At 73.3% G+C, this 111,189-nt stretch carries 107 protein-coding genes and 4 pseudogenes (2 of these 111 cut by a window edge); 50 read left to right on the plus strand and 61 right to left on the minus strand.

The genetic code is table 11. From position 1 onward, the window contains the following. Positions 1-737 carry the 3' portion of a universal stress protein gene (locus ACU6P3_RS30735; protein WP_447195073.1) on the plus strand. 139 nt of this gene lie to the left of the window's left edge, so only the last 737 of its 876 coding nucleotides appear in the window; its start codon lies off the left edge, out of view; the stop codon is at positions 735-737. 91 nt (positions 738-828) lie between these two features. Here the strand turns inward: ACU6P3_RS30735 and ACU6P3_RS30740 are convergent, their stop codons facing one another. The 7 genes from ACU6P3_RS30740 to ACU6P3_RS30770 form a co-directional block, all read right to left on the minus strand. After that, positions 829-1,857, minus strand: coding sequence for a 6-phosphofructokinase (locus tag ACU6P3_RS30740; RefSeq protein ID WP_447195074.1), 1,029 nt, complete (start codon positions 1,855-1,857; stop codon positions 829-831). A gap of 188 nt (positions 1,858-2,045) precedes the next feature. Beyond that, complete coding sequence (locus ACU6P3_RS30745; protein WP_447195075.1) at positions 2,046-2,891, minus strand: ABC transporter permease; 846 nt, start codon at positions 2,889-2,891, stop codon at positions 2,046-2,048. Beyond that, entirely contained in the window at positions 2,888-3,673 is a 786-nt protein-coding gene (locus tag ACU6P3_RS30750; RefSeq protein ID WP_447195076.1) for an ABC transporter ATP-binding protein, read from the minus strand. The genes ACU6P3_RS30745 and ACU6P3_RS30750 overlap by 4 nt, the downstream gene beginning before the upstream one ends. Continuing rightward, positions 3,670-4,473, minus strand: a complete 804-nt coding sequence (locus tag ACU6P3_RS30755) for a PIG-L deacetylase family protein (protein WP_447195077.1) — start codon at positions 4,471-4,473, stop codon at positions 3,670-3,672. The genes ACU6P3_RS30750 and ACU6P3_RS30755 overlap by 4 nt, the downstream gene beginning before the upstream one ends. A 132-nt stretch (positions 4,474-4,605) precedes the next feature. Beyond that, entirely contained in the window at positions 4,606-5,229 is a 624-nt protein-coding gene (locus tag ACU6P3_RS30760) for a DUF1796 family putative cysteine peptidase (protein ID WP_447195078.1), read from the minus strand. A 140-nt stretch (positions 5,230-5,369) separates the two neighbouring features. Continuing rightward, complete coding sequence (locus ACU6P3_RS30765) at positions 5,370-6,626, minus strand: class I SAM-dependent methyltransferase (protein WP_447195079.1); 1,257 nt, start codon at positions 6,624-6,626, stop codon at positions 5,370-5,372. 343 nt (positions 6,627-6,969) lie between these two features. Next, the gene (locus ACU6P3_RS30770; RefSeq protein ID WP_030740539.1) at positions 6,970-7,326 is read right to left on the minus strand and encodes a PRC-barrel domain-containing protein; all 357 of its coding nucleotides are present in this window, start codon (positions 7,324-7,326) and stop codon (positions 6,970-6,972) included. Between the two features lie 162 nt (positions 7,327-7,488). On the opposite strand from ACU6P3_RS30770, the gene ACU6P3_RS30775 reads away from it, so the two are divergent. After that, on the plus strand, positions 7,489-7,977 hold the full coding sequence (locus tag ACU6P3_RS30775) for a GNAT family N-acetyltransferase (RefSeq protein WP_447195080.1): 489 nt from the start codon (positions 7,489-7,491) through the stop codon (positions 7,975-7,977). 96 nt (positions 7,978-8,073) lie between these two features. Here the strand turns inward: ACU6P3_RS30775 and ACU6P3_RS30780 are convergent, their stop codons facing one another. The 3 genes from ACU6P3_RS30780 to ACU6P3_RS30790 are packed head-to-tail and all read right to left on the minus strand — an operon-like array spanning position 8,074 to position 9,815. Continuing rightward, positions 8,074-8,448 carry a VOC family protein gene (locus tag ACU6P3_RS30780; protein ID WP_447195081.1) on the minus strand — a complete coding sequence of 125 codons (375 nt, stop codon included), beginning with the start codon at positions 8,446-8,448 and terminating at the stop codon, positions 8,074-8,076. A gap of 51 nt (positions 8,449-8,499) precedes the next feature. Continuing rightward, the gene (locus ACU6P3_RS30785) at positions 8,500-9,153 is read right to left on the minus strand and encodes a phosphatase PAP2 family protein (RefSeq protein ID WP_447195082.1); all 654 of its coding nucleotides are present in this window, start codon (positions 9,151-9,153) and stop codon (positions 8,500-8,502) included. Next, entirely contained in the window at positions 9,150-9,815 is a 666-nt protein-coding gene (locus ACU6P3_RS30790; protein ID WP_447195083.1) for a DedA family protein, read from the minus strand. The genes ACU6P3_RS30785 and ACU6P3_RS30790 overlap by 4 nt, the downstream gene beginning before the upstream one ends. Before the next feature lie 110 nt (positions 9,816-9,925). On the opposite strand from ACU6P3_RS30790, the gene ACU6P3_RS30795 reads away from it, so the two are divergent. Together ACU6P3_RS30795 and ACU6P3_RS30800 are read left to right on the plus strand one after the other, a co-directional pair. Then, complete coding sequence (locus tag ACU6P3_RS30795) at positions 9,926-10,327, plus strand: BlaI/MecI/CopY family transcriptional regulator (RefSeq protein WP_447195084.1); 402 nt, start codon at positions 9,926-9,928, stop codon at positions 10,325-10,327. Beyond that, on the plus strand, positions 10,324-11,274 hold the full coding sequence (locus tag ACU6P3_RS30800) for a M48 family metalloprotease (RefSeq protein ID WP_447195085.1): 951 nt from the start codon (positions 10,324-10,326) through the stop codon (positions 11,272-11,274). The genes ACU6P3_RS30795 and ACU6P3_RS30800 overlap by 4 nt, the downstream gene beginning before the upstream one ends. 308 nt (positions 11,275-11,582) lie before the next feature. Here the strand turns inward: ACU6P3_RS30800 and ACU6P3_RS30805 are convergent. After that, a pseudogene (locus ACU6P3_RS30805) lies at positions 11,583-11,969 on the minus strand (hypothetical protein); the annotation flags it as partial. 383 nt (positions 11,970-12,352) lie between these two features. Then, entirely contained in the window at positions 12,353-13,120 is a 768-nt protein-coding gene (locus ACU6P3_RS30810; protein WP_447195086.1) for an MgtC/SapB family protein, read from the minus strand. A 311-nt stretch (positions 13,121-13,431) separates the two neighbouring features. Here ACU6P3_RS30810 and ACU6P3_RS30815 point away from each other — a divergent pair, with 311 nt between their 5' ends. Further along, positions 13,432-14,565 (plus strand): acyltransferase family protein, encoded by a 1,134-nt coding sequence (locus ACU6P3_RS30815; RefSeq protein WP_447195087.1) that lies wholly within the window; start codon positions 13,432-13,434, stop codon positions 14,563-14,565. Between the two features lie 251 nt (positions 14,566-14,816). Here the strand turns inward: ACU6P3_RS30815 and ACU6P3_RS30820 are convergent, their stop codons facing one another. Further along, the gene (locus tag ACU6P3_RS30820; protein ID WP_447195088.1) at positions 14,817-15,779 is read right to left on the minus strand and encodes a UbiA family prenyltransferase; all 963 of its coding nucleotides are present in this window, start codon (positions 15,777-15,779) and stop codon (positions 14,817-14,819) included. 217 nt (positions 15,780-15,996) lie between these two features. On the opposite strand from ACU6P3_RS30820, the gene ACU6P3_RS30825 reads away from it, so the two are divergent. From ACU6P3_RS30825 to ACU6P3_RS30835, 3 genes are read left to right on the plus strand one after another with little or no spacing between them, the layout of a single operon-like run. Further along, positions 15,997-17,049 (plus strand): type III polyketide synthase, encoded by a 1,053-nt coding sequence (locus ACU6P3_RS30825; protein WP_447195089.1) that lies wholly within the window; start codon positions 15,997-15,999, stop codon positions 17,047-17,049. A 25-nt stretch (positions 17,050-17,074) separates the two neighbouring features. Further along, on the plus strand, positions 17,075-17,605 hold the full coding sequence (locus ACU6P3_RS30830) for an isoprenylcysteine carboxyl methyltransferase family protein (RefSeq protein WP_447195090.1): 531 nt from the start codon (positions 17,075-17,077) through the stop codon (positions 17,603-17,605). Then, positions 17,602-18,618: an NAD(P)/FAD-dependent oxidoreductase gene (locus tag ACU6P3_RS30835; protein WP_447195091.1), complete on the plus strand. Its 1,017-nt coding sequence runs from the start codon at positions 17,602-17,604 to the stop codon at positions 18,616-18,618. Before ACU6P3_RS30830 ends, ACU6P3_RS30835 begins: the two co-directional genes overlap by 4 nt. 161 nt (positions 18,619-18,779) lie before the next feature. On the opposite strand, the gene ACU6P3_RS30840 is transcribed toward ACU6P3_RS30835, so the two are convergent. The 3 genes from ACU6P3_RS30840 to ACU6P3_RS30850 all read right to left on the minus strand — a co-directional run bounded on the left by ACU6P3_RS30840 (position 18,780) and on the right by ACU6P3_RS30850 (position 23,844). Continuing rightward, on the minus strand, positions 18,780-20,036 hold the full coding sequence (locus tag ACU6P3_RS30840) for a DUF4032 domain-containing protein (protein WP_447195092.1): 1,257 nt from the start codon (positions 20,034-20,036) through the stop codon (positions 18,780-18,782). 152 nt (positions 20,037-20,188) lie between these two features. Next, positions 20,189-21,934, minus strand: a complete 1,746-nt coding sequence (locus ACU6P3_RS30845; protein WP_447195093.1) for a TIGR03767 family metallophosphoesterase — start codon at positions 21,932-21,934, stop codon at positions 20,189-20,191. 371 nt (positions 21,935-22,305) lie between these two features. After that, positions 22,306-23,844, minus strand: a complete 1,539-nt coding sequence (locus tag ACU6P3_RS30850) for an FGGY family carbohydrate kinase (RefSeq protein ID WP_447195094.1) — start codon at positions 23,842-23,844, stop codon at positions 22,306-22,308. 694 nt (positions 23,845-24,538) lie between these two features. On the opposite strand from ACU6P3_RS30850, the gene ACU6P3_RS30855 reads away from it, so the two are divergent. After that, entirely contained in the window at positions 24,539-25,540 is a 1,002-nt protein-coding gene (locus ACU6P3_RS30855; RefSeq protein WP_447195095.1) for a hypothetical protein, read from the plus strand. Between the two features lie 202 nt (positions 25,541-25,742). Then, positions 25,743-27,167: an amino acid permease gene (locus tag ACU6P3_RS30860; protein WP_447198134.1), complete on the plus strand. Its 1,425-nt coding sequence runs from the start codon at positions 25,743-25,745 to the stop codon at positions 27,165-27,167. Positions 27,168-27,271: 104 nt separating this feature from the next. Here ACU6P3_RS30860 and ACU6P3_RS30865 read toward each other — a convergent pair whose 3' ends face one another. Both ACU6P3_RS30865 and ACU6P3_RS30870 read right to left on the minus strand, forming a co-directional pair. Next, positions 27,272-28,186 carry a glycoside hydrolase family 75 protein gene (locus tag ACU6P3_RS30865; RefSeq protein ID WP_447195096.1) on the minus strand — a complete coding sequence of 305 codons (915 nt, stop codon included), beginning with the start codon at positions 28,184-28,186 and terminating at the stop codon, positions 27,272-27,274. 189 nt (positions 28,187-28,375) lie between these two features. Beyond that, positions 28,376-28,870, minus strand: a complete 495-nt coding sequence (locus ACU6P3_RS30870) for an NUDIX hydrolase (protein WP_447195097.1) — start codon at positions 28,868-28,870, stop codon at positions 28,376-28,378. Between the two features lie 275 nt (positions 28,871-29,145). On the opposite strand from ACU6P3_RS30870, the gene ACU6P3_RS30875 reads away from it, so the two are divergent. After that, positions 29,146-29,559: an ATP-binding protein gene (locus ACU6P3_RS30875; protein ID WP_447195098.1), complete on the plus strand. Its 414-nt coding sequence runs from the start codon at positions 29,146-29,148 to the stop codon at positions 29,557-29,559. 144 nt (positions 29,560-29,703) lie between these two features. Here the strand turns inward: ACU6P3_RS30875 and ACU6P3_RS30880 are convergent, their stop codons facing one another. The 3 genes from ACU6P3_RS30880 to ACU6P3_RS30890 form a co-directional block, all read right to left on the minus strand. Next, a complete protein-coding gene (locus tag ACU6P3_RS30880) occupies positions 29,704-30,576 on the minus strand; it encodes an ABC transporter substrate-binding protein (RefSeq protein ID WP_447195099.1) in 873 nt (290 codons plus the stop codon). Between the two features lie 247 nt (positions 30,577-30,823). Further along, a complete protein-coding gene (locus ACU6P3_RS30885; RefSeq protein WP_447195100.1) occupies positions 30,824-31,483 on the minus strand; it encodes a response regulator in 660 nt (219 codons plus the stop codon). After that, positions 31,480-32,592 (minus strand): HAMP domain-containing sensor histidine kinase, encoded by a 1,113-nt coding sequence (locus ACU6P3_RS30890; protein WP_447195101.1) that lies wholly within the window; start codon positions 32,590-32,592, stop codon positions 31,480-31,482. The genes ACU6P3_RS30885 and ACU6P3_RS30890 overlap by 4 nt, the downstream gene beginning before the upstream one ends. A gap of 394 nt (positions 32,593-32,986) precedes the next feature. Here ACU6P3_RS30890 and ACU6P3_RS30895 point away from each other — a divergent pair. The 3 genes and pseudogenes from ACU6P3_RS30895 to ACU6P3_RS30905 form a co-directional block, all read left to right on the plus strand. Then, positions 32,987-33,259: pseudogene (locus ACU6P3_RS30895) on the plus strand (DUF3040 domain-containing protein); the annotation flags it as partial. Positions 33,260-33,684: 425 nt separating this feature from the next. Then, entirely contained in the window at positions 33,685-34,170 is a 486-nt protein-coding gene (locus ACU6P3_RS30900; RefSeq protein ID WP_030740478.1) for a cation:proton antiporter regulatory subunit, read from the plus strand. 7 nt (positions 34,171-34,177) lie between these two features. Then, the gene (locus tag ACU6P3_RS30905; protein WP_447195102.1) at positions 34,178-35,542 is read left to right on the plus strand and encodes a cation:proton antiporter; all 1,365 of its coding nucleotides are present in this window, start codon (positions 34,178-34,180) and stop codon (positions 35,540-35,542) included. 131 nt (positions 35,543-35,673) lie between these two features. Here ACU6P3_RS30905 and ACU6P3_RS30910 read toward each other — a convergent pair whose 3' ends face one another. Beyond that, positions 35,674-36,249, minus strand: coding sequence for a TerD family protein (locus tag ACU6P3_RS30910; protein ID WP_344268342.1), 576 nt, complete (start codon positions 36,247-36,249; stop codon positions 35,674-35,676). Positions 36,250-36,717: 468 nt separating this feature from the next. Here ACU6P3_RS30910 and ACU6P3_RS30915 point away from each other — a divergent pair. Together ACU6P3_RS30915 and ACU6P3_RS30920 are read left to right on the plus strand one after the other, a co-directional pair. After that, positions 36,718-37,113, plus strand: a pseudogene (locus tag ACU6P3_RS30915) (BlaI/MecI/CopY family transcriptional regulator); the annotation flags it as partial. A gap of 298 nt (positions 37,114-37,411) precedes the next feature. Then, positions 37,412-38,443, plus strand: a complete 1,032-nt coding sequence (locus ACU6P3_RS30920) for a M56 family metallopeptidase (protein ID WP_447195103.1) — start codon at positions 37,412-37,414, stop codon at positions 38,441-38,443. 100 nt (positions 38,444-38,543) lie between these two features. Here ACU6P3_RS30920 and ACU6P3_RS30925 read toward each other — a convergent pair whose 3' ends face one another. From ACU6P3_RS30925 to dhaK, 5 genes are all read right to left on the minus strand, one after another. Next, a complete protein-coding gene (locus ACU6P3_RS30925; RefSeq protein WP_447195104.1) occupies positions 38,544-40,082 on the minus strand; it encodes an SDR family oxidoreductase in 1,539 nt (512 codons plus the stop codon). Between the two features lie 275 nt (positions 40,083-40,357). Further along, positions 40,358-41,947 carry an FAD-dependent oxidoreductase gene (locus ACU6P3_RS30930; RefSeq protein WP_447195105.1) on the minus strand — a complete coding sequence of 530 codons (1,590 nt, stop codon included), beginning with the start codon at positions 41,945-41,947 and terminating at the stop codon, positions 40,358-40,360. 211 nt (positions 41,948-42,158) lie between these two features. Continuing rightward, positions 42,159-42,569, minus strand: a complete 411-nt coding sequence (locus ACU6P3_RS30935) for a PTS-dependent dihydroxyacetone kinase phosphotransferase subunit DhaM (RefSeq protein WP_030740463.1) — start codon at positions 42,567-42,569, stop codon at positions 42,159-42,161. Then, positions 42,566-43,174, minus strand: coding sequence for a dihydroxyacetone kinase subunit DhaL (gene dhaL / locus ACU6P3_RS30940; protein ID WP_447198135.1), 609 nt, complete (start codon positions 43,172-43,174; stop codon positions 42,566-42,568). The genes ACU6P3_RS30935 and dhaL overlap by 4 nt, the downstream gene beginning before the upstream one ends. 93 nt (positions 43,175-43,267) lie before the next feature. Beyond that, complete coding sequence (dhaK, locus tag ACU6P3_RS30945; protein ID WP_352086767.1) at positions 43,268-44,260, minus strand: dihydroxyacetone kinase subunit DhaK; 993 nt, start codon at positions 44,258-44,260, stop codon at positions 43,268-43,270. A 358-nt stretch (positions 44,261-44,618) separates the two neighbouring features. On the opposite strand from dhaK, the gene ACU6P3_RS30950 reads away from it, so the two are divergent. The 3 genes from ACU6P3_RS30950 to ACU6P3_RS30960 all read left to right on the plus strand — a co-directional run bounded on the left by ACU6P3_RS30950 (position 44,619) and on the right by ACU6P3_RS30960 (position 46,186). Then, positions 44,619-44,921, plus strand: coding sequence for an ArsR/SmtB family transcription factor (locus ACU6P3_RS30950; protein ID WP_447195106.1), 303 nt, complete (start codon positions 44,619-44,621; stop codon positions 44,919-44,921). Beyond that, positions 44,918-45,316, plus strand: a complete 399-nt coding sequence (locus tag ACU6P3_RS30955; protein ID WP_447195107.1) for a VOC family protein — start codon at positions 44,918-44,920, stop codon at positions 45,314-45,316. Before ACU6P3_RS30950 ends, ACU6P3_RS30955 begins: the two co-directional genes overlap by 4 nt. A 147-nt stretch (positions 45,317-45,463) precedes the next feature. Continuing rightward, positions 45,464-46,186 (plus strand): (2Fe-2S)-binding protein, encoded by a 723-nt coding sequence (locus tag ACU6P3_RS30960; protein ID WP_447195108.1) that lies wholly within the window; start codon positions 45,464-45,466, stop codon positions 46,184-46,186. A gap of 224 nt (positions 46,187-46,410) precedes the next feature. Here ACU6P3_RS30960 and ACU6P3_RS30965 read toward each other — a convergent pair whose 3' ends face one another. Then, a complete protein-coding gene (locus tag ACU6P3_RS30965; protein WP_447195109.1) occupies positions 46,411-47,025 on the minus strand; it encodes an NIPSNAP family protein in 615 nt (204 codons plus the stop codon). A 268-nt stretch (positions 47,026-47,293) separates the two neighbouring features. On the opposite strand from ACU6P3_RS30965, the gene ACU6P3_RS30970 reads away from it, so the two are divergent. The 4 genes from ACU6P3_RS30970 (at position 47,294) to ACU6P3_RS30985 (ending at position 50,657) form a co-directional block, all read left to right on the plus strand. Continuing rightward, positions 47,294-47,959 carry a TetR/AcrR family transcriptional regulator gene (locus ACU6P3_RS30970; protein ID WP_447195110.1) on the plus strand — a complete coding sequence of 222 codons (666 nt, stop codon included), beginning with the start codon at positions 47,294-47,296 and terminating at the stop codon, positions 47,957-47,959. A gap of 30 nt (positions 47,960-47,989) precedes the next feature. Continuing rightward, complete coding sequence (locus tag ACU6P3_RS30975) at positions 47,990-49,219, plus strand: cytochrome P450 (protein ID WP_447195111.1); 1,230 nt, start codon at positions 47,990-47,992, stop codon at positions 49,217-49,219. Between the two features lie 68 nt (positions 49,220-49,287). Further along, the gene (locus ACU6P3_RS30980) at positions 49,288-49,485 is read left to right on the plus strand and encodes a ferredoxin (RefSeq protein WP_447195112.1); all 198 of its coding nucleotides are present in this window, start codon (positions 49,288-49,290) and stop codon (positions 49,483-49,485) included. Further along, the gene (locus ACU6P3_RS30985; protein ID WP_447195113.1) at positions 49,482-50,657 is read left to right on the plus strand and encodes an NAD(P)/FAD-dependent oxidoreductase; all 1,176 of its coding nucleotides are present in this window, start codon (positions 49,482-49,484) and stop codon (positions 50,655-50,657) included. The genes ACU6P3_RS30980 and ACU6P3_RS30985 overlap by 4 nt, the downstream gene beginning before the upstream one ends. Positions 50,658-50,752: 95 nt before the next feature. Here the strand turns inward: ACU6P3_RS30985 and ACU6P3_RS30990 are convergent, their stop codons facing one another. From ACU6P3_RS30990 to ACU6P3_RS31000, 3 genes are all read right to left on the minus strand, one after another. Continuing rightward, positions 50,753-53,245, minus strand: coding sequence for a glycoside hydrolase family 65 protein (locus tag ACU6P3_RS30990; protein ID WP_447195114.1), 2,493 nt, complete (start codon positions 53,243-53,245; stop codon positions 50,753-50,755). Next, on the minus strand, positions 53,242-54,021 hold the full coding sequence (locus ACU6P3_RS30995; protein ID WP_344268292.1) for an HAD family hydrolase: 780 nt from the start codon (positions 54,019-54,021) through the stop codon (positions 53,242-53,244). The genes ACU6P3_RS30990 and ACU6P3_RS30995 overlap by 4 nt, the downstream gene beginning before the upstream one ends. Before the next feature lie 303 nt (positions 54,022-54,324). Beyond that, positions 54,325-54,981 carry a TetR/AcrR family transcriptional regulator gene (locus ACU6P3_RS31000; protein WP_078854082.1) on the minus strand — a complete coding sequence of 219 codons (657 nt, stop codon included), beginning with the start codon at positions 54,979-54,981 and terminating at the stop codon, positions 54,325-54,327. A 296-nt stretch (positions 54,982-55,277) separates the two neighbouring features. Between ACU6P3_RS31000 and ACU6P3_RS31005 the strand changes: the two genes are divergently transcribed. Then, positions 55,278-57,701: a SpoIIE family protein phosphatase gene (locus ACU6P3_RS31005; protein WP_447195115.1), complete on the plus strand. Its 2,424-nt coding sequence runs from the start codon at positions 55,278-55,280 to the stop codon at positions 57,699-57,701. 87 nt (positions 57,702-57,788) lie between these two features. On the opposite strand, the gene ACU6P3_RS31010 is transcribed toward ACU6P3_RS31005, so the two are convergent. Continuing rightward, positions 57,789-59,603, minus strand: coding sequence for an APC family permease (locus ACU6P3_RS31010; protein ID WP_447195116.1), 1,815 nt, complete (start codon positions 59,601-59,603; stop codon positions 57,789-57,791). Positions 59,604-60,002: 399 nt separating this feature from the next. On the opposite strand from ACU6P3_RS31010, the gene ACU6P3_RS31015 reads away from it, so the two are divergent. Then, entirely contained in the window at positions 60,003-60,224 is a 222-nt protein-coding gene (locus ACU6P3_RS31015) for a hypothetical protein (RefSeq protein WP_447195117.1), read from the plus strand. A gap of 73 nt (positions 60,225-60,297) precedes the next feature. Here the strand turns inward: ACU6P3_RS31015 and ACU6P3_RS31020 are convergent, their stop codons facing one another. Further along, positions 60,298-60,546, minus strand: a complete 249-nt coding sequence (locus ACU6P3_RS31020) for a DUF5133 domain-containing protein (protein WP_447195118.1) — start codon at positions 60,544-60,546, stop codon at positions 60,298-60,300. A gap of 186 nt (positions 60,547-60,732) precedes the next feature. Beyond that, positions 60,733-61,632: an SDR family oxidoreductase gene (locus ACU6P3_RS31025; RefSeq protein ID WP_447195119.1), complete on the minus strand. Its 900-nt coding sequence runs from the start codon at positions 61,630-61,632 to the stop codon at positions 60,733-60,735. 371 nt (positions 61,633-62,003) lie between these two features. Here ACU6P3_RS31025 and ACU6P3_RS31030 point away from each other — a divergent pair, with 371 nt between their 5' ends. The 3 genes from ACU6P3_RS31030 to ACU6P3_RS31040 are packed head-to-tail and all read left to right on the plus strand — an operon-like array spanning position 62,004 to position 64,043. Then, a complete protein-coding gene (locus ACU6P3_RS31030; protein WP_447195120.1) occupies positions 62,004-62,696 on the plus strand; it encodes a HemK2/MTQ2 family protein methyltransferase in 693 nt (230 codons plus the stop codon). Continuing rightward, positions 62,680-62,955: a CDGSH iron-sulfur domain-containing protein gene (locus ACU6P3_RS31035; protein WP_447195121.1), complete on the plus strand. Its 276-nt coding sequence runs from the start codon at positions 62,680-62,682 to the stop codon at positions 62,953-62,955. The genes ACU6P3_RS31030 and ACU6P3_RS31035 overlap by 17 nt, the downstream gene beginning before the upstream one ends. After that, on the plus strand, positions 62,952-64,043 hold the full coding sequence (locus tag ACU6P3_RS31040) for an iron-containing redox enzyme family protein (protein ID WP_447195122.1): 1,092 nt from the start codon (positions 62,952-62,954) through the stop codon (positions 64,041-64,043). The genes ACU6P3_RS31035 and ACU6P3_RS31040 overlap by 4 nt, the downstream gene beginning before the upstream one ends. A 46-nt stretch (positions 64,044-64,089) precedes the next feature. Here ACU6P3_RS31040 and ACU6P3_RS31045 read toward each other — a convergent pair whose 3' ends face one another. The 3 genes from ACU6P3_RS31045 to ACU6P3_RS31055 all read right to left on the minus strand — a co-directional run bounded on the left by ACU6P3_RS31045 (position 64,090) and on the right by ACU6P3_RS31055 (position 67,958). Next, the gene (locus ACU6P3_RS31045) at positions 64,090-65,667 is read right to left on the minus strand and encodes an FAD-dependent oxidoreductase (RefSeq protein WP_447195123.1); all 1,578 of its coding nucleotides are present in this window, start codon (positions 65,665-65,667) and stop codon (positions 64,090-64,092) included. Between the two features lie 168 nt (positions 65,668-65,835). Continuing rightward, positions 65,836-67,467, minus strand: a complete 1,632-nt coding sequence (locus tag ACU6P3_RS31050; protein ID WP_447195124.1) for a phytoene desaturase family protein — start codon at positions 67,465-67,467, stop codon at positions 65,836-65,838. Then, entirely contained in the window at positions 67,464-67,958 is a 495-nt protein-coding gene (locus ACU6P3_RS31055; protein WP_447195125.1) for an SRPBCC family protein, read from the minus strand. Before ACU6P3_RS31055 ends, ACU6P3_RS31050 begins: the two co-directional genes overlap by 4 nt. A gap of 279 nt (positions 67,959-68,237) precedes the next feature. Here ACU6P3_RS31055 and ACU6P3_RS31060 point away from each other — a divergent pair, with 279 nt between their 5' ends. After that, positions 68,238-68,528 carry a DUF6296 family protein gene (locus ACU6P3_RS31060; RefSeq protein ID WP_447195126.1) on the plus strand — a complete coding sequence of 97 codons (291 nt, stop codon included), beginning with the start codon at positions 68,238-68,240 and terminating at the stop codon, positions 68,526-68,528. Positions 68,529-68,691: 163 nt separating this feature from the next. Here the strand turns inward: ACU6P3_RS31060 and ACU6P3_RS31065 are convergent, their stop codons facing one another. The 8 genes and pseudogenes from ACU6P3_RS31065 to ACU6P3_RS31100 all read right to left on the minus strand — a co-directional run bounded on the left by ACU6P3_RS31065 (position 68,692) and on the right by ACU6P3_RS31100 (position 72,986). Next, positions 68,692-69,126: a gas vesicle protein K gene (locus ACU6P3_RS31065; protein WP_447195127.1), complete on the minus strand. Its 435-nt coding sequence runs from the start codon at positions 69,124-69,126 to the stop codon at positions 68,692-68,694. Between the two features lie 13 nt (positions 69,127-69,139). Then, complete coding sequence (locus ACU6P3_RS31070; protein ID WP_447195128.1) at positions 69,140-69,400, minus strand: gas vesicle protein; 261 nt, start codon at positions 69,398-69,400, stop codon at positions 69,140-69,142. Continuing rightward, positions 69,397-70,284 carry a GvpL/GvpF family gas vesicle protein gene (locus ACU6P3_RS31075; protein ID WP_447195129.1) on the minus strand — a complete coding sequence of 296 codons (888 nt, stop codon included), beginning with the start codon at positions 70,282-70,284 and terminating at the stop codon, positions 69,397-69,399. The genes ACU6P3_RS31070 and ACU6P3_RS31075 overlap by 4 nt, the downstream gene beginning before the upstream one ends. 239 nt (positions 70,285-70,523) lie before the next feature. After that, positions 70,524-70,934 (minus strand): annotated as a pseudogene (locus ACU6P3_RS31080) (gas vesicle protein); the annotation flags it as partial. Between the two features lie 58 nt (positions 70,935-70,992). Continuing rightward, entirely contained in the window at positions 70,993-71,247 is a 255-nt protein-coding gene (locus ACU6P3_RS31085) for a gas vesicle protein GvpG (protein ID WP_447195130.1), read from the minus strand. A 42-nt stretch (positions 71,248-71,289) separates the two neighbouring features. Continuing rightward, positions 71,290-72,003, minus strand: a complete 714-nt coding sequence (locus ACU6P3_RS31090) for a GvpL/GvpF family gas vesicle protein (protein WP_447195131.1) — start codon at positions 72,001-72,003, stop codon at positions 71,290-71,292. 2 nt (positions 72,004-72,005) lie between these two features. Next, positions 72,006-72,443, minus strand: coding sequence for a gas vesicle structural protein GvpA (locus ACU6P3_RS31095; protein ID WP_447195132.1), 438 nt, complete (start codon positions 72,441-72,443; stop codon positions 72,006-72,008). A gap of 153 nt (positions 72,444-72,596) precedes the next feature. Further along, positions 72,597-72,986 (minus strand): gas vesicle protein GvpO, encoded by a 390-nt coding sequence (locus ACU6P3_RS31100; RefSeq protein WP_447195133.1) that lies wholly within the window; start codon positions 72,984-72,986, stop codon positions 72,597-72,599. Positions 72,987-73,291: 305 nt separating this feature from the next. Here ACU6P3_RS31100 and ACU6P3_RS31105 point away from each other — a divergent pair, with 305 nt between their 5' ends. Beyond that, positions 73,292-74,476 (plus strand): zinc-dependent alcohol dehydrogenase, encoded by a 1,185-nt coding sequence (locus ACU6P3_RS31105; RefSeq protein WP_447195134.1) that lies wholly within the window; start codon positions 73,292-73,294, stop codon positions 74,474-74,476. A 146-nt stretch (positions 74,477-74,622) separates the two neighbouring features. Here ACU6P3_RS31105 and ACU6P3_RS31110 read toward each other — a convergent pair whose 3' ends face one another. Then, complete coding sequence (locus ACU6P3_RS31110; RefSeq protein WP_447198136.1) at positions 74,623-75,348, minus strand: VOC family protein; 726 nt, start codon at positions 75,346-75,348, stop codon at positions 74,623-74,625. Positions 75,349-75,838: 490 nt separating this feature from the next. Here ACU6P3_RS31110 and ACU6P3_RS31115 point away from each other — a divergent pair, with 490 nt between their 5' ends. The 6 genes from ACU6P3_RS31115 to ACU6P3_RS31140 all read left to right on the plus strand — a co-directional run bounded on the left by ACU6P3_RS31115 (position 75,839) and on the right by ACU6P3_RS31140 (position 82,114). Continuing rightward, positions 75,839-76,576, plus strand: coding sequence for a FadR/GntR family transcriptional regulator (locus tag ACU6P3_RS31115; protein WP_447195135.1), 738 nt, complete (start codon positions 75,839-75,841; stop codon positions 76,574-76,576). Beyond that, entirely contained in the window at positions 76,573-78,123 is a 1,551-nt protein-coding gene (locus tag ACU6P3_RS31120) for an amino acid permease (RefSeq protein WP_447195136.1), read from the plus strand. The genes ACU6P3_RS31115 and ACU6P3_RS31120 overlap by 4 nt, the downstream gene beginning before the upstream one ends. Beyond that, complete coding sequence (locus tag ACU6P3_RS31125; RefSeq protein ID WP_447195137.1) at positions 78,120-79,232, plus strand: asparaginase; 1,113 nt, start codon at positions 78,120-78,122, stop codon at positions 79,230-79,232. Before ACU6P3_RS31120 ends, ACU6P3_RS31125 begins: the two co-directional genes overlap by 4 nt. Before the next feature lie 67 nt (positions 79,233-79,299). After that, positions 79,300-80,730, plus strand: coding sequence for an aspartate ammonia-lyase (gene aspA, locus ACU6P3_RS31130; RefSeq protein WP_447195138.1), 1,431 nt, complete (start codon positions 79,300-79,302; stop codon positions 80,728-80,730). A 46-nt stretch (positions 80,731-80,776) separates the two neighbouring features. Continuing rightward, complete coding sequence (locus tag ACU6P3_RS31135) at positions 80,777-81,043, plus strand: hypothetical protein (protein WP_030740341.1); 267 nt, start codon at positions 80,777-80,779, stop codon at positions 81,041-81,043. Between the two features lie 195 nt (positions 81,044-81,238). Beyond that, the gene (locus tag ACU6P3_RS31140) at positions 81,239-82,114 is read left to right on the plus strand and encodes a S1 family peptidase (RefSeq protein ID WP_447195139.1); all 876 of its coding nucleotides are present in this window, start codon (positions 81,239-81,241) and stop codon (positions 82,112-82,114) included. A 128-nt stretch (positions 82,115-82,242) separates the two neighbouring features. Here the strand turns inward: ACU6P3_RS31140 and ACU6P3_RS31145 are convergent, their stop codons facing one another. The 4 genes from ACU6P3_RS31145 to ACU6P3_RS31160 form a co-directional block, all read right to left on the minus strand. Next, positions 82,243-82,890, minus strand: a complete 648-nt coding sequence (locus ACU6P3_RS31145; protein WP_447195140.1) for a DUF305 domain-containing protein — start codon at positions 82,888-82,890, stop codon at positions 82,243-82,245. 93 nt (positions 82,891-82,983) lie between these two features. Then, positions 82,984-83,376, minus strand: a complete 393-nt coding sequence (locus ACU6P3_RS31150; protein WP_447195141.1) for a DUF6153 family protein — start codon at positions 83,374-83,376, stop codon at positions 82,984-82,986. Positions 83,377-83,533: 157 nt separating this feature from the next. After that, positions 83,534-84,670 (minus strand): FecCD family ABC transporter permease, encoded by a 1,137-nt coding sequence (locus ACU6P3_RS31155; RefSeq protein ID WP_447195142.1) that lies wholly within the window; start codon positions 84,668-84,670, stop codon positions 83,534-83,536. Then, a complete protein-coding gene (locus tag ACU6P3_RS31160) occupies positions 84,667-85,812 on the minus strand; it encodes a FecCD family ABC transporter permease (RefSeq protein WP_447198137.1) in 1,146 nt (381 codons plus the stop codon). The genes ACU6P3_RS31155 and ACU6P3_RS31160 overlap by 4 nt, the downstream gene beginning before the upstream one ends. Before the next feature lie 31 nt (positions 85,813-85,843). On the opposite strand from ACU6P3_RS31160, the gene ACU6P3_RS31165 reads away from it, so the two are divergent. Next, a complete protein-coding gene (locus ACU6P3_RS31165) occupies positions 85,844-86,899 on the plus strand; it encodes an ABC transporter substrate-binding protein (protein WP_447195143.1) in 1,056 nt (351 codons plus the stop codon). Between the two features lie 155 nt (positions 86,900-87,054). Here ACU6P3_RS31165 and ACU6P3_RS31170 read toward each other — a convergent pair whose 3' ends face one another. Continuing rightward, positions 87,055-87,444: a hypothetical protein gene (locus tag ACU6P3_RS31170; protein ID WP_447195144.1), complete on the minus strand. Its 390-nt coding sequence runs from the start codon at positions 87,442-87,444 to the stop codon at positions 87,055-87,057. Positions 87,445-87,652: 208 nt separating this feature from the next. Next, positions 87,653-88,237 (minus strand): TMEM165/GDT1 family protein, encoded by a 585-nt coding sequence (locus ACU6P3_RS31175; RefSeq protein ID WP_344268207.1) that lies wholly within the window; start codon positions 88,235-88,237, stop codon positions 87,653-87,655. 453 nt (positions 88,238-88,690) lie between these two features. Between ACU6P3_RS31175 and ACU6P3_RS31180 the strand changes: the two genes are divergently transcribed. Together ACU6P3_RS31180 and ACU6P3_RS31185 are read left to right on the plus strand one after the other, a co-directional pair. Next, complete coding sequence (locus tag ACU6P3_RS31180) at positions 88,691-89,326, plus strand: COG4315 family predicted lipoprotein (protein WP_447195145.1); 636 nt, start codon at positions 88,691-88,693, stop codon at positions 89,324-89,326. Between the two features lie 76 nt (positions 89,327-89,402). After that, positions 89,403-89,885 (plus strand): cupredoxin domain-containing protein, encoded by a 483-nt coding sequence (locus tag ACU6P3_RS31185; protein ID WP_447195146.1) that lies wholly within the window; start codon positions 89,403-89,405, stop codon positions 89,883-89,885. Between the two features lie 12 nt (positions 89,886-89,897). On the opposite strand, the gene ACU6P3_RS31190 is transcribed toward ACU6P3_RS31185, so the two are convergent. From ACU6P3_RS31190 to ACU6P3_RS31205, 4 genes are all read right to left on the minus strand, one after another. Then, on the minus strand, positions 89,898-91,193 hold the full coding sequence (locus tag ACU6P3_RS31190) for a cytochrome P450 (RefSeq protein ID WP_447195147.1): 1,296 nt from the start codon (positions 91,191-91,193) through the stop codon (positions 89,898-89,900). Between the two features lie 241 nt (positions 91,194-91,434). Further along, on the minus strand, positions 91,435-91,851 hold the full coding sequence (locus ACU6P3_RS31195; protein ID WP_447198138.1) for an MFS transporter: 417 nt from the start codon (positions 91,849-91,851) through the stop codon (positions 91,435-91,437). Positions 91,852-91,943: 92 nt separating this feature from the next. Continuing rightward, the gene (locus ACU6P3_RS31200; protein ID WP_447195148.1) at positions 91,944-92,261 is read right to left on the minus strand and encodes a hypothetical protein; all 318 of its coding nucleotides are present in this window, start codon (positions 92,259-92,261) and stop codon (positions 91,944-91,946) included. 278 nt (positions 92,262-92,539) lie between these two features. Further along, entirely contained in the window at positions 92,540-93,562 is a 1,023-nt protein-coding gene (locus ACU6P3_RS31205; RefSeq protein WP_447195149.1) for a DUF2382 domain-containing protein, read from the minus strand. Positions 93,563-93,888: 326 nt separating this feature from the next. Between ACU6P3_RS31205 and ACU6P3_RS31210 the strand changes: the two genes are divergently transcribed. The 4 genes from ACU6P3_RS31210 to ACU6P3_RS31225 all read left to right on the plus strand — a co-directional run bounded on the left by ACU6P3_RS31210 (position 93,889) and on the right by ACU6P3_RS31225 (position 97,026). Continuing rightward, positions 93,889-94,995, plus strand: a complete 1,107-nt coding sequence (locus tag ACU6P3_RS31210; RefSeq protein ID WP_447195150.1) for an NAD(+)/NADH kinase — start codon at positions 93,889-93,891, stop codon at positions 94,993-94,995. Between the two features lie 154 nt (positions 94,996-95,149). Then, on the plus strand, positions 95,150-95,521 hold the full coding sequence (locus ACU6P3_RS31215; RefSeq protein WP_030740297.1) for a VOC family protein: 372 nt from the start codon (positions 95,150-95,152) through the stop codon (positions 95,519-95,521). Continuing rightward, positions 95,509-96,060 (plus strand): DUF6328 family protein, encoded by a 552-nt coding sequence (locus ACU6P3_RS31220; protein WP_447195151.1) that lies wholly within the window; start codon positions 95,509-95,511, stop codon positions 96,058-96,060. The genes ACU6P3_RS31215 and ACU6P3_RS31220 overlap by 13 nt, the downstream gene beginning before the upstream one ends. A 291-nt stretch (positions 96,061-96,351) precedes the next feature. After that, the gene (locus ACU6P3_RS31225) at positions 96,352-97,026 is read left to right on the plus strand and encodes an HAD family hydrolase (protein WP_447195152.1); all 675 of its coding nucleotides are present in this window, start codon (positions 96,352-96,354) and stop codon (positions 97,024-97,026) included. A gap of 225 nt (positions 97,027-97,251) precedes the next feature. Here the strand turns inward: ACU6P3_RS31225 and ACU6P3_RS31230 are convergent, their stop codons facing one another. The 4 genes from ACU6P3_RS31230 to ACU6P3_RS31245 all read right to left on the minus strand — a co-directional run bounded on the left by ACU6P3_RS31230 (position 97,252) and on the right by ACU6P3_RS31245 (position 101,991). After that, positions 97,252-98,328 (minus strand): PHP domain-containing protein, encoded by a 1,077-nt coding sequence (locus ACU6P3_RS31230; RefSeq protein WP_447195153.1) that lies wholly within the window; start codon positions 98,326-98,328, stop codon positions 97,252-97,254. Positions 98,329-98,700: 372 nt separating this feature from the next. Next, positions 98,701-99,354 (minus strand): LAETG motif-containing sortase-dependent surface protein, encoded by a 654-nt coding sequence (locus tag ACU6P3_RS31235; protein WP_447195154.1) that lies wholly within the window; start codon positions 99,352-99,354, stop codon positions 98,701-98,703. A gap of 315 nt (positions 99,355-99,669) precedes the next feature. Further along, positions 99,670-100,932 carry an FUSC family protein gene (locus ACU6P3_RS31240; RefSeq protein ID WP_447198139.1) on the minus strand — a complete coding sequence of 421 codons (1,263 nt, stop codon included), beginning with the start codon at positions 100,930-100,932 and terminating at the stop codon, positions 99,670-99,672. Positions 100,933-101,025: 93 nt separating this feature from the next. Continuing rightward, on the minus strand, positions 101,026-101,991 hold the full coding sequence (locus tag ACU6P3_RS31245) for an LLM class F420-dependent oxidoreductase (protein ID WP_344268169.1): 966 nt from the start codon (positions 101,989-101,991) through the stop codon (positions 101,026-101,028). 216 nt (positions 101,992-102,207) lie between these two features. Here ACU6P3_RS31245 and fdh point away from each other — a divergent pair, with 216 nt between their 5' ends. The 4 genes from fdh (at position 102,208) to ACU6P3_RS31265 (ending at position 108,289) form a co-directional block, all read left to right on the plus strand. After that, positions 102,208-105,489, plus strand: coding sequence for a formate dehydrogenase (gene fdh / locus ACU6P3_RS31250; protein WP_447198140.1), 3,282 nt, complete (start codon positions 102,208-102,210; stop codon positions 105,487-105,489). After that, positions 105,486-106,460, plus strand: a complete 975-nt coding sequence (locus ACU6P3_RS31255; protein WP_447195155.1) for a 4Fe-4S dicluster domain-containing protein — start codon at positions 105,486-105,488, stop codon at positions 106,458-106,460. The genes fdh and ACU6P3_RS31255 overlap by 4 nt, the downstream gene beginning before the upstream one ends. 146 nt (positions 106,461-106,606) lie before the next feature. Further along, positions 106,607-107,626, plus strand: coding sequence for an NrfD/PsrC family molybdoenzyme membrane anchor subunit (gene nrfD / locus ACU6P3_RS31260; RefSeq protein ID WP_447195156.1), 1,020 nt, complete (start codon positions 106,607-106,609; stop codon positions 107,624-107,626). A 54-nt stretch (positions 107,627-107,680) separates the two neighbouring features. Next, a complete protein-coding gene (locus tag ACU6P3_RS31265) occupies positions 107,681-108,289 on the plus strand; it encodes a flavin reductase family protein (RefSeq protein WP_447195157.1) in 609 nt (202 codons plus the stop codon). A 126-nt stretch (positions 108,290-108,415) separates the two neighbouring features. Here the strand turns inward: ACU6P3_RS31265 and ACU6P3_RS31270 are convergent, their stop codons facing one another. Then, entirely contained in the window at positions 108,416-108,742 is a 327-nt protein-coding gene (locus ACU6P3_RS31270; RefSeq protein WP_037801780.1) for a DUF6479 family protein, read from the minus strand. Positions 108,743-108,929: 187 nt separating this feature from the next. On the opposite strand from ACU6P3_RS31270, the gene ACU6P3_RS31275 reads away from it, so the two are divergent. The 3 genes from ACU6P3_RS31275 to ACU6P3_RS31285 all read left to right on the plus strand — a co-directional run. Then, the gene (locus tag ACU6P3_RS31275; protein ID WP_447198141.1) at positions 108,930-109,925 is read left to right on the plus strand and encodes a cation diffusion facilitator family transporter; all 996 of its coding nucleotides are present in this window, start codon (positions 108,930-108,932) and stop codon (positions 109,923-109,925) included. 43 nt (positions 109,926-109,968) lie between these two features. Beyond that, positions 109,969-110,139, plus strand: coding sequence for a hydrophobic protein (locus ACU6P3_RS31280; protein WP_344285527.1), 171 nt, complete (start codon positions 109,969-109,971; stop codon positions 110,137-110,139). Between the two features lie 308 nt (positions 110,140-110,447). Then, positions 110,448-111,189 carry the 5' portion of a TetR/AcrR family transcriptional regulator gene (locus ACU6P3_RS31285; RefSeq protein ID WP_447195158.1) on the plus strand. It continues 92 nt past the right edge of the window, so only the first 742 of its 834 coding nucleotides appear in the window; the start codon lies at positions 110,448-110,450; its stop codon lies off the right edge, out of view.

Genomic DNA, 111,189 nt, shown 5'->3' on the forward strand with positions numbered 1-111,189 from the left:
AGGAGGACGACGTGCTGGAGCGGGCCATGGGGCGGTTCACCGAAGCGCGTCCCGCTACGGAGGTGAGCGCCGTCCGCGCCGTGGCCGGCACGCCCTCGGCGGCGCTGCTCGACGCGGCCGGGAGCGCCGGACTGCTGGTGGTCGGAGCGCGCGGGCAGGGCGGGTTCGCCGGCCTGGCGATGGGATCGACGGCGCTGGCGGTGGCGGGTGCCGCTCCCTGCCCCGTCGCGGTGGTGCCCCGGCCGCCGGCCGGTCCGGACGGCGGCGCGGGAACGGCCGCGTCGGCCCGGCGGCGCGACGTCGCCGTGGGGGTGAGGTCGCGCGAGGCCGCCCGGCCGGTTCTGGCCTTCGCCTTCCAGACCGCTCACCTGCACGGCACGGCGCTGGTGGCGGCGCACGCGTGGGCCCTTCCCGGCGGTTCGCCGCGGACGGCCCCGGGTGTGCTCGAAGAGGACCGGGCGACCTGGGAGGACGAGGAGGAACAACGCCTGTCCGATGTGCTCCGACGGTGGCGGCAGGAGTATCCGGACGTCGCGGTCCGGCACGATGTCGTGCTCCTCCACCCGGCGCGGGCGCTGGTGAACCTCTCCCACCGGGCCGGCCTGCTCGTCCTCGGCCGCACCGACGGACGCCGGGTGACCGACGGACGCCGGGTGGCGGAACGGCGCCTGGGCCCGGTGGCACACGCCGTCCTGCACCACGCGTGCTGCCCGGTCGTCGTCGTGCCCCACGAGTGACCGTACCGGCCGGTGCGGAGCCTGGAGTGCGCGGCTCGGGAAGGGGACCGGGGGCGGACGCACGCCGCGCGCGGGCCGCCGGCGCCGCCCCTCAGCTGCCGAAGAAGAGACCGAATTCCGCGTACAGCTCCGGGGAGACGCGCTTGGTCGCCGCCACCGCGTCCGCGAGCGGCACCCGCACGATGTCCGTGCCCCGCAAGGCCACCATCGTCCCGAAGTCCCCGTCCTTGACGGCGGCCACGGCGTGGAGCCCGAAGCGGGTCGCGAGCCACCGGTCGTACGCGCTCGGGGTGCCGCCGCGCTGGATGTGGCCGAGTACTGTCGTCCGTGCGTCCTTCTCCGTACGGCTCGCGATCTCCTGGGTGAGCCAGTCGCCGATGCCGGACAGGCGTACATGCCCGAACTCGTCCCGCGACGCGTCCCTGACCACCATCTGTCCGGCCTTCGGGACCGCACCCTCGGCGACCACGACGATCGGCGCGGAGCTGATCCGGAAACGGCTCTCCACCCACACGCACACCTGGTCGATGTCGAACTCCCGCTCGGGAATGAGGATCGCGTTCGCGCCTCCCGCGACGCCCGCGTGCAGCGCGATCCACCCCGAATGGCGTCCCATCAGCTCCACCACGAGCGTCCGCCGGTGCGACTCCGCGGTCGTGTGCAGACGGTCGATCGCCTCGGTCGCGATGTTGACCGCCGTGTCGAAACCGAAGGTGTAGTCGGTGCCGCCGACGTCGTTGTCGATGGTCTTGGGCACCCCGACCAGCCGGACCCCCTCCTTCGCCAGCGCGCTCGCCACGCCGAGCGTGTCCTCACCACCGATCACGATCAGAGCGTCGATCTCGTGCGCGGCCAGGGTGCTCCGCACCCGTGCGACGCCGTCCTCGGCCCGCAGGGGATTGGTGCGCGAGGACCCCAGGATCGTGCCGCCGAGCGGCAGGATGCCCCGGACGGTGGCGATGTCCAGCGGCATGGTCACGTCGTTGACGACCCCGCTCCACCCGTCGACGAAACCGGTGAACTTCCAGGCGTACTCCTGGACCCCCTTGCGGACGACACCGCGGATCACCGCGTTGAGACCGGGGCAGTCGCCCCCGCCGGTCAGAACTCCGATCCGCATGCTCTCTCCCTGACCGTCCTCGCCGCGCCGACGCACTCCCTCCGGCCAGGAAACGACACGGGTGAACTCCGCGCCACTCGGCCCTGTCCCGGACGCGGAGCGGCCCGGGGCCGGGCCCAGGAGCATCGGAGTATCCGACCGGGGCGCGCGAGCACCGGACCCGAGGCCAGGGGCACCGGGCCCGGGGGTCAGGAGTAGCGGGTCACCAGCCCGCGCCGGCGGAAGACGGCCGTCATACGGCCCAGGAAGAGGATCCCCGCCGCCAGCAGCACCGCCGTGCCCGTCGTCGCCCACAGCAGTTCGCCCCAAGGCATGGCCCGCCCCGCGGCCAGCTCCCGTCCCACGGCGAACAGATGCGTGGTGGGCAGCAGTTCGGCCACCGGTCGCAGCGGCGCCGGCAGGGTCGAGACCGGGTAGAACACGCCGGAGAGCGGCATCACCACGGACAGCGCGCCCCAGACCAGCGCCTCCGCCCCGCCGCCGTACCGCAGCACGAGCCCGACCACCATGAGCGCGACCGACCAGCCGCAGGTCAGCAGCAGCGCGGCCACGGGAAGCAGGCCGAGACCGAGGTCCGTCACGTCGAAGGCGTAGGCGGCCAGGGCCAGCGCCGCCACCGCGGCCGTGCTCAGCGCGGTACGCAGCAGCGCGAAGGCGCCCACGCCCGCCAGGTACTCCCAGCCCCGGGTCGGCGTGGTCAGCAGCCCCATCACATTGCGCGACCATGCCTCCTCGAGGAAGCCGGTCGCGAGCGAGATCTGCGTCTGGTGAACCAGATGCCACAGGACCGTACCGCTGAGCAGGAAGACCATGACCGCCGCGACCTCGCCGTCGGCGCCGGCGGCCGCAGCCGCGTCGGCGGCGAACAGGCCGATCGAGCCGTACAGCAGCGTGTCGACCACGGGCCACACGAAGACGTCGAAGAACCGGTGCGGGCTGCGGAGCAGCAGCAGCCAGTGCCGGCGGGCGACCGCGAGGACGCGGTGGGCGGAGGCGGCCCGGGGCGTGCGCAGCGCGAGGCCGGTGGCCGTCACGAGAGTGTCTCCTCGCGGTCGCGGTCGTCCCGTGCGCGGTCCCCGCTCCGGTCCCGCTCCTCCGCCAGGTGCAGGAACACCCCCTCCAGGTCCGCCCGGTCGAACCGCTTCGCCACCTCCGCCGGCGATCCGTCGGCGGACACCCGTCCCGCGGACAGGAAGACGACCCGCTCGCACAACTTCGCGACCTCGGCCATGTCATGGCTGGTGACGAGCAGCGCCGTGCCCTCCCGCTCGCACAGGCCGAGCAGCCCGTCGCGCACCCGCAGGGCCACGTCCGGGTCCAGCGCGGCCGTCGGTTCGTCCAGCACCAGCAGCCCGGGCCGGTGCAGCACGGCCTTCGCCAGCCCCACCAACGTACGCTGTCCGCTGGACAGTTCCGTGCCGATGGACTGCGCCAGATGTTCGATGCGCCACTGTTCCAGCACCTCCCGTACGGCACGGCCCGGATACCGCAGCCCGTACAGGTCGGCGTACATCCGCAGGTACTCGTGCACGCGCAGCCGGTCGGGCAGCGGGAGATAGCCGGCCGCGAAACCCACGCGCGCCATGGCCGCCGCGCGCCGGGCCGGAAGGGGGTGTCCGAAGAGCTCGACACTGCCCGAGTCCTGTTCGATCACGCCCAGGCACATCAGGAGGGTGGTCGTCTTGCCCGCCCCGTTGGGGCCGAGCAACGCGACGCGCTCCCCCTCGCGCACCCGGAGGTCGACCCGGTCGACGGCGCGGCCGCTGCGGAACTCCTTGACCAGAGCACGGGCGGTCAGGAGCGGCGCCCCGGTCACGCCCCGGCCTCCGGCGCGGGGGCGGTCTCCGGCGGGCCGGGTTCGTCGAGCGGCGCGGGTTCCGCCAGTGACCAGACGCGCTCCGCGCGCAGCGGCCCGCCGCGTGCCAGCAGCGCGCCGTGGTCGACGGCGAGCGGGGCGAGTTGCGAGGCGTACGCGAGCACCGCCGCGCGTTTGCGCGCCCACTCCTGGTCCGTGAGGATCCGTTCGTACGCCGTCCGCGTCCGGTACCGGCTCACGATCTCCTGGTAGGAGAGGCCGAAGTCCCGGTCCTGGGCGAGCGACACCTCCACGTCCGGGGCCGCCCACCGCGCCGTGTGTCCCGTGTAGGGCAGGTCGGCGTAGACGAGGGGGAGCGGCCTGCCGAGCTTGTCGAGGATGAGCAGGGCCCGGTCCCGGACCCTCGCGTGGTCGGGCTGGTTGGTGCCCAGCGGGACCAGTACGCGGGTCTCGGCCGGGAGGTCGGAGAGGTACGCGTCGATCTCGTGGAGCGCACCGCCGTCGCCGTACGGACCGTCCGGATGGTTGAGGACGACGTGGTCCACCCCGAGCAGCGCGCACGCCCGCGCGTCCTCCGCCAGCCGGGCCAGATGTGCCTCGCCCGCGGAGGAGAACCCGCAGGTGCGGTCCCACCAGGAGATCTCGTGCCCCGGCGCCGGCGCGCCCCCGTGGACGGTCACGACGCACACGGGCGAGGGGAGAGCCGGGATCAGCCCGGCCAGCGAGAGCGCCGCGTCGTCGAAGTGCGGGGAGAGGATCACGGTGGCGGGCGGCGCGGAGGAGGGTGAGTGCGAGGTCATGCGGAGGAACGCTCCTTGGAGTCGGGGACGGGGACGGGGAGGGGACGCGGGCGCGGTCACGGCGGACAACGGGACGCGGCACGCGCGGGACGGCGACGCGGGAGACGACGGAGTACGCGGGGCGGCGCTCGGTCACGGGACCCGCCCGGCGGGGACGAAACGTATGTCCTGGAACACGGCGTCCCACGCGGCGTCGTCCCCCTGCCACCGACCCGGCACCTCCGCCACCGTGCCCCACGTGATCCCGGGCCCCAGCGCCTCCGCGTCCACCGGCGGAGTCCGGCGCAGCCAGAGCAGATCGAACCGGTGTCCTGGGTGCGCCGTCGCGATGACCAGCCGCAATCGGCGCAGATCCGCGGCGGTGACCTCGTCGAAGGCGTCGTGATGCACGTACAGCACCCGGGCCGGTGAATCGGCGAGCCCGCGCCACCGGTCGGCCAGCGCGGCGAACTTGGCGCGGACGGCGGTGAGTTGCGAGTCGATGTCCGACTGGCTGAGCGCGCGACCGGACGACGGCCGGAAGTCGTGGAAGAAGCGGATGTCGGTGCCCCGGTCCAGTGCGCAGTGGCCCTCGCTGAACGGTTCGACCATTCCGGGCCGCAGCACGCCCGAGAAGTCACCGGCGATGGTTTCCACGACGGACTCGAATTCGAGGTCGAGCCAGTCGAAGAAGTGTGCCCGGTCGTCGCCGGTGATCCGGCGGATCTGGTGGGTGGACTCGCAGTGGTAGCCGAGCCCGACACAGCGGTCGTACATGTCAGTTCTCGCCTCCGGGGCAGCACAGGGCAGACGGAGCAGGACGGGACCGGACGGGACGAGCACGAAACGGGGCGGGGCCGGCCGGTGAGGACGCGGCGGGCGGCCGAGCGCCGCGGGCGGTGTCGCGCGGCGGCGGATCAGTCGGGCGCGCGCCTAAGGAGCACCCCCACGCTGCCGCGCTTGCTCAAGTACGCGCGCCCCGCGCAGACGGTCTCGACCCGCGGTGGCACCAGGACCCTCTGCTCGGCGACCCGCCACGTGGCGGACCGTTCGAGCCAGGGGAGCAGGCGCAGGTCGAGCGCCTCGGGTTCCAACGAGACGAACAGGAGGCCCGTGGGCAGGCTGTCGAGCAGGGCGAGGTCCTGGTCGTAGTAGAGCATCTCGATCAGCAGGTGGGCGGCGGCCCGGGGCGGCGCGTCCTCCTTGGCCAGCCGGGCGAGGTCCGCGTCGTCCACGGTCACCGACGCCGTACCCGCCAGCGCGGTGGCGAGCCGGGGACGGAAGACCGGGTTGGGTTCGGTGGCCCGTACGGTGAAGCCCGCGGCGGCGAGCCGCCCGGTCAGCGCTCCCTCGCAGGCGCCCACCTCCACGAGCGGACCGTCGGCGGGGTCCAGGTGCTCCCCGATCCAGGCGGCCGTGGCGTCCAGCCGCCCCCTCTCGTACGGCGAGGTGGCGAACTCCCAGGGGTCCTCGACGGCCGCGGCCCCGTCGTCCAGGCTGGCGAGCAGCGCGAAGAGCCGGTCCCGTTCGTCGGCGGAGGCGTCGAAGAAGCGCTCGGTGGCCGGAACGCGCGCGGTCCCGAGGGCGAACTCGGCCTCCCGCTCGGCCAGGAGAGGTCCGCACCAGCGATTGACGAAGTCCAGCTTCGCCGCGACGCGGGCCGCGTCCAACGGGCGGTCGAGATCGCTGAGGAACTGGAGGTACGGCGAGTACCCGACCGCGTGGCGCACACCCCGACCCCCGCGTGCTGTCAGTGCGGTCGGTGCGAAGGTGTCGCCAGGAACGCCGTCGGGAGCGGTGCCGTCGAGGGCGGCGCGGGCGACGGAGGTGTCCCGGCCCAGTCGTCTGCGGCCGGGCCGGTTGTCCGCCGGGGAGTGCGTCCACACTCGAGGACCGTCCGCCGCGCCCGGGCTTCCGCCGGGCCCGGCTCCGCAGGCGCGGAGGAGGCCGGCGAGGACCTCGGGCCCGGGCGAGGCGGCTCCGTTCGCCGCGGGGCCGACGTGGCGGCCGAGCAGCGCCAGTCGTTCGTCCGCCCCCGCCCCGGCGGGCAGGACCAGAATCTCGGCACGGTCGCCGAGGATCACCCTGGTCTCGCCCGCGTGCGCGTCGGTGAGTACGGACAGGAAGTCGAGGACGGCGTCCTCGGCCCGGAGTACGACAACGATATCGGTCACGGACTTCGGTCCTCGGTGCAGAGCTCTGCGGAGCCGGCGGGGGATCGGGCGGGAAGACGGACGACGGGCGGGAGCGCCCGGACCCGGCTGGCAGGGACCCTAGCGCCCGCCTTCCAGGTGGTCCAGACCAATCTCCGGAAAGAGGGGCGAAAATCGGCCACCTCCCGAGCGATGCCGGATGCCGTACGGCGCCGCCCGGCACGTCCTCGGCACACGGCTCACGACGCACGGCTCGTGGCTCATGGCGCACTGCTGTCGGCCGCGACCGTACGGTCCGATGGCGCCGGCGGCAGCGGCCGATGGCAGCGGGAGCGGCGGCCGGTGGTGGCCCGGCGGCGTTTCGTCAGCGGCGGCCGAGCCTGCGCTCGCCGCTCGCGCCTGTGCTGTACGGCAGTCCGTAGTGGGCGAAGATCTGGGGCTCGTCCTCGGCGGGCAGTTCACCGTCGGTGTCGATGGAAGGTGCTTCCTTGGCGAGCTTCTTGTCCCATGGGATCTTCAGGTAGTCGGGTCCCACCGTGGCGTCCGCCAGTGGGACGAACACCAGCCGCCGCTTGGTGGGCAGACCCACGGTGACCGTGGCGAACGAAGGGGTGTCCGTCGAGGTGTCGACGTACACGGCCTCCAGCGTGCCGATCTTGCGCTTTCCGGTGTCGACCACGTCGTGGCCCCGCCACTCCCGGATGTCCTCAGCCTCGAACATGAGAGTTTCGCCTCTTATCCAGTGGTTCGCGCGCATACCTTCTGAAGGTCGCATACCCCGGAAGTCCGAAACCGTACCGGTGATGTCCGTTCCACAGGAGTGGCACACCTCGGGATCGTGAAAGCGGTGGCGGCCGCTCCGCCCGCCCGGCATCCTGACCGCATGAAGATCCGGGAAGCCACCGCCGAGGACTGGCCTGCCATCTGGCCGTTCTTTCACAAGATCGTCGCCGATGGCGAGACGTTCCCCTACCCCCTCGGCACGGACGAGGACGAGGGCCGGGACCTCTGGATGGTGGCGGCCCCCGGTCGTACCGTCGTCGCCGTCGACAGCATCGGCACGGTCATGGGCACGGCGAACATGTACCGGAACCGCATGGGCAACGGCAGTCATGTGGCCAGTGCCAGCTATATGGTCGACCCCGCGTACACGGGACGGGGTGTGGGCCGGGCGCTGTGCTCGTACTCCCTCGACTGGGCCCGCGCGGCGGGCTTCCGGGCCATGCAGTTCAACGCCGTCGTGGAGACCAACGAGCACGCGATGGCCCTCTACCGGTCACTGGGGTTCGAGGTGCTGGGGACGGTGCCCGAGGGATTCCTGCACCCCACGAAGGGGTACGTCGGCCTGCACATCCTGCACCGCAGGGTCTGAAACCGGGCCGCTCTCCGGGTCTCGACGGCCACCACGGTCGTCGAGACCCGGAGAGCGGGGGTCCGGTCGGCACGCCGGACGCGACCGACGGCGGTGCTACCCGCGCTCCTGGAGTACGGAGAAGACGTTGCCCGCGGGGTCGGTGAACCACGCGATGTACGGGCCGCCCCCGCGGAAGATGCCGCGGTCGTCGGCCTCCATGCCCGGGTAGCGCTCGAAGCGCACGCCCCGCTCGACCAACGCGTCGACCGCCGCCTCGATGTCCTCGACGGGGAAGTTGAGGACGGTGAACGTCGCGGGCGTGTGCTCCGGCTTGGGGTAGACGAGCACGGAGGCGCCGCCGCCGAGGAGGAGATGGAGCAGGCCGTGCTCCTCGGTGACCTCAAGCCCCAGGGTCCCGGTGTAGAACCGCTTGGCCTCCTCGATGTCGTTCACGGCGAATCCACTGAACGCCTTGCTGCCGCCGAGCATGATGCTGGTCCTTTCCCACGGTGTCTGTGATCGGTTCCGGTGCGCCCCCGCTCACCTGCCGCTCAGGGGCTCCCCGCCGACGTGGTCGCCCCGTACCGGCTCCGTCCGCAGCGGTTCCCCGCGGGCCACCAGCGGGCGCAGCCGCGTGCCGTGCAGCCGCTCGGCCAGGGGCGCGGCGCGCCGGGTGACGGCCATCAGGACCCAGGCCACCAGCGCCCCCACGATCAGCCCGAGCACCACGTCGTGGGGATAGTGCGCCCCGACCCAGACGCGCGATCCGGCCATCAGGAGCGCGGCCGGTACGGCGAGGGCCGCGAGGGCGCGGTCGGTGAACAGCAGGGTGACGGCCGCGGCGGCGGCGATGACGGCGTGGTTGCTGGGCAGGGACCAGTCGCCCGGCGGGGGACACGACTCGAGGGTGATCGCGTGCAGCGCCTGGCAGGGTCGCTGCTCACGCAGCACCGACTTGAGGGCGCCGCTGGCGAGGTAGGCCGTGCCCACGACGAGAGGGGCGGCCAGGGCGAGCGCCGACAGGGCGGAGTCCGTCGGCCGGGCGCGCCACCACGCGACCAGGAGCAGGACCGCGAACAGCCCCGGTCCGTACGTCGACCAGGCGGAGACGGCGCTGTCCAGCCAGTTGGGGGAGTGGTGGGCCAGATCGGTGACGTAGGTGTAGACGCCGTCGTCGAACCAGCGGCCGGTCATGAGCGCGTCCCCTCCACGGAGGTCCGGCGTGCGCGGAGCACTTCCAGGAGCGGGGGAACGAGCGAGACCACGACCACGAGCGCCACGATCGGCAGCAGGTAGCGGTCGACGTGCGGGACGGATGCTCCCAGCGCGTATCCGGCGAGCACGAGTCCGGCCGTCCAGAACAGGCCGCCGGCGATCTGCCAGCAGGCGAAGGCGCGTGCGGGCACGTCCAGGGCGCCGGCCAGCGGGTTGAGCACCGTACGCACCACGGGCACGAAGCGGGCCAGCACGATCGCCTTGGCGTGGCCGTACCGCTCGAACAGTTCCCGCGCGCGGGTCGCGCCCTCGTGGAGCCGGCGGCTCCGGCCGTGCGCCAGCAGTGCCCGGCCACCGCGCCGCCCGATCCAGTAGCCGGTCTGCGCGCCCAGCAGGGCGCCGGCGGCCGACGCCAGGAGCACCTGGGGCAGGGCGAGGTGGACGGGGCCGTCCCTGCCGGGAGCGCACAGCAGCCCGGCGGTGAAGAGCAGGGAGTCGCCGGGCAGGAAGAACCCGACCAGCAGGCCCGTCTCGGCGAAGAGGACGACGGCGATGCCGAGGGCACCGGACGCGGAGAGCAGGGATCCCGCGTCGAGGAGATTCACGGCCATCGGAAGCGCCGCGAGCACGGATTCGGCCATGGAGTGCTGCTCCCATAATGGTGGACAGGGTCAGTACGACAGTCGGACTGTCTACAGTGCCGTAGTCGGTCTACGACACTGTAGACGAACGAAAGGGAGGGGACGTTCCCATGGGCCACGGGAGTGCGGACCGGCGGTCGGCGGGGGAGCTGGAATCCGACGTGCTCGCCGCCCTGTGGGCCGCCGAGGGGCCGCTCACCCCGGGCCGGGTGCAGGAGTCGCTGGGCGGTTCGCTCGCCCGGACCACCGTCACCACGATCCTCGGCCGGCTGTACGGGAAGGGCACCGTCACCCGGGTCAGGGCGGGACGCGGATACGCGTACACGCCGACCGAGGACGCCCCGGGTCTCACCGCTCGGCGGATGCACTCCGAACTGGCCAAGGACGAGGACCGGCGCGCGGTGCTCGCCCGCTTCGTCTCCCAGCTCGACGACGAGGACGAGCGCATATTGCGCTCCCTGCTGGACGCGGAGGACGGCCCGGACCGGCCGACCGGGGGTGCGGCCGGATGAGCTGTGCCGTCTGGGTTCCCCTGCTGGTGCCCTTCATCGCGGCGCCCACGGCACGCCGGGCCGCGGCGTACCTGTCACCGCGACACGCCGTGGTGCTGCTCACGACCGCCGCGCTCCTGCCGGCCGCCACCAGCTCGGCCGCACTCGCCCTGCTGGCCGTGCCCGGGGCCTCCTACCTCCCCACGGTCGCGGCGCTCGGTGAATTGGTCAGGCCGCTGTCCCTGGGGCCGCCCCCGGTGACCGTCGCAGTCGCGCTCGCCGCCGGGGGAGTGCTGGCATGGCGCGCGGGCCTGGTCGCCGTCGCGGCCCGCCGCGACCGGGCGGAACTGCGCCGGGCCCGGGCCGCCGTCGGCGGTACCGCGGGTGAACTGGCGGTCCTGCGCCGGGCCCGGCCGGACGCGTACGCGCTGCCGGGCAGGCCCGGCAGGATCGTGGTGACGACCGGAATGCTGCGCGCCCTGGAGCCGGACGAGCGCGCGGCGCTCTTCGCCCACGAACGCGCCCACCTGCGCGGCCGTCATCACCGGGTGCTCGTCGCGGTGGAACTGGCCGCGCTCTGCCACCCCGCCCTGCGCACGTTGGGCGAGCCCGTCGGGTACGCGCTGGAGCGCGCGGCGGACGAGGCCGCGGCCGCCGCCGTCGGTGACCGGCGGCTCGTGGCGCGCGCGATAGCCAGGGCCGCCCTCGCCGCGCGTGCCGCGAGCGCGCCGGCGCGGCCGGACCGCCCGCGCGCCGCCCTGGGGATGAACGCCGGGCCGGTGCCCCGGCGTGTCGCCGCGCTGCTCGACACGCCCCCGGGCGCCCCTTCCACGCGCCGTCCCGCGGGCCGGCTGGTCGTGGCCGCGCTGGTGATCTGTCTGACGGTTTCCGGCGCCACCGCCCTGGACGCGGTGGAGGATCTGCACGGACATGTCGAGATGGCCCAGGGGCAGAACCTCACTCGCTGACCTGCCGGCGGCCGACCCCCCTGAACGCGAGACCGCTCTCGGCCGTCCGGTCCGAGTCGTCCGGTTCCGGCCGTGCGGCGTCAGCCGTAGAGCCGGCCGAACTGCACGGTGTCCCCCAGGGGATCCCCGCTCTCCGCCGACGGGGCCGCCTCGCCGGGGAGTCCCACGTGCTCGCGGGCCGCGACCGGTTCCTGGTGCGCGATCCGCGCGTACGGCGCGTAGGGCGTGTGCGGCGTGCTCAGGACGGAGGCGGCGACGTGCCACTCGGACCGGACCGGCTCCTGCCGCGTCGTCGACGCCGGCCGCAGCGGGCTCACCCGGTTCATGCGCAAGGCGTCCACGGATTCCGCGAGCAGTTCGTACTCGGTGGTGTCGTCCTGCGTGGCGACGCGGATGAGGCGTCCGGCCGCCAGGTGTTCCGCGACCGTGTCCTGGTGGGCGATGTCGTCGCGCCAGTTCCGGAGCGTCGTCGGCACGTCCGGCACGCCGTCTGCCACGGGCGTGAGCGCGTCGGCCGGAAAGCGAGGGTTCTCGGGGCGGGGGTCCAGTCGCTCCGCTATCCAGGTCGCGCGGTCGCGCAGCCACCACAGGGCGAGGGCCAGCGTGGGGGCGCGATAGGTGCCGAGGGGGACGCCGATGCGTTGTCCGCCGCTGATGCCGTACGCGGTGACATGGCAGAGGAATTCGTCATGCACGGCCGCTCTCCTTGCGCCGTTCTGTGGGGCCGGTGGTGCGGTGCGGAGCCGGTGGTGCGGGTGGGGCCGCGTTTCTTGTGCCGTGACGTGCGCGGTGCGTCGGGTGGGCCGCCGGTGGATCCCCGGAAGCGTGGAGATCGTCCTCGGATCGCCCGAACTCACAATGATGGGTGGTCTGTTGACGTTCTGTCACGGTGCGGTTCCGGCCAGAGGTAGGGCCGTTCCCGCCGCCTTCTGGCCTGAATGTGTCTTCCCGCACCCTCCGGACGGTGCCGCGCGAAGGCGAGCGGGGACACCCTGGCCGCGTACGGACGGTGTTGTCGCCGGCCCCGTGCGCGCCGGCGCGGGGGCCGGCCGGCCGAGTCGGCGCCCTGTGAGAGCCGTCACTCGGCACCCTCCGACCTGAGTGACGAGACGCTGAACACCTCTCCGAAGTCCGCGATCTCCGCGACCAGACGGGGGACGCTCCCCGTGCCCTCGATGTCGACGTACACCGTGGCCGTCCGGGCGTCCGCCAGGTCCACGGCCGGGCGCTGCTCCTCGTCCGGATCCCCGGCGACGCGGTCCACCCGTATCTGCACCACCTGGAAACCCTTGCCGGTGACGTACTCCAGGAGCCGGGTCATCACGCCCGTGCCCATCCGGTAGGTCAGAATCAGCCTGGTCTGTTCCGCCGAATTGAAGGCGGGAATGCGCCGGGTCAGCCAGGGATAACCCTGGATGACGAGGAAGTGCACGAGCGTCGCGCCGATCGCCAGCAGGATCAGCCCGCCCCCGCACGCCATGCCGATGGCGCAGGTGAGCCAGACCGTGGCGGCGGTGGTCAGGCCGCGTACCGCGTCGCGCCGTACGAAGATCAGCCCGCCGCCGATGAAGCCGATCCCGGAGACGATCTGGGCGGCGACCCGGGTGGGGTCGAAGGAGACGTTGTCCAGGTCGAGCACGGCGTTGAAGCCGTGCTGCGAGACCACCATGAACAGTGCGCTGCCGACGCCGACCAGCGTATGGGTCCGCAGACCCGCGCTCTTCTGCTGCGTGGCCCGTTCCGCGCCGATGAGGGTCGACAGTACGAGCGCCAGCCCCAGTTCGGTGAACTGGCGGGTGCCTTGGCCCGCTTCGAAGTCGAACAGTGATGTGGCCAGATCGAGCAACCGAGCCTCCTCGTCGTAGCGCGACGCCGGATGGACGGACAGGTCAACGGCAGACCGATGGTAGGGCGAATGGGGGACTGTCGGATACAGGGCATCCCAAGGAGGGGCGGAACGGGACGGCTGCCGCGAAGCGGGGCAATCGGTGCGACTGCGCCGGGCGTGGTGCCGGGCACGTCATGACACCCGGGTGAACGCCGGAGGGGAAACCTCGTTAGGGTGCCTCGAATGGTTGCTCCGCTCACTCCCCCCGCATCCCCGTCAAGAGGCGTCCGCACCGTCCGCGCCGTTCGCGGCTTCCCCCAGGAGGCCGGATGTCTCACCTGACCGACCAGTCGTCGCTACGGACCGCGTCGGACGGCGGAGCGCGGGCGGCCGGGACGGCCGCCCCGGCACCGGCGGCGGACGCGCGCCCGGCCAGGACCCGGGACGCCTTCTTCGACAACGCCAAGTACCTGGCCATCGTGCTGGTCGCCATGGGACACGCGTGGGAGCCGCTGCGCGACGGCAGCCGGGCGGTGTCGGCGCTGTACATCGTGGTGTACACGTTCCACATGCCGGCGTTCATCATCATCTCCGGCTACTTCTCGCGCGGTTTCGACTTCCGGCCGGACCGGGTGCGCCGCCTGATCACCGGCATCCTCGTGCCGTACGTCGTCTTCGAGGTCGCCTACAGCCTCTTCCACCGGTACACGGACGACGACCCGTCCATGCCGATCAGCCTGCTGGACCCGTGGTACCTCACGTGGTTCCTGCTCGCCCTCTTCATCTGGCGGATCTCGGCGCCGGTCTGGCGGCTGATCCGGTGGCCCGTCCCCGTGGCCCTGGCCATCGCGGCGCTCGCCACCACCTCGCCGCAGATCGGGGACGACCTCGACCTCCAGCGCGTGCTCCAGTTCCTGCCGTTCTTCGTGCTCGGCACGTGCCTCAAACCGGAGCACTTCCTGATCGTGCGGCGCAAGGAGGTGCGCCTCCTCGCGGTGCCCGTCTTCGCCGTCACCGTCGTCTTCGCCTACTGGGCGGTCACCCGGATGAACATGGCGTGGTTCTTCCACCGGGACAGCGCGCCGGAACTGGGGGCGCCCTGGTGGAGCGGCATTCCGATGACGTTCGCGCTCTTCGGCTGTTCGCTCGTGCTCACGGCCTGTTTCTACGCCTGGGTCCCGGGCCGCCGCACGTGGTTCACCGCGCTGGGCGCGGGCACGCTCTGCGGCTACCTGCTGCACGGCTTCCTCGCGCAGAGCGCCGGAACCTGGCACTGGTACGACCCGAAGTGGCTGCACCAGCCCCTCGGCGCGGTGTTCGTCACGGTCGTCGCCGGCGTGGTCGTCACGCTCCTGTGCACGCCACCCGTCCAGCGCCTCTTCCGCTTCGCCCTGGAGCCCCGGATGGCCTGGGCGTTCAAGAAGGACTCCCCGGAGCGCACGGCGCGGCGGCGCGAGGGCTGACCGAGGCGGCTGTCGGACGAAAACGCGGACGAAAGCACGGGGGCGGCGGGACATCCACTGTCCCGCCGCCTCGCCGGCCAGTGAGTTCCCGGCGACGGAACGCGGCCGGTCGAGCCATCGGCGCCGCGCCGACCGGGGCCGCGCCGCCGGGGCCACCGAGCCGAGCCGGGCGTCGCGCGGCGGCCATGACACCGGCGCGCCGCGGAGCCCTCCCCGCTGTGCTGCCGCTCACGCCGGGAAACCGCCTGACGTCAGGATGCCGGGGCGGCCTGCCACCACAGCAGCCCGACATTCACGCCCGCCACCACGATCGCGGCGAGGAACGGCATCCTCGGGCGGTCGCGGCCCAGCAGCGCCCCGCCGACCGCCACGGCCGGCGCGACGGCCGCGGCGACCACGGCCGCACCCTCCGGCGCCCCCGGCGGCCCCAGCGCCAGCAGCAGCGTGGCCGCCACCAGCGGGGCGGGCAGCAGCACCCGTACCGCGGCCGGTCCCAGCCGCTGGGGCCAGCCGCGCACCCCCGTGGCCAGGTCGTCCTCGATGTCCGGCAGCACGTTGCCCAGGTGCGCGCCCACCCCCAGCAGCGCCGCCGCCGTCACGGTCCACCAGTCGGGCCACGCCCGCCCCGGCAGCCCCAGCGCCACGAACGCGGGCAGGGAGGCGAAGCCGAGGGCGTACGGGAGCCAGGAGAACACCGTCGACTTCAGCCGTAGGTTGTACGCCCAGGCCGCCGCCACCCCCACCAGATGCGCCGTGCCCGCGAGCGCCCCGTACGCCAGCGACAGCGGTACGCACAGCGCCAGCGCGGCCAGCGCCGCGCACCGTACGGTCCGCGCCGTCACGGCCCCGCCCGCCACGGGCTTCGCGCCGCGGCCCACGGCAGTGTCCCGGGCCGCGTCCACCGCGTCGTTGCTCCAGCCCACCGACAACTGCCCCGCCGCGACGGCGGCCGTCGCGAGGGCGCACCCCCCGGCGTCCTGTCCCGCGGCGACGGCGAGGCCCGCGGTCAGCAGGGTCACGGCGGCCGCCGGACCGGGGTGGCACGCCCCCAGCAGGGCGCGGACACGCCGCGCCGCGCGAACGCCGGACCCGCCGACGGGCCCCTGGTCCGGCCGGCCGTCCGGCCCGTCGGCCGGCGTGCTCGGGCCCGGCGCCGGAGCCGGGACCGCCTCGCGCGCCGACCGCGCGCTCCCCGTGCCGTCGGTGGTGTCCACCGGGCCATCGTAGGCACGGAGTTCCCGCCCGCCCCGGCGCGCCGCCCCGGTACGGCCGGACGTTCAAAAAGCCCGCCGCGCGGGTCCGTACAGGCGACTTCGCGTGTGGCACGGCCACACGAGGGCAGGGATGTGTGACGGCGTATCGCACCCGGCCGGCCTTCGGTCCCGGCCGGCTCTCGCCCCCGCCCGTTTCCCAGACCCGGGACATTCTCAGATGACACGGATCGCAGCCGTCCACGGTGCCCTGGCCCCGCATCAATACGCCCAGTCCGAGGTCACGGACATGATCGCCACGACCTGTCTGCCCGTGGGAGCCGACCGCCGGCTGCTCGACCGGCTGCACGCGGGGGCGGGCGTGAGGGCCCGTCATATGGCCCTGCGGCTGGAGGAGTACGCCGGTCTCCAGGACTTCGGCGTGGCCAACGACGCCTTCCTCGACCTGGCGGTTCCGCTGGGCGCCGAGGCCGTGACCAGGGCGCTGGACGCGGCGGGGCTGGCGCCGCGCGATGTCGACCTGCTGATGTTCACCTCCGTGACCGGCATCGCCGCGCCCTCCGTGGACGCGCGGCTCGTGGGCCGACTCGGACTGCGCCCCGACGTCAAGCGGATCCCGGTCTTCGGGCTCGGGTGCGTCGCGGGCGCCGCGGGCGTCGCCCGGCTGCACGACTACCTGCTCGGGCACCCCGACGACCTGGCGGTCCTCCTCTCCGTGGAACTGTGCTCGCTCACCTTCCAGCGCGAGGACCTCTCCCCGGCCAACATGGTGGCCACCGCGCTGTTCGGGGACGGCGCGGCGGCCGTCGTCGCGTGCGGCGTGCGGCGCGCGGCGGCGGGGCCCGCCGTCGTCGACACGCGCAGCCACCTGTACCCGGACACCGAGCAGGTGATGGGGTGGGACATCACCGGTTCCGGCTTCCGCATCGTGCTGGACGCGAGCGTTCCCGAGGTCGTGCGCAAGGGCCTCGCGGCGGACGTCGACGCCTTCCTCGCCGACCACGGGCTGATCCGCGACGACATCACGGCATGGGTCTGCCACCCCGGCGGGCCGAAGGTGCTGCGGGCCGTCGAGGAGTCCCTCGCCCTGCCGGCCGACGCCCTCGACCTCACCTGGCGATCCCTGGCGGCCGTCGGCAACCTGTCCTCCTCGTCCGTGCTGCACGTGCTGCGGGACACCCTCGCCGAGCGGAGACCACCGCCCGGCACACCGGGGCTGCTGCTCGCCATGGGCCCCGGGTTCTGTTCCGAACTGGTCCTGCTCCGTTGGTAGAACCCCTGGCAGGGGAGAGGAAGAGATGATCTGGTACACCGCGCTGGTCCTGGCCGTCGCCGGGGAGCGCGTCGCCGAACTGGCCGTCGCCCGCCGCAACGCGCGCTGGAGCCTGGAACGCGGTGCCGTCGAGCGGGGCCGGGGACACTATCCGGCGATGGTCGTACTGCACACGGCCCTGCTGCTGGGCGCCCTCGTGGAAGTACGGCTGGCCGACCGCCCCTTCGAGCCGGCTCTCGGCTGGGCCATGCTCGCGGTGCTGCTGGCCTCACAGGCACTGCGCTGGTGGTGCGTCCACACGCTGGGGCGGCGCTGGAACACCCGGGTGCTGGTGGTGCCGGGCCTGCCGCTGGTGACCGGCGGCCCGTACCGGCTGCTGCGCCATCCCAACTACGTGGCGGTGGTGGCGGAGGGCATCGCGCTGCCGCTCGTGCACGGCGCCTGGCTGACCGCGCTGGTGTTCACCCTCGCGAACGCGGCGCTGCTGACGGTACGGATCCGGTGCGAGAACCGCGCGCTGGCCGGGCTGCCCGCCGCGTCCGTGAGCGGTCCGTGATCGACCTGCTGGTGGCGGGCGGCGGTCCCGCGGGCCTCGCCACCGCCGTCCACGCCGCGCTGGCCGGCCTGGAGACGGTGGTGGTCGAACCGCGCCACACGCCGGTGGACAAGGCGTGCGGCGAGGGGGTGATGCCGAGCGGGGTCCGGGCGCTCGCGGCCCTCGGTCTCGACCTGCCACGCGGACACCCGCTGCGCGGCATTCGTTACGTACGCGAACCGGACCGCGCCGAGGCCGCGTTCGCGGACGGCCCCGGGCTCGGCGTCCGGCGCACGGATCTGCACGCGGCGCTGGCCCGCCGGGCCGTCGAGGCCGGTGTGCGGACCGTGACCGGCCGGGTCGGCGACGTGGCACAGGACGCCGCCTCCGTCACCGCGGCCGGGCTGCGGGCCCGCTGGCTGGTGGCCGCGGACGGGCTGCACTCACCCCTGCGGCGCCGCCTCGGCCTGGACGCGCCCGTCGGCGGGCCACGCCGCTACGGTCAGCGCCGGCACTACCGCATGCGGCCGTGGACGGACTTCGTGGAGGTGCACTGGGCGCCGGCGGGCGAGGCGTACGTGACCCCGGTGGCCGAGGACCTGGTGGGCGTCGCCGTCCTGAGCGCGGTGCGGCGCGGCTACGACGACCACCTCGTGGACTTCCCCGCACTGCGCGCCCGGCTCACCGGCCCGCCCGCGAACGCCGTACGGGGCGCCGGTCCGCTGCGCCGGCGGGCGCGCCGCCGGGCCGCGGGCCGGGTGCTGCTGGTCGGTGACGCGGCCGGCTACGTCGACGCGCTGACCGGCGAGGGCGTCGCACTGGCACTGGCCTCGGCGGAAGCGGCGGTGCGCTGCCTGACCGAGGGCCGCCCGCAGGACTACGACCGGCGCTGGCGCACGCTCTCCCGCCGCCACCGCCTGCTGACACACGGACTGCTGGCCTGCGCCGGCCGTCCGGCCGGGGCCCGCCTGATCGTGCCGGCGGCGGCGCGCGCTCCCGCGGTGTTCAGGGCGGCGGTACGGGCGTTGAGCTGAGCGGACGCCGTCCCCGGCGCCCGGCCCCTCGCGCGCGGGCGTCGAACAGGGCCTGGCGCTCCTCCCGACGAGGTTCGCCCCGGCGTGCCGCCCGGCAAGCCGTTACCCGGGCCACGGGCGGACCTTGCCGGTCGCGGCACCAGGAGCGCCGCCGGGGAAGATCACGGGGACAGATCGCCCGACGCCTCCGCGGAGCCCGGCGCCATCGCCTTCGTCGCACGCGGCAGCACATGCGCCACGTAATCCTCGATCGTCGCGTCGAGACCGACGTCCCGTCCCGCGTTCTCCGACAGGTACCACCGGTGCTCCAGCACCTCGTGGTAGATCTGCGCCGCGTCCATCTCCCCGCGCAGCTCGCGCGGCACCTGCCGGACCGTCGGCCGGAAGACGTCGCGGACCCAGCGGTGGGCCAGCACCTCGGGCCGTGCGCCCAGCGGGTCGCCCGGGGCGTAGTCCTCCTCGCCCGCCATCCAGCTCTCCAGGTCGTTGAGCAGCCGGCGCGCCTGGTTCTCCTCGGCGTCGAGCCCCGTCAGCCGCAGCAGCTGCCGCTGGTGGTGGCCCGCGTCCACCACCTTGGGCAGGAACGTGATCATGTCACCCGCCGGTGAACGCTCGATCTGCATCTCCGCCACGTCGAAGCCGAGGTCGTTCAGACGGCGGATCCGGCGGTCGATGTAGTGGCGCTTGCCCACCGGATACACGGACTCACGGGTCAGCTCGTGCCACAGGTCCTCGTACCTGCGGCAGATCTCCGCGCCGAACGGCACCGGGTCCACCGACGGATGCAGCGCCCCCGACGCCTCCAGGTCCATCAGCTCCCCGGCGATGTTCACCCGCGCCAGTTCGATGTCGTACTCGCGCTGGCCCGGGCTCAGACTCTGCTGGAGCTGGCCCGTCTCGGCATCCACCAGGTACGCGGCGTACGCGCCGGCGTCCCGCCGGAAGAGCGCGTTGGACAGCGAGCAGTCGCCCCAGGCGAAGCCCGCCAGGTGCAGCCGTACGAGAAGGACCGCGAGCGCGTCCATGAGCCGCTTGACCGTACTGGGCCGCATCGTCGACTCGAACATCGAGCGGTACGGCAGGGAGCCCTTGAGGTGCCGGGTGATCAGCGCCGGTTCCAGCGGCTCGCCCGAGGCGTCCGTGCGTCCCGTCACCACGGCCACCGGGTCCACGGCAGGGATGCCCAGCCGGTGCAGATCGCGCAGCAGCCCGAACTCACGCACGGCGCCCCGCTCGGATATCTCCTTCACCGCCATCACTTCGGCACCGGCCGACGCGAAGCGCACCACATGGCGGGAGATACCGCGGGGCAGCGCGACGAGACAGTCCTCGGGCCACTGGTCGAGCGGTGTGTTCCACGGCAGGTCCAGGAGCACCGCGGGCTGCTCAGGGTTGGTCGCGCTGATCTGAAGCGCCATCGTGCCTCCCACGGCTGTCGTCCGGGCGTCCACCACAGTGTGCCGAACGTCCCGGGCGGCCCGTGCACCCCGGGGGTACAGGGGCGCGCGGGGCACGGGCAGTCGCGGCGCGGGGGACCGGGGAGCGGGCGCGCGGAGCGGGGACGCAGGTCTCACCGGCGCAGCAGCAGTTCCGTGTTGCGGTCGGGCGGCGTGCCCGCCGGCTTGGTGGTGGAACCCGGCGCGTTGTGCGCCAGCTCCCGGTAGAGCGCGGCGAGGCCCGTCTGCGACAGATCCGTGAGGTCGGTGCGGTGCGGGGCCGCCGACTCGATCAGTGTCGTGAACAGCGACAGCGTGCCGTCCCCGTTGTCGGCGATCTCGATGACCCGGGCGAGCTGCGGGAAGTCGATGTGCGAGGCGGTGGAGATCTCCCAGAATCCGTCGCGCGGGGCGATCGAGTTGCGGTGGCTGTGCCCGTTGACCCAGGCGATCACATTGCGGTGCCGCCCCAGCAGGTCGAGGACCTCGTCGCCGTTGTGCCGCGCCTCGCCCGGCCGGCCGGGGGCCGGGTGCGTGTTGGTCATCGTCCAGCTGTTGTGGTGGCTGAGGACGACGACGTGGTCGTCCCGGTGCTCCACCAGCTTCCGCCCCAGCCAGTCGAACTGGGTCGTGTCGAGCGAGCCGGTGAAGTGCCCGGCGCGGTCGGTCGTGTCGAGGCTGATGCCGGTCACACCGTCCGCCATCGGGAAGGTGTAGTAGAGCGTGTCGCCGTGCAGGTTGGCCGGCGTGTAGCCGTGCCCGACCGGCCCGTTGCCCGCCTGTGCCGGGTTCAGGTGCGCGGTCAGGTACTGGCGCGGGGTGAAGGGCGCCCGGGCCGGATCGGGGGTGACCGGCCGCATCCGGCGCCTCGAGCGGCGCAGCAGTTCCACGAGGTGGGTGCCGGTGGGGTCGCTCCCCTTCGCCAGGACGGACATCAGGGCCTTCGCGTCGGCGTCCGGGATGTCGTACAGCTTCCGCGACCCGACGGCGAAGTCGGCGAGGAAGCCCGACCGGTCGGCGATGGCACCGCTGGCCAGCCCGTCGTGGTTGCCCGCGGTGGAGTACCACGGCAGCCGGAGCCCCGGGCTGTTCACGGAGCCGATGGCGGCGGCGAGGAATCCGTCGATACGGGGGTAGCCGAGCCGTTTGTCGGTGTCCCGGAGGGCGTCCTCCGGGTGCCAGTACAGCCGCTCGCCGGAGTTCTGCGGGCCCTCGTACTGCCGGGGGTCGCCGGTGTTCGGGGTGATCCGGCCGCCGTTCATCACGGTGAGGTACCAGTCCAGCTCCGCCCGGGAGTTGTTGTCCGTGTTGTCGCCGGTCGTTACGGCGAAGGACAGCGGCGCGCCGGTCGCCGGCCCCGCCGTCAGGGCGTTGATCTGCTCGATCAGCGAAACCGCGCCCTGCACCGTGAGCGCTTCCTGCGGCCGCCAGCCGGAGACCCCCTGCGAGCGGAGGTACTCGGTGCGCACCGGGTGCTGGACATCCACCAGGTGCAGGTCGGTGAGCTGGACGAAGGACGTCAGGACGGTACGGCGGCCGGCCCGGCCGGACCGGGGCGCCGCCAGGTCGTCCCGTACGAGTCTGGGCCAGCCGGGACCGTCGCCCAGCCGCCGGTAGGCGACGGAGGTGTCGCGCGGTGCGGCCACCGAGTCCAGGGTCGTCCGCGCGGGGATCGTACGGGCGGGCGTGGGCGGGGCCGAGGAACCGCGGGGACCGGGCACGGTGGGCGAGGCGCCCGCCCCGGGCGCGGCCGCGGCCCGGTCGGAGCCGCCGCCCGCGCCGATGGCCAGCCCGATCCCGGCGGAGATGCCCACCGCTCCGGTCACGGTGAGGAAGGAGCGCCGGTCGACGGCGGTGACTGCGGAGTGTATGCGTGACATGGATGCGGTCTCCCGAGTGCGAGCGCAGCGGTGAGCGCGCCGGGGCAGGGTCCCTGGCTACTCCTTTGATGCTCGACACTTGGTGTGGCCTGCGCGTGAACGACGCTCCAACGCGCGACACCCATCACCGCACAGGGATCACCGAGTCCGTGAAGCGTCGCCGGACCCACGCCGCCCGGACCGGAACTGGTCACTCACCGTTAACCGTGGCGGGAAGCGACCCCGGGAAGCGGGGTGATTCGGCCGATCCGGAGAAGAAAGAAAAACAATGTGCATAACCCGGGTCTGAGAGGGCACACGCATCGTGGAGCCGAGCTCGCGGCCTTCCCCCCGGGCCGCAGGAGCTCCCCCGGCCCCATCGGCGCACCCCCCTACGCCGGTGGGGCCGCTTCCTTGTCGTGGCCGGCCGGGGGAGTGCGGTCCACCAGAGCCGCCACCGCGGAACGGAAGGCGCCCAGGCGCTCCGCCGCCTGCGCCGCGCCGATCCGGGGTTCGTAGACCGCCGAGGGCCGCCACGGCGGTACCACCTCCTCCGGTGTGAGAGCGGGATCGAGCCCCAGCCGTGCGAGCGCGCCCGCTCCCAGAGCCGTGGCGTCCGGCAACGCCGAGACCTCGACGGGCCGTTGCAGCAGATCGGCCTGCGTCTGCATCAGCAGTGCCGACCGGGTCAGCCCGCCGTCGACCCGCAGGTCCGTCAGCGGCGCGCCGAGATCGGCCGCGGCGGCGTCGGCCAGCTCCACCACCTGGGCGGCGATGCCCTCGCACAGCGCGCGCACCAGATGCCCGGGGCCGGTCTGGAGCCCCAGACCGGTCAGGGAGCCGCGCAGGTCACCGCGCCACCACGGGGCGGCGAGTCCGGCCAGCGCGGGGACGAACGTCACCCCGCCGCTGTCGGGTACGGCCGACCCCACCGGATCCAGATCGGCGGCGCCGGAGATGACTCCCAGCCGGGTCAGCCAGCGTACGGCCGAGGCCGCCGTGTAGACCTGCCCGTCGAGGCAGTAACTCGTACGCCCGCCGAGCCGCCAGGCCACGCAGCTGACCAGACCGGACGTCCCGCGGCGCGGCCGGTCACCGGTCTGCGCCAGTAGGAACGCGCCCGTGCCGTACGTGCACTTGGCCGACCCCGGGCCCGTCACGTCCTGGGCGAGCAGCGCGGCCTGCTGATCGACGATCAGCCCGGTCAGCGGCAGTTCGGGGCCGAAGGCGGCGGTGGTGCCGACGGGCCCGGCCGTGTCCACGACGCGGGGCAGCCGTTCGCCGGACAGCCCGAAGACGTCCAGGGCCTCCGGTGACCACGCGGCGGTGTCGAGGTCCAGCAGCTGGGTCCGCCCCGCGGTCGCCGCGTCCGTGACGAAGGCACCGGTCAGTTGGTGGATCAGCCAGGAGTCGCTGGTGGTGACCACGCCTTCCCGGGTCAGCCGACGGCGGATCCAGGCCATCTTCGGCGCGGCGAAGTACGGGTCGAGCGGCAGCCCGGTCAGCTGTCGCAACCTGCCTGCCCACGGGGCGAGTTCGGTGCACAGCGACTCGGCGCGCCGGTCCTGCCAGACGATGGCGTCGGTGAGCGGCGTGCCCGTGTCCGGGTCCCAGGCGAGCACCGTCTCCCCCTGGTTCGCGAGGCCGACGGCCGCCACCCGCCGCCCCGCGTCCCCCGCGTCGGCGAGTGCCTGCCGTCCCGCGTCCAGGACGGAGCCGAGCAGCACGGCCGGATCGACCTCCACCAGACCGCCGGAGGCGTACCGGGGCGGCGCCGGGGCCGTACCCGTGCCGACGACCCCGCGTTCGGGGCAGATGACGAGCGCTTTGGTGGCGGACGTGCCCTGGTCGACGGCGAGCACCGGAAGGCCGGCCGGGTCGGCGGGGGAGCCGTGGACGGGCGAGAAGGGTGTCTGCTGGGCCGGCGACATGTCCCGTTTCCGGTCGTAGGAAGAGTCAGGAAGGAGCTCGGAAGAGGTGAGGGAAGAGGTGAGGATGGGTCAGGAAAGAGCCAGAAACGAGGCATGGGAGGAGAGAAGAGGGGCGGGGGGCGGGAGTGATCGTTGGGCGAAAGAGTGATGCAGGTCGGCGCGGGCGTCAAGGGTTTCCGGGGCGCGGTGGGGACCGTTCGAGCCATGCGGAGCGCGATCCGTGGTGCGCCTCATTCGATCAACGGAGAGTGGCGAAAGATCAGCAAAGTGTTCAGGTGCGGTCATGTGGAGCCCTACACTGATCGCCGAGCAGCGGCAGGGCGCACTGCGTCAGTGCGCCCCTGTCCGCGGGCACGGCCGGCCGGTGCCGCCGTGTGACGATCCCTTGGGCCACCCTCGCAACACCGCACTTCCGCAACGTCGTTGAGGAATCATGTCGACCATATTTTCGTCCGGGCGCCCTGTCGGCGGTGCCCGGCGCACGGTCCACCGACAGGCTCCGGCGTACCCGCCCGCCCCGAGACGTGCGGCGTCCGGGGAGCGGGAGATGCCCCCGGCGCAGGCGGCGTCCCGCACCCCGGCGGCCTCCGGGGCGGCGGACCGTACGGACTCCCGCACCCTCCGCCGCCCGGGTCCGCCGGGGCCGAGGGCGGCGGAGCGGTGTTAGGTCACGCGCCCGGACGGAGCCGGGCCCATGGCGAGTGACCGTTTCCGCCCCGTCTTCCACCCGGCGGGCCACGACGACGAACTGCGCACCGCGGTGCAGGACCTGCGGACGGGGCGCTGGCTGTCGATGCGCGACCTCCTGGCGCGGACGCCCGACTGGCCACTGTGGACCCAGCGGACCCAGGTTCTGGCCACCGTCGCCGCCGGGACCGACGCCGTGCAGGCGTGGCTGGCCGAGGAGCCCCGGTCCTCCGCCGCGGCCGTGATGCACACCCGCGTCCTCGTCGAGCGTGCCGTACGGGCGCACCGCGAGAACCACCCGCGGACCGAGGAGCTGTGGCAGGGGGCCTGGGAGGCGTGCCACGTCGCCGCGCGGCGGGCGCCGGACGACCCCGTGCCGTGGGTGTGCCTGCTGGCGCTGTCCCGGCTCGACAACGGCCAGCGCATGGAGGAGCACCGGCTCCCGCCGCCCGGCCCGATGCTGTTCCCCGGCCCCTGGGCGCTCCTCGCGGAGGCGGACAAGCGCGACCCGTACAACCGCGAGGCCTATCACCGCATGCTCCAGTTCGTCTACGCGCGGCGGGCCGACGCGTCGCTCTCGGAGGCGGTCAACTTCGTGCAGTGGGCGTCCTCCTCGGCGCCCCAGGGGTCGGCGCTGCACGTCCTGCCGCTCTTCGTCAGGGTGGAGCGTTACCGCAGGGAGAACGGCCATGAGAAGGCGCTGGACCTGCACTGGGTGACGCCGGACGCCACCAGGGACGCCCTGCGCGCGCTGGGCCTGTGGTTCGACCACACCGCCGTGGCCCGGGCGTCGCTGCTGGACCTGAACCACCTGGCCCACGCGTTGTGGGGGGCGCTGCGATTCACCGAGGGCGCCCGGGTGTTCGAGGCGCTCGGGCCCTACTACGCGACCGCCCCGTGGTCCTGCCGCACGCGCGACCCGAGCGATGCCGCACGGGTCGAGGAGGTGTTCCTCCGCGCCCGCGGCCGCTGCCTGAGCGCGGACCGTGACCAGCGGGACGGGGATTAGAGAGCCCGAGGGGGCCGGAGGAAGCCGTACTCCACACCACCGTCCCCGCGCACAGTGATGTTTGATCATGTCCATGTCATTATCTGGAGGTACCGCCGTGTCCGCTTCCCCACCGACCTGGCCGACGACCGGGGCCGCGTCCCGGAAGGACGAGGAGCAACGCCTGCGCGAACTGGGCTATCAGCCGGTCCTCGCCCGCCGCATGGGAGGCTTCGGCAACTTCGCCATCAGCTTCTCCGTCATCTCCATCCTCTCCGGATGCATGACCCTGTACGGGTTCGGCATGGGTACCGGCGGCCCCGCGGTCATGCTCTGGGGCTGGGCGGGCGTCGGCCTGATGGTGCTCTTCGTGGGGATGGCGCTGGCCGAGGTCACCAGCGCCTACCCCACGTCCGGGGCCCTCTATTACATGGCCGACCGGCTCGGTGGCCGTTCCTGGGGCTGGTACACCGGCTGGCTCAACCTGCTCGGACTGCTGGGCGCCATCGCCGGGATCGACTACGGTGCCGCGCTGTTCACCGGGGCCTTCCTGAACCTCCAGTTCGGCCTGGTGCCCACGCCGGGCTCGACCTTCCTCGTCTTCCTGTGCATCCTGCTGCTGCACGCCACCCTGAACCTGTTCGGGGTCAGGCTGGTCAGCGTCCTCAACTCGATCAGTGTGTGGTGGCACCTGGCCGGCGTCGCGATCATCGTCGGTGCTCTGGCGATCATTCCCGACCGCCATCAGTCGCCCTCGTTCGTCTTCACCGAGTTCGTCAATGACACGGGCTGGCAGAACCCGCTCTATGTGGCCGCCATCGGTCTGCTGCTCGCGCAGTACACCTTCAGTGGGTACGACGCCTCCGCGCACCTGTCCGAGGAGACGTCGAACGCCTCCGTCTCGGCGGCCCGCGGCATCGTGCGGGCCATCTGGGTCTCCTGGATCGCCGGATTCGCGCTGCTGGCCGGTCTCACCTTCGCCATCCAGGACTACGAGGGCGCGCGGGACAGCGCCACCGGTGTGCCGCCCGCGCAGATCCTGATCGACGCCCTCGGCGCGGACGGCGCGACGGCGCTGCTGCTGGTCGTGATCGTGGCCCAGCTCTTCTGCGGCAACGCGGAAGTCGCCGCGGCCAGCCGGATGGTGTTCGCCTTCAGCCGGGACAACGCCCTGCCCGGGTCCGCCCTGTGGCGGCGCGTCAGCAGCCGTACCCGCACCCCGGTGCCGGCGGTCTGGCTGTCGGTGGCCGTCGCGGCCGTGCTCGCCCTGCCGTCCCTGTACTCCGCGACCGCGTACGGCGCGGTGACCGCCATCAACGTCATCGGCATCACGCCGGCGTACGCCATTCCCATCTACCTGAAACTGCGCGCGGGGAACCGCTTCGAGCCGGGACCGTGGACCCTGGGCCGCTGGAGCAGGCCCATCGGCTGGATCGCGGTGGTGTGGGTGGCCGTGGTCACCGTGCTCTTCTGCCTGCCGCAGTCGCACCCCGTGACGGCCGACTCGATGAACTACGCCGTGATCGCCCTCGCCGTGGTGCTCGTTCTGGCGACCGTGTGGTGGTTCGTGGCCCGACGCTCCTACAGCACGCCCCAGGCGTACGGCACCGCCCGTGAGCGGTCGGAGATCTCCGACAGCATCGTCTGAGAGCCCCGCGCGCGGCGGTCCCGGCCGTCCGCGCCGGGGCCGCCGCGCCGGGTCGTGCCGCCGGGGAGCGCCGTACGACGCGTTTCCCAGTGCCTCTTCCAGGATCAGGGCACCCGACGCGCCCCGGCCCGGTCCCGGTCTCCGTTCTCCAGGAGGAACTTCCGCGCCAGCTTCTCACCGAGCCGTACCGTGGTGGCCCGGTCCTCGGGCGGCGAGACCTTCGCGTCCCGGAACACGATGAACGTCACGTCCGGGGCGGCGGTACCGCCGCCGCCCGCCGGGGTGGTGGGCACACCCAGCCCACGGGCCGTGGCGTACGACGCCTCCCCGATGGTGCCGGGCGGCCCGGTGTCGCCGACGACGGCGTAGCGCACCGTGTCACCGTGCACGACGGCCGCGACCGACCCGCCTCCGATGCCGAAGTCGCGGTGGTCCCAGAGGCCGCTGGGGGACGGTACGACGATGTACGGCAGTTTCTCGGCGTTCAGCGGCAGACCGTTGGACTGGGTGTAGGCGGTGGTGTTCGCGAACCGGGGATCGGCCCGGTCGTTGCACCGGACCGTGACCTGGCCGTCGCAGACCACGGTCAGGGGGGCCTTCCAGAAGACGGCGCCCTCGGCGCCGCACACGGCGACGCGAGCGGGTCCGGCCCCGTCGGTGCGGTAGGCGCCCTTCGAGATCCGTTCGCAACGGCCGGCGCCGGCCCGCAGGGCCGCCGCGGTGACGGGGGCGGGGTCCGGCGCGGCCCGGCGCCAGGCCGGCGTCGTGCCCGCGGGCGCTCCCTGGGCGCCGCCCCGCCGCCGGGGCGGTTCGTGCGGTACGGGCGAGGGAACGGACGCGGTCGGCGGGAGCGGGGTCGTCGAGGGCGGCACCGGCGGGGACTCCACGGGCCAGGCTCCGGCGGCGGCCGGCTCCCCGGGGGACGCGGCCAGCCCGGGCAGCAGAGCGGCGGGAATCGCCACGGCGGCGAGCAGCGCCGTTCCGATCCCGAGGAGGACAGGGGGACGAAGGTGCGGCACGGAACGGGACCCTTCCTGGTGGCGATGCGAACGGGAGCGGGAACGGGCACGACGAACGGGCACGACGGGGGAGCGGAGCACCGGACGCGGGCATGGCCCGGGCAGGGGCGCCGTGCGGGTCGCGGGAGTGCGCCGGATGCCGGAACGCCCGGACGCCGGTGCCGACCGGGCGGGCACCGCGAACGCCGGTCAGCGGCCGGGTACGGCGGGCGGGCGGCCGTCGCCTATGCACCGGGCCAGCCGCTCCAGGAAAACCCGCTGCCCGGCCACCAGCGCCTCCTCGGCGTCCGCCGGCGAAAGCCAGGCGACCCGGTCCAGTTCGGGGAACTCGCGCGTCTCCCCGGACCCCCTCGGCCACTCCATGGTGAACGTGCCGGGCACGGCGCGCGCCGGGTCGAGGTCCCCTTCGACCGACCAGACCCGTACCGTCTTGCCGCCGCGCTGCCGGGACTCGCCGAGCGACAGCCACGGTCCCTCGGGCACCGGCAGCCCCAGCTCCTCCCGGAACTCCCGGCGCGCGGCGTCCTCGGGCCGCTCGTCGGCGGTGTACTCGCCCTTGGGGACGGTCCAGGCCCCGGCGTGGCGGCGCGACCAGAACGGCCCGCCCATGTGCCCGAGAAGGACCTGGGTACCGCCGTCCCTGACCCGGTACACGAGGAGGCCCGCGCTGTGTCCGCCCGACATGCGGTCAAGTCTGTGCGTCGGAGCGCCGCCTCGCCATCCGGGCAGCGGGGCAGTGCGCCATCAGGGGCGGAACGAGGGAAGACGGTACGCGTGGCTCTTCGCGCTCGGCGGCCCGTGGGCCCCGCCCACGATTGCACGCCGGGAGACCTGGGCATCAGGACAAGAAGAGTGGTTGGAGTGCATGGAGTGGACGGACCGGTGCCGTGGGGAGTGCCCCGGCGGTCGTCCTGCTCGGGGGCGAGAACGCCGGTTCCTGATGGAAGGAGTGATTCCGTATGCGTGCGTACCGGCGTGCTCATGATCGTGCCGCACGCGCCACGTACCTGCTGCCCCGCTCGGAGACGGCGCCTCGTCGGGCCCGGCAGCTGACGGCCGCGTACCTCACCGAGGAGTGCGGCGAACGGATCTCCGCCGACCAGGTGGCGGACGCGCTGCTCGTCGTGTCCGAGCTGGTCACGAACGCCACCCGGCACGGCCGGGGGGAGTGCCGTCTCCGGCTGGGCGTGGCGGACGGCGAGGTCGTCGTCGAGGTCCATGACAGCAGCCCCGTCCAACCGCGGCTGCGTCGCCCCGACTCCCTGGCGGAGGGCGGGCGCGGCATCGCGATGGTCCGCGAGCTCTCGCGCCGGTTCTCCGTCCTGGGCGGCCCGGGCGGCGGCAAGACCGTACAGGCCGTCCTCGCCTGCTGAGCGGCCGCGGCGTGATCCGGGCCGCGCGGGAGCCGGCGGCCGGAGCGCCGCCCCGTGGAGCGGCACCGTCCCGGTCCCGGCGCCTCCCCGTCTTGTTCGCCGTGTCAGGTTTGTCGCGACTGCCGCCGATTGCGCGCGGGCGCGCTACGCGTGCGCGCTCAGCGCGTCCGCGACCGTGTCGTAGAAGCGCGCATGGGCCCGGTGGCTGCCCGGTATCTCCGGGTTCCAGGGCACGATCCGCGCCCGCTGCTCGATGGCCCGCCAGTCCGCGTTGTCCCGCAGCCGTATCCGCGGCGCGGCGTTGGCGCGGGCATCGGCGAGCACGACGTCCGGTTCGAGCGCGGCTGCCTCGGACCAGTCGACCGTACGCCAGTTGGCCCCCGCGCCCTCCGCCGGATCGATCAGTCCCACCCCCAGGCCGCCGAGGGCCCGCAGGTCGGGCCAGGTCAGCGGACGGGCCAGGTACGCCGAGTCCGGGCCCGCGGCCGACAGGGCCAGCACCCGCGGCGCGTCGGGCCTCGCCGCCACGTCACGCAACCGGGCCTCCGCGCGCGCCAGTTCCCTGGCCGCGGGCTCACCCGGCGCGCCGAGGGCTGCGGCCAGTGCCGAGAACCGGTCCCTGATCCCCTCGAACGGGCGGTCCTTGCCCACGTCGAGGACGACCACCGGCAGGCGCTCCTCCAGGCGCTTGGCCGCCTCCGGGTCGATGCCGTACACCTGCCCGCCGCCATAGCTGACGGCGACCACGAGATCCGGCTCGGCCGCGTAGAGGGCGTCCAGGTCCAGGGAGCCGCCGGCGCCGAAGGAGCGCAGGCCGGCGAGGGGCAGCTCGCCCGCCTTCGCCGGATCGGGCTCGTCCCCGTCGTGATGGGAACCGAAGATCCCCAGCGGGCGCAGACCGTGGTCCCACAGTGTCGCGCCCGCCTGTATGTAGGTCACCACCCGCTCCGGGTGGTCGCGTGCCACGGTCGGATGGCCGCGGTCGTCGGTGAACTCCCAGCTGTTGCCCGAGCTCATGCCTCGCCTCGTTCCGCTTCGGTCGGTGCGATGTCCGTGCGCGGCGCCCGTACGCGGTACCCGTACCGACGCCACCCACTGTCTGCCCAGCTCGGCCGGCCCGGACGCGTACCGTGGCCCGGATCTCATCGGACCGGCCGTCGGCGGCGCGTGGGACGGGCCACCGAGCCGGCGTGCGGACGGGCTGCCGGAGAGCCGTCGAAGCGGTGTGCCGGGTGTGGCTGCCGGAGCGGGCGTCGGGCGGGCGTCAGGGCTCGATCAGGCCGGCCCGGATCGCGTACCGCGTGAGCTCCAGCCGGTCCCGCAGGCCCAGCTTCTGGAGGAGATTGGCGCGGTGCCGCTCCACGGTCCGGTCGCTGATGTGCAGGATGCCCGCGATCTCCTTGGAGGTGTGCCCCTCGGCGACGAGCTTGAGGATCTCCTCCTCGCGCGGGGTGAGCGCGTTGTCCGGGACGCCTTCGCCGTGCCGTACCCGGTCGAGGTAGTTCCGGATGAGGGCCGTGACCGCCCCGGGGTAGAGGAACGGTTCGTCGCGCATCGCGGCCCGGCACGCCTCCAACAGGTCCCGGTCGGCGACGGACTTCAGGACGTACCCGCTCGCGCCCGCCTTCAACGCCTCGAAGAAATACTGCTCGTTGTCGTACATCGTCAGCATCAGGATGCGTACGCCGGGCTGCAGCCGCGACAGTTCGCGCGCCGCCTGGAGCCCGGTCAGCCGGGGCATCGCGATGTCCAGGATCGCCAGGTCGGGGCGGTGGGCGCGGGCCAGTTCGAGGGCCTCGGCGCCGTCGCCCGCCTCGGCGACGACCGTCAGGTCCGGTTCGTTGTCGAGGATGAGGCGCACGCCACGGCGCACCAGGGCGTGGTCGTCCGCCAGCAGGATGCGGGTCTGTGCCGTCCCGGTCATGCGCTCTCGCTCCCTTTCTCGCCGCCGCCCGCGGTCGCGTCCCCGCCCGGGATCTCCTGCACGGTCCCGTTCCCGCCCGGGGTCCCGTACCCGGCCCCGCCCGGGGGCCCGCTGGTCCCGTCCGGGCTCCGGCCGCCGGCTCCGTCCGTGGCCCCGGGCCCGCTCCCGACGGGAACCCGCAGCCGCACCTCGGTTCCGGCGGCTCCCCCCGGCCTCCCGCCCACGAAGACATCGGCCCCGATGAGCAGGGCCCGCTCCCGCATGCCGCGGATCCCCGCGCCCTCGACGGCCGTGCCGATACCGCGGCCGTCGTCGGTCAGGGACAGCTCCACCCCGCCGGGCGTGCGCCGCAGCGCGAGGTCCGCGTGGCGCGCGTCCGAGTGCCGGACGATGTTGGTGAGGCCTTCCTGGGCGACGCGGTAGAGCACGAGTTCCACGTCCGGGCCGAGGGCCGGCAGGCCGCTGTCGAACGCGTGGCGGACCGTGAGCCCGGAGTGTTCGGTGAGTTCGGGCGTCAGCGCCCTGAGCGCGCTGATCAGGCCCAGTTCCTCCAGTACCCCGGGGCGGAGGCGGCGGGCGATACGGCGGATCTCGTCCAGGCTGTCGCGGGTCGTCTCCTGCACTTGGCGCAGCTCTTCCCGCAGCGGCGCGGGCGCCCGGTCGGCGACCCGTTTCAGCTCGAGCAGCACCGCCGTCAGGGTCTGGCCGATCTCGTCGTGCAACTCCTGGGCGATCCTGCGGCGTTCGGCCTCCTGGGCCGAGAGGGCCAGCCCGCTGCTGGCCGCGCGTTCGGCCTCCAGCCGGTCGAGCATCGTGTTGAACGTCCTGATCAGCCCGGCGATCTCGGCATGCCCCGAGACCGCGGGCCGGCGGCCCGGGCGCAACAGGTCCGTCGTCGTCATGGCGCGCGTGAGCCGTTGCAGCGGAGCGAGTCCGACCCGGAGCAGCGCGGCGTTGGCGACGAGCATGGCCACCAGGCCGAGAGCCATGATGAGGGCCTCGGTGAGCAGGACCGGAGCCGAGACGGTGACGGGGCCGAGCAGCAGCAGGGCGGTCGCCGCGAACAGCACGGCGGCGTTGAGCAGAAAGATCCGCCAGAACAGGGACACGGAGTGGGCCTCCTCGGGTTGACGCGCCCTCCACTATCGCCCGGCGTCCTGGCCCGGCCCGACAGCCGCCCCCGGTCGGAGCGCGGCACGGTCGGTGAATGCGTGTCGTCCACACCCGGATTTGGGTGTTCACACCTATGGCGGTCGGACCGGTGCACACAGGACCGTGGTGGTACGGCGGACCGTGCCGGTGACCGGACCGAGCGGGAGGTGTCCCATGGCTGCCCAGGACGAGCGAGGGCCCCACGAGGACCAGGTGCCCCAGGGGAGCGGTCGGCCCCCGCGGGACGGCCACCGTGCCCAGGACCGGCACCGTGCCCAGGGCCCGCGCCCTGCCCAAGGAGGGCACTACGCCCGGGACGGGCTCTCTCCCGCGGACCGGTGTTCGCCGGAAGACCGGCGGCTCGCCGAGGTGGCCGAGCGACTGCGCCGGGACGACCCCCGCTTCGCCGAGGCCTTTCAGGCCGGTGTGCCCTGCCGCCCGCGTGAGTACCGCCACGGGTGGGCCTGGCTGCTGCTGGCCGTCGCGCTCGGCGGGTTCGCTCTGGGCGTCGCCGTGAGCCACGGCCTGCTCATCGCGGCCGGGCTGGTGCTGGCCGGGCTGGCGGCCCATCTCTTCGACCCGGACCGCGGCCGGTACGGGCGGGGCGCTCCGTCGCGCTTCTGAGCGGCTGACGAGGCCGAGCGAGCGGAACCTTACGGGGCGAACAGTCTCATAAGGTAAGATCGGTATATTTTATTTTGCGTTAAGATGACGTTAGGGTGCCCAAGAAGTCCTTGCGTTTGGCGCGCCCATTACTCATACGGGCGGTCGGTCGAAACGCGGTTCTGAGGGGGCGGTTCCTACGCGCACACCCTCGCCGTCCGTCCACGACCGCGCCGCCGACGCGGAGTCGGCGCCGTCGCGGGTGCCCTTACCGGTGCTCTCCCGCAGCGCATGACGCGGACGCGTCGTATCAGACGGTGGCACACCGTCCCCCGGCGGACGGTGGCACAGCGCTGTCCGGACCCCGCCCGCTCATGGCCTTCGGGCCCTGCCCCCGGCCGCCCGGCCCTCACACTCTCACGTTCGCCCGCATGGAGCGTTTTCCTATGGAGCACCCCGCTCACGTCAGCAAGACCACCCTGCCCGGGGTCGGTACCCGCTACGACCTGAACACGGAAACAGGCAAGCACCTGTCGGTCGTCGTGCACCAGGACGGACGGCGCATCCTCGCGTTCCACGATCCCGAGGACGACGACGACTGCCGGGACGCCGCGGCCCTCGCCCCGCACGAGGCGACCGCGCTCTCCAAACTCCTGGTGCCCGACCCGGTCGCGCATCTGCACCAGCACCTGGAGATCGACCTGCTCACCGAGCACATCCCGGTCACGAAGCGGTCCCCGTACGTCGGCCGCACGCTGGGCGACACCCAGGTCCGCAGCCGTACCGGCGCCTCCATCGTCGCCGTCCTGCGCCGTACCGACGCCTTCCCCTCGCCCACTCCGGACTTCCGCTTCGCGCTGGGCGACACCCTCGTCGTCGTCGGCACCCGGGAAGGCGTGGACGCCGTCGCCGAACTGATCACCGGAGGATAACGGTCCCGTGCACGACACCACCGCTCTGCTCATCGAACTCGGGGCCATCATCCTGGGTCTCGGGATACTCGGCCGGCTCGCCGGTCGAGTGGGCTTCTCCGCCATCCCGCTCTACCTGCTCGCCGGACTCGCCTTCGGCCATGGCGGGCTGATCCCCCTCAACGCCAGTGAGGAGTTCATCGCCACCGGCGCGGAGATCGGCGTCATCCTGCTGCTGCTCCTGCTGGGCCTGGAGTACAGCGCCTCGGAACTGGTCACGAACCTCAAGACCCAGTACCCCTCCGGCATCGTCGACTTCGTCCTGAACGCGGTGCCCGGCGCCGCCGCCGCGCTGATCCTGGGCTGGGGCCCGGTCGCCGCGGTGGCCCTGGCGGGCGTCACCTGGATCTCCTCCTCCGGCGTGATCGCCAAGGTCCTCGGCGACCTCGGCCGGCTCGGCAACCGCGAGACGCCCGTCATTCTCGGCGTCCTGGTCATCGAGGACCTGGCGATGGCCGTCTACCTGCCGCTGCTCACGGCCCTGCTCGCCGGGCTCAGCCTCGCCGGCGGCAGCCTCACGCTGCTGATCTCGCTCGGCACGGTCGGCGCCGTCCTCTACCTCGCACTGCGGCACGGCCGCCTCATCAGCCGCGCGGTCTCCTCCGACAACCCGGAGATGCTGCTCCTGGTGGTCCTCGGGCTGACCGTCCTGGTCGCCGGAGTCGCCCAGGAACTCCAGGTCTCCGCGGCCGTCGGCGCCTTCCTCGTCGGTATCGCGCTCTCCGGCGAGGTCGCCGAGGGCGCGCACAACCTGCTGGCCCCGCTGCGGGACCTCTTCGCGGCCGTCTTCTTCGTCTTCTTCGGGCTGAACACCGATCCGGCCGCCATTCCGCCGGTGCTGCTGCCCGCCCTCCTCCTGGCCGCGGTCACGACCGTGACGAAGATCGGCACCGGATGGTACGCGGCCAAGCGGGCCGGGGTGCGGACGGCGGGCCGGTGGCGTACGGGCGGGACCCTGGTGGCGCGTGGTGAGTTCTCCATCGTCATCGCCGGGCTCGCGGTGGGGGTGGAGCCGCGGATCGGTCCGCTCGCCACGGCGTACGTCCTGATACTCGTGATCCTCGGCCCGCTGGCGGCGCGCTGGACCGAGCCCCTGGGCAGGCGGCTGTTCGGCCGGTCGGCGCCCGCCGCCGTGGTGGCCGGTGGCCCGGCGGGCGCCGGCGCGGCCGCGGTCGCGGTCGGCGCCCCCGAGGTTTCCGGGCCCGGGTCGCCGGAACGGACGGAGCCGGAGGCGCACGCCGTCGTGGACCCGGAGGGCGTGCGGGACGCCTCCGACGCGTCGGCCGCTCGGGAGGCCAAGGAGCCGGACGGCGCCACGCGCCGCCAGGGCTGAGCGAACGGGGCGCACCCCTCGCGCACGACTCCCTCGCGCACGACTCCCTCGCGCATGACTGGGGGCACAGGGTTCGGCCCTGTGCCCCACAGTCATGCGATCCCTAGACGCGCCCGGCGCCGCCGGACGTGTCAGACGCTGACGCCGAAGTCCGCGGCGATCCCGGAGAGCCCCGAGGCGTAACCCTGGCCCACCGCCCGGAACTTCCACTCCGCGCCGTTGCGGTACAGCTCGCCGAAGACCATCGCGGTCTCGGTGGCCGCGTCCTCGCTCAGGTCGTAGCGCGCCAGTTCGGCGCCGCCCGCCTGGTTGACCACCCGGATGTACGCGTTGCGGACCTGGCCGAAGCTCTGGCCCCGGGACTCGGCGTCATGGATGGAGACCGGGAAGACGATCTTCGACACCTGGGCCGGGACGGTCGCCAGGTCGACCTTGATGGTCTCGTCGTCGCCCTCGCCCTCACCGGTCAGGTTGTCGCCGGTGTGCTGCACCGAACCGTCCGGGCTGGTCAGGTTGTTGTAGAAGACGAAGTGCTCGTTGGAGCCGACTTTGCCGTTCTCGTCGCACAGCAGGGCGCTGGCGTCCAGGTCGTAGTCGGTGCCGGTCGTCGTCCGGACGTCCCAGCCGAGGCCCACGACGACGGCCGTCAGGCCCGGCGCCTCCTTGGTGAGCGAGACATTGCCGCCTTTGGACAGGGAAACTCCCACGATTGCTCCTCCTGAGCCGAGTCGTGCCGGTGATCGGGATTAAAATCTACAGCACTGTAGAAGTAGCCGGCGCGGGACCGCACCGGGCGATCGGCGCGGATCGCGCGCACGAGTGAGCGGGGCGGTGGCGGTGCTCAGTACCATGGGGCCGGGGCATGCCGCGAAAGCGGCGCCGCGGTCCGCCCGGACAGCGGGGCGGGCGGATCCCCGTGGCCGTCGCGCCCGCGGCGGGGCCGCCGAAGCCACTGACAGCCACCGCCGTGGCGGGCGGCACGTCGGCGCTCGGGCCGCGTTGTCGGGGGCGATGGGGGTGTCGGGGGCATGCGCGTACGACCGGCCCGTCGAGGGCGCCGGTCCGCCGCCGCACGAGGTCCCGCGCCGCGGGCCGATCTGCGAGGATCCGCCGAACAGGTGCCGGTACGCGCGGCGACGGCCCGGCCGGAGGGAGAGACACGTGAGGGACACAACGTGAGGACGCACGGCGGCCCGGATCCGGACGAGCGCCCTCGCCGGCGCGGCCAGGGCGAGTTGGAGTCGCAGGTCCTCGCCGAGCTGAGCAGGGCCCCGGGCCCCGTCACGGCCGCCTGGGTGCAGGAGCGCCTCGGCGGGGATCTCGCGTACACGACGGTGATGACCATCCTGACCCGACTGCACGCCAAGCACGTGGTCACCCGGGAGCGGACCGGGCGCTCCTTCGAGTGGCGGGCCTCGTCGGACGAGGCGGGGCTCGCGGCGCTGCGGATGCGCAAGGTGCTGGACGGCGAGGCGGACCGCGAGGCGGTCCTGACCCGTTTCGTCACCGCGCTCTCCCCGGACGACGAACGGCTGCTGCGCGATCTGCTGGGCCTGCCCGAGGACGCGCCGGTGGGCCCGCCCCCGGGCGGGGGCTCCTGGGCGCGGCAGGGGGCGGTCGGCGCGGACGGGCCGTACGGCCCGTACGGGCACCGCGACGCGAACTCCCCGCGCGGAGCCGGCGGCCCCGCGACGGCCGTGCCGACCGCGACGACCGCGACGTCCGGCGGACACCACGACCCGGCCGACGGCCGCGCGCCCGCCGACAGGCCTCGCCATGACAGTCGCGCGGGCGACGGGCGAGGCGACCGGGGGACCGGCGACGGGGCGCGCCCGGCCGGCGGCCCGGCCGGATCGGAGGGCTGACGGCGTGGGCATGTTCGTCTTCCTGCCGCTCGTCCTGCCGCTCACCGCCCTGCCCATCGCGCGCCTGGCCGAACAGCATCTCCACCCGCGCCTGGCGACCCGGCTGCTCTCGGTGCTGGCCTGTGTCCTCGCGACCTGCAGCACGCTCTGCCTGGGGTTGCTGGTCGTGGTCGGCACGGCCCAGCTGCCCGGCAATCCGCTGCCCGACGGCTGGTCCGACCCCGAGGTACGGGAGGCCGTTCCGTACGACGAGATCGCCGGCAAGGCGGCGATGGTCGCCCTCGCGGCGGTCGCCGTCGGCTGCACGACCGCCGCCTGCCACCACCGCCGGGTGCGGCGACGGGCCCGGCAGGCCCTGGGCGGACTGCCCGAGGGCGAGCCGGCCGTCCTGGTCGACGACCAGCCCTACGCCTACGCGCTGCCACGGTCGCGGTCGATACGTTTCCCCGGGCCCGGCCGGCTGTTCACCCGGCGCCGTGCCCGCCCTGCCGGGGGCGCCCAGGACCCGGACGCCGACGCCGGACCCGGCGGCTGGATCGTGGTGTCCACGGCCATGCTCGCCTGTCTCGACGCCCACGAGCAGGAGGCGCTGGTCGCGCACGAGCGGGCTCATCTCGACGGGCACCACCACCGGTTCCTGCTGGCCGTCCGGCTGGCCGCGCGGGCCAACCCGCTGCTGCGCCCGCTGCGTACGGCGGTGGCGTACACGACGGAGCGCTGGGCGGACGAGGACGCGGCGGGCGTCACCGGGGATCGTACGGTCCTGGCACGCGCCATCGGCAAGGCCGCACTCGTCTCGCGGGGCACCCCCGCCCCCACGCTGGCCGGATTCGCCGCCCCGGCGGCCGGTCCGGTCCCGCGCCGGGTGGCCGCGCTGCTGGGCCCCGCGCCGTCCGCCGTCAGCTGGCCCTCCGTGTTCACGGCGGTGGGGCTGGCCGTCTGGACGGCCGCCGCCGGGACACTCGGCTCGGCGCTGTCCTCGGCGAACGCGACGGTCACGCTCTTCCTGCTGCTCAAGGCCGGCACGCCCCTCTGAACCGGCCCGGCGGGCCGCGCCGCGGACGGTGCCGATCCCCAGCGGGACCGCACCGCGGACGGCGGGACCCGCCGGCCGCGCCGGGCGGGTTCCCGGGAGCTCACTCCCTGACAGGCCGGGGCGTGGCGGGTCCCGCCGCACGGGCGATGTTGCGCGCCATCCCCCCGAACACCGCCGAGTGGAACGGCCACACCGCCCACCAGTAGGCGTGCCCCAGCAGCCCCCACGGATGGAACAGCGCCCGCTGCCGCAGCACGGTCCGGTCGGCGCCGTCCGGGTCCGCGCGCAGCTCCAGCCAGGCGAGCCCCGGCAGCCGCATCTCCGCGCGCAGCCGCAGCAGCCTGCCCGGTTCGATCTCCTCCACCCGCCAGAAGTCCAGCGAGTCACCGACCCGCAGGCGCTGCGCGTCCCGCCTGCCCCGGCGCAGCCCGACGCCGCCCAGCAGCCGGTCGAGCCACCCCCGTACGGTCCAGGCCAGAGGGAAGGAGTACCAGCCGTGCTCCCCGCCGATGCCCTCGATCACCCGCCACAGCGTCTCGCGCGTCGCCTCCACGGTCATCTCGCGCCGGTCCTCGTAGAGGCTGCCGCCGGCCCAGTCGGGGTCGGTGGGCAGCGGATCGCTCGGCGCTCCGGAGACGGCGGCGGACGACCAGTGGGTGGCCACCCGCGCCTCCTGGACGCGCCGCAGCGCCAGTGCCACCGCCCGGTCGAAGCCGGTGAGTCCGCCCGGCGGGTCCGGGATCCACCGCGCGATGTCCCGCTCGCGGCAGACCACCTCATGGCGCAGGGACTCCGCCAGCGGCCGGGCGATGGCGGAGGGCACGGGCGTCACCAGGCCGATCCAGAGGCTGGAGAGCCCGGGGGTGAGGACCGGTACGGGCAGGATGACCCGCCGGGGCAGCCCCGCCACCGCCGCATAGCGCCGCATCATGTCCCGGTAGGTGAGGATGTCGGGGCCCCCGATGTCGAACGCGCGGCAGACGTCGTCCGGCAGTCGCGCGCATCCCACGAGGTACCGCAGCACATCCCGTACGGCGATCGGCTGGAGGGCCGTCCGCACCCAGCTGGGCGTCACCATCACCGGCAGCCGCTCGGTCAGATGGCGCAGTATCTCGAAGGACGCCGAGCCGGAGCCGATGATGACGGCCGCCTGGAGCACCACGGTCGGTACGCCCGAGCCGAGCAGGATCCGGCCGACCTCCGCGCGGGAGCGCAGGTGCGGCGACAGCTCCCGTTCCGGTACCTCGGCGGGGGTGAGCCCGCCGAGGTAGACGATACGGCGCACGTCCGCGGCCCTGGCCCGTTCGGCGAAGACGCGGGCCGCGCGGCGGTCCGTGGCCGCGAAGCCCTTCCCCGTGCCGAGCGCGTGCACCAGGTAGTACGCCACGTCGATCCCGGCCATCGCCTCGCCGACCGAGGCGGCGTCGGTCACGTCGCCGCGTACCGCCTCCACTCGGCCCGCCCAGGGGTGGTCGCGCAGTTTGCCGGGCGTACGGGCGAGACAGCGCACCGCGTATCCCGCGTCCAACAGCTCGGGGACGAGCCGGCCGCCGATGTATCCGGTGGCCCCGGTGACCAGACACCGGGTGCCCTGCCGCCCGTTCCCCGGGCTCTCGCCGGGTGTGTCCGACGCCGTCATACGGCACTCCTTCGCGGTGTCCCGCCCCGCACGAGCCCCCACCACGAGCGTGGACCCGGTGCGCCGCCCCGGCAAGGCGAGGCCGGGCCCGCGGTCCCGGAGCCGGGCTCCGGCGGACGCAGTGCGCCGGACATGGTCCCGGCGAGGCGGGCCGGGCCGCAGTCCGCAGCCGTCTGCCGACAGCCGCAGTGCGCCGGACGTGGTCCGGCTGCCGCTGCCGCTGTCCTGGGCCCGGCCCTGGTCCGCCCGCGCCGCTCCCGTCCGCTCCCCGCCCGCTACTCCCGTCGTGCCTGGGGCTCGGTCGGGGCCGGCCGGACCGGGCCGAACAGCACCGCGCGGGCCACTCGCGGCGCGAAGAGCACCGACCCCGGCTCCTTCAGCGCGAGGACGGACCGGAAGGCGGCCCCCACGACCGGGTCGCCGGGGGCGCGCCGCTGCACCCTGCCCAGGTACCAGGCCGCGGGCCGGTCCGCCGGCCGTAGCCGGACCGCGTCCCCCCGCGCGCCCGGCAGGACCCGGTCGGCACCCGAGGCGATGTCCCACGCCTGCCGCGCGGCCCGCGACAGCGCGCGCTGTACGCGTCGCGTCGTCGGCGTACGGCGCGGATCCGCCAGCGCGTCGCGCAGCGCCAGCGCACCGAACGCGGCCACCGTCAACCCCTGTCCGTACACCGGGTTGACGCAGCACAGGGCGTCGCCCGTGGCGAGGAAACCGGCCGGGCGGCGCCCGGGACGGTCGTACCGGCGGCGGATGTCGGACGTCGAGCGGAACGCGTGCACCGCCGACTCCGGCTCCGCCTTCAACAGCCAGTCGTGCACCAACGGGTGCGGCAGCCGCGCCGCGAAGTCGGTGAACTCGGTCTCGTCCGCGGGCGGTTCACTGCCCCGCAGTCCGGAGAGCGTGACGAGGTACCGGCCACCCTCGATGGGCAGGACGACGGCTCCCCGTGCCTCGTCCCGGCCCGGGACGAAGTAGTAGCCGACGCAGTCCACCGCGTCGGGTTCGCCGCCGCCGTCCGTGCCGGGTTCGCCGGGTGTGCCGTCGGTGCCGTCGGTGTCGGAGGTGTCGGCCGAGGCTGGTGTGCCGCCGGCGCCCGCCGGGTCCGTCGCGTGCCGTGTCCCGGCCGGGGCCGACGGCCCAGGGGCGCCGGGCCGGTCCGCCGGGCCCCGGTACATCCGCGTCGCGTAGGCGAGACCCGCGTCGATCGTCTCCTCGTGGGGGACGTCCGCGCCGATGGCCGCCAGCCACTCCGGGGCCCGCGAACCCCGCCCGGAGGCGTCGACCACCAGGTCGGCGGTCAGCTCCCGCACGTCCTGGTGCGTTCCCGCGCCGCGCTCGCGCACCCGCACGCCCCTGACCCGTGCGGCGTCGCCGACCAGGCCCACCACCTCGGTGCCCTCCATCACCGTGATCCGCGGGTCGGCCAGCACACGACGCCGCACCAGCCACTCCAGGAGCGGCCGGGACCCGGTCAGCAGATGCGCGGTCGCGGGCGTCCGCCGGTAGAAGTGGTGGTCCTGCCACTGCACGAGGTCGTCGGGCATGCCGACGCGCGGCGCCCCGTGCTCGCGCAACTCCCCGACGATCCCGGGGAGCAGCTTCTCCAGCGCCCGCTGGCCGCCTTCCAGCAGGACATGGTTGTGCCGGCTCTGCGGAACGCCCGCCCGGGGCTCGGGCCCGTCGGGCAGGCGGTCACGCTCGACGAGGGTGACCCGGTCGGCGTGCGAAGCGAGCACGCGGGCCGTCAGCAGCGCCGCCGGACCGCCACCGACGACGACGGCATGGCGTCCGCGCCGGCCGGAGGAGTGGTGCGCGCCGTCGCGAGAGGCGGTCGTGCCGGTCCCCGCGCCTGCCGAGTCCACCATGCCTGTCCCTCCGGGTCCCGCGCCGCCCGGCGGACGCCGTGCCGTCGCCGTCCGTGCCGGTGCCGTCGCTGCCACTGATCCGTGACGTTCAGTATCCCGGCGACGACGGTGCGGGAACACGACGACTTCGCGTCGTTCCGGCCGTGTTCGAGGCGTGGTGTCGCTTCCGGGGCGGCCGACGCGACCCGGACGGGCACGGTGAAAGGCCCCCTCACTCCTTGCGGTACTGGTACGCCTCCGACGCCGCCGCTTCCACCGCGTCCAGGTCCGCCCCCGCCGACGCCGCGACCAGGGCGGCGACCGCTCCCTCCACGAAGGGCGCGTCCAGCAGCCGCGCGCCCTGTGGCAGCTCGTCCCCCTCGGCGAGCAGCGCCTTCACCGTCAGTACGGCGCTGCCGAGGTCCACCAGGATGGCGACCCCCGCACCCCGGTCCACCTCCTCGGCCGCCGCCGAGATCAGCTCAGCGCTGGTCCCCAGTCCGCCGTCCGGGGTGCCCCCCGCCGCGGCCACCGGGGCCGTCGTCCCGCCGCCCGCCAGCCCGCGCGCCAGCTCGGCGACGGCCGTGGCCACCGGTCCGCTGTGGGAGACGAGCACGATCCCGACCGGAGCGCCGGTGTTCATCGGGCCGCCTCCTCCGCCGTCGCCGCGAGGGTGGTGATCAGCAGGGCGGACGACGTGGCACCGGGGTCCTGGTGCCCGATGCTCCGCTCGCCCAGATAACTCGCCCTGCCCTTGCGCGCCAGCAGGGGTACGGTGGCGAGCGCGCCCCGGTCCGCCGCCTCGGCCGCCGCCGCGAATGACGTGCCGAGCGCCTCGGCCGCGGGCTCCAGCGCGTCCAGCATCGTCTTGTCCCCGGCCTTCGCCCCGCCCAGCTGCGCGACCCCGGTGACGCCGGCCCGCAAGGCCTCGGCCAGCTCCGCCGGCGTCACCTCGGCGGCATCCCCGAGCGCCTTGCCCGCCCGCCGCAGCAGCGTTCCGTACAGCGGCCCGGACGCCCCGCCCACCGTGGAGATGAGCTGCCGTCCCGCCAGCGTCAGGACGGCGCCGGGGGTGGCCGGGACGTCCTTCTCCAGGGCCGTCGTCACGGCCCGGAAACCGCGCTGGAGGTTGCTGCCGTGGTCGGCGTCCCCGATCGCCGAGTCCAGCTCGGTGAGCCGGTCCGCCGCACGCTCCACCGCGGCGGCCATGGCGGCCAGCCAGCGACGGAAGAAGGCGGTGTCCAGCACCGGGCCGCCATTCTGGTCGGTCACGTGATCTCCTCTCCCCGTGGGCCGTTCTCCGGCCGCTCCGCCACGACACCTGCCCCTTCCGGAGCGTGCTCAACGGCCCCAGCGGAGCGCGGGGGTCTCGACCGGCGCGTCCCACAGCCGCAGCAGCTCCTCGTCGACCTGGCAGAGCGTCACCGAGCAGCCCGCCATGTCGAGCGAGGTCACATAGTTGCCGACGAGGGTACGGGCCACCACGACGCCGCGTTCGTCCAGGACCCGCCGGACCTCCGCGTTGAACCCGTACAGCTCCAGCAGCGGCGTCCCGCCCATCCCGTTGACCAGCACCAGGACCGGGCCGGTGGGCCGCAGGTCCGCCAGCACCACGTCCACGGCGTAGTCGGCGATCTCGCGCGCGGTCATCATGGCGCGCCGCTCGCGGCCGGGCTCGCCGTGGATGCCGATGCCCAGTTCGAGCTCGCCCTCGGGGAGGTCGAAGGTGGGGCTCCCCTTGGCGGGCGTGGTGACGGCGGTCAGGGCCACGCCGAAGCTCCGCGCGCGCTCGTTCACCTGCCGGCCGATCGCCTCGACCCGTTCCAGCGGCGCCCCCTCCTCGGCGGCCGCTCCGGCCAGCTTCTCGACGAACAGCGTCGCGCCGGTGCCGCGCCGCCCCGCCGTGTACAGGCTGTCCGTCACCGCCACATCGTCGTTGACCAGCACTTTCGCGACCTGGATACCCTCGTCCTCGGCCAGCTCGGCGGCCATGTCGAAGTTCAGGACGTCACCGGTGTAGTTCTTGACGACGAACAGGACCCCGGCCCCGCTGTCGACGGCCGCCGCCGCCCGGACCATCTGGTCGGGCACGGGGGAGGTGAAGACCTCACCGGGGCAGGCGGCGGAGAGCATCCCGGGCCCGACGAACCCGCCGTGCAACGGCTCGTGCCCGGATCCGCCCCCGGAGACGAGGCCCACCTTGCCGGCGACCGGTGCGTCCCGCCGTACCACCACCCGGTTGTCCACGTCGACCGCGAGCCCTGGATGCGCGGCGGCGAGGCCCCGCAGCGCATCGGCGACCACGGTCTCGGGCACATTGATCAGCGACTTCAAGGGTGCCTCCCAGGTTGGTGAGCAGCCGCGCCTCCGACCGGCGTTTCCACAGGCCGGATCGCGTATGGATGCTTCGTGATCTTGGTTGTTCCCGGCGAGTCGGAGCGGGGCCCGGCGGAATTGAGGCCGACCTCGTACCGACCATGCCTGATGAGTGGTCAGCTTCCTGTGCGGCGGTACGGCGCGACGGTCGGCCGCCCAGCTCCAGTATCGATCGAACCCGACCAAGTGGCACGGCCTACGACGTGATCGCGGGGCGGGACGCGTGCCGGTCCCCGGAGCCGGTCGTCGGCCGCCGCGGAACAGGCCGGCCCGCCTCGGCTTGATAGGCAAGTGAGTGGTTGCCTATCCTGTGGTCGTGGCCGACGACCTCTTCAAAGCATTGGCCGACCCCACCCGCCGGACCATCCTCGACGAGCTCACGGAGAAGTCCGGACAGACGCTGTTCGAGATCTGCTCGCGGCTGAGCGTGAAGCACCGGCTCGGCATCTCGCGCCAGGCGGTTTCCCAGCACCTCGCCGTGCTGGAGGCCGCCGGGCTCGTCGAGACCAGGCGGGAGGGCCGCTGCAAGTTCCACGACCTGAACACAGGTCCGCTGCGGCAGATCGCCGAGCGATGGCTCGTACCCGGCACGTCGGGACCGAAGGAGAGCGCCCCATGAAGATCCACCTGACCAGCGTCTTCGTCGACGACCAGGCCGAGGCCCTGCGCTTCTACACCGAGATCCTCGGCTTCGTGAAGAAGCACGACGTCCCGGTGGGCGAGAAGGACCGGTGGCTGACCCTCGTCTCGCCCGAGGAGCCCGGCGGTACCGAACTCCTCCTGGAACCCGCCGGCCACCCGATCGTCGCGACCTACCGCGACACGCTCGTCAAGGACGGCATCCCGCTCGCGCAGTTCGCCGTCGACGACGTCACGGCGGAGTACGAGCGTCTGCGCGGCCTCGGCGTGCGCTTCACCCAGGAGCCCCTGGACATGGGCCCCGTCACCACCGCCGTCTTCGACGACACGTGCGGCAACCTCATCCAGATCGCGAGCGCGGCGCAGTCGCGGTAGGCGGTCGGGCGGGGGCGGCCGCTCGCGGCCGGACATCGGACCCGCTGATCCGCCGATCGCCGAGTGAGGTGCTGAAACGCGGACAGGGCAGCGCATCGGGCCGCCCACTCAGGGAAGTGCCCACGCAGGGAAGGAAGTGACCCCGACGTGACCGATTCCGCGAGGGCGACTGCCGAGGAGGTCACCGCCGCCCTGGACGACGTGGCGGCTCTCGGCGGCTTCTTCGTCCTGCCCACAGGCGGCCGGGACGAGGGCTGGCACCCCGTCGGCGACTTCTACGCGTGCGGATTCACCGACCTGGCCGAGGCCGTCACCCGCCGGTACCGCGCACGGGAACCGAGAGTCGGCGTGTCCGTCGCCCATCTCGGGCACGCGGCACGCCTGTGGTCGCCCGCCCTGGCCTGTGTGGCTCTGCACGGGATCGTCCCGGACCTGGGCGGCCTGCAGCGGGCCGACGACGGACCGGCGCTCCGTCTGCCCCGCCCCGCCGGCTGGCACGCCGACCGGCTGCCCGACCCCGCCCTCGCCCTGAGCGAGCAGGTGACGCGTCAACTGCGGGGGTTCGCGGCCGGGCTCCGCGTCAAGATCGCCCCGCGCCTGCTGGACGGGAACGCCGCCTCCGCGCTCGTCGGCGCGGCGCACGTCCTCCTGACGGCCCGTCCCGGCCTGCGCGAGCCGCTCACCAGCCTCACGGTCGAACTGCTGAACACCGGACGGCTCGTCGGGACCGGACGTCTCACCGGACCGGATCTCACCTTCCGCCGCCGCAGCTGCTGCCTCTACTACCGCGCGCCGGACGGCGCGAAGTGCGGCGACTGCTGCCTGGCCGGACGGGACGTACGGTCCTCACCCTCACCCGGACGGCGTTGACAAGGTCCCCGGGGACACGGCGCGGAGGAGGCGACCCCATCGAGGACGCGTACGACGTGGCCCGTCCGCGCGAGTCGGCCGGGGGAGCGCCTGCCGCGATGAGTTCCGGCCGGGTCGGGAGTCTGTTCAGTCGAGCGTCGTAGGACGTCGTACGACGCCGCCCGGCACGGCCACCACCACCGACGCGTCTTCGCCGACGCCGTCGGCGAAAGGCCTCGGGCGGGTCAGCACAGTGGGGAGATGGAGGTGGGCAGGGCGATCGTGGATGTGGCGTGGGCGATGTTCTCCGGGCCGTTCTCCGGGGGCCAGATCCCGCGTTCGTAGGAGTCCCGGCGGATCTCCAGCCGGGCGTCGAGGCCGGGGAAGGGCCAGATGTGCGTGATGCGGGGGACGCCGTCCAGGCCGTACATGGCTGTCGTCAGCGGGTACAGGCGGGTGCGCTCCGGCACGGCGGCCTCCCATCCGGCCATCGTGGGGACGAGACCCCCGACCTTGAGGTGGTAGGTGCGGAACTCGTACACGGAGCCGTACCGACCCGGCTCGACCGGTGGCAGGAAGGCGAACGGGGCGTAGCTTTCCACCTGGTAGGCGGTCAGGTGCTCACCGATGCCGAACGGGTCGGGGTCGGCGAGAACGCGCCGCCGCTCCTCCGCGAGTTCCTCGGCGCTCTCGAAGCCGCGCAGGAGGATCAGCTGCCCGACGATGACGCCGTGTTCGGGTTCCCAGCAGCCGAGCAGCCGGCCGCCGGTGCTCTCGCTCCTCGTGTAGGCCTCCAATGCGGGCAAGGCCGTCGGGATCGTGCGCAGCTTGAGCGAGAGGGTCGCGAGTTCGTAGAGCATGGTGGGTCTCCCGTCTGGTGTCGGTGCCGCCGCCCACACGTCGGGCGGGCTCCTTGTCCCGGCTTCGGTGATCGTTCGGCGGCGCATCGTCTCACCAAGGCGTGAACCACCAGGGTCCGCGACGGTGAAACCGCGAACCCGGTCAATGGCTGAATTAAATCAGTCGCTTGACTTAGCTTGGCTCGGTCGGGTTACCTGAAGGCGGGCCGACGGCCGGACCGGAGGAGGTTCGCATGGATTCGAACGACGGCGCGCGGGTGTGGTGACCATGGCCGGCGGAACCGTTCGGGCCGAACAGGTGAGCGTCACCCGGGAGCTGCTCCTGACGGCCGCGGAACGGCTGTTCGCCGAGCGCGGCGTGTACGCGGTGTCCAACCGGCAGGTCAGCGAGGCCGCGGGGCAGGGCAACAACGCCGCGGTCGGCTACCACTTCGGCACCAAGGCCGATCTGGTGCGAGCCGTCGTGCGCAGGCACGCCGAACCCATCGAGCGACAGCGCGTCAAGCTCTTGGCGCGGATCGGCGACTCCGCCGAGCTGCGGGACTGGGTGGCCTGCCTGGTGCGCCCGACCCATGAGCATCTGGCGGCACTGGGCAGCCCCACCTGGTACGGGCGTTTCTGTGCCCAGGTGCTGACCGACCCCGCGCTGCGCCAGATCATGTTCGAGGAGTCGCTCGCCTCCCCGTCGCTCCAGAGAACCGTCGAGGGCCTGCGCCGCTGCCTGCCGGACCTGCCGGCCGAGGTGGGCGCCGAACGCGCCGCCATGGCACGCCAGTTGCTCATCCACACGACCGCCGAACGGGAACACGCGCTCGCCGAGAGTACCCACACCCCCTGGTCCAACTGGCACGACGCCGCTTCCGGCCTGATCGACGCGATCGTCGGAATGTGGCTGGCGCCCGTCACGCGCGACCGTGTGGCGAAGGACGACTGAGGAGAACCGATGACGAATCGAGGAACCGGCATGACCAGCACAGCGAACCCGGCGGACGAGCGCACGGCCCGGATCCCGGAGTTCCCGATGGCCAGGGCCGCGAAGTGCCCCTTCGATCCGCCCCCGGCGCTGCGGGACGAGCAGCGGGAAGGGCCGCTCAGGAAGGTCCGGCTGTGGGACGGCAGCACGCCGTGGCTGGTGACCCGGTACTCCGAACAGCGGGCGCTGCTGGGGGACGCGCGGGTCAGTTCCGAGGTCACCCGGCCGGGCTTCCCGAACCAGGCACCGGTCAGGAGCGGGAGCACCGGACTGAGTTTCATCACGATGGACGACCCGGAGCACTCCCGGCAGCGGCGCATGGTGACGGCTCCGTTCGCCATCAAACGGGTGGACGCGCTGCGGCCCGCCGTGCAGAAGATCGTCGACGACCTGATCGACACCATGCTCGCCGGCCCCAACCCGGTGGACCTGGTGGAGGCGTTCGCCCTGCCCGTGCCCTCGCTGGTGATCTGCGAACTGCTCGGTGTGCCGTACGCCGACCACGACTTCTTCCAGTCCAACAGCAGGGTCCTCATCACGCGGGACGTGGACCCCGAGGAGCGGTGGGGCGCCATGAAGCGGCTGACCGACTACCTGGACGAGCTGCTGGGCGAGAAGATCGCCCACCCCGTCGACGACCTCCTCTCCGGACTGGTCCCGCGGATCGAATCGGGTGAACTGACCCGTGATGGGGCGGCCCAGATGGGGGTGCTGCTTCTGCTCGCCGGCCACGAGACCACCGCGAACATGATCGCGCTCGGCACCCTCGCCCTCCTGGAACACCCCGACCAGCTCGCTCTGCTGCGGGAGACCGACGACCCCAAGCTGGTCGCCTCGGCGGTGGAGGAACTGCTGCGCTACCTCAACATCACGCACGGCGGGCGGCGCCGGCTGGCGCTGGAGGACATCGAGATCTCCGGGGAGACCATCCGCGCGGGCGAGGGGATCATCGTGCCCAACGAAATCGGGAACCGGGACCCCGAGGTCTTCGCCGACCCCGACCGGCTGGACCTCCGGCGCGACGCCCGTCGCCATGTGGCCTTCGGTTTCGGTGTGCACCAGTGTCTGGGCCAGCCGCTGGCCCGGATGGAGCTCCAGGTCGTCTACAGCACGCTCTACCGCCGGATCCCCACCCTGCGGTTGGCCACCGGACTGGAGAAGATCCCGTTCAAGCACGACGGGTCCGTCTACGGTGTCTACGAGCTTCCGGTGGCCTGGTGAACCACCTCTGACGGCCGGACAGGGCCCTCAGTCCCGTACCCGAAGATGAGCGAGAAGAAGGACAGAACATGCGTGTGGAATTGGACGAGCCGAAGTGCGTGGCGTCGGGGCAGTGTGTGATGGCGTCGCCGGAGGTGTTCGACCAGCGTGACGAGGACGGTGTCGCGGTCCTGCTGGAGGAGACACCCGGTGCCGAACTCCTGGACGCGGTCCGGGAAGCCGTGGCGATCTGTCCGGCGGCGGCGATCCGGCTGGTGGAGGGGTGACGCGGTACGTGATCGTGGGGGGATCGGCCGCCGGGCTCGCGGCGGCCGAGACCCTGCGCCGCGAGGGCTACGACGGCACGCTCACCCTCATCGGCGACGAGCCGCATCCGCCCTACGACCGGCCGCCGCTGTCCAAGCAGGTGCTGGCCGGTCAGTGGGACGCCGACCGGCCGCGCCTGCGCACCCCGGCCGACCTGGACGCGCTCGGCCTCGACCTGCGGCTGGGGGTGGCCGCCGCCGGGCTGGACACGGCGGGCCGTACGGTGCGGCTGGCGGACGGGACGTCGGTGGCCTACGACGGGCTGGTCGTGGCGACGGGGGTGCGTCCGCGCCGGCTGCCCGGCCAGGGCGCGCACGTTCTGCGAACCCTGGACGACGCGCTCGCGCTGCGCGGGCGGCTGGCGGCGGGACGGCATCTGGTGGTGGTGGGGGCCGGGTTCCTCGGGGCGGAGGCCGCCGCCGTGGCGCGTGGGCTGGGTGCCCGGGTGACCCTGCTGGAGCCGGCTCCGGTGCCGCTGGCGCACGCTGTCGGCGAGTCGGTGGGCCGTGTGCTGTCGCGGGCCCATCTGGAGCACGGGGTGGATCTGCGGACCGGGGTCACCGTGGTGGAGGCGGGCGCCGGCGGGGTGCGGCTGGCGGACGGCACGGTGGTCGAGGCCGACGAGGTCCTGGTCGCGGCCGGTTCGCTGCCGAACACCGAGTGGCTCGACGGCAGTGGTCTGACGGTGGAGGACGGTGTGGTGTGCGACGCGTACTGCCGGGCCGCGCCGGGCGTGTACGCGGCCGGGGACGTCGCGCGCTGGCACAATCCGCTGTTCGGGGTGGCGATGCGGATCGAGCACCGGACGAACGCGGCCGAGCAGGGCATGGCCGCCGCCCGTAACCTGCTGCGGCCCGAGGCGGGCAAGCCGTTCGCGCCGGTGCCGTACTTCTGGTCGGACCAGTACGACATGAAGATCCAGGCCTACGGCTATCCGCGGGGCCACGACGAGGTGACCGTGGCCGAAGGGGACCTTGCCTCGGGCCGGTTCCTTGCCGTCTACCGCACCGGGGACCATGTGTCCGGGGCGCTCGCGGTCGGCATGCCGCCCAAAACGATCCGCTCCTGGCGCCAGGCCATCACCACCCGCACCCCCTGGCACGACGCGATGGGAGCCGTTTCCGTGAACTGACCCGCCCCGCCGACAGAGAGACCGGCTTCCCCCGCCGCGCGAGGGAAGCCGGTCTCTCCGTTCCGTGGGGGCGCGCTCCCGCGCCCCCACACGGATCAGACGGGTTCGGCCTCCCGGCTGTCGGGCACGGTGGCCGTCATCACGGTCCCGTCCGGACGCCGGCTGCCGACGATGTCCCGTACGGTGGGCGCGCCGGCCAGCCGTGGCGTGGGTGCGAGCGCCACGGTCACCGGGGCCTGCGGCCCCACCGTGACCTCCTGCCCGCGCACGACGAGTGTGGCCTTGTCGCCGTCCTCCACGGTCAGGGTCAGCTCACCGTGCCGTATGTCGGCCCGTACCCGCGTGCCGCGCAGCGTCAGCCGGAAGGTCAGCTGCTCCCACTCCTCGGGCAGCCGGGGATCGAGCGTCACCGTCTCCCCGTGGTCACGCATGCCGCCGAAGCCGTTGACGAGCGCCGTCCACACCCCGCCGGCCGACGCGACGTGCACCCCGTCGGAGCTGTTGCGGTGCAGGTCGGCCAGGTCGACGAAGAGGGAGGAGGTGAAGTACTTGATCGCCAGGTCCTGGTAGCCGACCTCGGAGGCGATCACCGACTGCCCGGCCGCCGACAGGGTCGAGTCGCCCGTCGTCAGCGGATCGTAGTAGTCGAAGTTGGCGCGCTTCTCCTCCGGGGTGAACTGGTCCCCCTGGAGGAACAGCGCCAGCACGACATCGGCCTGCTTGAGCACCTGGAACCGGTAGATCACCAGCGGGTGGTAGTGCAGCAGGAGCGGCCGCTTCTCCTCCGGCGTCTGGGACAGGTCCCACAGCTCCTTCTCCAGGAACTGCGCGTCCTGCGGATGCACCCCGAGATTGGCGTCGTAGGGGACGTGCATCCGGTCGGCGATCCTGCCCCACTCGACGACCTCGTCGTCCGTGAGGTTCAGGCGCGCGGTCATCCGGGCGTACTCCCGGGGATGGTCGTCGCGCAGTTTGCGGCTCGCCTCGGCGGCGGAGCGGAGGTTCGCCCGCGCCATCAGGTTGGTGAACAGACTGTCGTTGACGACGGTCGTGTACTCGTCGGGCCCGGTCACCCCGTGGATGTGGAACGTGCCGGCGCCGGTCCCCCGCCAGAAGCCGAGGTCGGCCCACATACGGGCGGTCTCGACGAGGATGTCGATCGCCTCGCGGGCGAGGAACGCCTCGTCACCGGTGGCGTTGACGTACTGCCGGACGGCGTGGGCGATGTCCGCGTCGATGTGGTACTGGGCCGTCCCGGCCGCGTAGTAGGCGGACGCCTCCTGCCCGTTGATCGTGCGCCACGGGAACAGGGCGCCTTCCTGGTTGAGCTCGGCCGCCCGCTGCCGGGCCGCGTCCAGCATCAGGTACCGGAAGCGCAGCGCGCTGCGGGCCGTCTGCGGCGAGGTGTAGGTCAGGAACGGCAGCACATAGATCTCGGAGTCCCAGAAGTAGTGCCCCTCGTAGCCCGAGCCGGACACTCCCTTGGCCCCGATGCCGAGGCCGTCGGCGCGGGCCGTCGCCTGCGCCAGCTGGAACAGGTTCCACCGCACGGCCTGCTGGATCTCCGGCCGGCCCGCCACCGAGACATCGCTGCGTGCCCAGAAGTCGTCCAGCCAGGCGCGCTGGGACTCGAACTGCTTCTCGGCTCCCTCGGCGGCCGCCCGGTCGAGGGTACGGCGGCAGCGGTCGGCGAGTTCGAGGGCGGGGACGCCGCGCGAGGTGTGGTAGCTGACCACCTTGGTGACGACGATCGGCTTGCCCCGGCGTGCCCGCACCCGGTAGACGTGCTTGGCGACGTCCTCCTCGATGTGGCCGTGCTCCTCGTACTCGTTCTCGGTCTCGATCGTGTGGTCCGCGGCGCACGCCAGCGTCATCCCGGAGGACGTGCACCGGTAGCCAAGGACGTAGCGGCCGTCGCCGGAGTCCTGCGTGGTGGGCTGGAGCACCCGCCCGTCGAACCGCGGCGCCTTGCGGGGGTCGAACCCCTCGCCCAGCGCCGCCGAGGGCACGTCGTACTCGTCCTGGCCGTCCTGGCGGTTGAGGATCTGGCTGGAGAGCACGACGGGGGCGTCGGCGTCCAGCATGGTCACCTCGTAGGTGAGGACGGCCAGGTGGCGCTGGGTGAAGGAGACCATGCGCCGCGAGCGGATGTGCACGCGCTTGCCTGCGGGCGTGCACCACACCAGTTCACGGGAGAGCACTCCGTCGGCGAAGTCCAGAGTGCGCTCATAGGACTCCAGGTCGGCGACCGACAGCAGCAGCGGCTCGTCGTCCACGTACAGCCGCAGGACCTTGGCGTCGGGGGCGTTGACGATCGTCTGGCCGACCCGGGCGAAGCCGAACGCCTCCTCGGCGTGCCGGATGGACCACGTCTCGTGGAAGCCGTTGACGAAGGTGCCGTGGCTGTGGCTCTCCCGGCCCTCCTCCGCGTTGCCGCGCAGGCCGAGGTAGCCGTTGCCGACGGCGAACAGGGTCTCGGTGCGCCCGAGGTCGGCGGCGTCGTAGATGACCTCCCGGAGCCGCCATTCGTCGGCCGGGTACCGGTTACGGTCGAGGGGATCGCTGCTGGCGGATGGTGCGAAGTTCATGAACGCTGCTCATCGGACTCGTCGTTGCACAGGAGAAGGGCGTCGAGGTCGTCCACGACCTGGTGCGCGCCCGCTTCGGTCAGCGCCTCGGCGCCGGCGCCCCGGTCGACGCCGACCACCAGGACGAAGCCGCCCTTGCGGCCCGCGGTGACGCCCGACTCGGCGTCCTCCAGCACGGCCGCCCGCTCGGCCGGGACGCCCAGTTCCTCGGCCGCGTACAGGAAGGTGGCGGGGTCCGGCTTGCCCGGCAGCCCTCGCTCCGCGGCGGTGACGCCGTCCACCACCAGGGCGAACCGGTCCGCCAGCCCGGCGGCTTCGAGGACGGGCCGCGCGTTGCGCGAGCTCGACACGACGGCGATCCGGCGGCCGGCCGCGACGAGCGCGTCGATCAGCCGTACCGAACCGGGGTACGCCGTGACGCCCTCGGTCCGCAGCACCTCGTTGAACAGAGAGTTCTTGCGGTTGCCCAGACCGCACACGGTCGCGGCGTCCGGCGGGTCGGACGGGTCGCCGTACGGCAGGCTCAGCCCGCGGGAGACGAGCAGCGCCCGCACTCCCTCGTACCGCGGCTTGCCGTCGATGTGCGCGAAGTAGTCGCGGTCGGTGTACGGCGGCTCGACACGGCGTTCGGCGAGGAACGGGGTGAACAGCTCGGACCAGGCGCGCATATGCACGAGCGAGGTGGGAGTGATGACTCCGTCGAGGTCGAACAGGACGGCGTCGACCTCCCCGAGGCACCTGGCCAACTGTCCTTCGGCGGGCGGCGCGGTTCCCAAACTTCTCTCCTTGGTGCCGTGTTGCGCTGTGTCACGCGACGAGCGTTTTGGTGCGGTGTTACAACTGGGTGTCGCTTGGATCAACGTACCGTCTTGACCCCGCCCCGGCGTACCACGACGGAATCCCAAGTGGCCGCGCCCGGACCGGGTTCGGAGCCGGCGTGCGCTCGTGGCGGACCGGCGTCCGGGAAGAAGGCGGGGGCCGGGGCCCCGCGGGCGGTCGCCTCCCTCACCCCGGCGGACCGGACCGGCCGGGCCGCGCGCCCCGGGTCTGTCACGGTACTGCGGTCGGCGGACGCCCCGTCAAGCGTCGTCCGGCCGGGGCCGTCCCTCCAACAGGCCGACGAAGGCACGGAACGCCGCCGCCATGTCGACGGACTCCGGGTCGTGCAGCCACTGCACCTGGAGCCCGTCCATCACGGCGATCAGCAGGGGAGCGGCCTGCTCGGGGGTGAGACCGCTCGGGAGTTCGTCGCCGTACTCCGCCCGCAGCGACATCGCGGCCCGGGCGCGGACCGTGCCGTAGCGGTCCCGGAAGAAAGGGCGCGCCGGATGGTCCTCGGTGACGCTGTCGCCGGCCAGCGCGGTGAAGACCTGGACGACGCCGGGGCGGGTCGCGTTGTACTCGACGAGGCTCGCCAGCATCTCCAGCGGCCAGGCCGTCGTGGACAGCAGCGCGGCGGAGGCCATGTCCCACTGGTCCCGCGCCTCCAGCACGGCGGTCAGCAGCGCGTCCTTGGACGGGAAGTGGTGGAGCAGGCCTTGTTGGGTCAGGCCCACGCGCTCCGCCACGGCGGCCATGGAGGCGCCCCGGTAACCGCGTTCGGCGATCACTTCGAGGGCGGCCTGCACGATCTCGGCGCGCCGGTCCTCGCTCCGCGCCGTGCGGCCACCGCTGAGGGTCCGCGTGAGCCGGGTGGCCGTGCCCCCGCCCTCGTCGCCGGGGTCGTCCGTCGTCATGCCGGTGAGCCTAACGTGCGGAGGGCGTCCGTGCGGACGACGAGGTAACGAGTGTGTTACTTGGCCTACCCATCTACAGACGGGGCCGGTTCCGTGGACGGTCCGACCGCACGCCGTCGGCCGGCGGTACGGAGTTCTCTGGTCCCCTCGTCCTTGCCCTCCCCGTCATCGTGCCCGGCGAGGCGGGTGCGCGCGGGAGAGTCTCCGCCGGTCATCCGGTCGAACGGGCGTACGCGCGTCGAGGAGGCGCGGGCGGGGTTAATCTGGCCGGGTAGCCCACTGTCGGGACGCAGCCCATGAACGAACGAGAACGTCCTCACGGCAGGCGAGCCCCCGCTCCCGCCCCGGACGGTCGCGCCAACGCCCGCATCGCGATCGATGCCGCGGGGGTCGTCACCGCCTGGAACGAAGGCGCCGAGCGCCTGCTGGGACACCCCGCGCACGAGGCCGTGGGGCGCCCCGCCACGGCGTTCCTGGCCGAGGGCGCCTCCTGCGACGTCCCCCGCGACACAACCCCCGGTACGCCGTGGAGCGGCTGGACGGACCTGCGGCACCGGGACGGCGCCCCGGTCCGGGCCCGCCTGGTGGTCCACCACCGGGCCGCGGAGGACGGTGCCGCCGCCGACTGGCTCGTGTGCGTCGCCCTGGAGGGAACCGCCCGGGCGCCCGGCGACGCCCGTCTGGAGCAGTGGGCGTACGGCCAGTCCCCGTGTGCGGTCGCCGTATACGACCTGGACGGGCGGCTGCGCAGCGCCAACCGGGAGATGGAACGCGTCATGGGGCTGACGGAGGACGAGGTCCGCGGGCTGCGGCTGTCCGAGATCGGTGGAAAACGGAAGAGCCGCGAACTGGAGGAGCAGCTCGACCGCACGCTGGCCGACGGGGACCGGCGCGGTGTACGGACCTTCATGCGGACGGGCGGCGAGGCGAACGAGCACGACTGGTCCGTCCGCTTCGCCCCGCTGCGGGACGGTGACGGCGAGGTGCACGGGGTGTGCCTCGCCGCCTTCGACATCACCGAGCAGGCGCTGGCGCGCAGGCGGCTGCTGCTCGTGAACGACGCGTCCGTCCGGATCGGCAGCACCCTGGACGTGACCCGGACCGCCGAGGAACTGGCCGAGGTCTGCGTCCCGCACCTCGCCGACTTCGTGAGCGTGGACCTGCTCGAACCGGTGGCCCAGGGCGCCGAGGCCCCCGTCGGCCCGATCGACGGCACGGTACCCCTGTGCCGCGTGGCGCACCGCTCACGCCGGGAAGGGGCCCCCGAGGCCCAGGTCGCCGTCGGTGCCGTCAAGTCCTACGGGCCCTTCGCCCCACACGCGGCCTGTCTGGCGTCGGGGCGGCCGGTCGTCCACCGCCACACCGACCCGGCCGCCCGCCGATGGGCCGAGCACGAGCCCGAACAGCACCGCCGCGCCGCCGCGTTCGACTTCCGCTCTGTCATGGCCGTGCCGCTCAGGGCACGGGGCGGGACGCTCGGAGTGGTCGTGTTCTCCCGGTTCGGGCGCCCCGATCCCTTCGTGTCCGACGATGTGCTGCTGGCCGAGGAGATCACCGCCCGCGCGGCCGTGTGCATCGACAACGCCCGCCGTTTCACCCATGAGCGCGACACGGCGATCGCGCTCCAGCGCAGCCTCCTGCCGCACGGGCCGGTACGGCCGTCCGCGGTGCGCGTCGCCCACCGGTACCTGCCCGCCTCACCGGAGGCGGGAGTCGGCGGCGACTGGTTCGACGTCATCCCGCTCTCCGGCGCGCGCGTCGCCCTGGTCATCGGCGATGTGGTGGGCCACGGCGTCCAGGCGTCGGCCACCATGGGCCGGCTGCGCACGGCGGTGCGCACGCTCGCCGACGTGGACCTTCCCCCGGACGAACTGCTCACCCACCTCGACGACCTGGTCATCCGCCTGTCCAGCGAGCAGCACACCGACTCGCCGGTGCAGGAATCCGGCGCCACCTGCCTCTACGCGGTCTACGACCCCGTCTCGCGGCACTGCACCCTGGCCTCGGCCGGACATCCGGCCCCGGTCGTGGTCGGTCCCGACCGGACGCCGCTGGCCGTCGACCTGGCGGCCGGCCCGCCGCTCGGGGTGGGGGGACTGCCCTTCGAGACGACGGTGTGCGTGCTGCCCGAGGGCAGCACGCTCGCCTTCTACACCGACGGTCTGGTCGAGAGCCGTGAGCGCGCTTTCGAGGAAGGGCACCGGCTGCTGCGCGAGACAACCACCCGGCCGACAGGCTCGCTCGAGGAGCTGGCCGACACCCTCGTACGCACCCTGGTCCCCGACGAGGGAGCCTCCGACGACGCGGCGCTGCTGCTCGCCCGCACTCAGGTGCTGGACCCCGCGCGCACGGCCATCTGGAACGTCACCGCCGACCCCGCCCAGGTCGCCGAGCTGCGCCACGAGGTCCTCGCGCAGTTGAGCGCGTGGAATCTCCAGGAGGCGTCCTTCGTCACCGAACTGGTCACCAGCGAGCTGGTGACCAACGCCATCCGGCACGCCGCCCCGCCGATCGAGCTGCGTCTGATCGTCGACCGGACCCTGATCTGCGAAGTGTCCGACTCCAGCGCCACCGCCCCGCATCTGCGGCGGGCCAAGAGCTTCGACGAAGGGGGCCGCGGCCTGCTCCTGGTCGCCCAGGTCGCCGACCGCTGGGGCAGCAGGCCCACCCCGACGGGAAAGATCATCTGGGCGGAGCAGAACCTGGCCGCGCCCCACTGAGGAGCCCGGCGCACGGTACGCCCGCCCACGCGCCCGGGGAACGGGGGCGCCGGACCCGCGCCGCGGCACGGCAGGGAGCCGCACGGTTCACAGGTCGATCCGGTAGGGCAGCAGGCACACCACCACGTCCGTACGGGCCCTGAGCACGCTGGCCAGCAGGATGCCGCGCTGGTTCTGCAGGATCCGGTAGCGGCGATGGCGCGGTTCCACCTCGGCGATCAGGACGGCCACCTGCCGGCCGTCCCGCGCCACCCGCCGGACGTAGGCGACGATCGGCAGCACCAGGGACCGGTGCGGGCTGTCGATGATGTCCAGACGCACCCCGGGGTCCCAGCGTGCCCAGGCGTTCTGGAGGGCGCGGGCCCGTTCGGGGTCGGAGTGGACCGCGACCGCCACGACCTCGTCGCCCAGCGCGAGGGCGGCCGTCAGGGCACGTCTGGCGAGCGCGCTGACCTCGCCGAGCGGGACGATGACCAGCGAATCGGTACGCCCGGGCGGACCGGGGACCCTACCCAGCCCCAACTCCTCGCCGACCGCCGTGTAGTAGCGCTGGACACGGGCGAACAGCAGCATCAGCAGCGGGACGGCGACCACCACCACCCACGCTCCCTCCAGGAACTTGGTCGTCAGCAGGACCAGGCCGGCCGCCGACGTCAACACCGCGCCCAGACCGTTGAGCAGCGCGCGGGCGATCCGGCCGGAACGTCGCGTGGTGAGCCAGTGCCTGACGAGGCCGGTCTGACTGATGGTGAAGCCGATGAAGACGCCGATGGCGAAAAGGGGGATCAGCCGCTGTGTCTCGGCGTCGACGGCGATCAGCAGCAGCGCCGCCAGCAGGGCCAGCGCGACCACCCCGTACCGGTACACGGGCCGCTCGGCACGCAGCCCGAACAGGTGGGGCAGCCGGTTGTCCCGGGCGAGCAGGCTCATCAGGACCGGCAGCCCGCCGAAGCTGGTGTTGGCGGCGAGGCCGAGGACGAGGGTGACCGCGATGTTGGTCGCGTAGTACCCCCAGCCGGTGCCGTACGCCCCCGCGGTCAGCTGGGCCAGCACGGTGACGCCCTCGCGCGGCGCCACGTGGTCCCTGCGGATCAGCAGGGACAGCCCGAGCAGCATCGCCCCCAGGAGCGCGCCCAGCATCAGCTCGGTGCGCTGGGCGCGCCGGACCCGTGGCGTACGGAACCCCGGGACCGCGTTGGCGATGGCCTCCACGCCGGTCAGCGCGGAGCAGCCGGCCGAGAACGCCTTCAGCAGCAGCAGAACGCCGAGGGCCTCCATGGCCGGAAAGGTCATCGAGCCACCGACCACGGCCACCGGCCCGGACCGGACGAGCCCCACCACGACGACACCGAGGACACTCACGACGAACACCGCGGCAGGCAGCATCAACGCTCGCGCGCTTTCGGCGACGCCCCGCAGATTCAGGGCCGTGAGCACGGCCAGCCCCCCGAGACAGACCTCCAGGGAGTACGGCGCGAGGGAGGGGAAGGCGGAGGCGAGACTGGCGGCCCCCGCCGCCAGGCTCACGGCGACGGTCAGTACGTAGTCCACCACCAGGCTCGCCGCCGCCAGGAGGCTCACCCGTGGCCCGAGGTCCTTCTTGGCCACGGCGTAGGCGCCTCCGCCGTCCGGGTGCACCGCGATCACCTGGCTGTAGGAGACCACCAGGACCGCCAGCAGACCCACGATGACCAGGGTGATCGGCAGGGTCGCCGTCAGCGCCCCGGTCCCCGCGGCGACCAGCACCACCACGATCGCCTCGGGCCCGTACGCCACCGAGCTCAGCGCGTCCAGGGACAGCGCGGCGAGCCCCTCCAGGCTCGTCAGCCGGTTCCTGGAGCCCTCGCCCGGCCGCAGCGGCACGTCGGGCCGCACCTGGCGGCGGGCCAGCCCGAAGGTCATGGATGCCCCTCCCGATGCGGCGGGCGCGCGGGGCCGCGCCGGTCCGTCCCGCTCGCGCACGCGCACGCGCACGCGGGGACCCTCGTCCCTGGGTACCAGGTGGCGGTCCGCGCCGCGAGGTGTTGACGGCCGTCCGAGCGCGCGGGGGCTACCGCGGCAATCTCCCATGCGGTCGCCGACGGTGACCGGCCGTCCGTGCGGACAGGGGGCGGCCGCGCGGCCGTCGTCGCTCCGGACGGGCGGAGAGCCGGAGGCCGTCGGGCCCGGGGTGACAGGTGGCCGGAAGTATGCGGTCCCGGTACCGGCCGGGAACCTCTACACCGCCGTAGAAGTTCTGTCGGCGGTCGCGTCCGCGGCCGTCCCGCGAACCGGCGGGTTTCGTTACAGCAGGAGGATGCAGTGGCTCAGATCGACCTCGACAAGGTGCTCGACAAGGCGTGGGCGGACAAGGACCTGCCCGCCGTCCTCGACGCGCCCGTCTCCGCGCTGAAAGGCGTGTCGGACCGGCAGGGCGCCCTGCTGGAGGAGGCGTTCGGGATCAAGACGGTGGCGGATCTGGCCAACCTGAAGTACGCCCGCTGGGCTCAGGCGCTCGCCGCGCTCGCCCCCGCCGGCAAGTGACCACGGCCGCCGCCTCCCGCTCCCGACCGTGCGGGGGCGGGGGGCGGCGGCCCATTCCTTGCCGTCGTCCCTCCTACCTCGTGATGCGGGGCGCGTCGGACACGAGCAGGGAGTCGTCCTCCGTGCGCGCCCCGGGCAGCCGATGCCGGGCGGCGATCAGGGCCGCGTCGATGTCGCGGGTGCCGGTCGAGACACAGAGTGTGTAGGCGACGTCCTCCATCCGCCGCCGTACCGCCGGGGAGCCGTCCTCGGCGTGCAGGACGCGCAGCGCGTCGTACTGTTCGACCAGGTTGCGCAGCACCGCGGGGTGAGCCATCAGCACAGTTTTCCTCCTTCGCACGGGGACGTGCCGCACGCCGGAGCGCGGGGCTGACGCCCGAGTACCCAGGGGAACGCGCGGTATGCCAGGACTTTTCGACGGGGCGCCGGCCGGGGGGCGTCGGTACGCGGCCGCGCCACCGGCCGACCGCGGGAGCGCGGTGCCACCCGGCAGGGGAGCGCCGCCGGGTCAGGGGAGCGGGGTGCCGCCCGTCGCGTTGACGATCTCCGCCGTGATGTAACTCGCCTGCGGCGAGGCGAGGAAGACATAGGCGGGAGCCATCTCGGCCGGCTGGGCGGGCCGCCCGAGCGGTGCCTGTTCGCCGAATTTCCTGGTGTCCGGCAGGGTCGCAGGGATCAGCGGGGTCCACACCGGCCCCGGGGCCACGGCGTTGACCCGGATCCCGTCCGTGGCGACCATCTGGGCCAGCCCCTGGGTGAAGGTGACGATGGCGCCCTTCGTCGTCGCGTAGTCCAGCAGGTGCGGGCTGGGCTTGTACGCCTGGACCGAGGCCGAGTTGATGACGCAGCCGCCCCGGGGGATGTGCGGCAGGGACATCTTGCACAGCCAGAACATGCCGTAGAGGTTGGTGCGCATCACCCGGTCGAACTGCTCCGTGGTGATCTCGCCGATGCCGTCCGGCTGGGACATCTGGTAGGCCGCGTTGTTGACGAGCACGTCGATCCGCCCGAACTCGGCGACCGCGCGCTCGACCAGCGCCCGGCACGACTCCTCCTCGCGGATGTCGCACGCGACGGCGACGGCCTTGCGGCCCGCGTCCTCCACCAGACGCGCGGTCTCCCGTGCCTCGTCCTGTTCCTCGGGCAGATACGTGAACATCACGTCGGCGCCCTCGCGCGCGTAGGCGAGTGCCACCGCCCGTCCGATCCCCGAGTCGCCGCCCGTCACCACGGCCGCCCGGTCCCGGAGCAGGCCGTGGCCCCGGTAGGAGTGCTCGCCGTGGTCCGGCGGCGGGTCCATGGGACCGGTCCAGCCCGGGTGCTCCTGTTCCTGCTGGGGGAACTCCGGGCGCGGGTGCCTGGTCACCGGGTCCTGGGGGTCCTGCCGCCGCTGCTCGTCATGTGCCATCACGCGTGCTCCTGATTCTCTCCGGCTGTGGCGCGTCCGGTGGGGCCGGGGCCGCAAGCCCGGCGGCCCCGGGGGCCGGACCGGACGCGCTCTCCCGGCGCGGGGCGCCGACCTGGGCGCCGTGTCGGACGAAACGGTCCCCTCCCGTTGCCCGACGGGTCCCCTCACAAACGTCTCCCGAGCAGCCCACGCACGCCACCGGGGCCCGACCGGGCCGGACGGAAGGAGGGATCACGGGGGTGGCGGCGGAACGCGCGGGCACCGGTGGAGTGGTTTCCGGCAGCCACGAGGTGGAGCCTGGAAGCAGCGGGCAGGGTCCCGCCGGAACACGGGAACGTCGACCCCGCAGTGGAGGCAGTGGAGGTGGCGATATGACGACTGTGGCCCCGCCCCCGCCGGTCCCCGCCGGACTCGGCAGGGTCCTCACGGTGCCGGGCGTCTACGCGCCCCGGTCCGACAGCCGTCTGCTCGCGCACGCCATGCGGGCCGAGGGCGTGCGCCCCGGCATGGAGGTGCTCGACGTGGGCACGGGCAGCGGAGTCCTCGCGCTGTACGCGGCGCGGCTGGGCGCCACCGTGACGGCGGTCGACGTCGACCGGCGCGCGGTGCTGACCGCGCGCCTGAACGCCCTGCTCGCGCGGCAGCGCGTGACCGTGCGGCGGGGCGACCTGAACCGGCCGCTGCTGCCGGGCCGGTCCTTCGACGTGGTGGTGAGCAATCCGCCTTACGTGCCCGCTCCCGGTCGGCTGCCCCGGCGCGGGCCCGCGCGGGCCTGGGACGCGGGCCACGACGGCCGGGCGCTGGTGGACCGGCTCTGTGCCGCGGCCCCCACCGTGCTGCGGCCGCACGGTGTGCTGCTGATGGTGCACTCCGCCATGTGCGACCCGGAGGAGAGCGTGCGAAGGCTCTCCCGGGCCGGACTGCGCGCGGGCGTCAGCGGCCGTGCCTCCGTCCCGTTCGGTCCGGTGGTCCGGGGGCGGCTGGACTGGCTGAGGCAGCGGGGGCTGATGGATGTCCGTGACGAGAGGGAAGAGCTGGTGGTCATCCGTGCCGAGAGAGTCTGAGCGCCCCCGGCGGGTCACCGTGCGGCGGACCGGGCCGCTCCTGGTGGAGGGACCGGTGGAGGTCGTCCTGGAGGACGGCAGCGTGGTGTGCTCGCGACGGTTCACCGTCGCGATCTGCACCTGCCGCCGCAGCCGCGCCTACCCCTGGTGCGACACCAGCCACCGCCGACGGGTGGGCACGGCGGAGACGCGGTCCGAGCGGTCCGGCGAGCAGCGGCCGGACGAGCAGCGGCCGGACGAGGGGAAGGTCGAGCCGTGACCGCGACCTCGGGAACGCGTCCGGACACCCCCGCGCCGTCGCCCCCGCTGCCCGAGCCCCGCGGCGCGCTGTCGGCGGCGGTCGTCGGGGCGCTGCGCGGTACGCACGCCGTGCTTCCCCCGGCCCGGGAGACCGAGCGCGCCGACGCCTACGGCGAGGACCTGCACCTCGCGCTCTACACGCTGTACGAACTCCACTATCGCGGATTCGCGCGCGTGGACGACCGCGTGGAGTGGGACCCCGGCCTGTTGCGACTGCGCGGAGACCTGGAGAGGCGTTTTCTGGCCGCTCTCCGCGCGGACCTCCCGCCGGGCGGGGACGTGGCCGAGGCCATGGCCGTCCTGCTCGTCGAGCCCGTCATGGACGACGGGAACAGCGTGACTCACTTCCTCCAGGACGAGGGACAGCTCGGCCACCTGCGGGAGTACGCCGCCCTGCGCTCCCTGTACCACCTCAAGGAGGCCGATCCGCACGCCTGGGTCATTCCCCGGCTGCGCGGACGGGCCAAGGCCGCGATGGTGGCCGTCGAGTACGACGAGTTCGGCGCCGGCCGCGCCGAGGACGTGCACGCCCGGCTCTTCGCGGACCTGATGACGGACCTGGGACTGGACCCCGCCTACGGCCGCTATCTCGACGCGGGCACCGCCGAGGCCCTGGCCACGGTGAACCTGATGTCGCTCCTCGGACTGCACCGGAGCCTGCGCGGCGCGCTGGTGGGGCACTTCGCGGCCGTGGAAGTGACGTCGTCGCCCGGCTCCAGGCGGCTGGCGCGGGCCATGCGCCGCACCGGGGCGGGGCTCGCCGCCCGGCGGTTCTACGACGAGCACGTCGAGGCCGACGCGGTCCATGAACAGGTGGTCCGCCACGACGTGGTCGGCGGACTGCTGGCGGACGAGCCACACCTCGCCCCGGACGTCGTGTTCGGGATCGAGGCCACCGGGCTGCTGGAGGACCGCTTCGGCCGGTCCCTGCTGGCCGCCTGGCGCGCCGGCCGCACCGCTCCGCGCCGTCCCCTCGGACCGCCGCCCGTGCGGCCCGGCCCCGAGGGCCGCTCCCGGGACCGCCGACCACCGACCGCCCACCGCTGACCGCGGGCGCGCCGGGCCACCGGTTCCCCCCCGGCGGCCCCGGCCGTCAGGGCGGTGGTGCCGGCGCGCCGCTCCCGGAGTCCTCCGCCCCGGACACGTCCACCTCTTCCAGCGGCCGGACCGCCGGTCCCTGGAGCACCGCGCCGTCGACACCGAAGCGGGACCCGTGGCAGGGGCACTCCCAGGCGGTCTCGGCGGCGTTGAAGGCCACGAGGCAGCCGAGGTGGGTGCAGCGCGCGGACACCGCGCGCACGGTGCCCTCCGCGTCCCGGTGGACCGCGCACGGACGCCCCCCGACGCGTACCACCGCGCCCGTCCCGGGCGGGATCCGCGCCACCGAGTCGGCCGACGCCGCACGCAGCCGGTCCTCGACGAAGTGCCGGGCGATCTTGGCCTGTTCCCTGAGCATCGCGGGTGCCCCGCGCAGCGCGCTCCGCAGCCGGCGGGGATCGTACAGCCCGGCCCAGGGAGGCGCGTCGCCGGTGATGAGGCCGGTGAGCAGCCGCCCCGCCATGACGCCCCCGCTCATGCCCCAGCCCCCGAAGCCGGTGGCCACGTAGGTGTGCCGGGAGCCGGGGTGGAACGCGCCCACGAGCGGGACGGTGTCGGTGGAGTGGTTGTCCTGGGCGGCCCAGCGGTAGGCCGTGTCCCCGACCGGAAAGTGTTTCCGCATCCAGGCGTCCAGGCGGCGGAACCTCTCGCGGGTGTCTCCGGTGCCCGGAGTGAAGCTCTCACCGGTCACGATGAGCAGCCGCCCGCCGCCGTCCACCGGGGCCGTGCGCACCGAGCGCTTGCCCTCCTCCTCGGTGATGAACATGCCGTCCGGGTCGTGGCCGGCGGGCAGGGGAGCGGCGACGGCCAGTTCCCGGTGCGGGGCGAGGCGGGTGAACAGCAGCGCCCGGTCGAAGACCGGGTAGTGGGTGGCCACGACCACGTCCCGGGCCGTCACCGTGTGCCCCGACCCGGCGGTGACCCGGCAGTGGTCGCCCTCGGACAGACCGGTGATCTGGGTGTCCTCGAAGACCAGCCCGCCCCGCCGCCGGAAGTCCTCGGCCAGGGCCAGCAGATACCTGCGGGGATGGAACTGGGCCTGGTCCTCCACGCGTACCGCGCCGCCGACGGCGAACGGCAGGCCGGTCCGCCGTACGTACGTCGCCGGCAGCCCCGCCTCCGCGGCGGCCCGCGCCTCCGCCTCGATCCCGGCGCACGCGGTGGGGTCGGTGACATAGGTGAAGGCGGCGGCACGTTCGAAGTCGCACGCGATGCCGAGTTCGGTGACGGTCGCGGCCACCCGCTCGACGGCTTCCTGCTGCGACCTCGCGTACAGCCGCGCGGCGTCGGGTCCCCGGGTGCGGCGCAGCCGGTCGTACACGAGGGTGTGCAGTGCGCTGACCTTGGCCGTGGTGTGGCCGGAGACACCGGCGGCGATCCGCCGGGCCTCCAGCACGGCCACCGTACGGCCGGCGCGGATGAGTTCCCAGGCGGTGCTCAGGCCCGCGATCCCGCCGCCCACCACGGCCACGTCGACCGTGATGTCCTCGACGAGTGGCGGGTATGAGGTGGTGTCGCTGGTCTCCATCCAGAAAGAGTTGTCGTGTCCGGGGAGCGGCGGTGGATTCGGCATGGGGCGTGCCTCGTCTCTTGGTCGGTGGACGGCCGGTCGGGGGCGGGCGCGGCCGGCGCGGCCCGGGCTGTCGTACCGGTTGCCCGTTCGGGGTGCTCATCGGTGCGCGGGTGCTGCTCGGCCGGTGCGCCGGCCGCGGGTGCCGGTCGTGGCGGTGGGTGGCGGTGGTCAGGGCCCGCCCGGCGCGCCGCCCCGGCCACGGGTGGCGAGCGCGCGCTGGGCGCCGGCCAGGACCCGGCGGCCGGCGCCGTGGGCGCGCAGGGCGGCCCGGGCGGCGTTCGCGCCGGGTGCCCCGTGCACGGCGCCGCCCGGGTGCGCGGAGGAGGAGGCCAGGTACAGGCCGGGTACGGGCGTCTCGGGACGGCCCGTGCCGGGCAGCGGCCGGAACACGGCCTGCTGGTGGAGGCTGGTCGTACCGCCGTTGATCGCGCCGCCGTACAGATTGCCGTCCGCGGCCTGGAGCGTGGGCGGGGCGAGGACGCGGCGCGCCCGGATCCGGTGCCGGAAGCCCGGCGCGTACCGCTCGACCTCCCGCTCGATCCGGTCGGCCATGATCTCCTGCTCCCGGTGGTCCCAGCGGCCCGTGAGCGCGTCCGGCCCGGCGTCCCCCCGTACCCGGTGCGGTACGTGGGTGTAGGCCCACGCCGACTCCGTACCGGCCGGGGAGCGCGTCGCGTCGGTGGTCGTCATCTGCCCGAGCAGGGCGAAGGGGTGGTCCGGGATCCGGCTCATGGCCAGTTGCGCCGCGAACCGGGTGAGCGCGTCCATCCCGTCGGCCAGGTGGACGGTGCCCGCCGACGCGGCCCCCGGCGCGGTCCAGGGGATCGGCCCGTCGAGGGCCCAGTCGACCTTGAAGGTGCCCCAGTCCCACTGGAACCGGCGCAGATCGTCGCGGAGCCGTGGCGGCAGCCGGTCCTCGCCCACCAGATCGCGGTACAGCTGCGGGGCCGTCACATCGGCCAGCACGGCCCTTCGGGCGGCGACGACCCCGCCCGAGGCCGTGACGACGCCCACCGCCCTGCCACCCCGTACGACCACCTCGGTGACCCGTTCCCCGCAGCGCACGGCGACCCCGCGCCGGCCCAGCCGGCGCACCAGAGCAGCCGTCAGCTCGCCCGCGCCGCCGACCGGCACGGGAAAGCCGTAGGTCTGCCCAAGCATCGACATCAGCCAGCCGAACCCGCCACTGCACGCGGACTCCGGCGCCAGGTCGGCGTGCAGGGCGTTGCCCGCCAGCAGCAGCCGCCCGCCGTCGCCCGTGAACTCCTCCTCCGCGAGGCGCCGCACCGGCAGCAGCATGCTGCGCGCGAGCCGCAGCCCGCCCACTCCGCGCAACCGGGCCGCCAGCCGGACCCCGGCACGCAGGGGCGGGAACGGGGTGAAGAGCGTGCCCAGCAGATCCTCGCGGAGCCGGTCCCAGACCCGGCACAGGTCCTCCCAGGCCGCTCCGTCGCCGGGCGCGAACGCGTCCAGTCCGGCGGCCGTCACCCGCCGGTCGCGGTCGAGCACCGCACAGCGCCCGTCGTGCAGGGGGTGCGCGACCACGCGCGGGGCATGGGTCCAGCGCAGTCCCTCGCGGTCCAGCGCGAGCCGGGCCAGCACCGGGGACGCGGCGGCCATCGGGTAGAAGGCGCTGAACACATCACTCACGAAGTCCGGGTGGACACCGCGGTCGCTGCGCACGGCGCCACCGGGCTCGTCCTGTGCCTCCAGCACCTCCACGCTCCACCCGGCGTCCGCCAGGACGTTCGCCGCGACCAGGCCGTTCGGCCCGGCGCCGATCACCACCGCGTCGGTCATGAGCCCGTCGCCCGGCCCCGCCGTCCGCCCGGAGCCGCCGACGAGCCGCGCGCCCCCGGCACGTCCCGCTCCACCACGCGCGCGAGCCGGCGGAGCATGCCGCGGTGACGGAGCTGGAGCACCGCGTCGACGGCGGCGTTGTGGGCGGAGCCGCCGAAGCCGCGCAGCGGGTGTTCGTCGACGATGACCAGCGTCTCCTCGCCCCACGGCCGGATGTCGAAGGCGATCCGCGCCGATCCGAGGGGGCCGATGTACGCCTCCAGCTCCAGGGCCCTGGGCGGTTCGTGCCGCCGGACGACCGTACGCCCCCGGAACGTGACGGGGCCCACCCGCACCGTGTAGGCGAGCGCCGAGCCGACGTTGGGCCACCACCCCTCTTCGATGTCGGAGTCCGACGTGCCGACCACCCAGTCGGCATAGCGGGACGGGTCCTCCAGCACCGTCCAGACCGCGGACGGCCGGTGTGCGACGAGCTGATGCCGTACGGCCATGTTTTCTCCCCGGCGGATCGGCGACGAGAGGTGGGCACCTCACGCGTGTGTCCGGGCGGGAGAGCACCACACGGGACACGGGGGCGAGGGGATGCCACACGGAGACATCGAGGACGGCCGCGGGTGACGGGCCGGTTCCATGAACGTACCTTTTGTCTGGCCCGGTCGCTCGGTGACGGCTCGTCGTCCGCCTGCCGGTCGCCGACCCGTGTCGGTGGGGTGTCATGCGCCATGATGAGGGGAGGGCGGTGTGTGGTGGCTTCTTCACAAGGAGGCGGAATGGGAAGGTTCGACACCTATGAACTGGTTTTCACGCACCCGGGCACCCCGGGGACCGGTTCGTCGGACACGGATGTCGTCGCGGTGCGCCGTACGGACCGTTCGGGGCCCGGTGGACACCCGCTCTACGCGGACGACACGGGCATCGTCCTGGCGGAGATCAGTGACCGGGACGAGGTGCGCATGATCGCCAGTGGGGGACACCAGGACCCCGCGGTCTCGGTGCGGGCGCGTCCCGCCCCGGAACCGGCCGGCCCGGCCGACTCCGGCCCGCCCCCGGCCGGCCGGTAGCCCCGACGGACCGGACCACAACGCGTGCCCGGCCGGACCGACGCGCACGGCGTGGCCGGCCGAGGCGCCGTGCGCGTACGAGCGCGGTGAGGGGTCCGGTACGGCCGTACGGCGGTGCCGGACCCGCTTTCCGCCCGCCGTGACGCTCCCGCCCCGGGCCCGGTCACGTTCCCGGGGCGGATCCCGGAGTGCCTGGTTCGGCGGGCGGCAGCAAGGTGCCCAGTGGGCCGAGATCCAGATTCAGGTCCCCCAACGTCAGGTCGTACCGCGCGCAGAGCTCGTTCATCCGGTCGTGGAGGATCATGAGCGTGGCGCCCAGGCGCTCCTCCTGCTCCTCCGTCAGGTCTCCCGCGTCGAAGCGGTGCAGGGCCTGCCGCTCCATCAGCTGCCGCAGCAGTTCGACGAGCGTGAGCACCAGTTTGACCAGGTCCCGTTCCACGCTGTCCGGATCGCTGCTGATCCGGCGGGCCGGCCTCGGCCGCTCCCGGCCCCGCGGCGTGATGTCCTCCGGGCCGGGAGGCAGCAGTTGGAAGGCGCGGGCGGCGGCGTCGGCGACCTCGTCGAAGCGGTCGGCAGGTGCGCGGTCCGGTTCGCTCATGGCTCGCCCCACGTCACGGCTCGTCCCGCTCCGGCGCGGCCGACGCGGCCCAGGGCGACGGAGCGCGCTCGCTGATGGCGACGACGAGCGCCCGCAGCGACACCCGGACGAGATCGATGTCGGCGAGCGAGAGCACCACGTCGCCGGTGAGCACCACACCGTCGCTCAGCAGCCGGTCCAGCAGGTCGATCAGGGCTATTTGGCGGTCCGGCAGCGGTTCCTCACGTGCCGCGCCGCCCGCGGGGGGCGCTCCGCCCGTCGTGCTCATGGTCATGGCGCCGCCCGCTGCGTGCCACGGTGCGCCGGCCTCTCGTCGGGCACCTCGCCGGGGGCGTCGGGCGGCTCGCCGGGGGCGCCCTCACGGCCCTCGTCGTCCCTTTCCACCGGAGCGGCGAAGGAGTACGGGGCCCAGGGGCCGGTGACCTCGACGCGGATCCCGGACAGCCCCTCGACCGCGCGCCGTACCTCCGCGCGGAACTCCTCCCCGCGCTCCAGCGGGACGAGGTAGGCGTCGTTGGTGACGTTCTCGCCGGGGCCGCGGGCCAGTTCGCCCTGCTGGACGCGGTGCCGGGCATGTTCCACCGCATACCGCCGGGCCGCCTCCGCGACGGACTCGGCCGCGCTCCGGGCCGTACGGTAGACGTCGTCGCGCGCGTGCCGCTCGGCCCTGCGCCGCCGCAGGTAGGAGCGTCCGGGGCCGGCGTCGTCCGAGGCGGGAACTGCGGGCGGGGGTTCCTCGGCCGTCGGCTCGACGTAGAGCTTGACGCCCCACTCCACATGCGCGGCCAGACGTGCGAGCCGGTCGGCGAACACGTCCCCCCGCCGGTCGAGCATGCCGCGCACCCGGTCGTCGTCCAGATAGACGGTCGCCAGCCGCAGAGGAAGGACCGTGGTGCGCTCCGTCAGCGCCTCGATCACGCCGTGATGGGCTCGGGCGACGGTTTCCAGCCAGGTGAGGTCCTCCAGGTGGCGGCGCAGCGGGACCTCGCCGAAGTCCGCCGCGTCGACCGGGCTCACGGCGGCCACCAGCTCACCGCCCTGCCCGCCGCGCACGAGGTGCACGGGCGACCGTGCCACGCCCTCCAGGCCGGAGAGCGCCTCCGCCAGTTCCGCCGAGTCCCGCGCCACGGCGTACGCGTAGACGACCTGCTCCGTCATCGCTCACCTCGTCTCCCCGGCCGGCGGCCGGGCTCCGTCCGCCGCACGCGCGCGGGCCGACGGGCGGGCGCGGCGCGGGCCTCCTCCGGCTCCTCGGCCGGCTCCGCCGCTTCCGCAGGAGGTTCCGTCCCCTCCCGCTCCTCGGCGGGTCCGGGATCGGCGGCGGGTTCGTGGACGGCCTCCGCGTATTCGTCCGGGTACTCGTCCGCGTACTCCTCCTCACCCTCCCCGGGCTCCTCGCGATTCTCGTGTTCCTCGTGGTTTCCGCGTACCGCGCGCCGCGCCCGCGGCCTCTCCTCGGCCGGCTCCAGTGCCGCATCGCCGCGCAACTCCTCGACCTCCGCGCGCAGCCGCCTGTTCTCCGCGGCGAGCGACGGACGCTCACCGGCCCGCGAGGACAGTGACGGGTCGTGCTCCCACCAGTCGATGCCCATCTCCTTGGCCTTGTCGACCGAGGCCACCAGCAGCCGCAGCTTGATCGTGAGCAGCTCGATGTCCAGCAGGTTGATCTGGATGTCGCCCGCGATGACGATGCCCTTGTCGAGGACCCGCTCGAGGATGTCGGCGAGGTTGGCCGAGGAGCCCTGGCCGTACTGGGGGGACGCCCGGGACGGTACGGAGCCAAACCTGTTGGCGATGGGTTCGGTCACGACCCTCGACCTCGATCTCGTTCTCGCTCTCCGGCAGGACCTCGCCGCGTACGGCCCGTCATCGCGGACCGATCCGCCGCGCGCGGGCCCTGATCTCCTCCAGCCGGTCGAGGAGTTCGTCCTCGCGCCGGTCGAAGGTCTCCTCGTCGATCCGGCCGGCCAACAGCGCCTTCTCCAACTCGGCCAGCTCCTGTTCGACGGGTGCGGGGTCGTAGTACTGCTCCTCGGCGGCTTCCTTCACGCGCTCCGCCACCCAGCCGACGCCGCGCACCGGCGCCAGTGGCAGGGTCGCGAGCTGGGTGAACAGACCCATGACAACGCTCCTCGCTCTCGGGCTACGGGTCGGCCGGACATGTCAGACGAAGCTGTAGGCGGGCAGCGGCCCGCGCACACGGACGTCGAAGGCGTCACCGAGGTCGTCGACGAGGCCGCGCTCCGCGGAGACGAAGCCCTCCTCGTCGGTGTGGTCCACCAGGAAGGACACATTGACGAAGTCCTCGCCGCCGGGCTCGGAGGAGCGTTCCTCCCGTGCGTAGGGGCGCAGGGTCTCCACCACCCGGGTGGCCAGCGCGTTCTGCCGGACCTGGACCTCCCGCGCGACCAGTTCGCCGAGGGCGAGCGGCAGGTCGGGCCGGTCCGCTCCGCTCCTGATCTCCTCGTTGAGCCTGCGGGCCTCCTCGGACTGCTGGAGGATCTGGCGCAGCATGCTCTCCTCCTTCTGCGCGGCCTTCACGTGGTACTCCACACAGCCCCGCAGCGCCCGCAGCCGGGTCCGGTACTCGTCGGCGCGCTCTTCCAGCGCGGCCCGTACGGCCTCGTCGTCCGGCGCCGTGAGACCGAATCGCAGCGGCAGCACCACGCCGTCGGCCATCAGTCGCTCCTGGACGGCGTGATGGGCGGCCAGGTCGCGGCGCTTGGGCCGCAGCGGCTCCGGCGCGTCGCTGACCACCGCGGTCAGTGAGCCTCCCTCCACCGTACGCAGCTCCCGGGGCGGGTCCCCGACTCCGCCGAGGCCCTCCAGCCGTCGTGGGTGCGACGATCCGGTGATCGAGTAGACGTACACGGCCATGGCTAGTCCTCCCGGTGCCGCACCGGCCTGCGGGCCGCGCGCTCGTGCCGTCGCTCGGGCTCCTCGTCCTTGTCGTCCGCGTGGCCGCGCCGGACGGATTCGGTCACGGCCTCGACGGCCCCGGTGATCGCGCCCTTGCTCCTGCCGCGCGCCCCGCCCTCGGTCACCTCTCCGACGAGGTCGGTCAGCTGCGAGGGCGCCTTGCGGCCGGATTCGAGGTCGAGCCGGTTGCACGCCTCGGCGAAGCGCAGATACGTGTCCACGCTCGCCACGACGACCCGGGCGTCCACCTTGAGGATCTCGATCCCCACCAGCGACACGCGGGCGAACACGTCGATGACCAGGCCACGGTCCAGGATCAGTTCGAGGACGTCGTACAGGTTTCCTGCCCCGCCCCCGCCGAGGGCTGGGCCGGTTCCGCTCTGCGGCGCCACGGTCATGGTGACTCCCTCCACCGGGCCGCCTCCCGACGTGAGGGGAGGAGACGGCACTTGCTCGCGTCCTGCACGCCCCGACCGGCCCACCGGGCCGACAGGGCGTCGCGTGCGGGTTCCCGCACACCCACCCGCTCCCGGCCGCCGGGCCGGGCGCGGTCACGTACCCCGGTCGATCTGTCCCCGGGTGTAGCGGCGGGTCCGCTCGTACGACATCAGCGCGCCCTCCTCGTCCAGTGACACCCGGTAGCTCGCCATCACGCTGGTGGTCTCGGGCACGCGCGAGAGTTCCTCGACCTCGACATCGGCCTGCCAGCCCTCGTCGGTGGGCCGCACGGCCGAGACCGACTCCGGGGCCCGCCCCAGCAGCTCCTCGAGCTGCTCGGACGCGGACCGCATGGCCTGCGGTGCGGAAACCCGGCGAGTCCCGCGCCGCACGGGGTGCTCGGAGTCCTCCCGGCCGGTGCCGCCACGGCGACCTGCCGGCCGCGCGGCGGAGGCGTCCCGGCGGGCGCTCCGGCCTCGTTCGCGTTCGTCCTCGACGGCCATGGTCCCTCTCCGTGCGTTCGGAGACGACACACTGTTCCAAGCGCGTTCTACGCACATTCTGGCGTGCGTTATCCCATGGTATAGGAGTTTTGTTCCCTCGCTCTTCCGTCCGAGGAACGCGAAGGGGAGCGCGCGGGAAGGGTGCGGGGAAGGCGGCAAGGCGCCCGGGGAAGGCCCCGTCGTCGTCCCCGCCGCCGCTGAGCGGGCGGGCGTGACCTGCCGCATGGTGGGAAGGGAGGCAGCGTCGCCGCCGCGCCCGGCGCGCGGTCGCGGCGCACCGAACCGCCGATCGTCAAGGAGTGGTGATGAGGGCTCTGACCTGGCACGGCAAGCGCGACGTACGAGTGGACACCGTCCCCGACCCGAAGATCGAGCAGCCCACCGACATCATCGTCCGGATCACCTCGACGGGGCTCTGCGGCTCCGATCTGCATCTGTACGAGGTGCTCGGGCCGTACCTCGAACCCGGCGACATCCTCGGGCACGAACCGATGGGTGTCGTCGAGGAGGTGGGACCGGAGGTCACGGCGGTGTCGGTCGGGGACCGGGTCGTCGTGCCGTTCAACGTCTCCTGCGGCACCTGCTGGATGTGCCGCCAGGGACTCCAGTCCCAGTGCGAGTCCACCCAGGTCCGGGAGCGCGGCATGGGCGCCTCGCTGTTCGGCTACACGAAGCTCTACGGCCAGGTCCCCGGCGGACAGGCGGAGTTGCTGCGCGTGCCGTTCGGCAACACCCTGCCCGTCAAGGTGGAGCACGGCCCGCCCGACCAGCGCTACCTCTATCTCTCCGACGTGCTGCCCACGGCCTGGCAGGCCGTCGCGTACGCCGACATCCCGCCGGGCGGCAGTGTCACCGTGCTCGGTCTCGGCCCGATCGGTGACATGGCCGCGCGGATAGCCCTCCACCAGGGCGCGGGCCAGGTCATCGGGGTCGACCTCGTGCCCGAGAGGCTGTCCAGGGCCTGGGCCAGGGGCGTCCACACACTCGATCTCAACGAGCACGGCAAGGGCGTCGCCGACGAGATCCGCCGGCTCACCGACGGCCGGGGCACGGACGCGGTGATCGAGGCGGTCGGCATGGAGGCCCACGGCGCACCGCTGGCCAAGGCCGCCCAGCGGTTCGCCGGCCTGCTCCCGGACGCCCTGGGCACGAAGATGATGGACCGCGCCGGTGTGGACAGCATGGTGGCCTTCGACCTCGCCGTCGACGCCGTGCGTCGCGGGGGCACGATCTCCGTGTCGGGCGTCTACGGAGGCGCTCTCGACCCCGTACCGATGCTCACGCTGTTCGACAAACAGGTCCAGCTACGCATGGGCCAGGCGAACGTCAGGCGGTGGGTGGACGACATCCTGCCGCTGCTGAACGAGGAGGACGTCCTCGGGGTCGACCACTTCGCCACGCACACCCTGCCGCTGGAAGAGGCCCCCCAGGCCTACCGGACGTTCCAGGCCAAGCGGGACGGCATGGTCAAGGCGGTCATGACGCCGTGACGGCGCGTGAGCCCTGCGTATGACACCCCGGCCGCGTGAGGCCGTGACGCCGTGACATCGCGACGAGGTGTACCGGGGCCTTGTCGAGCGGGCGCGGGCGGTCACCCACCTGATCGCGGGCCGCGCACACCAGGCGCTACGCCTCGCTACGCCTCTGTGACGATGAACTGCGCGCCGTCGGGATCCCGGATGAGGGCCCGGCCGCACAGGTTCTCCTCGACCGGCGGACGCGGGGCCACCGCGCCCCCCGCGAACTCGGCCGCCACCGCCACCGCCGCCACCTCGCGGACCCGCACCTGCATCTCCCACCGCGGCAGCAGCCGGGGGTCGGGAGCCGCCTCGAGCGCGCCGCCGCGCAAGGAGGCGACGACATGGGTGCTGTCGCGGACGACGACGTGGTCGTGCTCGTAGGCGACGTCGCACCCGCCCGACCCGCGCTCCGCCCAGCCGAGCACCTCGCCGTAGAAGAGGGCGGCGTCGAAGGCGTCGCGGGTGCGCAGTTCCAGGACGGCCGGTGCGCTTCCCCGGCCCACGGACCAGGGGAGCGTACGGCCCTCCCAGCAGCCGAAGACGGCGCCGTCGCGGTCGGCGGCGAGCAAGGCGCGCCCGGCGCCGAACCTGAGGGGCCCCACCGCGACGGTGCCACCGCGTTCCCGCACCCGGTCCGCGGTCTCGTCCGCGTCGTCCACCGCGAAGTACGGCGTCCAGGCCACCGGCACCCGCCAGCCGGGCCCCAGCGCCCCGATGCCCGCCACCGGCTCCCCGTCGTCGTCCAGCGCGACGGCGAACTCCTCCCCGAACAGGGCGGGGCGGAAGTGCCAGCCCAGCACCGCCGCGTAGAACTCCTGAGCCGACCGGAGATCGCGGCTCATCAGGTTGACCCAGCACGGAGCGCCGTGCTCGGGCGAGATGTGTTCGGGATGGTCAGCCAAGGGAATCTCGGTGTCGGACAACGGAATCAGCTCTCCTTCCCGCGTGCCGGCACACGTGTACCGGTGGCGCGTCCGGGGGCCGTCGGCAGGCCCCCGGGCACGGCCACCCGCTCCGGAAGCCGGACCCGTACCCGGCGCGCCCGAGGCGTCCACCGCGTGCCCACACACACCACTTCACGCCGGACCGGCGCCGTCCGTGACACGGCGGAGCCGGCCCGGGATGCGGTGTGCCTGCCTCGACCGTAACTCCGCTGCCGGTGCCGTACCCACCGGGGACCTGCCCGTCCGGGCCGTGGCGCCGTCCGGGCCGGTGCGGGCCGTCGTACCGGGTCTGTGACCTCCGTCGCCGGGCGCGAACGGCGCGGCGGGACCAGGGGCGACCCGGTCACACACCTTGACAGGGGTCTTCGGCGCGCTTCACGATGCCCGGGTGAACCTGTCAGACAGCCAGACAGCTGGCGATGTGCCCCGACGTGTCAGCGCGATGGAAGCCGTACTGAGCCACCTGCGCGCCGCCATCGAGCGGGGCGAGTACGCGGTGGGGGAGAAGCTGCCCTCCGAGGCCGAGCTCTGCCGCCGCCTGACAGTGAGCCGTCCGGTCCTCCGGGAGGCGCTGCGCGCCCTCCAGACGATGGGGCTCACCGTCTCCCGCACGGGGAAGGGCACCTTCGTCGTCTCCGCCGGCCCGGTGGAGGACCCCACCTTCGGCGACTACGCGGCGAGCGACCTGCTGGAAGTACGCCGGCACGTGGAAATCCCGGTGGCGGGGTACGCTGCTGTGCGCCGCACGGCCGAGGACCTGGACCATCTGACCCACCTGCTGGACCGGATGGAACGGGAGACGGACACCACCGCCTGGGTCGCGATGGACACGCTCTTCCATCTCGCCGTCGCCCGGGCCGCCCAGAACCCCGTCTTCCGCCGGGTCATAGAGGAGATCCGCGACGCGCTGGCGCGCCAGTCCGCGTTCCTCAACGACGTCGGCGGGCGGCGCGAGCAGTCGAACGAGGAACACCGGCTCATCGTCGAGGCGCTGGTCGACCGCTCCGAGCACGACGCCGTGGAAGCGATGACACACCATCTCGCACGCGTCGAGTCGACCCTGACCACCATCGTGCGGTCCCCCCACCGCAACGATCCCCCCGAAGAAGGCGAAACCCAGACGTGAGCGAGCAATCCCTCCAGCAGGAGGTACAGCGACAGGCGCCGCCGAGCGGTCCGCATGTCGACGCCGGTGACGCCGGTTACAGCAAGTCCCTGAAGTCCCGGCACGTCAACATGATCGCCATCGGCGGTGCGATCGGCACCGGGCTCTTCCTCGGCGCGGGCGGCCGGCTCGCCGGCGCCGGCCCCTCGCTGGCCCTCGCGTACGCCGTGTGCGGTGTGTTCGCCTTCCTGGTGGTGCGCGCGCTCGGCGAACTCGTCCTGCACCGGCCGTCCTCGGGCGCGTTCGTCTCCTACGCCCGTGAGTTCCTCGGCGAGAAGGGCGCGTTCGTCGCGGGCTGGATGTACTTCCTGAACTGGGCGACCACCGGGATCGCCGACATCACGGCGGTGGCGACCTACACCCACTACTGGGGCATGTTCAGCGACATACCGCAGTGGGTGATCGCCCTGATCGCCCTCGCGGTCGTGCTGACCGTGAACCTCATCTCCGTGAAGTTCTTCGGCGAACTGGAGTTCTGGTTCGCGATCATCAAGGTCGGGGCGCTGGTCGCCTTCATGCTGATCGGCATCTTCCTGCTGGTCACGCAGCAACCGGTGGACGGGCACACCCCCGGTCCCTCGCTGATCACCGACAACGGCGGTATGTTCCCCTCCGGCGTGCTTCCGATGCTGCTCGTCATCCAGGGCGTCGTCTTCGCGTACGCCTCGGTCGAGCTGGTCGGTGTGACGGCGGGCGAGACGGCGGAGCCGGAGAAGGTCATGCCGAAGGCGATCAACTCCATCATGTGGCGGGTGGCCCTGTTCTACGTCGGCTCCGTCGTCCTGCTGACGATGCTGCTGCCGTGGAACGCCTACTCCGCCGGCGAGAGCCCCTTCGTGACCGTCCTGTCCAACATCGGTGTGCCGGCGGCCGGCGGTGTGATGAACCTCGTCGTGCTCACCGCCGCGATGTCCAGCCTCAACTCCGGCCTCTACTCCACCGGACGCATCCTGCGTTCCATGGCGAAGTCCGGCTCGGCGCCCACGTTCACCGGTGTGATGAGCCGCACCCAGGTCCCGTACGGCGGCATCCTGCTCACCTCGGGCGTCTGCGTCCTGGGCGTCGGACTCAACTTCGTGGTGCCCAAGGACGCCTTCGAGATCGTGCTGAACTTCGCCGCGATCGGCATCCTGAGCACCTGGGCGATGATCATGATCTGTCACCTGCTGTTCTGGCGGAAGGCCCGGGCGGGCGAGGTCGTCCGCCCCGGCTACCGGCTGCCCGGCTCCCCGTACACCGAGGTGGTCACCCTGGTCTTCCTCGCCTCCGTCCTGGTCCTGATGTGGGCCGACGGCGGAGCCGGCCGGACGACCGTGCTGTGTCTGCCGCTGATCGTGGCGGCGCTGGTGGGCGGCTGGTTCCTGGTACGGGGCCGGGTCGGGAGCGTACGCGAGGCCGCGGCGTACGAGCGTTCCGGCGTCTCGCGCGGCGACGGCACCCATGGCACCGGCGGCACCGGCCGCACCGGCGACGACAACGGCACGCGCAGCGACGAAGGGCGACGATGAACCACACACTCACGCCCGACGACCACGCCCCCGCCGCGCCGCCCGCCGTCCGGGTGCCCGCCCACGTCCCCCTCGCCCATGTGGTGCGCGGCGGCGTCGTCGAGGGCGTCCACCACGGATCGGTCGTCGTACTGGCGGCGGACGGAACGGTGGAACTCGCCGCGGGCGACATCGAAGCGGCGTTCTACCCACGCTCCGCGCTCAAGCCGGTCCAGGCCGTCGCGCTGCTGCGGGCCGGTCTGCTGCCGCCGGACGAGGAGGCCCTCGCCCTGACCGCCGCCAGCCACTCCGGCGAGGAGCGGCATCTGGCCACGGCCCGGCGGATCCTCGAGGCGGCCGGCCTGACCGAGGACGCTCTGCGCAACGTCCCCGACCTGCCGTACGACCCGGCCGTACGCGACGCGTGGCTGCGCGCCGGCCGGGGCCCGAGCAGACTCGCCCAGAACTGTTCGGGCAAGCATGCCGCCATGGTGATGACCGCCAGGGCCCGGGGCTGGTCGCTGGAGAACTACCTCGATCCCGGCCACCCCCTCCAGCGGTCGGTCGCCCGGGCCGTGGAGGACCTCACCGGGCAGGGCATCGCCCGGGTGACGGTGGACGGCTGCGGCGCACCGCTGTTCTCGGTCTCCCTGCACGGCCTCACCCGCGCCGTCGCCCGGATCGCCGCCGGCGCCCCCGAGAGCCACGAGGGCCGGGTCGCGGCGGCGATGCGGGACCACCCCGAACTGGTCTCGGGCACGACCCGCGATGTCGCCCGGCTGATGCGCGCGGTGCCCGGTCTCCTCGCCAAGGACGGCTTCGAGGGCGTCCAGGTCGCGGCCCTGCCGGACGGGCGGGCCGTCGGAGTGAAGATCGCCGACGGCGCCGACCGGGCCCGGATGCCGGTGACGGCGGCGGCCCTGCTGCGGTGCGGTGTCGACCCGGTGCTGCTCGCGCCCTTCGCCCGTGCGCCGGTCATCGGGGGCGGCCGGGAAGTGGGAAGCCTGCGCGCGGCGGGCGCCCTGGCCGTCGAGTCCGCCGCACTCGCGCCCGTCGCCCAGGGCGACGGCCCGGGTGCCGCGCCGCGGGACCCGGCCCAGGGGGGACCGGAAGCGGACCCGGCCGCCTGAGCCACCGTTCACGTTCGACCCCAACCCACGACACCCTCCTCATCCCTCACGAAGGACCACCTGTGTCATGACTGCCGGCCACCGTCGCGAACACGACCTGCTCGGAGACCGCGACATACCCGCCGACGCGTACTGGGGCGTCCACACCCTGCGCGCCTCGGAGAACTTCCCCATCACCGGTACGGCGATCTCCGCGTACCCGCATCTGATCAACGCGCTCGCCGCGGTCAAGGAGGCCGCCGCCCGCGCCAACGAGGACCTCGGTCTGCTCGCGCCCGAGAAGGCCGACGCGATCGCCGCCGCCTGCCGGGAGATCCGCGAGGACGGCCGGCTGCACGACCAGTTCGTCGTGGACGTGATCCAGGGCGGTGCCGGCACGTCCACCAACATGAACGCCAACGAGGTGATCGCCAACCGGGCTCTGGAACTCCTCGGCCACGACAAGGGCGACTACCGGCACCTGCACCCCAACGAGGACGTCAACCTCGGTCAGTCCACCAACGACGTCTACCCGACCGCCGTCAACGTCGCCACGATCATCGCCGTACGGGAACTCCTCGACGCGATGACCGTGCTGCGCGAGGCGTTCGCGGCCAAGGCCGAGGAGTTCCGGGACATCCTCAAGATGGGCCGCACCCAGCTGCAGGACGCGGTTCCCATGACGCTCGGCCAGGAGTTCTCCGCCTACGCCGTGATGCTGGAAGAGGACCAGAGCCGGCTGGCCGAGGCCGTCCTGCTGGTCCACGAGATCAACCTCGGCGCCACCGCCATCGGCACCGGCCTCAACGCCCCCGCGGGTTACGCCGAGGCGGCCCGCCGGCACCTCGCGGACCTCACCGGCCTGCCCCTGGTCACCGCGGCCAACCTGGTCGAGGCCACCCAGGACTGCGGTGCCTTCGTCCACCTGTCCGGCGTGCTCAAGCGCATCGCCGTCAAGCTCTCCAAGAGCTGCAACGACCTGCGCCTGCTCTCCTCCGGCCCGCGGGCCGGCCTCGCGGAGATCAACCTGCCGCCCGTTCAGGCGGGTTCGAGCATCATGCCGGGCAAGGTCAACCCGGTGATCCCCGAGGTCGTCAACCAGGTCGCCTTCGAGGTGATCGGCAACGACGTCACCATCACCATGGCCGCCGAGGCGGGTCAGTTGCAGCTCAACGCCTTCGAACCGGTCATCCTGCACTCGCTGTCGGAGAGCATCACCCACCTGGGAGCGGCCTGCCGCACCCTGGCCGAGCGGTGTGTCGCGGGCATCACCGCCAACACCGACACCCTGCGTGCGACGGTGGAGAACTCCATCGGGCTGGTCACCGCGCTCAACCCGCACATCGGGTACACCGCCGCGACCGCCATAGCCAAGGAAGCCCTCGCCACCGGACGCGGGGTGGCCGAACTGGTGCTGGAACGCGGACTGCTCCCGGCCGACCGGCTGGCCGCGCTGCTGCGTCCGGAGGTGATCGCGGGCACGGCGATCCGCGCGGACGGCCGGCCGGTGGAGAGCTGAGAAGGCTGTCGCGTGTCCTCACCCGCGTTCACGCGTTACACCGACCATGAACCTGTATCGCATCCTCACCACCGCCGCGGCGGGCTCCGCCCTCCTCGCCGCCGTCGCTCCCTCCGCCCAGGCCGCCCAGGCGCTCGACCTCGGTGGCACCCTGAGCGGTACGGCCCGCACGGCGGCGACGGTCGGCGAACGGGCCAAGCCCGTCGCGGAACAGCTCCTCGGCGACAAGGTCCAGAAGAAGGTGGGCGCCGTGAAGGGCGTCGTACAGGCCGGGTCCGACGCGGTGAAGGCCGGCAACGACCTGGTCCAGTAAGGACCCCAGCCGGCCCGGGTCACGGAGAACGACGACATGAGGGTGGGCGGTGCCGGCCGGCACCGCCCACCCTCATGTCGTCGTCGGCCCCCGCGGGGGCAAGGGTCCCCTGGTGACGCGTGGTTGCCCGGCGCAGCCCGTACGTCAACAATGCCCATGACAAACCGAGAATCTCGGTCACAGAGGGGACCCCCTATGAGAAAGCCTCTCCTGGGCGCGTTACTCGCCCTCCTGCTCCTCGGAGCGGGAGCGGCACCCGCGGCGGCCACGAGCCACGACGCGGGAGCGCCCACGGCGGATGTTCCGGCCCGGAGCACCGCACCGGCGCCCACGGTCCGGGCGATCGACTTCGCCGGCACGGTGGCGCTGAGCAACTGTTCCGGCTCCGTGGTCCGTACGCCCGGGTCGCAGCCGGGCGACCCCGCCCTCGTCCTGTCCAACGGCCACTGTCTGGAGACCGGTTTTCCGGCCGCGGGACAGGTCATCGTGGACCGGGCCTCCACGCGTAGCTTCACCCTGCTGAACTCGGCGGGCACCGGCGTCGCCACCCTGCGTGCGAGCAAGATCGCGTACGCGACGATGACCGACACGGACATCTCCCTGTACCAACTCACCAGCACCTACGCGCAGATACAGAACTCGTACGGCATCACGGCGCTGGAACTGAACGCAGCCCGCCCCGTCCAGGGCACCGCGATCAAGGTCGTCTCCGGCTACTGGAAGCGTGTCTACAGCTGCTCCATCGACGGCTTCGCCTACCGGCTGAAGGAGGGGAGCTGGACCTGGAAGGACTCCGTCCGGTACACCTCCGCGTGCGACACGATAGGCGGCACCTCGGGCTCGCCGGTGCTCGACAACACCACCGGCAAGGTCGTCGCGGTCAACAACACCGGCAACGAGGACGGCGGCCGCTGCACGCTCAACAATCCGTGCGAGGTCGACCAGAACGGCACCGTCACCGTGCGGCCGGGCATCAACTACGCCCAGGAGACGTACGGGATCGTCGCGTGCGTCACCACGGGGAACAGGATCGACCTGAGTCTTCCGGGCTGCACACTGCCCAAGCCCTGACGTCCGCGGCCCGGGAACGCGCGGCGTGCCACGCGTTCCCGGGCCCCTGTCCCACCGCTGGGTCGGGGGCGGCACCGAGGTGCTGGGTATTTCGGTGCCGCCCGCCCGGCCCTCGGCAGGTTACGGCACTAGCCGAGGAGCGTGTTCATCCGAGTGATCTCGGCGCTCTGGGAGGCGATGATGTCGTCGGCCATGCTCGTGGCGCCCGGATGGGAGCCCTTGGACTTCTCCGTCCTGGCCATCTCGACGGCGCCTTCGTGATGCTCGACCATCATCTCGAGGAATGCGGTGTCGAACGCCTGCCCGGACGCTTTCTCGAGCGCCGTCATGTCGTCCTCGCTCATCATTCCGGCCATGTCGTGCCCGGAGTGGTCCATCGCGCCGCCGGCCGCCGGGACGTCCTCGCCCCAGCTCTTCAGCCAGCCCGTCAGGGTCCGGATCTCCGGGTCCTGGGCCTCGCGGATCTCGGCGGCGAGCTTCTTCACCTCGGCCGACGAGGCCCGGGTGGCGGCGAGATCCGCCATCTCCACCGCCTGCCGGTGGTGCGGGACCATGCCCTGGGCGAACGAGACGTCGGCGGCGTTGTGCGCGGAGTCGGACGCCGAGTCGGACGCGGAGGACGAGGCGGACGAGCGAGGGGACGGGCTCCCGGCGTGGCCCGAGGAGTGACCTTGCGAGCCGCCGTCGCTCCCGCCGCAGGCGGCGAGGACGAGCGCGGCACCGGACACGGCCAGGGCGACGGCCGCCCGGCGGACCGGGCGTCGGTATGAGGTCATGGGAAAGCAACTCCTGTGCGTGGTGGAAGTGTGAGGGCATGCCGAGGACGGCCATCGGCCCCTTACGGGTGGCCGACCGCCGCAGGCGGTTGCCTATATGCGCAGGAGTTGCAGTTCGCTCAGAGAGGCGGAGGAGCCGCCCGGTGGCGCTCCGGACGCGTGGCGGGCCCCGTCCACCGGCGTGACCGGGCCGACGGAGGTGACCGCGACGGGCAGGGCGGGCAGCGCCGGGGCGGAGCCGATGCCGGCGGCCGCGCAGGTGGTGTCCGCGTGGTCCATGTGCCCGCCGCCGTCGTGCTCCGGTTGTACGCAGTCCGGTGCCATGGCCGTCATCGCGTGGCTCGTGGGCGCGGCGTCGTGGCCGGCGGTCGTGTCGGCCGACGCCAGGCCGTGCATCGCCAGCACACCGGCGACGACCGCGAGCACCAACGGCAGCAGCACCCGCACCCCGCGGGGCCGGGTCACATCACGCCGCTGCCGTTTCACACCGACATCCTAAACGGCCCCTCGGCCCTGTTTCCGCCCGCCCCCCCTCCGAGACGGGATCGGCGACGGACCCATGACATGTCCCTCACGCTGAAGTTCAGCTTGAGAACTGACCCGACAAACAGGGATTCGTTGTTTTCTGTCGCGTTCATTCCGCCTACCCGGCTCCGGACGCCCGCCTCTCCCGCGACAGCAACCACAGCAGATAGATCCCGCCGAGCGCGCCCGTCACCAGCCCCACGGGGATCTGGAAGGGGGCGAGGACACGCTGTGCCAGCAGGTCGGCCGTGGCCAGCAGCAGGGCCCCCACCGCCATCGCCGGTCCGATCGGCGGGCCGGGGGAGCGGGTCGTCCTGCGGGCGAGCTGAGGAGCCGCCAGGGCGAGGAACCCGATGGGACCCGCCACGGCGATCGCCGTGCCGGCCAGCGCCACACCGAGCAGCAGGCCGAACGCCCGCACCCGGGGGACGTTCACCCCGAGGCCGCCCGCGGTGTCGTCCCCCATCTCCATCAGCCGCAGCGGCCCGCCCATCGCCAGGGCCGCGGCGGCGAGCACGGGCAGCGCGACCGCCAGTGGGGTGACCTGGGACCAGGAGACCGCGTTGAGACTGCCGTACGTCCATGACTTGGCGCTCTCCGCGGACTCCAGGTCGGCCCGGGTCAGCAGGAAGTCGTTGACGGAGGCCAGCATCGCCCCGACGGCGATACCGGCGAGCACCAGCCGATTGCCCGAGACGCCGCGCGCCGCTGTGAACCCGTACACCACCACCGCGGTCAGCAGGCCGCCGAGCACCGAACCGGCGCCGACGCCCAGCCCGGCGCCGCTCCCGCCCGCCAGGATGACGACGAGCGCGCCACTCGTGGAGCCGGTGGTGAACCCGATGACGTCCGGGCTGCCGAGGGGGTTGCGCGCCAGGCTCTGGAACAGCGCCCCCGACAGCCCGAGCGCGGCCCCCACGAGCAGGGCCGCACACACCCGCGGCAGCCGCTGGCCGACGATGATGAACCGGTCGGTGTCCGAGCCGCCGCCGGTGAGCACGTCCACGATCCCGCCCGCGCCGATCCGGTACGTGCCCGTGAACATGGTCACCGCCCACACCACCGCACAGCCCAGCAGCACCGTGGCCGTGACGGCGGCGGCCCGGCGCGAGTGGCGCAGTGTGATTCCGCCGGGCAGCCGCAGCACCCGGGGCCGGGCCGCCGCGCGCTCCGGGGAGCGGTCCCGCGCGTCGCCGGGCGAGGCGCGGCCGACGCGTCGCACGGAGTGGTTCGGTGCCTCGTCCGCCCCGGTCACCGGGCGTCCTCCCCGCGGCGTACGACGAGCCACAGCAGCACCGGCGCACCGATGAACGCGGTGACCACACCGGCCTCGACCTCACCGGGCGGTGCGACCACCCGCCCCACCACGTCGCTGACGAGCAGTAGCAGGGCTCCGCCCGGCACCGAGAGCGCCAGCAGCAGGCGCAGGTCCGGGCCGAGGAGCAGCCGCAGGACGTGCGGGACGACCAGGCCGACGAATCCGATCGGCCCCGCGGCCGCGGTCGCCGCCCCGCACAGCAGCATCACCGAGGCGAAACCGGCCGCGCGCACCCAGCCCACCCTGAGCCCCAGCGACGCGCCGACGTCGTCGCCCAGCGCCAGCGCGTTGAGCGACGGACCGAGCACGAGCGCGATCAGCAGGCCGGCGACGGCGAACGGGAGGATCGCGGGAAGCGCCTCCGTACCCCGGTTCTCCAGCGAACCCACCACCCAGAAGCGGTACGAGTCGAAGGCGTCGCTGTCGAACATGGTGAGGATGCCGGTCCCCGCGCCCAGGCTCGCCGACAGGGCGGCGCCGGCCAGCACGAGGCGGGTGTGGTGGCGGCCCCGGGCGGCGCCCGAGGAGGTCAGCGCGTAGACGAGCAGCGCCGCCAGGACGGCCCCGCAGAAGGCGAACCACACATAGCCCGCCACGCTCGTGACATGGAAGGCGGCGATGGCGATCACCACGGCGAACGAGGCACCGGAGTTGACACCCACGATGCCCGGCTCCGCCAGGGGATTGCGGGTGATGGCCTGCATGACGACCCCGGCCGTCGCCAGCGCGGCGCCGACGACGACCGCCAGCGCGGTGCGGGGGAGCCGCAGCTGATGGACGATCACGGCGTCCGGGCTCCCGTCGTTGTGGAGCAGTACGCGCCAGACGGTGCCCAGGGGCACTCCCCGCGCGCCGACACCGAGCGAGACGAGGACGAACAGCGCGACCAGGGCGAGCGTGACCACGAGGGCGACCACCCGGCGCCCGCCCCGGGAACGCGCGTCCGGCGGCCTGGGGGAGGTACCGTCGTCCGCCCCTCCCGCCCGCCGGGGGGCCGCGCACGCCGGCGGTGCCGAGCCGCCGGGATCCGTCCCCCCGGCGGTGTTGTGATCCATCACATGACCGCCCTGTCTGTTCATCAACACTTAGGGAAGCCTAAGCTAATGGATCGTGTACCGCTTCCGTGATCTTCCTCTCGTCCGTCTGACCGGCGGCCTCGCCCTGGCCGGAACCCTGCTCCTCAGCGGCTGTTCCACGGCCCCGTCCGCCTCGTCGTCCGCCGCGGCGGACGACGGCCCCGCTCCCCGGCCCACGACGCACACCGCTCCCCGCGCCCTGCCGAAGGGAATGGGGAGCGGCGAGCCCGACGGCGCGTTCCCGCGCACGGTCAAGCACTTCGAGGGCAGCACCACCATCCCGTCCGCACCTCGGAAGGTGGTGGTCATCTCCACCGGACAGGCGGACGCGCTGCTCACACTGGGCACGGTGCCGGCCGGTTCCACCCGGGGCGACGGCGCGGACATCATCCCGAAGTACCTGGTCAAGGACTTCCCCGAGGACGCCGGCCGGCTCGCGAAGGTCACGGACGTGGGCTCCCGGGTGGACCCGGACCTGGAGACCATCGGCAACCTGAAGCCGGACCTGATCCTGATGAACACCGCCGGCAAGAACGCGAAGGGCCTCTACGACTCGCTCAGCGCCCTCGCGCCCACCGTCGCCACCCAGGGCACCGGGCTCTACTGGAAGCAGGACTTCCTGCTCGTCGCCGACGGGCTGGGCAAGTCGGAGGAGGCACAGTCCGTCCTGGACGCCTACCACGCCGAGGCGGAGAAGCTCAGGGCCTCCCTGAAGGAGCCGGTGACCGTGTCCTTCCTGCGGCTCAACGGCGACCGGCTGCGCGTCTTCGGCGTGCCCTCGTTCACCGGCGGCATCGCCGAGGACGCCGGTCTCGCCCGGCCGAAGAGCCAGCGGTTCGACAAGACATCGCGGAACATCAGCAACGAGCAACTCGATCTGGCGGACGCCGACTGGCTGTTCTACGGAGTCCAGGGGAGTGACGGCAAGGCGGCACGGCTCACGGAGGCACCGTTGTGGCCGACGCTGTCCGCCGTCGCGGGCAAGACCGCGGTGGCGGTGGACGACGACACGTTCTTCCTCAACACCGGCCCCACGGCGGCGCGTGACGTGCTCGGCGTCCTGGAACGGCACGTCGCCCGCGAGAACTGACCCGGCCCCCGCGCGATCACGGGTGCCGCGCCGTTCTGGCGGAAGCGACGAGGTGACGGACGCGCGCCGGTGCCGTGCCCCCGTCCGGCGGGGGCACGGCACCGGCGCGCGGGATGGTGTCCGGGCGAGGCCGGTGACGCCGCGCCCGGACGCGGTCAGTTCGGCGCGAGGACGACGGAGTTGTACGGCGTGTAGTCGTAGTCGGCGTACGTGCCGGCGGGCTGCTTGCCCTGGCAGCCGGTCCCGTTGTACCCCGTGCAGTTACGGGCCACGGCGCCACCGGTCTGGTTGTTGAAGAACCGCTTCACCCCGAACTGGTTGCTCAGGTTGTGGGCGCCGTACGTGTACCACTTGTACGTCGGCCTGTCGTTGTTCCAGCTCGCGTTCGGGTACAGGCAGACGTACCCGGACGGACACCCGTGGACCGTGGCCGCCGGCGCCGCCTGCGCGACGTTGGCACCCGCGCCGAGCGACAGCAGCGCACCGGCGACGAGTGCCGCCGAGGCGGCGGTCACCTTCCTGGTCAGGTGACGGACATGACGCATGTGAGTTCCCCCTCGCATGGATGTGTCGCCCCGGAGCGCGGGCTCGGTCCCGTGCACCGCGCTCCGAGTGCTCGAGGGCCCCAGCTTCCGCCGGACCGCGCCGGCCCGGCCACCACCTTCGGCCGTGATCGAAAGTCGCAGTCGGAAGGCGGTGGCGGGCCCGCGCGGCCGGGACGGGCTGCGCCGGCCGGCGCGCGTCGGCCGGCCGTCAGCCGGCGAAGATCTCCACGACCGACCAGACGGCGAGACCGAGCATGCACAGCCCGCCGATGCGCTGGACGGTCTTCAGCGGCACCTTCGTGGCGATGAACCGGCCCGCGAGCAGGGCGAGGGCGGAGACGGACATCAGTGCCGCGGCCGAACCGATCGCGGTCGACCAGGTGCCGTTGCTCGCCGCGAGGTTGGCCGTGGTGATCTGGGTGAGATCGCCCCACTCGCTGATGAAGACCGCCATGAAGGCGGTCGAGTACACCGGCCAGAAGCCGGTGACCGTCTTGCTCTCCGTGTCCTCGTCATCGTCGCCGCCGCCCCCGCGCAGCAGCACGAACGCACCGAAGGCGAAGAGCAGCGCCGAGACGAGCTTGACGATCCAGTCGGGCAGCAGCCCCAGGAGGCTGCCCGCCCCCACGGCGATGGCGACATGGACGACGAAGGCGGTGGAGGTGCCGAACCAGACGTAGAGCGGACGCATCCGCGTACCCATCGCGAGGGACGCGAACATGGTCTTGTCGGGGAGCTCCGCGAGGAAGATGAGCCCGAAGGCGGTGACGATCGCCAGGGGGTCGAGTTGCATTCCGGGTGGCTTTCTCTTCTCAGGGCCGGACCCGGGCCTTCGCGAAGCACCGTGACGGAGCCAGGAGGACCACTCGGCCCGGCACAACGATGGAGACCCGCTCCATGCGGGCCTGTGTGTGCCTGACCGAAGGTCTCGCCCGCCCGCCGGTCGGCGGGCCCGGCCACCGGGAACCCGAGGGCTCCAGTGTGTCGACGACCGGTTCGCGGGGCTACTCCCCTTCGCGACCGCCACCCTACCTCACCCGAACGGCGTCACCGCACCCGTCCCGCGGGCCCGGCACGGTGACGCCGTTCGGCACGGCGGGCGCGCGATCCCGGCGCGTACGGAGCGGGTGACCCGAATGGCCCTGTGCGGTGGCCCGCTCCGTGGGCGTGCCCTCTAGTGGGTGGTGCGGCCGTCATGGGACGGCCGGAGTGCTGCCCGTCGGGCGGCTGGATCGGAGGAGCCTAGATGAGGAGCAACATCAGGACAGCAGCTACCGCCGTGGCCACGGCCGTGCTGTGCGCCGCCGCCCTCGCCGGGTGTTCCGGAGACGGCGGATCGTCGGCGGCCAAGAAGGAGGGGGCCGCGGATTTCGCGGCGGCCTCCCCGAGCGAGACCATGCCCCACTCCCCCTCGCCCTCGGTGAACGTGGGCAAGGTGTCCGCCGTGAGCGGGCCGCTGGGGAAGATCCTGGTCGACGGCAGGGGTCACACCCTCTACCTCTTCGAGGCGGACACGAAGAACAAGTCCAACTGCTCCGGGCAGTGCGCGGTGGACTGGCCGCCCCTGATCGTCGCCACCAAGCCGGTCGCCGGCAGTGGCGGCGTCAAGGCGGGCTGGCTGTCCACGATCACCCGCAGCGACGGCAAGAAGCAGGTCACGTACGACGGACACCCGTTGTACACCTTCGACCTGGACAAGAAGCCCGGCGAGTTCAAGGGCCAGGGCCTGAACCAGTTCGGCGGCAAGTGGTACGTGCTCGGTGTCGACGGCAAGAAGATCACCACCATGCCGCCCGGTGCCACCACGAGCCCGTCGCCCACCGGGAGCCCCAGCCCCGGAGAGACCATGAGCCCCAGTGCGACCGGCGCCAGCCCGTCCTGATCCCGCACGGGATCCCCTCGGGGCTCCCGTCGCCGCCCCCCGATGCCGGCGCGGCGTGGGGGAGCGGGGGCCGTCGGTGCCGGGCACCGGCCCACGCGGCTCCGGCCCGTACCGAGCCCGGTCCGGCCCGCGCCGCGGCCCGCACCGCTCCCCCCTGCCGCGCTCGGCCGTCGTTCTCGCCGCGCTCTGTCTGGGCGCCCTCGCCGGCTGCTCCCACGGGCCCGGCGGCGCGACGCGCTCGCCGGCCCCGTCGTCCCCGCCGCCCTCGGCCGCCCCCTCCTCCCCTTCTCCCCCCGCGCAGGCGACCGGCCGGGCACAGATCACCATCAAGGACTTCACGTACCGGCCCGCGCGGCTGACCGTGACACCGGGGACGAGGATCACCGTCACCAACAAGGACGCCGTCGCCCATACGGTGACCGCCACCGGCAAGAGGTTCGACACCGGCACCGTCGGTCCGGTGAAGACGGCCGCCTTCACGGCGCCCGGCACAGCGGGTGCCTACCCCTACCTCTGCACCATCCACCCCTTCATGAAGGGATCGCTCACCGTCCGCTGAGTCCGCCGGGCCTCACCACTCGACCGGGAGGGTGAGCGGGGATCTGACGGGGGAGGCGTCGTCCCAGGCGGGCTCCTGGCCATGCGCCGCTCGAAGCCCCGGGAAGCGGCCGAGCAGGGCCGCCAGGCCGACCGTCATCTGGGCCCGGGCCAGGTGCGACCCGATGCAGTTGTGCGGGCCCCGCCCGAAGGCCAGATGCGGATTGTCCGCACGGTCCAGGTCGAGACGGTCCGCGTCGGGGAACACGGTGGCGTCGCGGTTGGCGGCAGCGTGCACGGGGAGTACGGCGTCACCCGCGCGGATGGTCTGCCCGCGCAGCCGGATGTCCTCGGTGGCCAGCAGCACCACCACGCCGTTCTGCACCGGTGTGTGGCGCAGCAGTTCCTCCACCGCGGTGGGCATGAGGCCCGGCTCGTCCCGCAACCTCGCGTACCGGGCGGGGTCGGCCAGCAGCGACACGACGGCGTTCGCGAGGAACATCGTGCTGCTCCGGTAGCCCGCGACCAGCATCGAGAGCCCGAAGCCCCGCACGCTCTCCTCGGTCAGCTCGCCGCGCTCGTGCGCGGCGACCAGGTCGCTGAGGATGTCGTCCGCCGGAGAACACCGCTTGGCGTCGATGACCGACTCGATGTACGCGCGCAGCCGGCCGCTGGCCGCGCGTCCCTCCTCCAGAGTGATCAGCGCGCCGAGGGCGACGTCCGCGAGCGGCACGAAATAGCCGGCGTCCTGGCGCGGGATGCCCACCAGGTCGCACATCACCAGCAGGGGAAACGGCTCGAAGAAGCCCGCGACCAGGTCCCCGGGGCGGCCTCCGGCGGCGAATCCCTCCAGCAGCTCGTCCGCCGTCGCCCGCATCGCCGGCAGCCGGCCGCGGACGGCACGCGGGCTGAACCACTCGGACAGGGCCCGGCGCAGCGCCATGTGCTCGAGGCCTTCCAGCTCCATCATCGTCGTCAGACCCGGTTCACCGGCCCCGTCGCCGTCGGGTCGGCTCGGCCACTGTTCGATGGTCGGCCTGATCAGCCGCCGGTCCCCGATCAGGTCCCTGACGTCCTCGTACCGGGTCACGTACCAGGCGGGGACGCCCTGTGGCGTCCTGACCCGGGTCACCGGGCAGTGTTCGCGCAGCCACGTGAACTCGGCGGGCGGGCCCATGGTTCCCGGCGGCGGGACGGGATGGTCGAGCGGTGTGGAGGAGGCGACCGGTGCGCCGGGGGCGATCGGTGCGGAGCGGGTGATCGAGGCGGAGGCGGAGGGGGTGGCGCACGCGGGGTCCGGGGAAGACGGGACGGACGGCGGCGAAGTCACCGGGGGAGTGTGCTGCACGGGTTCCCTCTCTGGCGGGTGGGGACGCGGGGCCAACGCGCAGCCGGTAGGGCAGGGTCACGGTTCCGCACGGAGGCGGCCACGGTCGCTCCATTCCGCCGTGCTATATCAGGTTCCGCCACTCTAATGAGCGGAAACGGGCGCTCCCATCACACGAAATGCTGGTTTGGGCGCGGATTCATGGACGTTCTGACATCGTCGGGAAACGTGTCGTCCGGCGCTGTCAGGTGGCGGGGACGGTCGCGGAGCGGTCGACCGTGGCGGCGGTGATCACGATGCCCACCAGGAAGGACGCCCCGGCCAGCACCAGCGCGAGCCGCAGGCCCGGGAGGAACGACGCCGGGCCGCCCGAGAGCAGGGCGCCGAGGACTGCCACCCCGATGACGCCGCCGAGCTGGCGCGCGGCGTTGATCACACCGGAGGCCAGGCCCGCCCGCTCGTGGGGAGCAGTCTCCACCACCGCCGTGGTGGCCGCGGGCATGGTGAACGCCATGCCGAAACCGGTGGCGACCAGCGGTGCCACCAGCAGCGCGTACGGCGTCCGGGCCCCGGTCGCGGCCAGCCCGAGCAGTCCGGCGGCCCCCGCGGTCAGCCCGATCAGCATCGTCCGGCGCGGGCCGCCCGCCCGGGCGGCACCCAGCGTGCCTCCGGAACGGTTCGCCGCCCGCCGAAGTGTGCGGACCCGAGTCGACTCCGGACCGGCCGGTGCAGGACCTACGCGGCCCGCTCGGCCTACTCGGCGTCGATGGCGGTGATGACCGGCTCCCCGAGCGGCGCGTCGCTCGCGGGGAGACCGGCCTGTTCCAGGGCCACGCCCGCGATCCGACGGGCCTCTTCCCGGGCGGCGCCGGATGTGCCGGCCTCCACTTCGAGATGGAGGGTGAAGATGGAGGCGTCGCTGTCGACGGAGAGGATGTCCAGTTCCTCGGCGGCCCCGACGTCCGTCGTCCGCGGGTCCGCCGGCCGCAGGGCCCTGAGCACGGCGGCCCGGGCCTCTTCGGTCAGCGGCCGCTGGAGCGTTCCGGGGACGGTCATCACGTAAGTGGTCATCCTTCACGCCTGTCCCGTCGAGGCGCCCGGCACTCCCACCGCGCGCGGTTTCGTACGATCCGGGCCGCCGCCCGGATCGCGTACGGGCGGCGGCGGGAGACCCGTCCGGAAGGCCGTCGGCGGAGTGGCCCCGCGCGGGCGCGAACGGCCCTCCCCGCGCCCGGCCCGCGGAAAGCGGCCCGCCCCCGCCGGCCACCACGTGCCGCTGATCGACGTGGTGACTCGACGGAGGTCCGCAGCTGGGCGGCGGGGCAGGGGCGGGCACCGCCCGGTCCCCGTCAGCGGCCCGGTCCGCGCCTGCCGCCTCCCATGTCCCGCGTGCCGCCGGTGCCGCCCGTCGGCTCGCCCGTCGTCCGGTCGGTGTCGTACCGGATCTCCTCCTTGCGGACCTCGGCGGAGACCTCCTTCTGCTCGGTCACCCTCTCCGTCTCCATCCGCACCCGCTCCACGGGAACGGTCTCCTTGCTGATGACCGGCTCCTCGGCGTGCAGGGTCACCTCGGTCTGCGCCTCGCCGATCCGGGAGCGCCCGTAGCCGCCGCGCTCCTCGGGCGCGATCGCCTCGTGGACGACCCGGACCTCCTCGTGGCTGAGCGGGACGGACGTGGTCACGTGCTCGGTCACGACGACCTTGCGCAGCCGCGCGTGCCCCACCTCGTGTTCCTCGGCGCCGACCCGGAGCTGTTCCTCGGACCGGATCAGTTCCTCGCCGTGCAGGGCCTTGCCCTCGCCCGGCATGGCGCCGCGCATCCCGGCACCGGCCGGAGCGCGTCCCTGGCCGCCGGCCATCGCGCCGGGCTCGTCCGTGAGGCCGGCTCCCATGCCCGTCCCCATGCCGGCGCCCGCCCCCGTACCGCCGGTCGTGCCCGCCGTGCCGGTACGGGCCCCGGTGCCCGCGCCCTCTTCCGTCCCGGCCCCGATGCCCATGCCCGCGCCCGCCGCCGGGCCCGTGGCGGCGGCCGTCCCGATGCCCGTGCCGCCGACCGACAGGCCGTAGTGCTCGTAGAGCTGTGTCTCCTGCCCCGGGTCCAGATGCTCGTCGGCGTCCAGGCGCGGCGCATCCTTGACGGTCTCCCTGGCGTACGGGACGTGGATGTCCTCGCCCGCGCGGCGCGCCCCGGCCAGCGGGACGAGGCTCTCCTTCATGCCGAACAGCCCTGTCTTGACGGTCACCCACTCGGGGCGGCCCGTCCGGTCGCCGACATAGACCTGGCCCACCGTGCCGACCTTGTCCCCGTTCCTGTCGTACACGCCCAGGCCCACGAGCCTGCTGGGGTTGTTGAACACGCCTTCGGCTGACATCTGCGATCACTCCTCGCGTGGGGGAAGCGCGTCTGCGGGCTCCTCACGGTCAGGCGCGCACATCTCCATCGCGCATCCGTCCCCCGGCGGCGGCAACCGGGGGAGCCCTCCGGGCCGTCGACGGCAGTGGCCCGGGCCGCCGTTCGGCCAGCGTTCACCGCAGCGGGCGCCCCCTCGTCGACATCCGCCATTCGGGTGAATCCCATCCGGGCCGACCGATCGGGGCGCCGCGCTCCGTCCCGGCCCGCAGTCCTTGGTAGTCCTTGACCGTCCCCGGCGACTCCCCCGGCCCTCCCGGCCGCCCGACAGCGTACGGAGGTCACACCATGCCGGTGAGATGCGTGGCGGTCGTCGTCCACCGGGGCCGCCCGGCCGCCGTCGACGCGGCCGGTGCCGTCCGCTCCTGGTGCGCGGCGCGAGGTGTCCCGTGCCAGGAGGCCGACGTGTGGCAGGACCACGAACCGCGCCGCGGCGGCCGGGAAGAGGCGCACGCGGCGGGCGATCCGGACCTCGTCGTCACCCTCGGCGGGGACGGGACGTTCCTGCGCGGCGCGCGGATCGCCGCCGCGAACGGCGCCGCGGTGCTCGGCGTCGATCTGGGCCGGGTCGGCTTCCTGACCGAGGTGCCCGCCGAAGAGGTCACCGGGGCACTGAACGCGGTGCACGAGGGCCGCGTCACCGTCGAGGAGCGCATGACGCTCACCATGCGGGCCTCCCGGGGCCTGGAGCTCCCGGCCGGTATGGAGGCGCTCCTGTGCTACGGCAGGGGGCCCGCCCTGCCGCCGCCCCCGGTCCGGTCCCCGCCGGAGGGGGCGGGGGCCGAGGCCGGTGCCGCCGCCGGGACGGAGGCCGGCGCCGAGGGGTGGGGCGTGCCGCTGGACATCACCGCCGTCAACGACATCGTCGTGGAGAAGCTGGCCAGGGACCGGCAGGCCGCCCTCGGCGTCTATCTCGCGGGCCGCCTGCTCGCCTCGTACTCGGCGGACGCCGTCATCGTCGCCACGCCGACCGGCTCGACGGCCTACAGCTTCGCAGCCGGCGGCCCGGTCCTCTCGCCCCACATGGACGCCGTCGTCTTCACTCCCGTGGCACCGCACATGACGTTCAACCGCACGGTGGTGGCCGCCCCGGACGAGCCGGTGGGCCTGCGTGTCCTGCCGCACTCCGGGCAGGTGGCGGTCAGCGTCGACGGCCAGCTGCGCGGCGTGCTCGGCCCCGGGGACTGGATCGGGGTGTACGGGGCCGCGAACCGGCTGCGCCTGGTCCGGCTGGGGCCCACCGACTTCTACAGCAGGCTGCGGAGCCGCTTCCGGCTCACCGACGCGCCCGCCACGGCCGCCGACGGCGAGGCGGCACCCCTCTTCCGCCCCGACAGCCCCGTCCCGGCCGATCTCGCCCATCTGCGGCTGCCGCCCCGGCCGTCCGGTCCCTGAGCACGCCGGAGTGGACGGGACGGGTGTGACACGGCGGTTTACGGTGAGGAGAAAAGGGACCCGAAGCGGTCGACATCAGTCAGCAGCGGTCGAAGGACCACTGCGCCGCGCGAGTGCGGCGGAGCGGTCCGTCGGATGACGTGAGGAGAGCGGTATGGCGATCGCGACCTACTCCCTGGTGGCCCTGGACTGTCCCGACCCGCCGGCACTCGCCCGTTTCTACGCCGATGTGCTCGGCGGCGAGGTGAAGAAGTACGACGACGTCTGGTACGACCTGTACCTCCCGGGCGGCGCCCGTATCGCCTTCCAGCTCGCCCCCGACCACCGGCCGCCGAACTGGCCCGACGGCGCCCACGACTCCCAGCAGCTCCACCTGGACCTCGACGTGACGGACATCGAGGCGGCGCAGGAGCAGGTGCTCGCGCTCGGAGCCACGCCCCTCGACCTCGACGACGACGGGGGACGGCGCGGCTTCCGGGTCTACGCCGATCCGGCGGGGCACCCCTTCTGCCTGTGCGTGCGGTGACACCCGGGGCGGCTCCCGGCGGGTCCGGTCCCGAGCACGGCCGCGACGAGACGGTCGAGCAGCGCGCGGACCGGCTGTGGAACGAACTCCTCCAGGAGCTGCGGGTGGCCCAGACGGGCGTGCAGATCCTGTTCGGCTTCCTGCTGACGGTCGTCTTCCAGCAGCGGTTCACCGAACTCTCCGAGACCGACCGGGACATCTACACCGCCACCGTACTGCTCGGCGCGGCGGCGGTGGGCGCCCTGATCGCGCCCGTCTCGTTCCACCGGCTGCTGACCGGGCGCCGGCTGAAACCGCAGATCGTCCGCTGGGCCTCCCGGCTGACGATGGTCGGGCTGGTGCTGCTGCTGTGCACGATGGCCTCGGCCCTGCTGCTCATCCTGCGGTTCGTGGTGGCGGACGCCATCGCGGTGTGGCTCGTGGGCGGCATGGTCGCGTGGTTCGTGCTGTGCTGGGGGCTGTTCCCGGCGATGGCCCGTCGGCATGCCACGCGGTCGCACCCCACCGTCACCGGCGCTCCGCCCGAGGACAGGACCTGAGCGGGCCGGGACGCGCCGCTTCCGCACCCCGCCCCCGGTGAGCGGGGTACGGACCGCCGGGTACGGCGTGGCCGGCGCCCGCTCGACCAGCGCCACGCCGAGCGTCGCCGGGTCCCTCCGCGGTGCGGCGGACGGAAAAGGGCGCGTCACGGACGTACGAGATGTTGCCCGCGCGGGTACACGGCATGATCGAGACACAGGCCACGCCCTCGGTCCGCTGTCCGGCCCCCCGCGGTGGCCGCCGGACACCGGGCCGCGCGGGCCCCGACGGCACGGGAGGCGGAGCACACCATGGCGACACGCGCGGCACTGTTCGACATCGACGGAACCCTGGTCGACACCAATCATCTCCATGTGGTCGCCTGGTGGGAGGCGTTCCGGCGGGCCGGGCACACCGTGCCGATGTCCACCATCCACCGGGCGATCGGGCTCGGCTCACAGGACCTGATCGCGCACCTGCTCGGCGACGAACGCGACCCCGCGCGGGACAAGGGGATCGGCGCCGCGCACACCGAGCTCTACGGGCAGTACTTCGACCGGCTCGCCGCCTTCGAGGACGCGGGCGACCTGCTGCGCTCCCTGGCCGACCGCGGCTGGCGGATCGTCCTCGCCACCTCCGCCGGTGACGCCGAGCTCGGCGCGCTCAGGCGCGCGATCGGCGCGGACGACGTCATCGCGGACATCGCCGGAGGAGACGACGTGGAAGCCGGCAAACCGGCCCCGGACCCGGTGTACCTCGCACTGGAGAAGGCCGGGGTACCGACGGAGCGCGCGGTGTTCGTGGGCGACTCGGTCTGGGACATGGAGGCGGCCTCCCATGCCGGGGTCCGGGCCGTCGCGCTGCTGTCGGGCGGTCTCCCCCGCACGGCCCTGGAGTCGGCGGGGGCGGACGAGATCTACGCCGACGCGACCGACCTGCTGGCGCGCCTCGACTCGAGCGCGTTCGCGCGACTGGAGGACCACTGAGGACCCTCGCCGCCGAGATCGGGCCAGGGCCCACGCGGCCCGCGCGTGCCGTGTGGCGCGTTCTCCGACCGCCGGCGGCGGTCGGTCCCCGCGGATGCGGCGGCGCGCCTTCGGGGCGGGCGGCGCATGTCGGGGCCGGCCGGGCACGGCGCCGGTGCGGGCCGACCGTACCGGCCCTTCCGGGCGCCCCTTCGGCGCGAGCGGCCCTCGGCCCGGCCCCCGGCCTCAGGACTTCGCCGGGGCCTTCCGGGACCGGGTCCACTCCCGTAGCTGACCGGCCGTCCAGGTGTTGACGACCCGATCGGCGGGCACCCCGCACTCCTCCGCCCGCGCGCACCCCAGGAGTTGCCAGTCCAGCTGCCCCGGCGCGTGCGCGTCCGTGTCGACGGCGAAGAGGACACCGGCGGCGACCGCCTGCCGGAGCAGCCGACGCGGCGGGTCCAGACGTTCGGGGCGGCTGTTGATCTCCACCGCCGTACCGGACTCCGCGCACGCGGCGAACACCTCCTCCGCGTCGAACTCCGACTCCGGCCGGCCCCCGCCGCCCCGGCTCCGCCCGTCCCGCCGCCCCCGGCCCGATCCCCGGTGCGCCGTCAGCAGCCGGCCGGTGCAGTGCCCGAGCACGTCGGTGCGCGGGTCGCGTACGGCGGCGACCATCCGCCGGGTCATCGCGGCCGGTTCCATCCGCAGCTTGGAGTGGACGGACGCCACAACCAGATCCAGCCGGTCCAGCAGATCCGGCTCCTGGTCCAGCGAACCGTCGGGCAGGATGTCGCACTCGATGCCCGTGAGCAGCTGGAAAGGCGCCCACCGGGAGTTGAGGTCCGCGATCAGGTCGAGCTGTTCCCGCAGCCGTCCCGCCGTCAGCCCCCGGGCGACGGTCAGGCTGGGGGAGTGATCGGTGAGGACGGCCCACTCGTGCCCCAGCGCCCGGGCCGCCCGGCCCATCTCCGCCACCGGGCTGCCGCCGTCCGACCAGTCCGAATGCAGATGACAGTCCCCGCGCAGCGCCGCCCGCAGGGTGTGCCCCCGCTCGGCCAGCGGCTCGCGCGCCTCCCCCTCCAGCCGTCGCAGGTACTCGGGAACGTCCCCGGCCACCGCCTCCTCCACGACCCGGGACGTCGTGGGGCCGATCCCGCGCACCCGGCCGAGCGTGCGGCTCCCGGCGCGCCGTCCGACCTCCTCGGGGTCCATCGCCGCCACGATCGCGGACGCGTTACGGAACGCCTGGACCCGGTACGTCTCGGCCCCCGAGCGCTCCAGCAGGAACGCGATCCTGTCCAGGGCCTCCACCGGTTCCATGGCGTGCCCCCAGTACGTCGAACGGTGTCCGAACGGTGTTCCGGCCCTGTGCGGCGGCCGGGCGGCCGGGCGGCCGACCGGTCTCCCGGAGGCCCTCCGCCATTGTCCGCGCGACCGCCGCGCCCCGCATCCGGCCACGACCGTGGCCGGGCACCGAACGGGGGCCGCACACATGGTGTGCGGCCCCCGGACCGAACCGTCGGCGCCTCTCGGCCTCGTCGCCCCACGCCTCCCGCGGGACGCGCGCCACAGGGCGTGGCGTCGTCCGTTCCGGACCTCTCGGGGCCGGCGCGGGGCGGGGCGGGCCGCGTCACACGGATACGCCGGGCCGCGGCGGCGCGGCGTGCGGTCGTGGCGCGGTGGAGCGGTGGGTCAGCTCTGCGGGGAGCGACGCTTGCGCGCGGCCCACATGATGCCCGCGCCGGCGACCAGCACGACGGCGGCTGCCCCGGCGATCAGCGGCGTGGCGCTGGAACCACCGGTCTCCGCGAGGTCGCCACCGGCGGCGCTCGGCGCGGAGGACGGCACCGCCTCGGAAGCCGAATCGCTCGGCTCCTCGGCCTGGGGCGCGGAGGCCGACGGGGCCGGCTCGGGGGTCTCCTCGGCGGGAGGCGTATCCGCGTCGGACGGCTCGGGAGCCGGGGCCTCCGACGACGGCGGCGGGGTGTCCTCGCACACCGGCGCGACCTTGTCGTCCTCCTTGGAGAACTGGTCGCCGTCGGCCGCCTTCACACTGAGGTGAAGCTTCAGCTCGCTCGTGTGCTCCGGCAGTTCGAGCTTCTTGTGGAAGTCGTTCCGGAAGCTGGTGGTGGGCAGGAGGTCCTTGCCGTCCACCGTGACCGTCACGGTGTTCTTGTCGCTGTTGCCGTAGGCGGTCAGGTCCAGGCTGACCTCGGAGCAGCTCACCGTCCACGTCGGAGTGTGCGCGTTCGCGGGTACGGCCGACAGGCCGACACCGAGCGCGCTCACCGCCGCGACCGTTATGAAGGCGCCTCCGCGCCGCCATGATCTGCTGAGTTGAGTCACAAAATCCTCCGCTATGTGCGCGCCGCCCACGATGACGGCGCGCGCGCACAGTACCGCCATCCGCCGGCTTCGCCCTCGGCCACCCCACGCAACTCGCCTTTTCCGCCCGCCTCATGGCCGTCCGATCCACCGAAAGCCGCCCGGAAAGCCGGAGTCGACGGCCGGGAATCCGCCACCGAGGCAGGGCCGGACCCGTCACCGCGGTCGCCGTCCACGCTGATGGGGGCCGCGCATGCGGTGTTTGGGACGGTGCGGGCGGACTTCCCCGCCCATGCGCACGCGGGCTCATTCCCGCCGGAGCAAAGAATCCGTCAATTATTGACCGCGGCTTTTCCCTGTCCGGAAAGCACTCACCTTCGCGCCCGGGTCGGCCGCCGTCCGCCGGGTCCACCGCCAGATCCGGGTGAGCCGGGTACGGCGCTCCCGCTGTTCGCGCGCGGACCGGTCCAGTTCTTCCATCAGCCGCCTCGAGCGGCTCTCCAGGTCGAGCTCGTCGAGGATCCGGTCGATCTCCGTCAGCAGCGCGCCGTGCAGCTGCCACTGACGGGGGTGGCGCCGTACGCCGTCCAGCAGCAGGTGCGCCACCGTCTCACGGCTCGCCCGCGCGCTGCCGAGGTCCTCGGCCAGCCGGGCCTCCGCGGTCTCGGCGTTGGCGCTCACCTCCGTGGTCACCAGGACGGCGAAGCTCACGACGGCGTCGGCGACCAGGGCCAGCGTCTCCTCCAGCGCCGCCCCGGTCTCCTCCGGGAACAGCGGCTCCTCGGGCCGTTCCTTGGCGAGGTCGGTGAAGGTCCTGGCCAGGACGCGGAGCACCACCGTGCAGATCTCCAGGGTGTCGAGTCCCGTGCGCAGCACCACCCGGTGCAGCAGCCCCTCCTTGACCCGGGGGTTGAGCCGCAGGCTGTCCTCCGCCTGCCGCAGCGCCGCGTCCACCTCGCTGATGTCGTGGTCCAGCCGGCGCGCCTCGTGCAGGCGGGAGGCGGCGCGCTCCACCGGGAGCGAGACGGTCAGCCCCTCGCCGATCGCCAGCAGCAGTTGGCGCATCCGGCGGGACAGGTCCTCGATCGACTGGCCCGCGGTGCCCACCCACACCGGGGGGACCAGCAGGAAGTTGAAGGCCAGCCCCACCCCGGCCCCGATCAGTGTCTCCAGCACCCGGTCCCAGGCGGTCGACGCCACCTGCGTCACCCCGAGCACCAGCATGGCGCTGATCGCGACCTCGGGCACGAACTCGCTCACGCGGACGAGATGCCCCACGGCCAGCGCCGCCAGGATGATCAGCCCCAGGCTCCACCAGGTCAGCCCGACGAGCACGCTGAAACCGATCGCGACGAGCACACCGGCGACGACCGCGTTCACCCTGCGGATCCCGGTGGTGAGCGTGGAGTAGAGGGTGACCTGGACGACGAGCAGGGCGGTGAGCGGCGCCGTCAGCGGGGCCGGCTCGCTGCTCAGCCGCAGCGCCACCACATAGGCGATGGTCGCGGCCGCCGCCGAACGCAGGCTCTGGACGACGACCGGCTCCCGGCGCCGCCTCACCAGTCCGGCGACCGGCTCCCGTATCCTCGCCCGTGCCACGTCCAGCCTGCTCGGCACCTCACGCACGCTCCCTCCCCACCGCCGGTCACCACACCGCCGGTCCCCACACCTCCGGTCACCGTCCCACGTCCGTCACAGTCGCCGGAGCGCCGGCAGCAGCGTCTTCTCCGACCAGTCGAGGAACGGCCGCTGGTGCTCGCCGCCGATCTGGACGAGGGCGATCTCGGTGAACCCCGCGTCGACGTACGGCTTCACCGCGTCGACGAACGCGTCCACGTCGTCGCCGCACGGGATCGTCTCCGCGACGTCCTCCGGCCGGACGAACGAGGTGGCCCCCGCGAACGCGGTCGGGCCCGGCAGCTCCGAGTTCACCGGCCAGCCGCCCGCGAACCAGCGGAACTGGTCGTGCGCCCGGGCGACAGCCGCGTCCCGGTCGGTGTCGTAGCACACCGGCAGCTGGCCGACCCGCGGTTTGCCCGCCCCGCCGCCCTCGTCGAAGAGCTTCACCAGCTCCGCGCGCGGCTCGGTGGCGATCACCAGGTCGCCCAGCCGCCCGGCGAGTTCGCAGGAGCGCCGTCCCGACACCGCGATCCCGATCGGCGGCGGCGCCTCCGGAAGGTCCCACAGCTTGGCGTTCTCCACGTCGAAGTGGGCGCCGTGGTGGTTCACCGGCCCCCCGCCGAACAGCGCCCGGATGATCTCGACGGCCTCCTGGAGCATCTCCAGCCGCACGTGCGGCGCCGGCCAGCCCGCGCCGACGACATGCTCGTTCAGGTTCTCACCGGAACCGAGGCCGAGCCGGAAGCGGCCCTCCGACAGCAGTTGCATCGTCGCCGCCTTCTGCGCCACGACCGCCGGGTGGTAGCGCGTCGTCGGACAGGTCACGTACGTCATGAGCGGGATGCGCGAGGTGGCCTGGGCCGCAGCGCCCAGCACACTCCACGCGTAGGGCGCGTGCCCCTGGCTCTCCAGCCAGGGAAAGTAGTGGTCAGAGGTCACGGAGAAGTCGAAGCCGGCCCGCTCGGCACCCACCACGTGCTCGACCAGGGCCCGGGGACCGGCCTGCTCCGTCATCATCGTGTATCCGATTCGCACCATGGACTGCGCTTAGCCGATCTTCCACGCCAGGAAACCTTCCCGCCGCCCACACCCGGCGATCCGCCTACCCGCGCCCGGCGAATGGCCTCCGGGTCGCACCGGGCGGCATTCGGGGTGAGGCTGATGGTGGTGTGCGTCGGCGTGGCCAGGGCAGGCGGGAAGCGTCGGGCGCGCGGAACACGGCCTACGGGCAGGGTGAGCGAGGTGGAGGAAGCGATGGGCGTCCGCGAACTGCTCCAGGGCTGGCCGGCCTACCGGCAGCTCACCGGCTCGGACCGGCTCGGGCGCGGCAGCGCGGCGAAGTCCGCCCGCACCGGCGGGCTCAGGCCCCGTACCGACTCCGCCGACCGCGTCGTGCGGTCCGTCTGCCCGTACTGCGCCGTCGGCTGCGGCCAGCAGGTCTACGTCAAGGACGACCGGGTCGTCCAGATCGAGGGCGACCCCGACTCGCCGGTCAGCCGGGGCCGGCTCTGCCCCAAGGGGGCGGCGACGCTCCAGCTCACCACCGGCTCCGCCCGTCGCCACCAGGTGCTCTACCGCCGCCCGTACGGCACCGAGTGGGAACCGCTCGACCTGGAGACGGCCATGGACATGGTCGCGGACCGGGTCGTGGAGACCCGCCGGCGCACCTGGCAGTGGGAGCAGGACGGGCTGCGCACCGCGCGCACCCTGGGGATCGCCAGCCTCGGCGGCGCGACCCTCGACAACGAGGAGAACTACCTCATCAAGAAGCTGCTGACGGGCCTGGGCGTGGTGCAGGTCGAGAACCAGGCGCGGGTCTGCCACAGCTCCACCGTCACCGGTCTCGGTACCTCGTTCGGCCGAGGCGGCGCCACCACCTTCATGCAGGACCTCCAGCACGCGGACTGCATCGTCATCCAGGGCTCCAACTACGCCGAGGCGCACCCCGTCGGCTTCCAGTGGGTGATGGAGGCCAAGGCGCGCGGGGCACGGATCATCCATGTCGACCCGCGCTTCACCCGCACGAGTGCCCTCGCAGACCTGCACGTGCCACTGCGCGCCGGCAGCGACATCGCCTTCCTCGGCGGGATCATCAACCACGTTCTCACCGAGGAGAAGGACTTCCGGGAGTACGTGCTCGCGTACACCAACGCGGCCACCGTCATCAGCGAGGACTTCCGGGACACCGAGGACCTCGACGGTGTCTTCTCCGGTCTGGACGAGGAGCGGCACCACTACGACCCCGTCAGCTGGCAGTACGAGAACGCCGAGGTCCAGGCGCCCGCCGGAGAGCCGGACGAGCAGTACGCGCGGCGCGAGCAGGACCCCGAGGCGCGCCGCCGCGTCCACGAGGCCGGCGGCCCCGAGGCCCATGGCTCCGGCGGCGCGCGGGCCGTGCCACGACCACGGCGGGACGAGACCCTGACGCACCCGCGCTGCGTCTACCAGATCCTCAAGCGCCACTACGCCCGCTACACCCCCGAACTGGTCGAGCAGACCTGCGGAGTGCCCCGCGAGACGTTCCTGCGGGTGTGCGAGGACCTGACCGCCAACTCCGGCCGCGACCGGACCAGCGCCTTCGTCTACGCCGTGGGCTGGACCCAGCACTCGGTGGGTTCGCAGTACATCCGCGCCGCCAGTGTGCTCCAGCTCCTGCTCGGCAACATCGGACGCCCCGGCGGCGGCATCCAGGCCCTGCGCGGGCATGCCTCCATCCAGGGCTCCAGCGACATCCCCACCCTGTTCAACCTGTTGCCCGGCTACCTGCCGATGCCGCACGCGCACGCCCACGAGGACCTGGACTCGTTCATCGACGCGAGCCGCACCGCCAAGGGCTTCTGGGGCAACATGCGGGCCTACTTCGTCAGCCTGCTCAAGGCGTACTACGGGGACGCGGCCACCGCCGAGAACGACTACTGCTTCGCCCACCTGCCGCGCCTGACCGGCTCCCACTCCACGTACGACACGACCATGGCCATGCTCGACGGCCAGTGCGAGGGCTACTTCCTGATGGGGGAGAACCCGGCCGTCGGCTCCGCCAACACCCGGCTCCAGCGGCTCGGCATGGCGAACCTCAAGTGGCTCGTCGTACGGGACTTCTCGCTGATCGAGTCCGCGACCTGGTGGCGGGACGGCCCGGAGACCGAGACCGGCGAGCTGCGCACCGAGGACAACGGCACCGAGGTGTTCTTCTTCCCCGCCGCCGCCCACACCGAGAAGTCCGGCTCCTTCACCAACACCAACCGCTGGCTGCAATGGCACCACCAGGCCGTCGAGCCGGAGGGGGACGCGCGCAGCGATCTGTGGTTCATGTACCACCTCGGCCGTCGCGTCAAGGCGAGGCTGGCGGATTCCACCGACCCCATGGACCGGCCCGTACAGGACCTGACCTGGGACTACCCCACGGACGGACCGCTGGACGAGCCGATCGCCGCCGCGGTGCTCGCCGAGATCAACGGGCATGCGCGGGACGGGTCGCCGCTGAGCGCGTACACCCAGCTGAAGGACGACGGGTCCACCCGCTGCGGCTGCTGGATCTACTGCGGGGTCTACGCGGACGGCGTCAACCAGGCCGCCCGCCGCAAGCCCCACACCGAACAGGACTGGGTGGCCGCGGAATGGGCCTGGGCCTGGCCCGCCAACCGGCGCATCCTCTACAACCGCGCGTCCGCCGCCCCCGACGGCACCCCGTGGAGCCCGCGCAAGGCGTACGTGTGGTGGGATGCCGACAGCGGCGACGGCGGCAGGTGGACCGGCCGGGACGTACCCGACTTCATCCCCGACCTGGCCCCCGGCCACGTACCGCCGGACGACGCGCGCGGCCCCGAAGCGCTGCGCGGCGACGATCCGTTCATCATGCAGGCGGACGGCAAAGGCTGGCTCTACGCGCCCGCCGGGCTGGAGGACGGGCCGCTGCCCACGCACTACGAGCCCCAGGACTCCCCGTTCCCCAACGCGCTCCACCCGTCCGTGAGCCGCTCGCCCACCCGCCACCTGCTGCCCCGCGAGGGCAACCGGTACCACCCCAGCGGTGACGACCCCGGTGCGGACGTCTATCCGTACGTGGTCACCACCCACCGCCTCACCGAGCACTTCACCGCGGGCGGCATGAGCCGCTGGTCCCCGTACCTCTCCGAACTCCAGCCGGAGTTCTTCTGCGAGCTCTCCCCGGCGCTCGCCGCGGAACGGGGGCTCGAACACGGCGGCTGGGCCACCATCATCACGGCACGCAACGCCATCGAGGCCCGGGTGCTGGTGACCGACCGGATCAGGCCGCTGACCGTGCACGGCCGCACGGTCCACCAGATCGGGCTGCCGTTCCACTGGGGCCCCAACGGGGTCTCCACCGGCGACGCCGCCAACGAACTCGTCGCCATGGCGCTCGACCCCAACGCGCACATCCAGGAGGACAAGGCCCTGACGGCGGACATCGTCGCCGGCCGCCGCCCGCGCGGCCCCGCGCTGCCGGAGCTGGTCGCCGAGTACCGCCGGCGGGCGGGCATCACCGCACGGACAGGAACGGAGACCCGGTCGTGACGCACCAGCCGCACCACCTGCTCAGCGGCGTCGAACCGGACCCCGCGCGCGACGCGGGCCACGACGACCCGCCGCCGCGCGTGGGCTTCTTCACCGACACCTCGGTCTGCATCGGCTGCAAGGCGTGCGAGGTGGCCTGCAAGGAGTGGAACGCCATCCCCGAGGACGGCCTGTCCCTCACCGGCATGAGTTACGACAACACCCAGGGCCTGGGCGCCTCCACCTGGCGGCACGTGGCGTTCATCGAGCAGCAGGCACCGCCGCGGCCCGCCCCGGACGGCGCTCCCGGCCCCGAGGGCCGCACCGAACTCCCCCTCGTGGCGGACGCCCCCGACGACCGTGGCCGGCGGGCGGCGGGCGGCGGCGAACTGCGCTGGCTGATGTCGTCCGACGTGTGCAAGCACTGCACCCATGCCGCGTGCCTGGACGTGTGCCCCACCGGCTCCCTCTTCCGCACCGAGTTCGGCACGGTCGTGGTCCAGGAGGACATCTGCAACGGCTGTGGCTACTGCGTGCCCGCCTGTCCGTACGGAGTCATCGAGCAACGGCCCTCGGACGGCCGGGCCTTCAAGTGCACCCTCTGCTACGACCGGCTCGGCGCCGGCCAGGAACCCGCCTGTGCCAAGGCCTGCCCCACCGAGTCCATCCAGTTCGGCCCGCTCGACGAACTGCGCGAGAGGGCCGCGCGGCGGGTGGAGCGGCTGCACGAGACCGGCGTCACCGAGGCCCGGCTGTACGGGCACGATCCGGCGGACGGCGTCGGCGGGGACGGCGCGTTCTTCCTGCTCCTCGACGAACCGGAGGTGTACGGGCTGCCGCCGGACCCGGTGGTCACCACGCGCGACCTGCCCGCGATGTGGAAGCACGCGGCCACCGCCGCGCTCGCGCTCGCGGGCGGTTTCGCGCTCTCGTTCACGGCCCCGGCCCTGCTCGGCCGCGGCGGTTCCGGCGCGGCGGGGGGACGGCGATGACCGGCATGGACACCACCGGTCGCGGGCCCGCGACGGGACCGGACGAAGGGCGCGGGGAAGGACACGGGAAAGGGCGCGGAGAGGGGCCCCGCCGCGGCCGTGGCTCCGGACGCGGGCGGAGGCGGGGGAGGCGCGGCGAGGAACTGATGGTGCCCCGGGCCGAGTTCGATTCGTACTACGGCCGACCCGTCATCAAGGCGCCCGCCTGGGCCGCCCGGGACATCGCCGGTTACTTCTTCCTCGGCGGACTGGCGGGAGCCGGCTCCGTGCTGGCCGCGGGCGCGCACCTGACCGGCCGCACCACCACGGCGACCGCGATGAAGGTCTCCTCGCTCGCCGCCGTCAGCCTCTCGGCCGCCGCGCTGGTGCACGATCTGGGCAGGCCCGGCCGGTTCGCGAACATGCTGAGGGTCTGCAAACCCACCTCGCCCATGAGCGTCGGGTCCTGGCTGCTGGCGGTGTACGGGCCGTGCGCGGGCGGAGCCGCGTTCTGCGCGCTCACGCGCCGGCTGCCGCGCGTGGGCGCCACCGCCACGGGCGCGGCGGCGCTGTTCGGGCCCGCCGTGGCCGCGTACACGGCGGTTCTCGCCGCCGACACCGCCGTACCCGCCTGGCACGACGCGCACCGCGAACTCCCGTACGTCTTCAGCGCGTCGGCGGCGGCCGCCGCGTCCGGGATGGCCCTCGTCCTCGCCCCGCCGCGCGAGAGCGCCCCGGCGCGGTACGCGGCCGCGCTGGCAGCCGCCGGCGAGATGACCGCCATGACGGCGGCGGAGCGCCGGCTCGGCATGGTCGCGGAGACCTACCGCGAGGGACGGGCGGGCGCGTTGCTGCGCGCCGCGCGCGTCCTCACCGTGACCGGGGCGGCGGGGGCGGCCGGTGCCGCGCTGTTCGGCGGGCGCGGCAGGCGTGGCGGACGGGGCGGGCCCGGAGCGCGTATCGCGTCGGCCGGGACCGGCCGGTGGATCACGGCGGGCAGTGGCGCGCTGCTGCTCGCGGGCTCGGCCTGCACCCGGTTCGGGATCTTCGCGGCGGGCATCGCCTCGGCCGAGGACCCCGTCTACACGGTGGCACCGCAGCGGGCGGCGAAGGAGCGCGCGGCGCGTGCGCGGAAGAGCGCCGAGCGAGAACACGCCACCGACGAGGACGGGCAGGGCCCGTCGTAGGGCGAGGACGGATCCGGAGCGGAGAAGGGCGCGATGGCCAGGACGCGGAGCGGTATGGACAGCACCACGGAATCCGGCACGGACGGCGGCCCGAACGGCGGCGCGGCCGACGGCCCGTACGGGGTCACCGAGAACGACGACGGTGGCGGCGGCGCGCGGGGCGATGCGGCGGCGGCCGAAGCGGTTCGGGGGTTCATCCCGCTGCTGGACTATCCGCTGTACGTCGTGACCGCGGCCTCGGCCGGGGAGCGCGCGGGGTGCCTGGTCGGGTTCGCGTCCCAGTGCTCGATCGGCCCCGAACGGTTCATGATCTGGATCTCCCGCGCCAACCACACGTTCGGCGTGGCGCGTTCGGCCGCGCTCCTCGGAGTCCATCTGCTCGGTCGTGACCAGTACGCGCTGGCCGAACTGTTCGGCGGCCGGACCGGTGACCGGTTCGACAAGTTCGGCCACGTCCGGTGGTACGAGGGCCAGGGCGGGACGCCGGTGCTGACCGACGCGCCGGCATGGTTCGTCGGCCGGGTGGAGGGGCGTACCGACGGCGGTGACCACGTCGGCTTCCTGCTCACTCCGGTGACCGGCGGCGGGCGGCGGGCGGGACGGGGCGATCCGCTGCGCCTGAGCGACGCGGCGGGCCTGACGGCGGGCCACCCCGCCACCTGACGGCCGACCGGGCGCACGGCCGGCCGTCGGCCGCGTCGGGGCCGGGCCCGCGGTTCACAGACCCTGGTCCCGGCCTGCCCAGGCCCTGGGCAGGCCCTGGGCAGCCGCTGCCGGTGGGCGTCCGTGTCAGCGGTCGTCGGCACCCGGCGGCCGGCGGGCCTCGGTGCCGTGTCCGCCGAGCTGGTACGGCGTGAGCCGTTCCCCCTCGCCTCCGAATCCGTCCGAGGGCTCCGTGGTCTCCTCCACACGGGTCGGGCGGGCCGGCGGCCGGGGTTGTTCCGAGGGGCGGGGCGGCGCGGGTTCCCTGACGCGTATGCGCCGGCCCAGCCAGAAACCGCCGAGGAGGAAGAGCACCACGATCAGCCCCACCAGGAACGCGGTGACTCCGGTCCCGGGACCGCTCGCCGCCAGCGGGACGACCGTGCTTCCGTCAAGTGTGTCCGCAGGATTCATGGTCGTCCGCGTACCCGCCGCTCCCCACGTCATTCGGGCGTCACGCGGATTCGCGGCCCGGACGTACGGCCCGGGCCGCGAATCCGCGTTTGGCACGGAGGGCCGAGGGCACACGGATTTTCGTTCCGACAGGGCGCTCACGGCCCTCTTTCGCACCGCCCAAAGGCCGACGCCGTCCCGCCCTCGCATGCAAGGTGAAACCGAAGTGAACAAAAAGTCGTCCGACGGCAGTACGCGGGTGACCGTTCTGGTGGCACTCGTGGCCAATCTCGTGATCGCCGCGGCGAAAGCCGTCGGTGGTCTGGTCACCGGCTCGCCGGCATTGCTGTCCGAGGCCGCGCATTCGGTGGCGGACAGCTTGAACGAGGTGTTCCTGCTGGCCTCGCTGCGACGCAGCCGCCGGCCGCCCGACGACCGTCATCCTTTCGGATACGGAAAGGAGAGGTATTTCTGGGCGCTGCTCGCCGCGGTCGGCATCTTCGTGATGGGCGGTTGCTTCTCCTTCTTCCAGGGATTCGAGGCACTGCGCTCCACGGAGAGCGAATCGCCCAGCGGTTACGCAGTCGGGCTGACCGTGCTCGGGATCGCGCTGCTCGCCGAGGGCGCCTCGCTGGTCCGTGCCCTGGTTCAGTTGCGCGGGTCACCGGACGGTCTGCGCGATCCCGCGCTGCGCACCGTCCTCGCCGAGGACTCGACCGCCGTGCTCGGTGTGCTGCTGGCGATCGTCGGCATGGTGCTCCACCTGCTCACCGGGAACATCCTCTGGGAGGCGGCGGCGTCCTTCGCGATCGGGCTGCTGCTGGTCTTCATCGCCTACCGGCTCGGTGCCGAGGCACGGGGCCAGTTGATCGGCGAGGCGGTGGATCCGGAACTGCGGGGAAAGCTGCGGACGCTGCTCGAGGCGCAACCCGAGATCGACAATGTGGCCAGCCTGCTCACGATGAAACTGGGGCTCGATTCCACGCTGGTGGCGGCAAGGATCGATCTCACACCCGGCCTGGACAGTGAAACGGTCGAACTCGTCTGTGTGCGTATCAAGAACTCGGTGTCCGGGATATGGCCGACGGCCGACCAGGTATTCCTCGACATCACGGAAGCACCCACCGGTGCGGGGGCCGGTGCGTGCGGAGTGCCCGAACGTCCCGGAACACATCGGAAAAACATCCAGGACGCGCGCACATGAGCGCGCTTTCCCGGGGAAAACGACGTGACGGAGGTTGATAACTATGGTTCCCCTGCTTCTCGTTCTGCTGCTCGCCCTGATTCTCTTCGGTGCGGGTTTCGCGCTCAAGGCACTGTGGTGGATCGCGGTCATCGTGCTGGTCGTCTGGCTGCTCGGATTCATCATCCGGCCGGCCGCCACCGGTGGTCGCAGGGGCCGCTGGTACCGCTGGTGAGCGGTAATGCCTGAGCGGCTTCCGTGAGGGGGCGTTCGCTCTCGCCCGACGTACGCGGGTGCCCGGACGACACCGTCCGGGCACCCGCGTCGTCATGCGAGAGCGTGGTACGCCGGCAACGGCCGGAAGCGGCGCGAACGGCGGGGGACGAGACGTCTGTTCGGTGCGTTCGATCAGTGTCCGAACACCTCGAACGGACGCGGAGTATTCACCGAAACGGGCGTGTCGCCGTCCGCCGCGTGGCATGCTCGACAACCGCCCCCACCAGTGACGACACCGCGTGTTCCCCGGGCGATCCAGGAGGTCCGATGGATCCGGTCCGCACATCAGCCGACGCGTCCCCCGCCCGTACGGGCACCCCGCCGCCACCCGCGTGCGACGCCGGGGAACGGGCGGCTCCCGATCCCCGGGCGTTACGCCGGGAGCGGTTGTTCGCGACCGCCAAGGAACTGTTCACGGAGCGTGGCTACTGGGCCACCTCCATCGAACGCATCTGTGCCACCGCCCGGATCTCCGTGCGCGCGTTCTACGAGGAATTCGAGAGCCGCGAGGGCCTGCTGATCGCGCTGCACAACGAGGTCGCCCGGGCGGGCATGGAGGCCGCGCTGACCGTGCTGAGCGACCCCGCCATGGAGTCCGCCGCGACCCGGGAGCGCATCACCGCTCTGGGACACGCCTTCGTCGACGCGGTGACCGCCGACCCGGCGGCCACCCGGATCGCGTTCGTCGACATCGTGGGAGCAGGCCGCCCGGTGGACGACCACCGGCTGCTGTGGCGCACGTTGTGGGCCGAGTTCCTGACCGGCGAGGCCGAGCGGGCCGCCGCGCGCGGTGAGGCCGCGGAGCGCGACCACACCCTGGCCATGGTGGCACTCATCGGCGCGGCCAACGAGCTGGTGGGGCACTGGGCCCGGCACAGCCCCGCACTCCCGAAAGAAGTGCTCACCACCGAACTGGTCCGCCACGCCCTGGCCACGTTCGGCGTTCCCGCCGGCGACACCACGACCGGCGCGGCCGATGCGCGCGCCGCAGGTGCGCACGCCTCCGCCG

The sequence above is a fragment of the Streptomyces hebeiensis genome (assembly GCF_052983195.1).

Bases quoted from the DNA above. Each gene is read 5' to 3' on its own strand.
- ACU6P3_RS30740 (WP_447195074.1), bottom strand. From the start codon at position 1,857: ATGCGGATCGGAGTTCTGACCGGCGGGGGCGACTGCCCCGGTCTCAAC.
- ACU6P3_RS30755 (WP_447195077.1), bottom strand. From the start codon at position 4,473: ATGACCTCGCACTCACCCTCCTCCGCGCCGCCCGCCACCGTGATCCTC.
- ACU6P3_RS30760 (WP_447195078.1), bottom strand. From the start codon at position 5,229: ATGTACGACCGCTGTGTCGGGCTCGGCTACCACTGCGAGTCCACCCAC.
- ACU6P3_RS30770 (WP_030740539.1), bottom strand. From the start codon at position 7,326: ATGTTCGAGGCTGAGGACATCCGGGAGTGGCGGGGCCACGACGTGGTC.
- ACU6P3_RS30775 (WP_447195080.1), top strand. From the start codon at position 7,489: ATGAAGATCCGGGAAGCCACCGCCGAGGACTGGCCTGCCATCTGGCCG.
- ACU6P3_RS30780 (WP_447195081.1), bottom strand. From the start codon at position 8,448: ATGCTCGGCGGCAGCAAGGCGTTCAGTGGATTCGCCGTGAACGACATC.
- ACU6P3_RS30785 (WP_447195082.1), bottom strand. From the start codon at position 9,153: ATGACCGGCCGCTGGTTCGACGACGGCGTCTACACCTACGTCACCGAT.
- ACU6P3_RS30790 (WP_447195083.1), bottom strand. From the start codon at position 9,815: ATGGCCGAATCCGTGCTCGCGGCGCTTCCGATGGCCGTGAATCTCCTC.
- ACU6P3_RS30795 (WP_447195084.1), top strand. From the start codon at position 9,926: ATGGGCCACGGGAGTGCGGACCGGCGGTCGGCGGGGGAGCTGGAATCC.
- ACU6P3_RS30800 (WP_447195085.1), top strand. From the start codon at position 10,324: ATGAGCTGTGCCGTCTGGGTTCCCCTGCTGGTGCCCTTCATCGCGGCG.
- ACU6P3_RS30815 (WP_447195087.1), top strand. From the start codon at position 13,432: ATGTCTCACCTGACCGACCAGTCGTCGCTACGGACCGCGTCGGACGGC.
- ACU6P3_RS30825 (WP_447195089.1), top strand. From the start codon at position 15,997: ATGACACGGATCGCAGCCGTCCACGGTGCCCTGGCCCCGCATCAATAC.
- ACU6P3_RS30830 (WP_447195090.1), top strand. From the start codon at position 17,075: ATGATCTGGTACACCGCGCTGGTCCTGGCCGTCGCCGGGGAGCGCGTC.
- ACU6P3_RS30840 (WP_447195092.1), bottom strand. From the start codon at position 20,036: ATGGCGCTTCAGATCAGCGCGACCAACCCTGAGCAGCCCGCGGTGCTC.
- ACU6P3_RS30845 (WP_447195093.1), bottom strand. From the start codon at position 21,934: ATGTCACGCATACACTCCGCAGTCACCGCCGTCGACCGGCGCTCCTTC.
- ACU6P3_RS30850 (WP_447195094.1), bottom strand. From the start codon at position 23,844: ATGTCGCCGGCCCAGCAGACACCCTTCTCGCCCGTCCACGGCTCCCCC.
- ACU6P3_RS30855 (WP_447195095.1), top strand. From the start codon at position 24,539: ATGGCGAGTGACCGTTTCCGCCCCGTCTTCCACCCGGCGGGCCACGAC.
- ACU6P3_RS30860 (WP_447198134.1), top strand. From the start codon at position 25,743: ATGGGAGGCTTCGGCAACTTCGCCATCAGCTTCTCCGTCATCTCCATC.
- ACU6P3_RS30870 (WP_447195097.1), bottom strand. From the start codon at position 28,870: ATGTCGGGCGGACACAGCGCGGGCCTCCTCGTGTACCGGGTCAGGGAC.
- ACU6P3_RS30875 (WP_447195098.1), top strand. From the start codon at position 29,146: ATGCGTGCGTACCGGCGTGCTCATGATCGTGCCGCACGCGCCACGTAC.
- ACU6P3_RS30880 (WP_447195099.1), bottom strand. From the start codon at position 30,576: ATGAGCTCGGGCAACAGCTGGGAGTTCACCGACGACCGCGGCCATCCG.
- ACU6P3_RS30885 (WP_447195100.1), bottom strand. From the start codon at position 31,483: ATGACCGGGACGGCACAGACCCGCATCCTGCTGGCGGACGACCACGCC.
- ACU6P3_RS30900 (WP_030740478.1), top strand. From the start codon at position 33,685: ATGGAGCACCCCGCTCACGTCAGCAAGACCACCCTGCCCGGGGTCGGT.
- ACU6P3_RS30925 (WP_447195104.1), bottom strand. From the start codon at position 40,082: ATGACGGCGTCGGACACACCCGGCGAGAGCCCGGGGAACGGGCGGCAG.
- ACU6P3_RS30930 (WP_447195105.1), bottom strand. From the start codon at position 41,947: ATGGTGGACTCGGCAGGCGCGGGGACCGGCACGACCGCCTCTCGCGAC.
- ACU6P3_RS30935 (WP_030740463.1), bottom strand. From the start codon at position 42,569: ATGAACACCGGCGCTCCGGTCGGGATCGTGCTCGTCTCCCACAGCGGA.
- ACU6P3_RS30955 (WP_447195107.1), top strand. From the start codon at position 44,918: ATGAAGATCCACCTGACCAGCGTCTTCGTCGACGACCAGGCCGAGGCC.
- ACU6P3_RS30965 (WP_447195109.1), bottom strand. From the start codon at position 47,025: ATGCTCTACGAACTCGCGACCCTCTCGCTCAAGCTGCGCACGATCCCG.
- ACU6P3_RS30970 (WP_447195110.1), top strand. From the start codon at position 47,294: ATGGCCGGCGGAACCGTTCGGGCCGAACAGGTGAGCGTCACCCGGGAG.
- ACU6P3_RS30975 (WP_447195111.1), top strand. From the start codon at position 47,990: ATGACCAGCACAGCGAACCCGGCGGACGAGCGCACGGCCCGGATCCCG.
- ACU6P3_RS30980 (WP_447195112.1), top strand. From the start codon at position 49,288: ATGCGTGTGGAATTGGACGAGCCGAAGTGCGTGGCGTCGGGGCAGTGT.
- ACU6P3_RS30990 (WP_447195114.1), bottom strand. From the start codon at position 53,245: ATGAACTTCGCACCATCCGCCAGCAGCGATCCCCTCGACCGTAACCGG.
- ACU6P3_RS31000 (WP_078854082.1), bottom strand. From the start codon at position 54,981: ATGACGACGGACGACCCCGGCGACGAGGGCGGGGGCACGGCCACCCGG.
- ACU6P3_RS31005 (WP_447195115.1), top strand. From the start codon at position 55,278: ATGAACGAACGAGAACGTCCTCACGGCAGGCGAGCCCCCGCTCCCGCC.
- ACU6P3_RS31010 (WP_447195116.1), bottom strand. From the start codon at position 59,603: ATGACCTTCGGGCTGGCCCGCCGCCAGGTGCGGCCCGACGTGCCGCTG.
- ACU6P3_RS31025 (WP_447195119.1), bottom strand. From the start codon at position 61,632: ATGGCACATGACGAGCAGCGGCGGCAGGACCCCCAGGACCCGGTGACC.
- ACU6P3_RS31030 (WP_447195120.1), top strand. From the start codon at position 62,004: ATGACGACTGTGGCCCCGCCCCCGCCGGTCCCCGCCGGACTCGGCAGG.
- ACU6P3_RS31045 (WP_447195123.1), bottom strand. From the start codon at position 65,667: ATGCCGAATCCACCGCCGCTCCCCGGACACGACAACTCTTTCTGGATG.
- ACU6P3_RS31050 (WP_447195124.1), bottom strand. From the start codon at position 67,467: ATGACCGACGCGGTGGTGATCGGCGCCGGGCCGAACGGCCTGGTCGCG.
- ACU6P3_RS31055 (WP_447195125.1), bottom strand. From the start codon at position 67,958: ATGGCCGTACGGCATCAGCTCGTCGCACACCGGCCGTCCGCGGTCTGG.
- ACU6P3_RS31060 (WP_447195126.1), top strand. From the start codon at position 68,238: ATGGGAAGGTTCGACACCTATGAACTGGTTTTCACGCACCCGGGCACC.
- ACU6P3_RS31065 (WP_447195127.1), bottom strand. From the start codon at position 69,126: ATGAGCGAACCGGACCGCGCACCTGCCGACCGCTTCGACGAGGTCGCC.
- ACU6P3_RS31070 (WP_447195128.1), bottom strand. From the start codon at position 69,400: ATGACCATGAGCACGACGGGCGGAGCGCCCCCCGCGGGCGGCGCGGCA.
- ACU6P3_RS31075 (WP_447195129.1), bottom strand. From the start codon at position 70,284: ATGACGGAGCAGGTCGTCTACGCGTACGCCGTGGCGCGGGACTCGGCG.
- ACU6P3_RS31085 (WP_447195130.1), bottom strand. From the start codon at position 71,247: ATGGGTCTGTTCACCCAGCTCGCGACCCTGCCACTGGCGCCGGTGCGC.
- ACU6P3_RS31090 (WP_447195131.1), bottom strand. From the start codon at position 72,003: ATGGCCGTGTACGTCTACTCGATCACCGGATCGTCGCACCCACGACGG.
- ACU6P3_RS31095 (WP_447195132.1), bottom strand. From the start codon at position 72,443: ATGACCGTGGCGCCGCAGAGCGGAACCGGCCCAGCCCTCGGCGGGGGC.
- ACU6P3_RS31100 (WP_447195133.1), bottom strand. From the start codon at position 72,986: ATGGCCGTCGAGGACGAACGCGAACGAGGCCGGAGCGCCCGCCGGGAC.
- ACU6P3_RS31105 (WP_447195134.1), top strand. From the start codon at position 73,292: ATGAGGGCTCTGACCTGGCACGGCAAGCGCGACGTACGAGTGGACACC.
- ACU6P3_RS31110 (WP_447198136.1), bottom strand. From the start codon at position 75,348: ATGAGCCGCGATCTCCGGTCGGCTCAGGAGTTCTACGCGGCGGTGCTG.
- ACU6P3_RS31125 (WP_447195137.1), top strand. From the start codon at position 78,120: ATGAACCACACACTCACGCCCGACGACCACGCCCCCGCCGCGCCGCCC.
- aspA (WP_447195138.1), top strand. From the start codon at position 79,300: ATGACTGCCGGCCACCGTCGCGAACACGACCTGCTCGGAGACCGCGAC.
- ACU6P3_RS31135 (WP_030740341.1), top strand. From the start codon at position 80,777: ATGAACCTGTATCGCATCCTCACCACCGCCGCGGCGGGCTCCGCCCTC.
- ACU6P3_RS31140 (WP_447195139.1), top strand. From the start codon at position 81,239: ATGAGAAAGCCTCTCCTGGGCGCGTTACTCGCCCTCCTGCTCCTCGGA.
- ACU6P3_RS31145 (WP_447195140.1), bottom strand. From the start codon at position 82,890: ATGACCTCATACCGACGCCCGGTCCGCCGGGCGGCCGTCGCCCTGGCC.
- ACU6P3_RS31160 (WP_447198137.1), bottom strand. From the start codon at position 85,812: ATGAACAGACAGGGCGGTCATGTGATGGATCACAACACCGCCGGGGGG.
- ACU6P3_RS31170 (WP_447195144.1), bottom strand. From the start codon at position 87,444: ATGCGTCATGTCCGTCACCTGACCAGGAAGGTGACCGCCGCCTCGGCG.
- ACU6P3_RS31175 (WP_344268207.1), bottom strand. From the start codon at position 88,237: ATGCAACTCGACCCCCTGGCGATCGTCACCGCCTTCGGGCTCATCTTC.
- ACU6P3_RS31180 (WP_447195145.1), top strand. From the start codon at position 88,691: ATGAGGAGCAACATCAGGACAGCAGCTACCGCCGTGGCCACGGCCGTG.
- ACU6P3_RS31200 (WP_447195148.1), bottom strand. From the start codon at position 92,261: ATGACCACTTACGTGATGACCGTCCCCGGAACGCTCCAGCGGCCGCTG.
- ACU6P3_RS31205 (WP_447195149.1), bottom strand. From the start codon at position 93,562: ATGTCAGCCGAAGGCGTGTTCAACAACCCCAGCAGGCTCGTGGGCCTG.
- ACU6P3_RS31210 (WP_447195150.1), top strand. From the start codon at position 93,889: ATGCCGGTGAGATGCGTGGCGGTCGTCGTCCACCGGGGCCGCCCGGCC.
- ACU6P3_RS31215 (WP_030740297.1), top strand. From the start codon at position 95,150: ATGGCGATCGCGACCTACTCCCTGGTGGCCCTGGACTGTCCCGACCCG.
- ACU6P3_RS31225 (WP_447195152.1), top strand. From the start codon at position 96,352: ATGGCGACACGCGCGGCACTGTTCGACATCGACGGAACCCTGGTCGAC.
- ACU6P3_RS31230 (WP_447195153.1), bottom strand. From the start codon at position 98,328: ATGGAACCGGTGGAGGCCCTGGACAGGATCGCGTTCCTGCTGGAGCGC.
- ACU6P3_RS31245 (WP_344268169.1), bottom strand. From the start codon at position 101,991: ATGGTGCGAATCGGATACACGATGATGACGGAGCAGGCCGGTCCCCGG.
- fdh (WP_447198140.1), top strand. From the start codon at position 102,208: ATGGGCGTCCGCGAACTGCTCCAGGGCTGGCCGGCCTACCGGCAGCTC.
- nrfD (WP_447195156.1), top strand. From the start codon at position 106,607: ATGGTGCCCCGGGCCGAGTTCGATTCGTACTACGGCCGACCCGTCATC.
- ACU6P3_RS31265 (WP_447195157.1), top strand. From the start codon at position 107,681: ATGGACAGCACCACGGAATCCGGCACGGACGGCGGCCCGAACGGCGGC.
- ACU6P3_RS31270 (WP_037801780.1), bottom strand. From the start codon at position 108,742: ATGAATCCTGCGGACACACTTGACGGAAGCACGGTCGTCCCGCTGGCG.
- ACU6P3_RS31275 (WP_447198141.1), top strand. From the start codon at position 108,930: ATGCAAGGTGAAACCGAAGTGAACAAAAAGTCGTCCGACGGCAGTACG.
- ACU6P3_RS31280 (WP_344285527.1), top strand. From the start codon at position 109,969: ATGGTTCCCCTGCTTCTCGTTCTGCTGCTCGCCCTGATTCTCTTCGGT.